The sequence below is a fragment of the Bradyrhizobium sp. CSA207 genome (assembly GCF_029051685.1).
Classification (GTDB): domain Bacteria; phylum Pseudomonadota; class Alphaproteobacteria; order Rhizobiales; family Xanthobacteraceae; genus Bradyrhizobium.
This window is the reverse complement of the sequence record NZ_JAACFT010000020.1, coordinates 1-113,398: the sequence shown is the minus strand read 5'-3', so window position 1 is coordinate 113,398 and position 113,398 is coordinate 1. Positions and strand designations below refer to the sequence as shown.

110 protein-coding genes and 3 pseudogenes (1 of these 113 cut by a window edge) are annotated in these 113,398 nt (G+C 61.4%); 70 read left to right on the top strand and 43 right to left on the bottom strand.

Annotated elements, in window-relative coordinates; genetic code table 11:
- Window positions 1-141 carry the beginning of a hypothetical protein gene (locus GWG65_RS23045; protein ID WP_275197861.1) on the bottom strand. The gene continues 306 nt to the left of window position 1, outside the view, so only the first 141 of its 447 coding nucleotides appear in the window; the start codon lies at window positions 139-141; its stop codon lies beyond the left edge, outside the window.
- Between the two features lie 642 nt (window positions 142-783).
- Here GWG65_RS23045 and GWG65_RS23040 point away from each other — a divergent pair.
- The 7 genes and pseudogenes from GWG65_RS23040 to GWG65_RS23010 all read left to right on the top strand — a co-directional run.
- A pseudogene (locus GWG65_RS23040) lies at window positions 784-1,110 on the top strand (ABC transporter substrate-binding protein); the annotation flags it as partial.
- 343 nt (window positions 1,111-1,453) lie between these two features.
- Window positions 1,454-1,759, top strand: a complete 306-nt coding sequence (locus GWG65_RS23035; RefSeq protein WP_275197860.1) for a hypothetical protein — start codon at window positions 1,454-1,456, stop codon at window positions 1,757-1,759.
- A gap of 534 nt (window positions 1,760-2,293) precedes the next feature.
- Window positions 2,294-3,349, top strand: coding sequence for a sugar phosphate isomerase/epimerase (locus GWG65_RS23030; protein WP_275197859.1), 1,056 nt, complete (start codon window positions 2,294-2,296; stop codon window positions 3,347-3,349).
- 14 nt (window positions 3,350-3,363) lie between these two features.
- Window positions 3,364-4,539: a Gfo/Idh/MocA family oxidoreductase gene (locus GWG65_RS23025; RefSeq protein WP_275197858.1), complete on the top strand. Its 1,176-nt coding sequence runs from the start codon at window positions 3,364-3,366 to the stop codon at window positions 4,537-4,539.
- Window positions 4,540-4,712: 173 nt separating this feature from the next.
- Window positions 4,713-5,960, top strand: a complete 1,248-nt coding sequence (dinB, locus tag GWG65_RS23020) for a DNA polymerase IV (RefSeq protein ID WP_275197857.1) — start codon at window positions 4,713-4,715, stop codon at window positions 5,958-5,960.
- Between the two features lie 172 nt (window positions 5,961-6,132).
- Window positions 6,133-6,267, top strand: coding sequence for a hypothetical protein (locus GWG65_RS23015; RefSeq protein WP_275197856.1), 135 nt, complete (start codon window positions 6,133-6,135; stop codon window positions 6,265-6,267).
- 511 nt (window positions 6,268-6,778) lie between these two features.
- The gene (locus GWG65_RS23010; RefSeq protein WP_275197855.1) at window positions 6,779-7,273 is read left to right on the top strand and encodes an IclR family transcriptional regulator; all 495 of its coding nucleotides are present in this window, start codon (window positions 6,779-6,781) and stop codon (window positions 7,271-7,273) included.
- 185 nt (window positions 7,274-7,458) lie between these two features.
- On the opposite strand, the gene GWG65_RS23005 is transcribed toward GWG65_RS23010, so the two are convergent.
- Complete coding sequence (locus tag GWG65_RS23005; RefSeq protein ID WP_275197854.1) at window positions 7,459-8,784, bottom strand: FAD-binding oxidoreductase; 1,326 nt, start codon at window positions 8,782-8,784, stop codon at window positions 7,459-7,461.
- A 235-nt stretch (window positions 8,785-9,019) separates the two neighbouring features.
- Between GWG65_RS23005 and GWG65_RS23000 the strand changes: the two genes are divergently transcribed.
- On the top strand, window positions 9,020-9,496 hold the full coding sequence (locus GWG65_RS23000) for an Lrp/AsnC family transcriptional regulator (protein WP_275197853.1): 477 nt from the start codon (window positions 9,020-9,022) through the stop codon (window positions 9,494-9,496).
- A 22-nt stretch (window positions 9,497-9,518) separates the two neighbouring features.
- On the opposite strand, the gene GWG65_RS22995 is transcribed toward GWG65_RS23000, so the two are convergent.
- From GWG65_RS22995 to GWG65_RS22970, 6 genes are all read right to left on the bottom strand, one after another.
- Window positions 9,519-11,180 (bottom strand): ABC transporter ATP-binding protein, encoded by a 1,662-nt coding sequence (locus GWG65_RS22995; RefSeq protein ID WP_275197852.1) that lies wholly within the window; start codon window positions 11,178-11,180, stop codon window positions 9,519-9,521.
- Window positions 11,177-12,031, bottom strand: a complete 855-nt coding sequence (locus tag GWG65_RS22990) for an ABC transporter permease (protein ID WP_275197851.1) — start codon at window positions 12,029-12,031, stop codon at window positions 11,177-11,179. The genes GWG65_RS22995 and GWG65_RS22990 overlap by 4 nt, the downstream gene beginning before the upstream one ends.
- The gene (locus GWG65_RS22985; protein ID WP_275197850.1) at window positions 12,028-12,978 is read right to left on the bottom strand and encodes an ABC transporter permease; all 951 of its coding nucleotides are present in this window, start codon (window positions 12,976-12,978) and stop codon (window positions 12,028-12,030) included. The genes GWG65_RS22990 and GWG65_RS22985 overlap by 4 nt, the downstream gene beginning before the upstream one ends.
- Window positions 12,979-13,063: 85 nt before the next feature.
- Window positions 13,064-14,668, bottom strand: coding sequence for an ABC transporter substrate-binding protein (locus GWG65_RS22980; protein ID WP_275197849.1), 1,605 nt, complete (start codon window positions 14,666-14,668; stop codon window positions 13,064-13,066).
- Between the two features lie 273 nt (window positions 14,669-14,941).
- Window positions 14,942-16,321 (bottom strand): aspartate aminotransferase family protein, encoded by a 1,380-nt coding sequence (locus GWG65_RS22975; RefSeq protein ID WP_275197848.1) that lies wholly within the window; start codon window positions 16,319-16,321, stop codon window positions 14,942-14,944.
- Between the two features lie 12 nt (window positions 16,322-16,333).
- Window positions 16,334-17,176: a GNAT family N-acetyltransferase gene (locus tag GWG65_RS22970; protein WP_275197847.1), complete on the bottom strand. Its 843-nt coding sequence runs from the start codon at window positions 17,174-17,176 to the stop codon at window positions 16,334-16,336.
- A gap of 175 nt (window positions 17,177-17,351) precedes the next feature.
- On the opposite strand from GWG65_RS22970, the gene GWG65_RS22965 reads away from it, so the two are divergent.
- Window positions 17,352-18,020 carry a haloacid dehalogenase type II gene (locus tag GWG65_RS22965; RefSeq protein WP_275197846.1) on the top strand — a complete coding sequence of 223 codons (669 nt, stop codon included), beginning with the start codon at window positions 17,352-17,354 and terminating at the stop codon, window positions 18,018-18,020.
- 16 nt (window positions 18,021-18,036) lie between these two features.
- Window positions 18,037-19,311, top strand: coding sequence for an FAD-binding oxidoreductase (locus tag GWG65_RS22960; protein ID WP_275197845.1), 1,275 nt, complete (start codon window positions 18,037-18,039; stop codon window positions 19,309-19,311).
- 113 nt (window positions 19,312-19,424) lie between these two features.
- Here GWG65_RS22960 and GWG65_RS22955 read toward each other — a convergent pair whose 3' ends face one another.
- The 5 genes from GWG65_RS22955 to GWG65_RS22935 form a co-directional block, all read right to left on the bottom strand.
- Window positions 19,425-20,882 carry an NAD-dependent succinate-semialdehyde dehydrogenase gene (locus GWG65_RS22955; RefSeq protein ID WP_275197844.1) on the bottom strand — a complete coding sequence of 486 codons (1,458 nt, stop codon included), beginning with the start codon at window positions 20,880-20,882 and terminating at the stop codon, window positions 19,425-19,427.
- Between the two features lie 17 nt (window positions 20,883-20,899).
- Window positions 20,900-21,943 carry a tartrate dehydrogenase gene (locus tag GWG65_RS22950; RefSeq protein WP_275197843.1) on the bottom strand — a complete coding sequence of 348 codons (1,044 nt, stop codon included), beginning with the start codon at window positions 21,941-21,943 and terminating at the stop codon, window positions 20,900-20,902.
- A complete protein-coding gene (locus GWG65_RS22945; RefSeq protein ID WP_275197842.1) occupies window positions 21,940-23,415 on the bottom strand; it encodes an aldehyde dehydrogenase family protein in 1,476 nt (491 codons plus the stop codon). The genes GWG65_RS22950 and GWG65_RS22945 overlap by 4 nt, the downstream gene beginning before the upstream one ends.
- Entirely contained in the window at window positions 23,415-23,705 is a 291-nt protein-coding gene (locus tag GWG65_RS22940) for a cupin domain-containing protein (RefSeq protein WP_275197913.1), read from the bottom strand. The genes GWG65_RS22945 and GWG65_RS22940 overlap by 1 nt, the downstream gene beginning before the upstream one ends.
- Before the next feature lie 67 nt (window positions 23,706-23,772).
- Window positions 23,773-24,696, bottom strand: a complete 924-nt coding sequence (locus tag GWG65_RS22935; protein ID WP_275197841.1) for a glyoxylate/hydroxypyruvate reductase A — start codon at window positions 24,694-24,696, stop codon at window positions 23,773-23,775.
- A 220-nt stretch (window positions 24,697-24,916) separates the two neighbouring features.
- Here GWG65_RS22935 and GWG65_RS22930 point away from each other — a divergent pair, with 220 nt between their 5' ends.
- On the top strand, window positions 24,917-25,819 hold the full coding sequence (locus GWG65_RS22930) for a GNAT family N-acetyltransferase (RefSeq protein ID WP_275197840.1): 903 nt from the start codon (window positions 24,917-24,919) through the stop codon (window positions 25,817-25,819).
- Between the two features lie 89 nt (window positions 25,820-25,908).
- On the opposite strand, the gene GWG65_RS22925 is transcribed toward GWG65_RS22930, so the two are convergent.
- Window positions 25,909-26,847: a LysR family transcriptional regulator gene (locus tag GWG65_RS22925; protein ID WP_275197839.1), complete on the bottom strand. Its 939-nt coding sequence runs from the start codon at window positions 26,845-26,847 to the stop codon at window positions 25,909-25,911.
- A 212-nt stretch (window positions 26,848-27,059) separates the two neighbouring features.
- Here GWG65_RS22925 and GWG65_RS22920 point away from each other — a divergent pair, with 212 nt between their 5' ends.
- The 6 genes from GWG65_RS22920 to GWG65_RS22895 all read left to right on the top strand — a co-directional run bounded on the left by GWG65_RS22920 (window position 27,060) and on the right by GWG65_RS22895 (window position 32,960).
- Complete coding sequence (locus tag GWG65_RS22920; RefSeq protein WP_275197838.1) at window positions 27,060-28,142, top strand: ABC transporter ATP-binding protein; 1,083 nt, start codon at window positions 27,060-27,062, stop codon at window positions 28,140-28,142.
- A gap of 35 nt (window positions 28,143-28,177) precedes the next feature.
- Window positions 28,178-28,894 (top strand): HAD family hydrolase, encoded by a 717-nt coding sequence (locus tag GWG65_RS22915; RefSeq protein WP_275197837.1) that lies wholly within the window; start codon window positions 28,178-28,180, stop codon window positions 28,892-28,894.
- A gap of 15 nt (window positions 28,895-28,909) precedes the next feature.
- Complete coding sequence (locus tag GWG65_RS22910; RefSeq protein ID WP_275197836.1) at window positions 28,910-30,217, top strand: FAD-binding oxidoreductase; 1,308 nt, start codon at window positions 28,910-28,912, stop codon at window positions 30,215-30,217.
- A 28-nt stretch (window positions 30,218-30,245) separates the two neighbouring features.
- The gene (locus GWG65_RS22905; RefSeq protein WP_275197835.1) at window positions 30,246-31,292 is read left to right on the top strand and encodes an ABC transporter substrate-binding protein; all 1,047 of its coding nucleotides are present in this window, start codon (window positions 30,246-30,248) and stop codon (window positions 31,290-31,292) included.
- 73 nt (window positions 31,293-31,365) lie between these two features.
- Window positions 31,366-32,178 (top strand): ABC transporter permease, encoded by an 813-nt coding sequence (locus tag GWG65_RS22900; protein WP_275197912.1) that lies wholly within the window; start codon window positions 31,366-31,368, stop codon window positions 32,176-32,178.
- Window positions 32,175-32,960 carry an ABC transporter permease gene (locus tag GWG65_RS22895; protein WP_275197834.1) on the top strand — a complete coding sequence of 262 codons (786 nt, stop codon included), beginning with the start codon at window positions 32,175-32,177 and terminating at the stop codon, window positions 32,958-32,960. Before GWG65_RS22900 ends, GWG65_RS22895 begins: the two co-directional genes overlap by 4 nt.
- An 821-nt stretch (window positions 32,961-33,781) precedes the next feature.
- Here GWG65_RS22895 and GWG65_RS22890 read toward each other — a convergent pair.
- Window positions 33,782-34,987: a multidrug effflux MFS transporter gene (locus GWG65_RS22890; protein WP_275197833.1), complete on the bottom strand. Its 1,206-nt coding sequence runs from the start codon at window positions 34,985-34,987 to the stop codon at window positions 33,782-33,784.
- 93 nt (window positions 34,988-35,080) lie between these two features.
- Window positions 35,081-36,280 carry an acetyl-CoA C-acyltransferase gene (locus GWG65_RS22885; protein ID WP_275197832.1) on the bottom strand — a complete coding sequence of 400 codons (1,200 nt, stop codon included), beginning with the start codon at window positions 36,278-36,280 and terminating at the stop codon, window positions 35,081-35,083.
- Window positions 36,281-36,452: 172 nt separating this feature from the next.
- On the opposite strand from GWG65_RS22885, the gene GWG65_RS22880 reads away from it, so the two are divergent.
- Genes GWG65_RS22880 through GWG65_RS22870 form a run of 3 tightly spaced genes read left to right on the top strand, consistent with a single transcriptional unit; the run spans window position 36,453 to window position 40,145 of the window.
- On the top strand, window positions 36,453-37,085 hold the full coding sequence (locus GWG65_RS22880; RefSeq protein WP_275197831.1) for a TetR/AcrR family transcriptional regulator: 633 nt from the start codon (window positions 36,453-36,455) through the stop codon (window positions 37,083-37,085).
- A 14-nt stretch (window positions 37,086-37,099) separates the two neighbouring features.
- Window positions 37,100-39,424 (top strand): molybdopterin-dependent oxidoreductase, encoded by a 2,325-nt coding sequence (locus GWG65_RS22875; protein ID WP_275197830.1) that lies wholly within the window; start codon window positions 37,100-37,102, stop codon window positions 39,422-39,424.
- Between the two features lie 40 nt (window positions 39,425-39,464).
- Window positions 39,465-40,145 (top strand): SDR family NAD(P)-dependent oxidoreductase, encoded by a 681-nt coding sequence (locus GWG65_RS22870; RefSeq protein ID WP_275197829.1) that lies wholly within the window; start codon window positions 39,465-39,467, stop codon window positions 40,143-40,145.
- A 40-nt stretch (window positions 40,146-40,185) separates the two neighbouring features.
- On the opposite strand, the gene GWG65_RS22865 is transcribed toward GWG65_RS22870, so the two are convergent.
- Window positions 40,186-40,788 carry a TetR/AcrR family transcriptional regulator gene (locus tag GWG65_RS22865; protein WP_275197828.1) on the bottom strand — a complete coding sequence of 201 codons (603 nt, stop codon included), beginning with the start codon at window positions 40,786-40,788 and terminating at the stop codon, window positions 40,186-40,188.
- Between the two features lie 463 nt (window positions 40,789-41,251).
- Between GWG65_RS22865 and GWG65_RS22860 the strand changes: the two genes are divergently transcribed.
- From GWG65_RS22860 to GWG65_RS22845, 4 genes are all read left to right on the top strand, one after another.
- Window positions 41,252-42,115: an alpha/beta hydrolase gene (locus GWG65_RS22860; RefSeq protein WP_275197827.1), complete on the top strand. Its 864-nt coding sequence runs from the start codon at window positions 41,252-41,254 to the stop codon at window positions 42,113-42,115.
- Window positions 42,116-42,149: 34 nt separating this feature from the next.
- Window positions 42,150-43,163 carry an NADP-dependent oxidoreductase gene (locus GWG65_RS22855; protein WP_275197826.1) on the top strand — a complete coding sequence of 338 codons (1,014 nt, stop codon included), beginning with the start codon at window positions 42,150-42,152 and terminating at the stop codon, window positions 43,161-43,163.
- A 106-nt stretch (window positions 43,164-43,269) separates the two neighbouring features.
- Window positions 43,270-44,115 carry an alpha/beta hydrolase gene (locus GWG65_RS22850; RefSeq protein WP_275197825.1) on the top strand — a complete coding sequence of 282 codons (846 nt, stop codon included), beginning with the start codon at window positions 43,270-43,272 and terminating at the stop codon, window positions 44,113-44,115.
- A 351-nt stretch (window positions 44,116-44,466) separates the two neighbouring features.
- A complete protein-coding gene (locus GWG65_RS22845) occupies window positions 44,467-45,246 on the top strand; it encodes an SDR family oxidoreductase (RefSeq protein WP_275197824.1) in 780 nt (259 codons plus the stop codon).
- A 93-nt stretch (window positions 45,247-45,339) separates the two neighbouring features.
- On the opposite strand, the gene GWG65_RS22840 is transcribed toward GWG65_RS22845, so the two are convergent.
- From GWG65_RS22840 to GWG65_RS22830, 3 genes are all read right to left on the bottom strand, one after another.
- Window positions 45,340-45,903, bottom strand: coding sequence for a MarR family transcriptional regulator (locus GWG65_RS22840; RefSeq protein WP_275197823.1), 564 nt, complete (start codon window positions 45,901-45,903; stop codon window positions 45,340-45,342).
- Between the two features lie 136 nt (window positions 45,904-46,039).
- Window positions 46,040-46,843, bottom strand: a complete 804-nt coding sequence (locus GWG65_RS22835) for an SDR family oxidoreductase (protein WP_275197822.1) — start codon at window positions 46,841-46,843, stop codon at window positions 46,040-46,042.
- A 235-nt stretch (window positions 46,844-47,078) separates the two neighbouring features.
- Window positions 47,079-47,432, bottom strand: coding sequence for a helix-turn-helix domain-containing protein (locus GWG65_RS22830; protein ID WP_275197821.1), 354 nt, complete (start codon window positions 47,430-47,432; stop codon window positions 47,079-47,081).
- Window positions 47,433-47,757: 325 nt separating this feature from the next.
- On the opposite strand from GWG65_RS22830, the gene GWG65_RS22825 reads away from it, so the two are divergent.
- The 7 genes from GWG65_RS22825 to GWG65_RS22795 all read left to right on the top strand — a co-directional run bounded on the left by GWG65_RS22825 (window position 47,758) and on the right by GWG65_RS22795 (window position 56,190).
- Complete coding sequence (locus tag GWG65_RS22825) at window positions 47,758-48,744, top strand: MDR family oxidoreductase (protein ID WP_275197820.1); 987 nt, start codon at window positions 47,758-47,760, stop codon at window positions 48,742-48,744.
- Window positions 48,745-48,865: 121 nt separating this feature from the next.
- Entirely contained in the window at window positions 48,866-49,975 is a 1,110-nt protein-coding gene (locus GWG65_RS22820) for an alkene reductase (RefSeq protein WP_275197819.1), read from the top strand.
- A 352-nt stretch (window positions 49,976-50,327) separates the two neighbouring features.
- Complete coding sequence (locus GWG65_RS22815; RefSeq protein ID WP_275197818.1) at window positions 50,328-51,923, top strand: AMP-binding protein; 1,596 nt, start codon at window positions 50,328-50,330, stop codon at window positions 51,921-51,923.
- Window positions 51,924-52,028: 105 nt separating this feature from the next.
- A complete protein-coding gene (locus tag GWG65_RS22810) occupies window positions 52,029-53,213 on the top strand; it encodes an ABC transporter substrate-binding protein (protein WP_275197911.1) in 1,185 nt (394 codons plus the stop codon).
- Between the two features lie 87 nt (window positions 53,214-53,300).
- Complete coding sequence (locus tag GWG65_RS22805; protein ID WP_275197817.1) at window positions 53,301-54,401, top strand: NADH:flavin oxidoreductase; 1,101 nt, start codon at window positions 53,301-53,303, stop codon at window positions 54,399-54,401.
- Entirely contained in the window at window positions 54,323-55,348 is a 1,026-nt protein-coding gene (locus tag GWG65_RS22800) for a crotonase/enoyl-CoA hydratase family protein (protein ID WP_275197816.1), read from the top strand. Before GWG65_RS22805 ends, GWG65_RS22800 begins: the two co-directional genes overlap by 79 nt.
- 53 nt (window positions 55,349-55,401) lie before the next feature.
- Window positions 55,402-56,190, top strand: coding sequence for an SDR family oxidoreductase (locus GWG65_RS22795; RefSeq protein ID WP_275197815.1), 789 nt, complete (start codon window positions 55,402-55,404; stop codon window positions 56,188-56,190).
- Window positions 56,191-56,932: 742 nt separating this feature from the next.
- Here the strand turns inward: GWG65_RS22795 and GWG65_RS22790 are convergent.
- Together GWG65_RS22790 and GWG65_RS22785 are read right to left on the bottom strand one after the other, a co-directional pair.
- Window positions 56,933-57,259: a GcrA family cell cycle regulator gene (locus GWG65_RS22790; protein ID WP_275197814.1), complete on the bottom strand. Its 327-nt coding sequence runs from the start codon at window positions 57,257-57,259 to the stop codon at window positions 56,933-56,935.
- A 39-nt stretch (window positions 57,260-57,298) separates the two neighbouring features.
- Window positions 57,299-57,481 carry a hypothetical protein gene (locus tag GWG65_RS22785; RefSeq protein WP_275197813.1) on the bottom strand — a complete coding sequence of 61 codons (183 nt, stop codon included), beginning with the start codon at window positions 57,479-57,481 and terminating at the stop codon, window positions 57,299-57,301.
- 168 nt (window positions 57,482-57,649) lie between these two features.
- Between GWG65_RS22785 and GWG65_RS22780 the strand changes: the two genes are divergently transcribed.
- Window positions 57,650-57,973 carry an antibiotic biosynthesis monooxygenase family protein gene (locus tag GWG65_RS22780; protein WP_275197812.1) on the top strand — a complete coding sequence of 108 codons (324 nt, stop codon included), beginning with the start codon at window positions 57,650-57,652 and terminating at the stop codon, window positions 57,971-57,973.
- A 390-nt stretch (window positions 57,974-58,363) separates the two neighbouring features.
- Window positions 58,364-58,573 (top strand): response regulator, encoded by a 210-nt coding sequence (locus GWG65_RS22775; protein WP_275197811.1) that lies wholly within the window; start codon window positions 58,364-58,366, stop codon window positions 58,571-58,573.
- A 95-nt stretch (window positions 58,574-58,668) separates the two neighbouring features.
- Here the strand turns inward: GWG65_RS22775 and GWG65_RS22770 are convergent.
- The 3 genes and pseudogenes from GWG65_RS22770 to GWG65_RS22760 all read right to left on the bottom strand — a co-directional run.
- A pseudogene (locus GWG65_RS22770) lies at window positions 58,669-58,964 on the bottom strand (ABC transporter permease subunit); the annotation flags it as partial.
- 350 nt (window positions 58,965-59,314) lie between these two features.
- Window positions 59,315-59,437: a hypothetical protein gene (locus GWG65_RS22765; RefSeq protein WP_275197810.1), complete on the bottom strand. Its 123-nt coding sequence runs from the start codon at window positions 59,435-59,437 to the stop codon at window positions 59,315-59,317.
- 101 nt (window positions 59,438-59,538) lie between these two features.
- Window positions 59,539-59,814, bottom strand: coding sequence for a hypothetical protein (locus tag GWG65_RS22760; protein WP_275197809.1), 276 nt, complete (start codon window positions 59,812-59,814; stop codon window positions 59,539-59,541).
- Between the two features lie 239 nt (window positions 59,815-60,053).
- On the opposite strand from GWG65_RS22760, the gene GWG65_RS22755 reads away from it, so the two are divergent.
- The gene (locus GWG65_RS22755; RefSeq protein ID WP_275197808.1) at window positions 60,054-61,343 is read left to right on the top strand and encodes a c-type cytochrome; all 1,290 of its coding nucleotides are present in this window, start codon (window positions 60,054-60,056) and stop codon (window positions 61,341-61,343) included.
- Window positions 61,344-61,378: 35 nt separating this feature from the next.
- Here GWG65_RS22755 and GWG65_RS22750 read toward each other — a convergent pair whose 3' ends face one another.
- Window positions 61,379-63,349: a 4Fe-4S binding protein gene (locus tag GWG65_RS22750; RefSeq protein ID WP_275197807.1), complete on the bottom strand. Its 1,971-nt coding sequence runs from the start codon at window positions 63,347-63,349 to the stop codon at window positions 61,379-61,381.
- A 177-nt stretch (window positions 63,350-63,526) separates the two neighbouring features.
- Here GWG65_RS22750 and GWG65_RS22745 point away from each other — a divergent pair, with 177 nt between their 5' ends.
- The 10 genes from GWG65_RS22745 to GWG65_RS22700 all read left to right on the top strand — a co-directional run bounded on the left by GWG65_RS22745 (window position 63,527) and on the right by GWG65_RS22700 (window position 72,700).
- Window positions 63,527-64,252 carry a biotin/lipoate--protein ligase family protein gene (locus tag GWG65_RS22745; RefSeq protein WP_275197806.1) on the top strand — a complete coding sequence of 242 codons (726 nt, stop codon included), beginning with the start codon at window positions 63,527-63,529 and terminating at the stop codon, window positions 64,250-64,252.
- On the top strand, window positions 64,249-64,800 hold the full coding sequence (locus tag GWG65_RS22740) for a DUF6505 family protein (RefSeq protein WP_275197805.1): 552 nt from the start codon (window positions 64,249-64,251) through the stop codon (window positions 64,798-64,800). The genes GWG65_RS22745 and GWG65_RS22740 overlap by 4 nt, the downstream gene beginning before the upstream one ends.
- Complete coding sequence (locus GWG65_RS22735) at window positions 64,797-65,804, top strand: DUF6352 family protein (protein WP_275197804.1); 1,008 nt, start codon at window positions 64,797-64,799, stop codon at window positions 65,802-65,804. The genes GWG65_RS22740 and GWG65_RS22735 overlap by 4 nt, the downstream gene beginning before the upstream one ends.
- Window positions 65,801-66,313 carry a DUF3305 domain-containing protein gene (locus GWG65_RS22730; RefSeq protein WP_275197803.1) on the top strand — a complete coding sequence of 171 codons (513 nt, stop codon included), beginning with the start codon at window positions 65,801-65,803 and terminating at the stop codon, window positions 66,311-66,313. Before GWG65_RS22735 ends, GWG65_RS22730 begins: the two co-directional genes overlap by 4 nt.
- On the top strand, window positions 66,310-66,921 hold the full coding sequence (locus GWG65_RS22725; protein WP_275197802.1) for a DUF3306 domain-containing protein: 612 nt from the start codon (window positions 66,310-66,312) through the stop codon (window positions 66,919-66,921). Before GWG65_RS22730 ends, GWG65_RS22725 begins: the two co-directional genes overlap by 4 nt.
- A 136-nt stretch (window positions 66,922-67,057) precedes the next feature.
- A complete protein-coding gene (locus GWG65_RS22720) occupies window positions 67,058-67,849 on the top strand; it encodes a molecular chaperone TorD family protein (RefSeq protein WP_275197801.1) in 792 nt (263 codons plus the stop codon).
- Between the two features lie 30 nt (window positions 67,850-67,879).
- Window positions 67,880-68,089, top strand: a complete 210-nt coding sequence (locus GWG65_RS22715) for a twin-arginine translocation signal domain-containing protein (RefSeq protein WP_275197800.1) — start codon at window positions 67,880-67,882, stop codon at window positions 68,087-68,089.
- Window positions 68,090-68,101: 12 nt separating this feature from the next.
- Window positions 68,102-71,050: a formate dehydrogenase subunit alpha gene (locus GWG65_RS22710; RefSeq protein ID WP_275197799.1), complete on the top strand. Its 2,949-nt coding sequence runs from the start codon at window positions 68,102-68,104 to the stop codon at window positions 71,048-71,050.
- A 12-nt stretch (window positions 71,051-71,062) separates the two neighbouring features.
- Window positions 71,063-71,659 carry a formate dehydrogenase FDH3 subunit beta gene (gene fdh3B, locus GWG65_RS22705; RefSeq protein WP_007592757.1) on the top strand — a complete coding sequence of 199 codons (597 nt, stop codon included), beginning with the start codon at window positions 71,063-71,065 and terminating at the stop codon, window positions 71,657-71,659.
- Between the two features lie 39 nt (window positions 71,660-71,698).
- Window positions 71,699-72,700, top strand: coding sequence for a formate dehydrogenase subunit gamma (locus GWG65_RS22700; protein ID WP_275197798.1), 1,002 nt, complete (start codon window positions 71,699-71,701; stop codon window positions 72,698-72,700).
- Between the two features lie 37 nt (window positions 72,701-72,737).
- On the opposite strand, the gene GWG65_RS22695 is transcribed toward GWG65_RS22700, so the two are convergent.
- The gene (locus GWG65_RS22695) at window positions 72,738-72,941 is read right to left on the bottom strand and encodes a hypothetical protein (protein ID WP_275197797.1); all 204 of its coding nucleotides are present in this window, start codon (window positions 72,939-72,941) and stop codon (window positions 72,738-72,740) included.
- Window positions 72,942-73,246: 305 nt separating this feature from the next.
- On the opposite strand from GWG65_RS22695, the gene GWG65_RS40470 reads away from it, so the two are divergent.
- Window positions 73,247-73,402: a hypothetical protein gene (locus tag GWG65_RS40470; RefSeq protein WP_342760660.1), complete on the top strand. Its 156-nt coding sequence runs from the start codon at window positions 73,247-73,249 to the stop codon at window positions 73,400-73,402.
- An 18-nt stretch (window positions 73,403-73,420) separates the two neighbouring features.
- On the opposite strand, the gene GWG65_RS22690 is transcribed toward GWG65_RS40470, so the two are convergent.
- The 5 genes from GWG65_RS22690 to GWG65_RS22670 all read right to left on the bottom strand — a co-directional run bounded on the left by GWG65_RS22690 (window position 73,421) and on the right by GWG65_RS22670 (window position 78,866).
- The gene (locus GWG65_RS22690) at window positions 73,421-74,539 is read right to left on the bottom strand and encodes a M20 family metallopeptidase (RefSeq protein ID WP_275197796.1); all 1,119 of its coding nucleotides are present in this window, start codon (window positions 74,537-74,539) and stop codon (window positions 73,421-73,423) included.
- 60 nt (window positions 74,540-74,599) lie between these two features.
- The gene (locus tag GWG65_RS22685; RefSeq protein WP_275197795.1) at window positions 74,600-75,538 is read right to left on the bottom strand and encodes a polysaccharide deacetylase family protein; all 939 of its coding nucleotides are present in this window, start codon (window positions 75,536-75,538) and stop codon (window positions 74,600-74,602) included.
- 32 nt (window positions 75,539-75,570) lie between these two features.
- Window positions 75,571-76,446 (bottom strand): polysaccharide deacetylase family protein, encoded by an 876-nt coding sequence (locus GWG65_RS22680; protein ID WP_275197794.1) that lies wholly within the window; start codon window positions 76,444-76,446, stop codon window positions 75,571-75,573.
- 45 nt (window positions 76,447-76,491) lie between these two features.
- Window positions 76,492-77,133 (bottom strand): aspartate/glutamate racemase family protein, encoded by a 642-nt coding sequence (locus GWG65_RS22675; protein ID WP_275197793.1) that lies wholly within the window; start codon window positions 77,131-77,133, stop codon window positions 76,492-76,494.
- Between the two features lie 149 nt (window positions 77,134-77,282).
- Complete coding sequence (locus tag GWG65_RS22670) at window positions 77,283-78,866, bottom strand: ABC transporter substrate-binding protein (RefSeq protein WP_275197792.1); 1,584 nt, start codon at window positions 78,864-78,866, stop codon at window positions 77,283-77,285.
- A gap of 269 nt (window positions 78,867-79,135) precedes the next feature.
- Here GWG65_RS22670 and GWG65_RS22665 point away from each other — a divergent pair, with 269 nt between their 5' ends.
- Both GWG65_RS22665 and allE read left to right on the top strand, forming a co-directional pair.
- Window positions 79,136-80,104, top strand: coding sequence for a LysR substrate-binding domain-containing protein (locus GWG65_RS22665; protein WP_148740258.1), 969 nt, complete (start codon window positions 79,136-79,138; stop codon window positions 80,102-80,104).
- Between the two features lie 250 nt (window positions 80,105-80,354).
- Window positions 80,355-81,152 carry a (S)-ureidoglycine aminohydrolase gene (allE, locus tag GWG65_RS22660; RefSeq protein ID WP_275197791.1) on the top strand — a complete coding sequence of 266 codons (798 nt, stop codon included), beginning with the start codon at window positions 80,355-80,357 and terminating at the stop codon, window positions 81,150-81,152.
- A gap of 85 nt (window positions 81,153-81,237) precedes the next feature.
- On the opposite strand, the gene GWG65_RS22655 is transcribed toward allE, so the two are convergent.
- On the bottom strand, window positions 81,238-82,116 hold the full coding sequence (locus GWG65_RS22655; RefSeq protein ID WP_275197790.1) for an IclR family transcriptional regulator: 879 nt from the start codon (window positions 82,114-82,116) through the stop codon (window positions 81,238-81,240).
- Window positions 82,117-82,301: 185 nt separating this feature from the next.
- Here GWG65_RS22655 and GWG65_RS40465 point away from each other — a divergent pair, with 185 nt between their 5' ends.
- The 8 genes from GWG65_RS40465 (at window position 82,302) to GWG65_RS22620 (ending at window position 89,915) form a co-directional block, all read left to right on the top strand.
- Window positions 82,302-83,042 (top strand): MFS transporter, encoded by a 741-nt coding sequence (locus tag GWG65_RS40465; protein ID WP_342760659.1) that lies wholly within the window; start codon window positions 82,302-82,304, stop codon window positions 83,040-83,042.
- Window positions 83,043-83,068: 26 nt separating this feature from the next.
- Window positions 83,069-83,923: a hypothetical protein gene (locus GWG65_RS40460; protein ID WP_342760658.1), complete on the top strand. Its 855-nt coding sequence runs from the start codon at window positions 83,069-83,071 to the stop codon at window positions 83,921-83,923.
- Window positions 83,924-84,028: 105 nt separating this feature from the next.
- Window positions 84,029-84,646: a flavin reductase family protein gene (locus GWG65_RS22645; protein WP_275197789.1), complete on the top strand. Its 618-nt coding sequence runs from the start codon at window positions 84,029-84,031 to the stop codon at window positions 84,644-84,646.
- 107 nt (window positions 84,647-84,753) lie between these two features.
- Window positions 84,754-85,704: a PDR/VanB family oxidoreductase gene (locus GWG65_RS22640; RefSeq protein ID WP_275197788.1), complete on the top strand. Its 951-nt coding sequence runs from the start codon at window positions 84,754-84,756 to the stop codon at window positions 85,702-85,704.
- An 18-nt stretch (window positions 85,705-85,722) separates the two neighbouring features.
- The gene (locus GWG65_RS22635; RefSeq protein WP_275197787.1) at window positions 85,723-87,063 is read left to right on the top strand and encodes a Rieske 2Fe-2S domain-containing protein; all 1,341 of its coding nucleotides are present in this window, start codon (window positions 85,723-85,725) and stop codon (window positions 87,061-87,063) included.
- Window positions 87,060-87,536: an aromatic-ring-hydroxylating dioxygenase subunit beta gene (locus GWG65_RS22630; RefSeq protein ID WP_275197786.1), complete on the top strand. Its 477-nt coding sequence runs from the start codon at window positions 87,060-87,062 to the stop codon at window positions 87,534-87,536. The genes GWG65_RS22635 and GWG65_RS22630 overlap by 4 nt, the downstream gene beginning before the upstream one ends.
- Window positions 87,537-87,543: 7 nt before the next feature.
- On the top strand, window positions 87,544-89,160 hold the full coding sequence (locus GWG65_RS22625) for an ATP-dependent acyl-CoA ligase (RefSeq protein WP_275197785.1): 1,617 nt from the start codon (window positions 87,544-87,546) through the stop codon (window positions 89,158-89,160).
- Window positions 89,161-89,186: 26 nt separating this feature from the next.
- Window positions 89,187-89,915 (top strand): SDR family oxidoreductase, encoded by a 729-nt coding sequence (locus GWG65_RS22620; protein WP_275197784.1) that lies wholly within the window; start codon window positions 89,187-89,189, stop codon window positions 89,913-89,915.
- Between the two features lie 11 nt (window positions 89,916-89,926).
- On the opposite strand, the gene GWG65_RS22615 is transcribed toward GWG65_RS22620, so the two are convergent.
- The 4 genes from GWG65_RS22615 to GWG65_RS22600 all read right to left on the bottom strand — a co-directional run bounded on the left by GWG65_RS22615 (window position 89,927) and on the right by GWG65_RS22600 (window position 94,783).
- Window positions 89,927-90,409 carry a MarR family winged helix-turn-helix transcriptional regulator gene (locus GWG65_RS22615; RefSeq protein ID WP_275197783.1) on the bottom strand — a complete coding sequence of 161 codons (483 nt, stop codon included), beginning with the start codon at window positions 90,407-90,409 and terminating at the stop codon, window positions 89,927-89,929.
- Window positions 90,409-90,921, bottom strand: coding sequence for a MarR family transcriptional regulator (locus tag GWG65_RS22610; protein ID WP_275197782.1), 513 nt, complete (start codon window positions 90,919-90,921; stop codon window positions 90,409-90,411). Before GWG65_RS22610 ends, GWG65_RS22615 begins: the two co-directional genes overlap by 1 nt.
- Before the next feature lie 140 nt (window positions 90,922-91,061).
- Window positions 91,062-92,627: an indolepyruvate oxidoreductase subunit beta family protein gene (locus GWG65_RS22605; RefSeq protein WP_275197781.1), complete on the bottom strand. Its 1,566-nt coding sequence runs from the start codon at window positions 92,625-92,627 to the stop codon at window positions 91,062-91,064.
- Window positions 92,624-94,783, bottom strand: coding sequence for an indolepyruvate ferredoxin oxidoreductase subunit alpha (locus GWG65_RS22600; RefSeq protein WP_275197780.1), 2,160 nt, complete (start codon window positions 94,781-94,783; stop codon window positions 92,624-92,626). The genes GWG65_RS22605 and GWG65_RS22600 overlap by 4 nt, the downstream gene beginning before the upstream one ends.
- A gap of 411 nt (window positions 94,784-95,194) precedes the next feature.
- Here GWG65_RS22600 and GWG65_RS22595 point away from each other — a divergent pair, with 411 nt between their 5' ends.
- From GWG65_RS22595 to GWG65_RS22565, 7 genes are all read left to right on the top strand, one after another.
- Window positions 95,195-96,301 carry a cupin domain-containing protein gene (locus GWG65_RS22595; protein WP_275197779.1) on the top strand — a complete coding sequence of 369 codons (1,107 nt, stop codon included), beginning with the start codon at window positions 95,195-95,197 and terminating at the stop codon, window positions 96,299-96,301.
- 42 nt (window positions 96,302-96,343) lie between these two features.
- On the top strand, window positions 96,344-97,252 hold the full coding sequence (locus tag GWG65_RS22590) for a fumarylacetoacetate hydrolase family protein (protein ID WP_275197778.1): 909 nt from the start codon (window positions 96,344-96,346) through the stop codon (window positions 97,250-97,252).
- The gene (locus GWG65_RS22585) at window positions 97,252-97,689 is read left to right on the top strand and encodes a thioesterase family protein (RefSeq protein ID WP_275197777.1); all 438 of its coding nucleotides are present in this window, start codon (window positions 97,252-97,254) and stop codon (window positions 97,687-97,689) included. Before GWG65_RS22590 ends, GWG65_RS22585 begins: the two co-directional genes overlap by 1 nt.
- Window positions 97,686-98,393, top strand: coding sequence for a hypothetical protein (locus GWG65_RS22580; protein WP_275197776.1), 708 nt, complete (start codon window positions 97,686-97,688; stop codon window positions 98,391-98,393). The genes GWG65_RS22585 and GWG65_RS22580 overlap by 4 nt, the downstream gene beginning before the upstream one ends.
- A gap of 488 nt (window positions 98,394-98,881) precedes the next feature.
- Window positions 98,882-100,390, top strand: coding sequence for an amidohydrolase family protein (locus GWG65_RS22575; protein ID WP_275197775.1), 1,509 nt, complete (start codon window positions 98,882-98,884; stop codon window positions 100,388-100,390).
- A 480-nt stretch (window positions 100,391-100,870) separates the two neighbouring features.
- Window positions 100,871-102,457: a hypothetical protein gene (locus GWG65_RS22570; protein ID WP_275197774.1), complete on the top strand. Its 1,587-nt coding sequence runs from the start codon at window positions 100,871-100,873 to the stop codon at window positions 102,455-102,457.
- A 31-nt stretch (window positions 102,458-102,488) separates the two neighbouring features.
- The gene (locus tag GWG65_RS22565) at window positions 102,489-102,875 is read left to right on the top strand and encodes a hypothetical protein (protein ID WP_275197773.1); all 387 of its coding nucleotides are present in this window, start codon (window positions 102,489-102,491) and stop codon (window positions 102,873-102,875) included.
- Window positions 102,876-103,050: 175 nt separating this feature from the next.
- Here GWG65_RS22565 and GWG65_RS22560 read toward each other — a convergent pair whose 3' ends face one another.
- Window positions 103,051-103,428 carry a nuclear transport factor 2 family protein gene (locus GWG65_RS22560; RefSeq protein ID WP_275197772.1) on the bottom strand — a complete coding sequence of 126 codons (378 nt, stop codon included), beginning with the start codon at window positions 103,426-103,428 and terminating at the stop codon, window positions 103,051-103,053.
- A 450-nt stretch (window positions 103,429-103,878) separates the two neighbouring features.
- Between GWG65_RS22560 and GWG65_RS22555 the strand changes: the two are divergent.
- Window positions 103,879-103,992: pseudogene (locus GWG65_RS22555) on the top strand (hypothetical protein); the annotation flags it as partial.
- A gap of 297 nt (window positions 103,993-104,289) precedes the next feature.
- Here GWG65_RS22555 and GWG65_RS22550 read toward each other — a convergent pair.
- Window positions 104,290-104,559 (bottom strand): antibiotic biosynthesis monooxygenase, encoded by a 270-nt coding sequence (locus tag GWG65_RS22550; RefSeq protein ID WP_275197771.1) that lies wholly within the window; start codon window positions 104,557-104,559, stop codon window positions 104,290-104,292.
- Between the two features lie 491 nt (window positions 104,560-105,050).
- Here GWG65_RS22550 and GWG65_RS22545 point away from each other — a divergent pair, with 491 nt between their 5' ends.
- The 5 genes from GWG65_RS22545 to GWG65_RS22525 all read left to right on the top strand — a co-directional run bounded on the left by GWG65_RS22545 (window position 105,051) and on the right by GWG65_RS22525 (window position 109,305).
- The gene (locus GWG65_RS22545) at window positions 105,051-105,458 is read left to right on the top strand and encodes a hypothetical protein (protein WP_275197770.1); all 408 of its coding nucleotides are present in this window, start codon (window positions 105,051-105,053) and stop codon (window positions 105,456-105,458) included.
- Window positions 105,459-105,845: 387 nt separating this feature from the next.
- Window positions 105,846-106,997: a fructose-1,6-bisphosphatase gene (locus GWG65_RS22540; RefSeq protein WP_342760657.1), complete on the top strand. Its 1,152-nt coding sequence runs from the start codon at window positions 105,846-105,848 to the stop codon at window positions 106,995-106,997.
- Window positions 106,998-107,040: 43 nt separating this feature from the next.
- On the top strand, window positions 107,041-108,249 hold the full coding sequence (locus tag GWG65_RS22535) for a 6-phosphofructokinase (protein ID WP_275197768.1): 1,209 nt from the start codon (window positions 107,041-107,043) through the stop codon (window positions 108,247-108,249).
- Window positions 108,250-108,356: 107 nt separating this feature from the next.
- The gene (locus tag GWG65_RS22530; protein WP_275197767.1) at window positions 108,357-108,713 is read left to right on the top strand and encodes an MTH938/NDUFAF3 family protein; all 357 of its coding nucleotides are present in this window, start codon (window positions 108,357-108,359) and stop codon (window positions 108,711-108,713) included.
- A 415-nt stretch (window positions 108,714-109,128) separates the two neighbouring features.
- Entirely contained in the window at window positions 109,129-109,305 is a 177-nt protein-coding gene (locus GWG65_RS22525) for a hypothetical protein (RefSeq protein WP_275197766.1), read from the top strand.
- 50 nt (window positions 109,306-109,355) lie between these two features.
- Here the strand turns inward: GWG65_RS22525 and GWG65_RS22520 are convergent, their stop codons facing one another.
- Window positions 109,356-109,622: a hypothetical protein gene (locus GWG65_RS22520; RefSeq protein ID WP_275197765.1), complete on the bottom strand. Its 267-nt coding sequence runs from the start codon at window positions 109,620-109,622 to the stop codon at window positions 109,356-109,358.
- 388 nt (window positions 109,623-110,010) lie between these two features.
- Between GWG65_RS22520 and GWG65_RS22515 the strand changes: the two genes are divergently transcribed.
- Window positions 110,011-110,214, top strand: a complete 204-nt coding sequence (locus tag GWG65_RS22515; RefSeq protein ID WP_275197764.1) for a hypothetical protein — start codon at window positions 110,011-110,013, stop codon at window positions 110,212-110,214.
- A 108-nt stretch (window positions 110,215-110,322) separates the two neighbouring features.
- Window positions 110,323-110,523: a hypothetical protein gene (locus tag GWG65_RS22510; RefSeq protein WP_275197763.1), complete on the top strand. Its 201-nt coding sequence runs from the start codon at window positions 110,323-110,325 to the stop codon at window positions 110,521-110,523.
- Window positions 110,524-111,384: 861 nt separating this feature from the next.
- Here the strand turns inward: GWG65_RS22510 and GWG65_RS22500 are convergent.
- The 3 genes from GWG65_RS22500 to GWG65_RS22490 all read right to left on the bottom strand — a co-directional run bounded on the left by GWG65_RS22500 (window position 111,385) and on the right by GWG65_RS22490 (window position 113,151).
- Window positions 111,385-112,008 carry an isoprenylcysteine carboxylmethyltransferase family protein gene (locus tag GWG65_RS22500; protein WP_275197761.1) on the bottom strand — a complete coding sequence of 208 codons (624 nt, stop codon included), beginning with the start codon at window positions 112,006-112,008 and terminating at the stop codon, window positions 111,385-111,387.
- Window positions 112,009-112,075: 67 nt separating this feature from the next.
- The gene (locus tag GWG65_RS22495) at window positions 112,076-112,261 is read right to left on the bottom strand and encodes a hypothetical protein (RefSeq protein ID WP_275197760.1); all 186 of its coding nucleotides are present in this window, start codon (window positions 112,259-112,261) and stop codon (window positions 112,076-112,078) included.
- A gap of 113 nt (window positions 112,262-112,374) precedes the next feature.
- Complete coding sequence (locus GWG65_RS22490; RefSeq protein WP_275197759.1) at window positions 112,375-113,151, bottom strand: DUF4336 domain-containing protein; 777 nt, start codon at window positions 113,149-113,151, stop codon at window positions 112,375-112,377.
- Window positions 113,152-113,398 lie beyond the last annotated feature (247 nt).

Genomic DNA, 113,398 nt, shown 5'->3' with positions numbered 1-113,398 from the left:
GACCGGTCCCATCCCAGTGTTGCGGCGCTCGTCGACATTCCAGTCGACAGCATCGGCTGGGTTATCTGACGGCAACGACCTGTTCGTCTTCCGAGCATGATTGTAGATGGCTCGCAGGGTCCGCATGCTGCCATTGGCCATGTACGGCCCGTTCTCCCTTGTGACCTCGTCGTGCTTGTTGGCCACCCGAGATGGATCGGTTGCGAGCTCATGGAGAGTGGTGTCGAGCCATTCTGCAAAATGCGATCGACGTGGTCGCGGTAGCCCTCGATTGTCTTTTCGCTGCGGTTCTTCCGCATCAGATGAGCCTCGAGATACCGCTCCCAGGCCTGCCTGAGAGTGATGCTCGCGACTGTCCCGCCAACCGCCATCACTGGAGCGGAATGCGCTCCGTTGGCTTGTTTGTCGTTCTTCGGGTGCCGCCCGCGGCTAATCTGGGCCAAGTACTCTTTGGCAGTGGCGCGCAGCTCGGGTCGACATCTCACTAGCGTCGCCAATGGAAACCCTAATGGATGAAGCTCGCTTGCCTCCCCGCCTGAGGTCGCCCTGGACGGTAAAAGTCCTCCGTCGCTTTCCGATAACTACGAAAAAGCCCCTCAATTCTGTATCACGCGCCAAGTACCAGCCTTCCTTCGGAGCAGGTAATTGAGCGATCGTCTTGTCGGTGAGGGGAATTCGGATATCGGCCATGCGAGAATCCAAGACCGCCAAAACGGATTTCAAACGGTGTTGGCGGATTCGGGCAATTGGAAGGGTTGAGTTCGACGGAAGGATGAATGGGTCCCGGGCTCCAGGGTGGTCTATCTGAAGAACCCGACTTACAAGCCGCGTCAGGAGCCGGCGAGCGGCCTGGCCGGTGGCAAGATCGTCAAGGTCGATCGCGTTGAATGGCACTACATTCCGGATGCGCAGACCGCGCTCAACGCATTGCAGGCCGGTGAGATCGACCTCTTCGAGGAAGTTCCGCCGGACTTCTTGCCAACGCTCGCCGGGAACCCCGATATCAAGACCATGCCGCAGGATACGCTGGGTATGCAGATGGTGTTCCGCATGAATACGGCGGTGCTGCCTTCAACAACCAGAAGGTCCGTCAGGCGATCAGCTACATGATCGATCAGGAAAAGTTCGCAAGAGCCTATGTCAGCGATCCAAAACTCTACAAGAACTGCCCGAGCTTCTTCATGTGCTCATCACCCTACTTCACGGCAGACGGCCGGGTGAAGCCGGATATTGAGAAGGCGAAGAAGCTGATCGCCGAGAGTGGATATGATGGTACGCCGGTCGTGGTGCTGCATGCCACCGAGAGCGGCCCGACCAACACGTTCAGCCTCGTCGCCGAGCAACTGATGCGGCAGATCGGCCTCAAAGTCGAGCCGCAGGCGATGGACTGGGCCACGCTGGTCGGACGCCGCGCCTCGAAGGAGACGGTCGACAAAGGGGCTGGTCGCTCTTCATGTCGGGGCCGACGGGCGCAGACATGTTCGAGCCGGTGGGACATCTCGGTCTTCGCGCCAACTGTGCGAAGGCATGGTTCGGCTGGCCCTGCGACGAGAAAATCGAGAAACTGCGCAGCGACTTCGCGCTGGCGACCGACGCCGAGCTGAAGAAGAAGATCGCGAGCGAACTCCAACTCCGAGCGGTCGAGTATGTACCTTACTGGCCGGCGGCGCAGCTTTACCTGGTGCGGGCAGTGCGCGGCAACGTTGACGGCATCGTGAAGGCGGCGGTCCCGGCCTATTGGAACATCGCCAAGAAGTAAATTTCGCGACGCTCAGGTTAACGGGATTCGTTGCCTTTGCGCGCCAACGGGCACAGCGCAAGTGCATTGCGGCCGCCAACGCCCTAAGATCGTGACCGTCAGTCAATGACCATTGGTGGAGTGATTTTCAGAATGCGCGGCAGTCGACAAACGGCCCAGCGCCGACTGGCCGGGCAAATTGCGCGCGTGGGTTCGTGCGGCAGTGGACGGCTATTTTCGAAACCGTGGAAATCCACGACCTCATGTTCCATGAACCGGTCCCGGCCTCGACGTCCGGCAACGCCCGGGAATATGGCCTCGAGGGCATGGAGGAATATCTCGAGACCAAGGCCGTGCTCGGATTTTACCGATAGAGCGTCATCTCCAGGACAATCCCTTTCCAGGACAATCCTTCGAAATCAGGTTGCCGACATCGCGCTACGAGAGGTGATGACGCGGACCGCGCGCGGTCTTGATGGCGACATTTCGTTTTGCTGAGATATCGCGCTCGGCGGGCACGTGCTGCCGGAGCATCCAGGGAGAGGGAAGCACGAGATGAAGATGATCAAGGGACCGGCGATATTCCTCGCCCAGTTCACGGCCGATGCGGCGCCGTTCAACTCCTTCGACGCGATCTGCGAATGGGCTGCCTCGCTCGGCTATGAGGGGATTCAGATCCCGAGCTGGGACAGGCGACTCTTCGACCTCAACAAGGCGTCCGAGTCCCAGGACTATGCCGATGAGGTGAGGGGGATAGCGGCCGAACATCGCCTTTCCATCACCGAACTCTCGACCCATCTTCAGGGCCAGCTCGTCGCCGTGCATCCGGCTTATGACGCAGCATTCGACGGCTTCGCCGTACCGGAGGTGCGCGGCAATCCCAAGGCCCGCACCGAGTGGGCCGTCGACCAGGTCAAGCGCGCAATTCGCGCCTCAGGACGCCTCGGGCTCACGGCGCAGGCGACCTTCTCCGGCGCGTTGGCCTGGCCCTATGTCTATCCCTGGCCGCAGCGTCCAGCCGGCCTTATCGAGGCCGCCTTCGACGAGCTCGCCAAGCGCTGGCGCCCGATCCTCGACTATGCGGACGAGCACGGTGTCGATCTCGCCTATGAGATACATCCCGGCGAGGACCTTCACGACGGCGTCTCCTATGAGATGTTTCTCGATCGGGTGAAGGGCCACAAGCGCGCCAACCTGCTCTACGATCCGTCGCACTTCGTGCTGCAGCAGCTCGACTATCTCGCCTACATCGACATCTACCACGAGCGCATCAAAGCCTTCCACGTCAAGGATGCCGAGTTCAACCCGACGGGCCGCCAAGGCGTCTATGGCGGGTTCCAGAGCTGGGTCGACCGTGCCGGCCGCTTTCGCTCGCCAGGCGATGGACAGATCGATTTCGGCGCGATCTTCTCGAAGCTGACGCAGTACGATTACGATAGCTGGGCGGTGCTGGAATGGGAATGCGCGCTGAAGCATCCTGAGCAGGGCGCGCGCGAGGGCGCCGAATTCATCAAAAGGCACATCATCCGGGTGACCGAGAAGCCGTTCGACGATTTCGCGGGCTCCGGCGCCGACGACCGGATGAACCGCAAAATGCTCGGCATCTCCTGAGCGAGGAACAAGAAATGGTTATTGAGGCAAGCGGCGGGGGCGGCGGTCATGCTCGTATCCGGCTGGGCATGGTCGGCGGCGGTCAAGGGGCCTTTATCGGGTCCGTCCATCGTACCGCCGCGCGTATCGACGACCAGTTTGTGCTGACGGCCGGTGCTCTGGCGTCGGATCCGGCGCGAGCAAAAGCCTCCGCGCGAGAACTCGGTATCGCCGACGGCCGCGCCTATACCTCTTTCGAAGAGATGGCGAAGGCGGAGGCGGCGCGCCCGGACGGCATCGAGGCGGTCTCGATCGTGACCCCCAACCACCTGCACGCCCCGGTCGCCAGGGCGTTCCTTGAAGCCGGCATCCACGTCATCTGCGACAAACCGCTCACCAGGAGCCTCGCCGAGGCAGAGGAACTGGTGGAGCTGGTCAGGAAGACGGGCAAGATTTTCGTCGTGACGCACAACTACACGGGCTATCCCATGGTCCGACAGGCCCGCGCCATGGTGGCGAACGGCGATCTCGGCGAGATCCGGCTAGTTCAGGCCGAATATCTGCAGGATTGGCTGACGGAGCCATTGGAAGCAAGCGGCCACAAGCAGGCCGCGTGGCGCACGGACCCGACCCGTTCCGGCGCTGGCGGTTGCATTGGCGACATCGGCACCCACGCCTACAATCTTGCCTGCTTCGTCACAGGTCTCGAGCTTGAGGAACTGCTCGCGCAACTTTCGACCTTCGTCGGCGGCCGGCGTCTCGATGACGATGTCCAGATCCTCCTCAAGTGGAAGGGCGGTGCCAAAGGGATGCTTTGGGCGAGCCAGGTCGCGGTCGGCAATGAGAACGGCCTGACGCTGCGCGTCTATGGGACCAAGGGCGGGCTCGAATGGGCACAAGAAAATCCGAACTATCTCTGGTTCACGCGTTACGGGCAGCCCAAGCAGTTCCTGACCCGCGGCGGTGCCGGGGCCTTGGTCGAGGCGGGCCGCGTCACCCGCGTGCCATCGGGGCACCCCGAAGGATATCTCGAGGGTTTTGCAACGATCTATGCTGAGGCAGCGCGCGCCATTCGTGCGGCGCAGGCCGGCAAAGCACCGGATCCGGCGGTGATTTTCCCGACCGTCGAGGATGGCCTCGCCGGCATGAAATTCATCGACGCTGCGGTGAATTCGTCTGCAAGCAATGGCGCCTGGATTCGAATGACGTAGATGCCGACAGTTCTGTTGAGCTGAACCTGGCTGCGTGGCGGTGCCGATCGCGCCTTACGACGCGTTTGGACGCTTCAGTCCGACAGGTTCGCCGGCCGGCTTGACACTCACTGCTGATGTTCTCATTATGTTCCATCAAGAGTTTCCTCGAACCGTGACGGACGAACGGTCGGATGGCGACGACAGCCACCATCCTCCATGCGGACCTGGACGCCTTCTATGCTTCGGTAGAGCAGCTGCTTGATCCTTCATTGCGCGGCAAGGCCGTCGCCGTCGGCGGCGGAGTTGTACTTGCCGCGTCTTACGAGGCTAAGGCGTTCGGGGTCCACGGAGGGATGCCGGGACGGCGAGCGCGCGAGCTCTGTCCGCAACTCACTTTTGTGAGCGGGCATTTTGAGGAATATCGGCGACTGGGCGACGCCGCCATCACGCTGATCGGCGATTTCACGCCTATGGTGGAGCGGATTTCCATCGACGAGGCCTTCGCCGACGTTGCTGGCTGCACCCATCTGTTCGGTCCACCCGACGAAATTGCGAGGACAATCCGCCAACGCGTCCGGGCTGAACTCGGCCTTCCGATTTCGGTTGGCGTGGCTCGCACCAAGCATCTCGCAAAGATTGCCTCGCAAGTGGCCAAGCCCGATGGGCTGGTGGTCGTCGATCCCGACAGAGAGTTGCAATTCCTTCACGATCTGCCGGTCGAGCTGATGTGGGGAGTTGGTCCAGTCACAAAAGCGCGGCTCGCCAAGATTGGCGTGCTCACAATCGGAGAGTTGGCAAAGACACCGGGAGGCTCGCTTGAGCGGCTGCTCGGTCCTGCGGCAGGAGAGAAGCTTGCAGCGCTGGCATGGAATCGTGATCCACGCGACGTCAAGGCTGACCGCGGAGCCCGATCGGCGGGAGCACAATCGGCGATCGGCAGGAAGCCTGCCGAAGAGCGGGTTTTTCGACCAACCCTGCTTCACCTCGCAGACCGAATCGGCTCCCGGCTCCGGGCCAAGGGCAGGCCGGGCCGAACCGTGACGGTCCGCGTTCGCTTCGCCGGCCTGAACTCGGCTACGCGCTCGGTAACGCTCGACGCGCCTATCGCGGCGACCATGATCCTTGCCGAACTCGCCGAGGACCTGGTGCGTGCCGTCCTCGCAGATCACCCTGACGAGAAGACCATTTCGCTCCTCGCAATCTCCGTCTCGCATCTCGAGGAAGATTGGGATCTTGAGCTGGAGCTTCCGCTTGGGCTTCGAGATGAACGGCGCCGCCCCGGCAGCAAAATAGGCATGGCGCGTTGGGCGGCCGACCGTGCCGTCGATAAGATCCGCGATCGTTTTGGATGGGATGCGATCGGATACGGCTCCGTGGCGCTCGGCATCCCGCGTTCGGTTCCTGACGAGTTTCGCGAGCTCGCCGAAAAGGACCTGTGACCGTTAACGCGTGGTCGAACCAAGGATAGTGCGTCCGCCGGTCTACCCGAGAACGCCGTGCTCCTGATGGATTGGCTGACCAATTACGCCCGATGGCGAAGATGCCTCGCCCGGTGATCTTGCCGTCCCGCAAATCGGTCACCGCGTGCAAGGCATCGCGAAGCCCGTAGCTGTGGGTGACAAGGGCGCGGAGACCGACGGCTGCATCGTCGAACCACCCGACGTAGGTCGCGACGTCGCGATCGCCTTGCGTATCGCCGCCGAAACATCCCTTGATCGCGATTCCGTGCAGCTGGATGAAGCGTAGATCAAGCTCCGCCGGCCGATGCGCCACGCCGACGATGACGACGGTGCCGCCGGGGCCAAACCCCGCCCGGCCCTTGCGCACGATGGCGAGTGCGTCTGAGAAGGTCGAGGGCGCGGCGACACAGTCGATCACGTGATCTACTCCGCTCACCCCCTTGCTCGCCCCCATTGGGCGATGGTCTCGACTAGCCCCGTGCTCGCCGTATTGATGAGTTGCGTGGCTCCGAGTCGGTAAGCGAGGCTGAGCTTCTCCTCGTTCGGGATAGCCGACGATGGCCTGCGTCACTGTGTTGTCCAGGACCTAACGGGATGGCAAGCGCTGTCGGGAAAAGCCGGCGTGATGCTATGCGCGCCGCCTCGATCTGCCCAAATCCACGACGCAGCGGATCTTGCAAACATTCGCGACGACCGGCTGGCTGTGTACGGTCGGCGGGGAAGCGACTCGCTGGCAGATCGGCCGTCGTGTGCTCCACCTTCAGGTGCCGGAGCTGCAAGGCGGACAGCTCTAGGTCGTGGCGCGCAAGCCCATGCAGGAGTTGCGCGACCAAGTGAACGAGACCGTGCATCTATCCATCCCGGATGGGCTCGATGCCATGCTCCTGATCGATCGCGTGGACTGTGCCCAGAACGTCAGGACCTTCAGTCCGATCGGCGATCGATCGCCTATTCATGCAACCGCCATCGGCACGGCCGTGATGGCGCACCTTTCGCCGGACGAAATCGAAGCCATTATCCAGCGCGGACTGACGCGCTATACCGAGAACACGATCACGGACCCGGAGGCATTGCGCGCGGAGCTCGATCGTGTGCGCGAGCGCGGCTATTCGCTCAATCTTCGCTACTATCGTCCAGTCGTCTGCGCGATCGGCGCCGCCATTCTCGATTCGCAGGGCCGACCGGTTGGCGGTCTCTGCATCTCCATGCCCGCTTCCCGCTACGTCGAACAAAACGAAAAGATCTGGGGCGGCATGGTCAACGCGGCGGCGCGCAAGATCAGCGTAGGCTGAGCTTGCGTCCCATGCCCTCGCCGCAACACGCCTCTGAATTTCGGCGGTTACCCGTGGCGGAGGCCACACCGAGGCAATCCCGCCTTGCAGGCCGTTCCGCAGTCCTGCTTCCAGCCTCAGCAGCACCGACCCGCAAGCCGAACCGTGCGGCTGATATCACCCACCGTTCGACCAGCTTCCAATCCCTAAAATTCAGAGACCTTTCCGACCGCAAGTCCGGCAAAGCGACCTGGCCAATAGGGCGTTGGATCGACAATCGGCGCGGCGCCGGTCACCATGTCCGCGATGAGGTGCCCCGATCCAGGGCCGATACCAAAGCCGTGGCCACTAAAGCCTGCGGCCAATATCAATCCAGGCTGGCCAGAAGCCTCTCCGATGACCGGCACGCCATCGGGTGTCGAGTCGATGTAGCCGCCCCACGCGGCGGTGATCTTCGCGTCTTTCAATGCCGGCAACAGTTCAAGGGCGCGACGTTGCGTAAGTTCGATCGTCCCTTGATCGGGCGCGGGATCCAGAATGCGCATGCGCTCCATCGGCGTCGGCTCGTTCACGCGCCAACGCTGGAGCGTTTCGTGTCCGGACCTGACCCCTTCGAGGCTGCCCGGGAGCAGACTGCGCCAACGCCGCAAGAACATCGGCAGGAATTGCGGGGCGAAGCGGAGCTGCTGCGCAGTTGGATCGATGCGGCCTCGGCCGCTGATGGCGAGCGTATATCCGCCATCGCTCCGTTTCGTAATCGAAACCGCGGAGGTGTGGAGTGCGTCCGGCAGGCCTTTCGCACCCTCCGAGACAGACAGGATGGACGAGCGGATCGAGGCGAGCGGAAGGCGAATGCCGGCCTGATGGCAGAAGGACGAGGACCACGCGCCGCCCGCCAGTATGGCGACCCGCGTACGAATCGTGCCGCGCTCCGTCACCACCGCGCTCACGCGGCCGCCCTCGGTCTCGAACCCACGAGCGGCACACATCTGATGCACAGTGCCCCCAGCTTTGAGGATCGCTCGCGCCACCGCCGGCGCGGCGTTGGCAGGATCGGCGGTGCCGTCGGTAGGCGAGAAGACTCCGCCCCTCCAGGTTCGCCCCGTCGCTGCGCCGCGCTGCGTCGCCTCGGTCGCACTGAGCATGTGTGTGGTCACGCCGACCCTTTGCGCGAAGTCGCGCCAGCGCGCCCATCCCTCGATCTCGTCCTCATCATTGCTGAGATACAGGAGACCACAGCGGGAAAAACCCGTGTTCTCGCCGCTTTCGGCGCCAAATCTCTCCCAGAGGTCCAGACTCCTGGTTGCCATCGGCAACTCTCGGGCATCGCGGTTTTGCTGGCGGCACCAGCCCCAGTTTCGGCTGGACTGCTCGGCTCCGATCCGCCCCTTTTCCACAAGGGCGACGCTAAGGCCTCTCAGGGTGAGATAATAGGCTGCAAACACTCCAACGATGCCGCCTCCGATGACCACCGCGTCGGCGCTGGGGGGAATATCCGGCGAGGTCTCGATATGGCTGAGTGGCGCGGGCATCGTGACTTCCTGGTGTTTGCTCGGCGCATCGTAAGTCATGCGCCGGCGCGTGCGGCGTTGGATTCGATAGGAGCTCAGCACTTTATGCTTTATCCGCGCGGTCCTGCAAAACTGCGCTCTAGCCGAATGGTATAATGTCAGTGATGGACATTAGATGCAGGATAAGTGAGTTTTCGGTTCACTGTGCCAAATTTTATGCTGCGCCGTTTGGCGCTTGCTCGATGGAGGGTCGCCAATGAAGCTGGATCGGATCGACATCAAGATCCTCCACGAACTCCAGAAGAACGGTCGCATCACCAACGTCGAGCTCGCCGAGTTGGTGAACCTGTCGCCCAGTCCATGTCTCATGCGCGTGAAGAGGCTGCAGAGTGAGGGCTATATCGAGGGTTATTCGGCCCGGATCAATGTGCGCAAGCTGGGGCAGACGCTGACCGTGTTCACGGAGGTGACGTTGAAGAACCACAGGCAAATCGACTTTGCCCGCTTCCTCGCGGCGGTTGACAAGGTCGACCAGCTGATCGAATGCCATCTCGTCTCGGGAGGTTACGACTACATGCTGAAGTTCGTCACCGCCAGCATTGGCGAGTACCAGACGATCATGGAACGTTTGACGGACATGGATATCGGAATCGACAAATACTTCAGCTTCGTCGTCTTGAAGTCGCCCATCGTGCGCTCGCAGATGCCGCTGACCAGCCTGTTTCCAGCTTGATGGCAGACTGCGCCAGCCGCTTCTATTGGCGACAATAGGCCCGCACTGCATCGGCATTCTGTTCCAGGTTATCGAGCCAGGCCGGGTCGAGCTTGGGGACCGAAGAGAACAGCAGCCGGGTATAAGGGTGCTGCGGTGCCGTCAACCGGGCCGGCGTGATCTCCTCGACCTTTTGACCGCGATACATCACGATGATCTCGTCGCAAATCGCCTCGACGACGGACAGGTCATGGCTGATGAAGATGTAGGAGAGACCGAGTTCGCGTTGCAACTCCTTCAGGAGCTCGACCACCGCGGCCGCCACGACCGTGTCGAGAGCCGACGTGATCTCGTCGCACAGGATGAGCGTCGGCTCGGCAGCGAGTGCCCGCGCGAAATTCACCCGCTGCTTTTGACCGCCTGAAAGTTCTCCTGGCAATCGATGGCGCACCGATTTGGGGAGATGGACCAGACCGAGAAGCTCGCTGACGCGCGTATCGCGCGCCTTGCCGCTCATGCCGTGGTAGAAGGTGAGGGGGCGCCTCAAGATGTCTTCCACCGATTTCGCGGGATTGAGAGCGGTGTCGGCGTGCTGGAACACGATCTGAATCTGGCGGAGCTCGTTGCGGGTACGGCCGCGGCCGGCTTTCCCCAATTCGCGCCCGTCGAAGATAATATCGCCCGCATACGCCGGAAGGATCCCGGCAATCGCCCGGGCAAGGGTTGACTTGCCGCAACCGGACTCGCCGATGATACCGAGATTCCGCCCTCGATCCAGCTCGAGGCTGACCGCCTGGACAACGCTGATCAACGGTTGTCCATCGCGCAGACGAGGGCCATAACCGACCGTCAGATTGTCGACCTGAAGCAACGGACGCTTCGTCGTTTCCTCGCATTCAGGCCCGCGCTGTTGTGCCTTCGGCCTGAACGCCGCAAGCAGCTCCCGCGTATAGGGGTGCTGGGCGTCGTCGAGGATCTGGCTGGTCGTGCCCGTTTCCTGGACTGAGCCGTCTTTGAGCACGACGATCCGATCGGCGATCTGGGCGACGACGGCCAGATCGTGCGAGACGTAGATGCCGGCGATGTTGTGCTGCGCCGTGACGGCCTTGAATGCGCGCAGCACCTCAACCTGGGTCGTGACATCGAGTGCCGTAGTGGGCTCGTCGAAGATGACGACCTTGGGTTGGCCGATCAGGGCCATCGCGGCGGCGAGGCGCTGCAACTGACCACCCGAGACCTGGTGCGGATAGCGGTTGCCGATCGTTTCCGGCTCCGGCAGCGAGAGCGCTTTGAACAGGGAAAGGGCTTTCGCTCGTGCCTCAACGGCCGACATGAGCTTATGGATACGCGCGACCTCGGTGACCTGATCCATGATGGTGAGCGCAGGATTGAAGGCAGCCGCGGCGCTTTGCGGCACGTAGGCAACCCTCGTCCCGCGAATCCTGGCGCGTTCCGCTTCCGAAAGCTTCACCATGTCAACGCCAGCCACCCGCACTTCGCCGCCAGCGATGGCGCAGCCTTGGCGGGTGTAACCCATGAGCGTCATGGCAATCGTGGTTTTGCCCGAGCCGCTCTCGCCGATGAGGGCAACGATCTCGCCTTCGGCGATGTCGAGGCTAACGTCCTTGATGATCTCGACCCGCCTGCCTGCATCGGTCGTTGCTTCAACCCTGAGATTGCGGATCTCGACCAGGTTTCCCGTCATTCGGCGCTCCGGTCGCGGATTTTGCGCGGCAGATTGTCGATCAGAAGGTTGACGCAAATCGTGAGACTTGCAATGGCGAGCGAAGGGAAGATCACCGCCGGTGCACCAAAGGGCAGGCCGCCGATATTCTCACGAACCAATGCTCCCCAGTCGGCGTAGGGCGGTTGCACGCCGAGTCCGAGAAAGGACAAGCCGGAAAGCAGGAGCACGATGAAGACGAAGCGCAGGCCGAGATCGGCAAGCACGGGGCCGAGAATATTCGGAAGGATCTCGGAGGCGATGAGATAAGGCAGGCCTTCGCCCCGAATGCGGGCGACCACCATGAAGTCCATAGTGTTGACATTGACGGCGAGAGCGCGGGCGAAGCGATAGGCGCCCGGGGTGTAGATCACCGAGAGCGTCGCAATCAGCGCCGGGATTGACGAGCCGATGGCGGCAACCACGACGAGGCTGAACAGCTTGCTGGGAATCGAGTTGAGTGCATCGAGAAACCGGCTCAGTATGCTGTCCAGCCAGCCGCCGGCAACTGCTGCAGTCATGCCGAGTGCGACGCCGCTGAAACAGGCAATGGAGACGGCGGCAAGCGAGATGCCGAGCGTGTAGCGTGCCCCCATCAGGATGCGCGAGAAGATGTCGCGTCCAAGATAGTCTGAGCCAAACCACAGATCTCGGCTCATGGGCCCGAAGTAATCGGTATCGACGATCTCGCCGACGGAATGGGGGATAATGTGCGGCGCGAAAACGGCGACGCCGCCCCAGAGAAGGATGATGGCCAGCGCCGACAGGCCGATGAGATTGAAGCGATAGCCAAACCGTACGCCGAGCCGGCCGGGCGAAGTCGATTTCGTCATCGGAGCCTCGGATTGGACAGAACGGCGATGATGTCGGCTGCCGTGATCAATGTCAGATATCCCAGGCAGAAGATCATCGCGCATGTCTGGATCAGCGGCAGGTCGCGAGTCGAAACAGCATCGACCATCAGCTTTGCAACGCCGGGATAGTTGAAGATGGTCTCCACGATGATCACGCCGCCGAGCAAATACGATAGCGAGAGTGCGACCGAGTTGACGATGGGGCCAAGCGCATTGGGCAGTGCATGTCTCAACACCAGCCGGGGGCGCGAGGCTCCCTTGAGGAGCGCCATCTCGACATAGGGCGTGTTCAGTGTCTCCACTACGGCGGCGCGGGTCATGCGGATCATCTGCGCCGAAACGCCGATCGTGAGCGTTACGACCGGCATCGCATAGGTCCGCATCAGGTCATAGAACGACTTGACCTCGTTGGTGAAAGACAACGCCGGTAGCCATCTGAGATAGACTGCGAAGAGCAACACCGCCAGGGTTGCAATCATGAACTCCGGCACCGAGATGATGCCGATGGTCGCAACGGTAACGATGCGGTCGTAAAGCGTGCCGCGCCACATTGCGGCGGTGATGCCGAGCGTCAGGGCGAGCGGCACGGCGATCGAGGCGGTCAATCCTGCAAGCTTCATCGTGTTGGCGAGCCGTCCCCGTATCAGATTGGCGACCGAGACGTTGTTTGCATAAGACGTGCCGAAATCACCCTGGATGAGGCCGGCCATCCATCTCAGGAAGCGAACGATCGCGGGATCGTTGAGATGCATGGCCTTGCGCAGACCCTCGATGGCCTCGGGCGTCGCGGACTGCCCGAGCAAGATGGTGGCCGTATCGCCGGGCAGGAGCGCCGTGGCAAAGAAGACGGCAAACGAAACGATTACGAGCGTGATCAAGGCGATAAGAAGCCGCCTCACCGCAAGCGACGTAACTTGTCTCTTCACATTCGCGCTCCCGCACCGCCGCTCACTCTCTTCAGCCCATGGTCTCAATCTCAGGAGCCAGAGAAGGGATGTCGCTATGCGCCGGTCAGGCGGTAAGCCAGACGTATTCGGCGAAAGCGTAACCCATCATACCGCCGAGCGGGTTGGGCTCCAGTCCCTTCAGCTTGGCTGTGATGGCGTCCACATTGGAGATGTAGGCCGGAATGATGGTGCCCGCTTCTTCCGACACCAGGACCTGCATCTCGTTGTAGATCTCGCGGCGCTTGGCTTGATCAAGCGAACCGCGAGCCTCGAGCAGCATCTTGTCGAACTTTTCCGAGTTGAACCGGCTCTCGTTCCATGGTGCGTCAGACTTGTAGAGCAGTGAGAACAGGATGTCCGGCGTCGGACGCGGATTGAGGTTGCCGAAATGGACCGGCGCCTTCAGCCAGTAATTGCTCCAGTAGCCGTCAGAAGGCACGCGCTTCACGTCGAGCTTCATGCCGATTTGGGCGGCCGATGCCTGGACGATCATGGCCATGTCGATCGCCGAACCGGCCGCTTCGGAGGTGATGACCTCAATGGTCTGACCGAGAACGCCCGCTTTCTGGAAATGGAATTTGGCCTTGTCGAGGTCGAATGATTTGGGCTTAAGAGTCTTGTTGTAGAAGAAGTTGGCGGGCGACACCGGTTGATCATTGCCAATGACGCCGAAGCCGCGCAGTGCCGATTTGACGATCTGCTCGCGGTTGACGACGTATTTCATGCCCTCCACGAAATCCCGGTTGTTGCCGGGCACCATGTCCATCCGCATGTTCAGGTCGGTGTAGGTACCCGACGTGGTCGTGGACAGTGCGAAACCATTCTGGCCTTCGAGGAGGCGCACCGATCGCGGGTTGATCGCGGCCGCGAGATGAATATCCCCGGACAGCAACGCGTTGATACGAGCGTTTTCATCCGGAATGGCGAAAAACTCGAATGAATCAACATTCGGACCGCTCTTGAAGTAGTTGGGATTTCGCACGCCAATCGAGCGCTCGCCGGGGCTGAATTGCTTGCACTTGAAGGCGCCGGTCCCGTTACCCGTGGAGAAATCAGTCGTGCCGTCGGCCACGATCATGAAGTGATGCATCGACAGGATCGTCGGCAGATCCGCGTTGGGGCTCGCCAGCGTCACCTCGACAGTATTCTTGTCGATAGCCTTGAAGTCCGCCATTTGGGAAGCGATCGCTGCGACCTTCGATCCGGTAGCCTTGTCGAGATGACGCTTCAGCGAAAAGATGACGTCGTCGGCACTGAGATCCTTGCCATTGTGAAAGGTCACGCCCTTCTTCAGCTTGATCGTCCAGGTCTTGGCGTCGCCGCTCTCGATCGACTCGGCGAGCTCCATCTGGGGCACGCCGGCCTGATCGAGAAATGTCAGGCGGTTGTAGAAGGAGCAGCAGCGCACGTAATCGGTCGAGAGCGACGCTTTGGCAGGGTCAAGCGTGTCGGCGGTCGAGGACGACCAGGCCGCCGCTTTCAGGGCGCCGCCTTTCACGGGTGTCGCGGCCACCGCTTGCGACGCGCGGCCGAAGACCGCGTTGGCGGCCGCCAGGGCCATGCCGTTGGCGAGCATCAACTTCAGGAGGTCGCGGCGCGAAGCCCCGCGCCGGATAGCGCTCTCGATCGTGGCGTTGTCTGAACAAGACCAGTTCGTCGTGTCGCTCATGTCAATCCCTCGTCGCTGGCTAAGACTATGGCTCATGCTGCGGTGAGCGACAGATTGTTCTGTCGCGCCATTGTGGTGGATGCCGGCACGGTCTTGTCAAAACGACCGTGACGCGGCGCCCCTCAGGATTGCATTCTTTCCCGCGATCGAAGTCTCGCAGGATAGTTCGGCGGCTGCGTCCGTAAAAACCGTGGGCAACGGCAGAAAATTGCGAAGATAGCTTGTTTTCTAGTATTTCAAACCTGCGTCCAGCCAGCTCGTCGTGCTTGCCCATTAATGTTGCAATGCGGCGCGAACTTCGGCATCGGCCAGCGTGTCGTCGAGCGTCCTTGCTGTGCGCTCGATGATAGCATCGATATCGGCCTCGGAGCAGCAGAGCGGTGGAGCATAGCCCAACACGCCCGTTGGGAAAGCGCGGATGACGAGGCCGTTTTTCCAGGCGCGATCGAAGATGCGCTTTGCTGGTTCGGCCGCGGCGGGAAGCTGCGTCTTGCGCTGCTTGTCGGTGACGAGTTCGATAGCGGCGAGCATGCCACGGCCGCGTACGTCCCCGACGAGGGGATGATCCCTGAGCGATTGAAGACCAGCCATCAGACGTGCACCCGCCTCCGCGCCATTCGCAAGCAGGCCGTTTTCGTAGAGGCGCAGCACTTCCAGGGCTACGGCGGCGCTGACGGGATGTGCGGAGTAGGTATAACCGTGGCCGACAGCGCTTGAGCCCGCCGCATCGGCGATCGTGTCGTAGACATGATCCGACAGGAAGACCGCACCCATTGGCACGTATCCAGAGGTCAATCCCTTGGCGACGGTCATGAGGTCAGGGACGATTTCGTCCTCGCTGCACGCAAAAAGCGGTCCGGTCCTGCCGAACCCGGTAATGACCTCGTCCGCCACGAAGAGGATGCCGTAAGCCTTGCACCGCGCGCGCATCGCCTTCATCCAGCCCTTGGGCGGCACGAGCACACCGCCTGAGCCTTGGATCGGCTCGGCATAGAACGCGGCGACGCGTTGCGGGCCGCCGATCTCCTCGATTTTCGCATCGAGCGCGGCCAGCGAGGCGGCGATGATGGTGTCACCGTCCTCTCCGGCCGGATTGCGATAGACATAGTGCGAGGGGATCCTGTGCTGCCAGCTGAGTGGCACGCCGAACCCGGCATGGAAGGCGGGCAGGGCTGTCAGCCCGGCGCCGACGGTCGAAGATCCATGATATCCCTGTTCGACGGTGATGAAATGCTCACGCTGCGGCTCGCGGCGGGCGTGCCAGTAGTAGCGGATGAAGCGGATTGTGCTGTCGACTGCGTCAGAACCGCCGAGCGTAAAGTAGACATGGTTCAGGTCGCCGGGCGCTCGCTGCGCCAACTCCGCCGCCAGCCGGATCGCCGGCTCCGAGCCGAGGCTGAAGTAGCCCGTTGCATAGGGAAGCTCCTGCATCTGCCTGGCAGCGGCCGCAACGATGCTCTCGTGACCATAGCCAGCATTGACGCACCAGAGCCCGGCAAACCCGTCGACGAGTTGATGTCCGGACGCGTCCGTCACGGTCGCTCCCCTAGCCGATTTCAGTACCCTGACGCCGGAGGTCTCATGGCCCCGATAGGATGCGACCGGGTGGACGAGATGAGCCCGATCGAGCTCGATGAGCGAGTTGCTGAGCATCAAGGTCTCCGCTTATCCGAAAGCCTGGCTGGCGAGGGCGAATGTGGTGAATGGCGCGCGACTGGATCGCGCAACGGCAGGGCGCTGCATGGCAATGCTCTCGTCCACCCGGGCGAGGCCCTTGTCGGTGAGCCAGGCCCCCAATTGAGGTGCCTCGGCGGTATCCACGCGAACGAACCGTCCTTCCCGCCCAGCCATGAAATAGGCAAGCAGAGCTTTCCCATCGTCGGCGTTCGCGGCCACGACGGGACCGATCACCTCGCCTCTGCCGAAGTCGCGTAGCGCCGCAAATCCAGTGATCTCTTGGTCATTACCAACGACCGCGAGGCAGCCGACCTTCGCAACAGCACGGAGCAGATCTTCCCGGTTTGCACCGTACGCGCTTCTGTCGAGATCGATGATCTCGGAGATATCGCGCGGCTCTGCCGGCCGGACATTGATAGGCGCGGTGACATGCGAGGCTGGTCCCTGATGCTGGACGATCGTTCCGGTCTGGCTAAAGCCGAGCTTCTGATAGAGCGGAAGACCCTCGCCAGTTGCAACGAGCCTCAGCGTCCGCGGTCCCGCCAGCGCGATGACTGCCTCCATGAGCTGGCGGCCCAATCCGCGCTCGCGGGCGGCTTCATCGACGATGACCATGTTGATGGTTGCGACATCTCGCTTGTAGGGCGTCATCAGAATCGTCCCGAGCACGGTTGAGGCATTCGCGTCCAGCGCGACGAATCCCGTACTCAGCTCGAGTGCCAGTTGCCAGTCCTCGATGCGATGCGGCCACTTGGCTTGACGTGAAAGACGCAGGGCCCCTTCGAGATGCTCGGGGCGGAAGGCGGTGAGCGATAAGGTGCTCCGGGTCATCGAGTCGTTTTCCTATCCGGCACCAGTCTCGTATTTTGGCGATGTGCAGATCGTCCGAAGGCCGCCGCGCCAACGATATCTTCCACCGCAGCCGACGGAAAAGCCGCATCTTATGCCGCGTGGCTGTTCTAGTGTTGCGGCACCGACATCCCGCGAGTGCACCAGGACAAAGATGATGAGCCAGTTTCGCCCGAAATACGTGACCTTCGATTGCTACGGCACGCTGACGAACTTCCAGATGGCAGAAGCGGCGCAGGATCTGTATCGCGCCCGTCTACCCGAACCGCAGATGGCCGCACTCGTCCGGGATTTCGCGGCGTATCGGCTCGACGAGATTCTCGGCGACTGGAAACCCTATGCCGACGTGATCCACAATGCGCTGGAGCGGGCCTGCAAGCGCAATAGCGTCGCCTTCAAGGCCGAGCATGCGCAGATGGTGTATGATCGCGTGCCGAGCTGGGGGCCGCATCCGGACGTTCCTGTCGGCCTTGCCAAGGTCGCCAAGGAGATTCCGCTCGTCATCCTCTCGAACGCCATGAATGCGCAACTGCCTTCCAACGTGGCGAAGCTTGGGGCGCCTTTTCATGCCGCACTCACGGCTGAACAGGCTCGATCCTATAAGCCTCGCATGAAGGGCTTTGAATTCATGTTCGATACGCTGGGCTGCGGGCCGGAAGACGTGGTGCACTGCTCCTCGTCCTTTCGCTACGACCTGATGACGGCTCATGACCTCGGTATCAAGAACAAGGTATGGGTCAACCGGGGGCACGAGCCCGCCAACCCCTACTACGGCTACGTTGAGATCAAGGATATCGGGGGCTTGCCAAGCGTGTTCGGGCTCTGAGCGGTCGGGATCTGCGGTGAAATACGTTTCCTACTGGCACGATACCGCACCAAGCTTCGGCGGCGGGGATACTGGATCCGTCGAGGGGCTCTATGACGTCGCGGTGATCGGTGGCGGCTTCACCGGCTTGGGGGCTGCGCGCCAGCTCGCGAAAGCGGGAGCAAGAGTCGTCGTTCTCGAAGCGGACCGGGTGAATAGCGGAGCATCGGGCCGGAACGGCGGACATCTCAACAACGGTCTGGCTCATAGTTATCTTTCCGCCAAGGCGGAATTGGGAAAGGAGCGAGCCATCGCGCTTTACCGCGCGCTCGATGCCTCAATCGACACGCTCGAGGCGCTGATCGCGGAGGAGGGCATCGACTGCAATTTCCGCCGGGCGGGGAAGCTCAAGCTCGCGTCCAAACCCAAGCACTTCGATGCCATGGCGCTCAATTTCGAAGCGGTCCATCGCGAGGTTGATCCGGAGACCGCGTTGCTGTCCGCTCAGGATCTAAGCTCGGAAATCGGCTCTCCCTTCTTTGGCGCGATGCTCTCGAAGAAGAGCGCCATGATGCATATGGGGCGCTACGGCGTCGGATTGGCCGAGGCGGCCAAACGTCGCGGTGCGACCATCTTCGAGAAAGCACCGGTCATTGCGCAGGCGCGGGAAGGTTCGCGCCATCGCTTGGCGACGCCCCGTGGCAGCATCACTGCCGATCAGGTACTACTGGCGACAGGCGCGTACACCACACCGAATTTTCGCTACTTCCGTCGCCGCATCGTCACCGTCGGCAGCTTCATCATCGCGACCCGGCCGCTGGACACGGCCGAAATCGCCGCCACCATGCCAGGCAACCGCACTTGTGTCACTTCGATGAACGTCGGCAATTATTTTCGGCTGGCACCCGATAATCGCCTGATCTTCGGCGGACGTGCGCGCTTCTCGGCGACGTCCGATCAGCGTTCCGACGCAAAGAGCGGCGCCGTGCTGGTCGACAGTCTCACCCGAACGTTTCCGCAACTCGCCGGCATACCGATCGACTATTGCTGGGGCGGGCTCGTCGACATGACCAGTGATCGCTATCCACGCGCCGGCTATCAGGACGGGCTGTGGTATGCGATGGGCTATTCCGGCCACGGTGCGCAGCTCTCCACTCATCTCGGAATGACCATCGCCGACGCGATGCTCGGACGCGAAGATCAGAACCCGATGAAGGGCCTCGACTGGCCCGCGGTGCCCGGCCATTTCGGCAAACCGTGGTTCCTGCCGCTGGTGGGAATGTATTACAAGGCGCTCGATCGCGTTCAGTAGTCCGAACGGACGATCGCGCGCTCTCCTGAGGCGGGAGCGCGGAGCATTGCGCGCCGATCTGTCTTGAGCGGCTGCCTGGACGCGCGAGAGAGCGCAGGCATGCGCCCCCCTGCTTAGCCCAACCCACCGATATGGAAGGTCTTCATTTCGAGGTATTCCTCGATGCCGACCTGCGCTCCTTCGCGCCCCAAGCCGGATTGTTTGATGCCGCCGAATGGAGCCACCTCCGTCGATACCATGCCGGTGTTGAGGCCGATCATGCCGGCCTCGAGCGCCTCTGCGACGCGCCAGGAGCGCTTCAGGTCTCTGGTATAGAAATAGGCGGCAAGTCCGAACGGCGTCGCATTTGCGATGGCAATCGCCTGCTCGTCGGTCTCGAAACGGAAGAGCGGCGCGACTGGACCAAATGTTTCTTCGTGCGCCAGCACCATCTCGGTGGTCGCCTCCGTCAGGACGATCGGTGCGGTAAATTGCGGCCCTTTGGGCAGCCTCACCGGCTGGGCGGCGAGACGGGCGCCCTTGGACAGTGCGTCGGCGACATGGCGGTTGATCTTGCTGATCGCCGCCTCGTTGATCATCGGTCCGATCGCCACACCCGGCTCGAGGCCTGGTCCCACCTTCATTCTCTCGACGCGGACGACAAGCTTGTTCGCGAACGCATCATAGACGCCGGCCTGCACGAGGATCCGATTGGCGCAAACGCAGGTCTGGCCGCCATTGCGGAACTTCGACATGATCGCTCCCTCGACCGCGAGGTCGAGATCAGCATCGTCGAATACGATGAAGGGGGCATTTCCGCCGAGTTCGAGGCTCACGCGCTTGACGCTATCCGCGGCACCGCGCATGAGCAGCGAGCCGACGCGAGTCGAGCCCGTGAACGAGATCTTGCGCACGGTTTCGTTGGCAATAATCTCCGCGCCGATCTCGGTCGGCAGGCCGGTGACGACATTGATCACGCCCGCGGGAATACCGGCGCGCTCGGCCAGAACCGCGAGAGCGAGAGCCGAATGGGGCGTGAAGTCGGACGGTTTGATCACAACCGTGCACCCCGCCGCGAGCGCGGGCGCCACCTTGCGTGTGATCATGGCATTCGGGAAATTCCAGGGCGTGATGATTGCGCACACGCCCACCGGCTCCTTGAGAACTACGATGCGCCGGTCGGGCGTTGGCGAGGGGATCGTCGTGCCGCCGATACGCCGGGCTTCCTCCGCGAACCATTTGACGAAGGAGGCCCCGTAACGGATCTCCCCCTTGGACTCCTCCAACGGCTTGCCCTGTTCGAGCGTCAGAATGCGTGCCAAGTCGTCAAGATGCGCGATCATGAGTCCATGCCAGGCTTCCAGAAGCATTGCGCGCTCGGCGTTGGTCTTCGCACGCCAGGTGGTGTAAGCCTTGGCGGCAGCGGCAATAGCGGCGCGCGTGTCGTCCCGCCCCATATTCGGTACGGTGCCGAGAATGTCCTGGGTCGCCGGATCGATCACATCGATCGTTGCTCCCGAAAGTGCCCCCAGCCACTGGCCACCGATCAGCCCCTGCTGGCGGAAGAGCCCTTTGTCATTGAGGTTCTGCATCTGTTGATCCTTGTCGGTTAGGAAAGATGGGAAAGCACGGCTGCGGTGATTGCCCCGGTGCGCTCTTTGCCTGGAATCGTACCGATGCCACGGGACGTCGTGGCCTCCAGCGCTGCCATGACGCGTGCTGCGGCATCGGCCTCGCCAAGATGCTCGAGCATCATCGCGCCGGACCAGATGGCCGCGATCGGGTTGGCAATGCCGAGATGGGCGATATCGGGCGCTGAGCCGTGAACGGGTTCGAACATCGAAGGAGCGCTGCGGTCGGGATTGACGTTGGCGGAGGCCGCAAAGCCGAGTCCGCCCTGGATAGCGGCGCCGAGATCCGTCAGGATGTCACCAAAGAGGTTGGAGGCGACGACGACATCGAGGCTCTCCGGCGCCATGACCATCCGGGCGGCGAGCGCATCCACGTGGTAGCTCGTGGTTTCGACATCCGGATAGTCGGTGGCAACAAGTTGTGTCACCTCGTCCCAGAAGACCATCGAGTGTTTTTGGGCATTCGACTTGGTAACCGAAACGAGCTTTCCGCGTCGCTTGCGCGCCTGATCGAATCCGAATCGCAAAATCCGTTCCACGCCGGTGCGCGTAAACACAGCGGTCTCGACCGCCACTTCATCGGAGGTGCCCTGATGCACGCGTCCACCGGCGCCCGAATATTCGCCCTCGGTGTTCTCGCGGATGCAAAGGATGTCGAACTCGGTTCTCTTCAATGGGCCGTCGATGCCCGGGAGCAGGCGGTGCGGCCGAACATTGGCGTACTGCGTAAACCCCTTGCGAATCGGCAGCAGGAGACCGTGCAGCGACAGGGCATCGGGCACCTCCGCCGGCCAGCCGACTGCGCCGAGCAGGATGGCGTCGAATTTCTCCAGCGTCTTGATGCCGTCAGCAGGCATCATCGCGCCTGTTTCTTTATGGAAGGCGCAGGACCAGGGAAATCTCGTGCCATTGAGCGCAAAGCCTGAACCCTTGCCGGCGGCCTCGATCACGGCCCATGCGGCTTCTGTCACGTCGGGTCCAATGCCGTCGCCGGGAATGAGTGCGATAGCGTATGTCTTCATGAAAGCCCCTCGACATGGATTAGCACGCTCTTCGAGCGGCGGTTGGCGTGATATGCCTCTCGACCGAGATCCTTGCCGATGCCGGAGCGTTTGTAGCCTCCGGTCGGCAGGATGTGATCACGCGATCGACCATAGCGGTTGACCCACATCGTGCCCGCGGGGAGCGCGCGCGTGATCCGCATCACGCGTGAGACATCGCGGGTGAAAAGTCCGGCGGCAAGACCGTAGGTCGGGTGGTCGGCAAATCTTAAGGCTTCTTCCTCGGTGGTGAATGTCTGAAGCGTCAGCACCGGCCCGAAGATCTCTTCGCTGATGGCAGGAGAAGATTGATCCACCTTTGCAAGAAGCGTCGGTGCATAGAAATAGCCTTTGCCTTCCATCGGCTCGCCGCCCGCCAGGCACTCGGCGCCTCTCGCACAGGCTGCTCGCACGATCGTGTGAATCCGCGTGCGCTGTCTCTCGGAAATGATCGGCGAGTAGGTGGTTGCGGCATCCCAGGTCGGACCCGCGCGAACGGCTTTCATGCGAGCGAGGATGGCCTCAACGAGCGGTTCGCCCACGAAGGCGTGCGCTATCAGCCGCGCTCCGGCGACACAAGCTTGACCTGCATTGGCGAGGATGCCGCCGGCAATCGCCGCGGCAGCCTGATCGAGATCGGCGTCCGCAAACACGATCTGTGGGCTCTTGCCGCCGAGTTCGAGTGTCATTGGCTTGATGCCGGTACGCGCGATGTTGGCCATGATCGCAGCTCCCGCGCCGGTCGATCCGGTGAAGCTCACCTTGGCCACATCGGGATGCCCGGTAATGGCGGTGCCGGTCGTCGGTCCGTCTCCGAGCACGACGTTGATGAGTCCGGGAGGCAGGCCGGCCTTGACCGCCAATTGAGCCAGAAAGACGGAGGAGAATGGCGTCAATTCGGACGGCTTCAGCACGACGGCATTGCCCGCAGCAAGCGCCGGCCCAAGCTTCCAGCCTGCCATGGATACCGGAAAATTCCAGGGCGTGATGGCGCCGACGACGCCGTAGGGCTCGGTCATGATCATGCCGAGATGCTCGTCGTCGGTGGGCACCAGGTCGCCGCCCTCCTTATCGGCGAATTCGGCGAAGAAGCGGATTTGCTCCGCGGTGATCGCGATGTCTCCCGCAACGAGCTGACCGACCGGGCGGGTGGATGAAACCGCCTCGATTTTTGCGAGCGTGTCGGCTTCGCGCTCTATGAGATCGGCCCAGCGCTTAAGGACATTGGCTCGTTCGCGCGGCCGCACGCCTCCCCAGTTACTTGTCTTCAGAGCCTTCCTGGCGGTTTGAACCGCCTCGTCCACGATCTCCTCCGGGGCGACGGGACATTCGGCGTAGAACGAGCCATCCGAAGGCCGGTGCAGCGCAAGCAGGCCGGAAGTCTCCAGCAGCCGATCGCCGATGAAGTGGCCGATCGGCAGCGAAATCTGATCGGGATCGAAGCTCAGGCTCATTATACCGTGACGTAGATCTTGTGGACGGTCTCGATGGTCTTCCACACGCCCGTAAATCCGGGCTTCATGACGAAGCTGTCGCCAGCCCTGAACGTGAGCGGTTGGCCGCCATCCGGTGTGATCTCGATCGTGCCGGCGAGGATGTGACAGAACTCGAAGGTCTCTCCCTTGATGGAGCGTGTTTCGCCCGGCGTCGCTTCCCATACGCCGGTATGCACGAGTTCACCTTTGGCGACGTCTTGCGCCCAGGTCTTGTAGTGGGGCGTGCCGGCAATGAGCCGATCCGGCATCGGGCCGGATTCTTTCGGGGTGAAGCTCGGGTTGGGATCGATCAGTTTTAGCAGCAATTTGGGCTCCTCAGTAACCGCGTGTCCGATCCACGAGCCCATTGAGATCGAGGCCCGCTTCATATCGCTTGATGTTGTCGATGACCGCGCGCGCGGCGGTGTCCGCCTGGGTTGCGCTTGCCACATGCGGGGTCAGCAGCAGTTTCGGATGAGCCCAGAAGGCATGATCGGCAGGCAGCGGCTCCGGTTCGGTGACATCGATGACGGCGCCGGCGAGCTCGCCGGCATCCAGAGCAGCCAGAAGTGCGAGGTGATCGAGCTGGCCGCCGCGACCTGCATGGACGAGGGCTGCGCCTCTCGGCAACTGCGCAAAGAGCTCGCGATTCAGAATCCCGTGCGTGGCCTTGGTGAGCGGCAGCAGACAGACGAGGATGTCGGTTTCAGCGAGTATTTGGCCGAGACCGGCTTGCCCGCAATAGGTTGTAACGCCGTCGATCACCTTGTCCGATCGACTCCAGCCGCTCAAGCGAAAGCCGAAGGGCTTCAGGCTTTCCAGCACGGCGCGGCCGAGCACGCCAAGCCCGAGCAGCCCGACCCGGCGCTCGGCAGCCTGCTTCTGGGGCAATGCCCGCCACTCGCGTTGCCGCTGCAAATCAACATAGGCAGGAAGGTTGCGGTGGAGCGCAAGCACCGCGAGGGTGACATACTCCTGCATCATCCGGATGATGCCATCCTCCACCATCCGGACCACCTTCACCTCGGGCGGGATCACCTTGAGCGGAAATTGATCGATGCCGGCCCCGACTGAAAACAGGATCTCAAGGTTGCGATAGCGTTCGAGAGCCTCCGGTACGGTCCAACTGATGATATAGCGCACGTCGCCGGGATCGACGGTGGCCGGACCGATCGCAAAGCGCAGGTGCGGGAGTTTGCGAGCGAAGGCTTCACGAAAAACGGCCCCGCGCTGTGCGTCGGAATTGAAGAGAAATGTCATTTTTCGAGTTCGATCGCACTGAGAACGGCGAGCTTGCCGGGTTGAACTATGTTATCGGACCGAGCGTCGATCCGGTGCCGAATGCGATCGCGATTTGGTGGATTGTTTCGTTGGACGGCAATTCTGAAATGTAATCTGCGGCGAGGCTCGGTTTATGCTGAGCGTGACCGGAGCCCGGAGTGGCGGATTCGGTCGATGTCAGGTCCGATCAGAGGGAGACATGAAACCCCGTACGGCCAGTTCACTTACGATCGATGCCTTTGATGCGCGCGCGATCGACATCGATGCGGTCGGGCTCGAACAGCTTTACACCCTGTCGATCGGTGTCGGCTGGCCGCACCGGCCCGAGGACTGGCAGTTTCTGCGTGACATGGGTCACGGGATCGCGGTTCACGATGAAATTGGACGATTGCTGGGGTCGGCCATGTGGTTTCCCTACGGGCCGGATTTTGCCACTGTCGGCATGGTCATCACGTCACCCCGCGTTCAGACGCGCGGCACGGCCCGGTGGCTGATGAAGCATGTTCTGTCCGCGTGCAAGGGACGCAGTCTCCGCCTCAATGCCACGCGCGCAGCGCGCAAGCTCTATCTCTCGCTGGGCTTTCGTAACGAGCGAACGGTGTTCCAGCGTCAAGGCGAGGCGGAACACTCCGGCGAGCTGACGCGCCCTCCCGAAGGAGCCGAGCTGCGTCGCCTGGGCGAGAGGGATCTGGCGGCCATCGCCAAACTCGATGCGCAAGCGTTCGGGGCATCGCGCCTCGCGCTGCTTGCTGCTCTCCTTCCGCAATCCGTGGGGTTCGGGCTCTATCGGCGTGGTCGTCTCGAGGCCTTCGCGCTCTGTCGCCCGTTCGGGCGCGGGCATGTCGTGGGACCGGTGGTCGCCTCCCACGACAAGGACGCGATCGTGGTAATTGCGCCGCATGTCGCCGCCCATGAAGGAGAGTTTCTGAGGCTCGACACGCACCTCGCCGATGGCGAGTTCTGCTCTTTTTTGGCTAGCTCAGGCCTTGCATTTTTCGACAGCGTTACGACGATGTCGCTCGGGGGCGAGTTTCGGGATCCGAATGTCCGCTCTGGAAGGCAACCCGTAACTTACGCGCTTGCAAGCCAAGCGCTTGGCTAAAGTCGCGGACGAATGGCTCAGCAACTGAAAAGTTGAGGTCCGGGTCACGTTTACACCCTCCCAGCTACAGTGCGATCCGCGCGATCACATCAATAGCAGGCCGATATCAAGCCGAGCTTCGGATGGAGGCGGTCGATGGCGGTGAGCTCGCTTTGCATCTGTTCGATGATCCAATCGCGGATCTCGGCGGCGACAGGCCGCATCGGCCGATTGCGCGGCGGCAGGAATTCGCAAATCCGGCGCGTGCTGGTGAGCGCGTCGGATGCGGGCACGAGCGCGCCAGTCAATAGCCAGTGCGAGGTCACCGTCAACCAGCCGAGCGCGATGCCCTGACCGAGCAGCGCGGCCTGAACCACAACGGCATAGTCTGTGAAGCTCAGCGCCTTGGCCGCACCACGGCGCCGGGTGAGGAATGACGGGTAATCCGCGGCCCAGTCGCCTGGCGTCTCGGCGAGGCGGATGATGGTGTTGCCTTGCGCGGGTTCGCTCTCGCCGAGATACGCAGGGCTGCACATCGGTAGCATCACTTCCTTCATCACCAGCGTGCCGCCGGCGGACGGCTCGTCGCGGTCGCGGAAGCGCATGCCGAGATCGACATTCTCCACCGGCCCGCGCAGCGCGCCGGAGATGAGCTGGAAGCGCAGGTCGACCTGGGGAAATTGCCGCTGGAGCTTGTCGATGCGCGGCATGAGCCAGTGCGTGGTGAAAGCGGACGAGACCGACAGCGTCACCGTCTCGGTGCCCTTGCGGCGCCGCTCGATCTCGATCAACCCGCTTTCGATGCTACGAAATCCGTCGAGCACGCGCCGATAGAGCAGCTCGCCTTCCTCGGTGAGCACCGCGCGTCCTGCTTTGCGGTCGAACAGGCGCACGCCAAGGTACTCCTCGAACTGGCCGAGCATTCGGCTCACCGCCGGCTGCGTGACGTTGAGCTCGGCTGCTGCCGCCGTGAAACTGCCATTGCGCGCCGCTGCGTCGAAGACGAACAGGGCGTTTGAGGAGGGCAGCATCCGGCGCAGCTCGGGCATAACGCCATGTTATGGACGCGGTGAGAATTTGGCAATTGCCGAGTTTTGCCAAGTCTGGTGTCATTGGCATCACAGCCTAAAGGCAGGGCTTGCGAGAGAAGATTTGGTGCGGTGCACGCTTCGGCCGTGAGTGCTCAAAATTCATGTCTATAATGCAGGCTTATGGCGTGCAGTGAGGCACGCCATTGCAGGGAACGAGGCGAGGTCGATCGTTGGACAAACGAGCGGAAAGCGTCGAGATCAGGTCCGCGAGCAAGTCTTACGGCGGGGTTCGCGCGCTCGATGACGTGTCGCTCAATGTCGGCGCCGGCGAGTTCGTTTCGCTGCTCGGCCCCTCCGGCTCCGGCAAGACCACGCTGCTCGGTATCTTGGGCGGATTCATCCTACCCTCATCCGGTTCGATTCATTTCGGCGGACGCGACGTCACCTGGATGCCGCCGCACAAGCGGGATCTCGGCGTCGTCTTCCAGAATTACGCGTTGTTTCCGCATATGAGTGTCGGTGAGAACGTCGCCTTTCCGCTTCGCGCACGCCGCCTGCCGAAGGCGGTCTGGCCCGAAAAGGTGCGCGCCGCGCTTTCGATGGTCGGCCTTGCCGGCTACGAGGCGCGCGGCATCGCGCAGCTCTCCGGCGGCCAGCGCCAGCGCGTGGCGCTGGCGCGCGCCATGATCTTCGAGCCACGCCTGATCCTGATGGACGAGCCGCTCTCCGCACTTGATAAGCAGCTCCGCGAATCCATGCAGATCGAACTGCGCACGCTGCACAAGCGCATCGGCGCCACCATCATCTACGTTACGCATGACCAGCGCGAGGCGCTGACCATGAGCGACCGCGTCGCCGTGATGAGGGACGGCCGGCTGATCCAGATCGACGAGCCGGCGCGCCTGCACGACCACCCCGCGGATTCCTTTGTCGCCAGCTTTATCGGCGAGGCGACGATGTTGCCGGTCCGCCGCGTCGATGCTTCCACCGTCGCGCTCGGCAACGCCCTTTTGCGCAGCGCCCGCGCCATTCCCGACGGAGACGCCCTGATGCTGGCCGTGCACAGCGAAAAGCTTTTGATTGACGACGGCGCGCAGGACGCCGCCTGCAACCGCCTGACCGGGACGGTCACCGACATCGTCTACCAGGGCGAGAGCCTGCGCATCTTCCTCGCGCTTGCCGAGGGCGTCGCGCTCAGCCTGCGCCAGCCTGCCTATCACCAGGCCTACAGCCGCATTCCACCGCTCGGCGGCAGCCTCACCGTCACCCTTCATCCCGAGGACACCATCGTCGTGCCCGGGGTGAGCGACTGAATCCAGCCTTGTCCAACCGAGAGAAGAAGCCAAAAATGTCGTCAGCAGCCTCGTTCAGCAATTTCAAGGTCCTCACCTTCGACGTCGTCGGTACCCTGATCGATTTCGAGACCGGCGTGCTCTCCGCCGTGCGCAGAATCTCGGGCAAGATGCCAGCCGAGCTCAGCGACGACAAGATCTTCGAATCCTACAAGCGCGGCCGCGACAAGCATTATGAACGCTCGAGCGAGGTGATGTTCCATGTCTACCGCTACCTCGCCAAGGAGCTCGGGCTGCCGGCCGATGACACCTCCTGCGACGTGTTCCAGCTTTCGGTGCTGCGCTGGGGACCGTTCCCGGACTCGGTCGAGGCCCTGAGACGCCTGCGCACGAAATTCCGCCTGGTGGCGATGACCAATGCCGACCGCGTCGCGCTCTCTTGTTACGCGCACGCGCTCGGCGATCCCTTCGATGATACGGTCTGCGCCGACGAGACCGGCGTCGCAAAGCCGAACCCGGAGTTCTTCGCCTACAACAAGGGGCGTCAGTCCGCTTTCGGTTACAAGCAATCGGACATCTTGCACGTCGCGCAGAGCCAGCACCACGACATCGGAATCGCGCGAAGGCTCGGCTACAAGGTGTGCTGGATCGAACGGCGCCAGGGCATGGCTGGCTTCGGCGGCACGCCGGCGGTGGAGACGCTGACCAAGCCAGACTTTCATTTCCCGACCTTGAAGGCGCTCGCGGATGCCGCGATCGGACCGGCGGCGTAATCGGTGAGCGCGGGCATGACACGGAACTGGAGCGCATTGCCATCGGCTAACTCGCTGTGGGAAGCCACGGCCGAGCCGGCGCGCGACTTTCCCGTGTGGTCGGGCGAGCGGCAGGCAGATGTGGTGATCATCGGGGCGGGCTACACGGGCCTCTCCGCTGCGCACCACATCGCCAGAAGCGGGCTCGCGCCGGTCGTGCTCGAGGCCAACCATCCCGGCTGGGGCGCGAGCGGGCGCAATGGCGGGGTAATCACCGCGAAGTTTCGCCTGTCGTTCCGCGAGATCGACGCCGCACACGGCCGCGCGATGGCGCGGCGCATGTACGAGATCGCGCATGAATCGACCGACATGGTCGAGGAGCTGGTATCGGAGTTCGGCATCAGCAGCGCAAACCTGACGCGCACCGGGCAGGTCAAGGCCGCGCATAACGAGACGACCTTAAAGGCGGCGATCGACGAAGCCAACTGGATGAAGCGCGAGATGGGCGATGCGGAGGTCCGTATCCTCGACAAACGCGCGGTGCGTGACGAAACCGGCTCCGACATCTTCGTCGGCGGTGTGCTCAATCCCGGCTCCGGCGGTATTCATCCGCTGAACTATCTGCGCGGTCTCGCCGATGGCATGGCACGCCGCGGCGTTCCTATTTTTCAGGAGTCGCCGGTGATAAAACTCCGGCGCGACAACGGCGGCATCGTCGCGGAGACGCCGCGAGGCGCGGTGCGGGCGAAACAGGCGATAGTCGCCACCAACAGCTATTCCGATCTCACCGGCGCGACCGCGCAGATGCAGCGCACGCTGATCCCATTCCGCAGCGCCATTGTTGCGACGGACAAGCTGCCGCGCAATCTGGCGGGGCGGCTGATGCCGGCAGGGCGCACCTACACCGAGACCAAGCGCATGATGCGCTGGTTCCGCTTGGTCGACAACCGCGTGATCTTTGGCGGCCGCGGCGCTTTCGGCAAGCAGGACTCCGAGTCCGCGTTCGATGCGCTGCGCAAGGCGATGGTCGGCATCTTCCCGGACCTCGCCGACGTTCCGCTCGCGTACAAATGGTCGGGCCTCGTCGGCATGACTCTGGATTCGGTACCGCATATCGGCCGGCTCGACGACCGCACGCTGTTCTCGATGGGCTACAATGGCGCGGGCGTTGCAATGTCGAGCCTGATGGGCCGCTATCTCGCCGCCTTCTTGCGCGGTGAGACGCCGGAGGTCGGGCTGCTCGACGCGCGGCGTCTGAAATCCATTCCGTTCTATCCGCTGCGCGAGCCCGCCGTGCGCATGGTCGCCGGCTGGTACCAGTTTCTCGATGCGATCGGTCAGTGAGATCTCTTTGGTGATGGAGGAGGCGAGGATGAATACGAAACGGAATTTTGGACTTGGCTGCGCGCTGCTGGGCGCAATCGGAGTTACCACGGCGGCCCATGCCGCCGAGCAGATCACCTTTGTCTCGCAAGGCGGTGCCTATCAACAGGCCCAGACGGTCGCGATCCTCGATCCTTCCGCAAAGAAGCTCGGCATCACCATCAACCAGGACTCTATCCCGGACGCCTGGCCCGCGATCAAGACCCAGGTTGGCAGCGGCAAGCCCATTTGGGACGTCGTCGATACCCCGACCGGCTATTGCCTGCGTGGTGGCGAGCAGGGGCTGATCGAAAAGCTCGACTTCTCGAAGATCCCGAACGCGGCGGCGATGCCCGACGCGTATCGCAGCCCCCATTCGGTGTCATATGAGTTCTATTCGAGCGTGCTGGCGTACAGCCAGAAGACGTTTCCAAAGGACGCACCGAACAGCTGGGCCGACTTTTGGGACGTGAAGAAATTTCCGGGCCGCCGCGCGCTGCGCAACCATCCGATTGCCACGCTGGAGGCGGCGCTGATGGCCGATGGCGTCGCGCCGGACAAGCTTTACCCGCTTGACGTCGAGCGCGCCTTCAAGAAGCTGGAAGAGATCAAGCCGAACATCACGGTCTGGTGGACCTCCGGCGCGCAGTCGGCGCAGCTCCTCAACGACGGCGAGGTCGACATGGAGATGGCCTGGAACGGCCGCGTCAGCGCGGTCGCCAAGGAAGGCGCCAAGGTCGCCTTCACGTACAACCAGGGCATCCTCCAGAGCACCTCGCTCTGCATCCTCAAGGGCGCGCCGAATCTCGAGACCGCGGTCAAGTTCCTCAACGAGGCCGTCGATCCCGTGCACCAGGCCAATCTGCCGCTCCACATCGACTACGGCCCGGGCAACCCGAAGGCGTTCGAGACCGGCGTGATCAAGCCCGAGCGTGCCGCGCAATTGCCGAGCGAGCCGGCGAACGCGGCCAAGCAAGCGCTGATGTCGTACGCCTGGTGGTCCTCGCCCGCGGGCGAAGCCGCCGAAAAGCGTTGGGCATCGTTCATGCAGAAGTAGGCGAAGCGAGGCAGCAGTGACGACACCCGTGCCAGATCCTTCACTCCGCTATCAGCGCCGCGAGCATGGCCTGATGCTGGCCCTGGTGTCGCCGGCGCTGCTCGTGATCCTCCTGCTGATCGTGATGCCGGTCGGCTGGCTCGCTTGGCAATCGATCTACCATGACGGTTTCACGCTAGAGAACTATCGCCGCATCTTCACGGAAGAAGTCTACTGGCGCAGCTTCGCGCTGACCTTCGAGATCAGCCTCGCGGTCACCGTGCTGGCGCTGCTGCTCGGCTACCCCGTGGCGTACCTCGCCAACACCGTGCCGAAAGGGTGGAGCATCCTGATCCTCGCGCTGGTCGTGTTGCCGTTCTGGACCAGCGTGCTGGTGCGCGCCTATGCCTGGCTGGCTCTGCTCCAGCGCACCGGCGTGATCAACCAGCTGTTGCGCTATCTCGACATGATCAACGAGCCGCTTGCGCTGGTGCACAACACCTTTGGCACGGTTGTTGCGACCGTGCACATCCTGCTGCCGTTCATGGTGCTGCCGCTTTACGCCACCATGCAGAAGATCCCGTCCGATCTGATGCAGGCCGGCGCCAGCCTGGGTGCGAGCCCTTCGCTGACCTTCGTCCGCGTCTTCCTGCCGCTGTCGCTGCCGGGCGTGATCGCGGGCTGCACCATGGTGTTCGTGCTCTGCCTCGGCTTCTACATCACGCCGGAGCTGCTCGGCGGCGGCCGCACTGTGATGGTGTCGATGCTGGTGAGCCGCAATGTCGAGCTCTACAACCAGTTCGGCGCGGCCAGCGCGGTCGCAGTGGTGCTGCTCTTAAGCGTGCTTCTGATCTTCTTCGCCGTCAGCCGCTTCATCTCGCTCGATCGCATATTGGGGCAGAAATGATGCGGTTGTCCCCCGCCCGGATCGTCCTCTATGTGATCAGCACGCTGGTGCTGATCTATCTGATCCTGCCGGTGCTGATCATCGCGCCGATCTCCTTCTCCAGCGCGCGCTTCCTGACCTTCCCGCCGCCGTCGTTCTCGCTACGCTGGTACCAGCAGTATTTTTCGAACCCGGCCTGGATGCAGGCGACGCGGGTGACGCTGACGGTGGCCTTCCTGACCGTCCTGATCGCGACCCCGCTCGGGGTTGCCGCCGCGTATGCCGTCAGCCAGTCCAAGCAGCGGATTATGCGGCTGATCCATATGACGCTGCTGCTGCCGCTGGTGGTGCCGATCATCATCACGGCGGTCGGCATCTTCTTCGTCTATGCCAAGGTCGGCATGGTCGCGACCATGCCCGGCCTCGTGCTGGCCAATGTGATGCTCGGATTGCCCTATGTCGTCATCTCGGTGCTCGCAGGTTTGCAGAGCTTCGACCCCGCGCAGGAAATGGTGGCGCGCAGCCTCGGCATGAACCGCCTGCGCAGCTTCTTCGCGGTGACGCTGCCTCAGATCAAGTCCAGCGTGGTCGCCGGCGGCATCTTCGCCTTCATCTCCGCGATGGACGAGACCATCGTCGCGCTGTTCATCTCCGGCGGCCAGTATCAACCGCTGACCAAGCGCATGTTCACCGCGCTCCGCGACGAGATCGACCCGACCATCGCCGCGATCTCGACGCTGATGACGGCGGCCTCGTTCATACTGGTGCTGCTGACGGGCACGCGACAGAAAAAAGACGGGTGAGACCGCCGCCAACACATTCTAAGATTGGCGGGCAACGGACAGTCACGTGCCTTGCGGACAGGTCGGTTATAGCCCGCCTTCGGTTGCCTGCCAGCAGTGATCCGGCGTGCTGGTGTTCCCCAGGTGATCTCGCCAGTCTTCGACCGGCTGGAGATTGCCGGCGCGCCATCTAGCCAGGACTTCGGAGGATGCTGAGCTCAGGTCGATTCCCGGTTGGATTGTTCGCTGCAAGCCATTGATCTGTAACGATCGCATTTTGGCTCAGTTGGAAAAAATCTCCTGAAAAATCAGTGGTGGTAGCGTGTCTCTTAATCAGCGGGTCCCAGGTTCGAGCCCTGGTGCGCCCACCATCCTTAAGAGATCGGCCCGCAAGGGCTTTTTTAATTTCCTCCACAGAACAAATCCGGTGGCGCATCGGCGGAACTACGCTTGCCTGCCTCCCGTTTGGTGCCGCAACCGCGTTGCAATTCCAACTGCCGGCGCTCGGGGTTGCTGTGCCCAACGCGCTCTTGATCATGCTGCCGTATCTGCTGGCGCTCTTGGCCGTTGGCGGCCTGGTCGGACGTCAGTTGGCGCCCGCGGCTTTAGGTGAGCCATACCGGCGTTGACCTGGATTTCGGCCAAAAAGCCGCACCAGGCCCGCGGGTAAAGCGGGTCGCCGCCGCTAAACGCAGCTTGCGAGGCGCCGTCACGCCGCTTGTCTTCAGATCTTTGTCGAAAGAGACCTTCTGTCGGATGTCCTGACAAAGGCTATGCCCAGGCATGGACGTGCGTGGGGTGATGTGGTCATTCGCGATGCCCTGTGCCCGGTCGCAGGCCCATCAAGATCTCGGGCTCCATGCGTACAGGCCAAGCGCCAGCAGTGAAAACGCGCTTAACACGACGCCCAGCGCCAACATTGCTTCATGCGACACGGTGGCAGCAAGCCATACTCCGATTGCGGCGTTCATCATCTGCCAGAAACCCAGCAGGGCCGAGGCGGCGCCGGCCTTCTCCCCGAATGGAGAGAGCGCCCGCGCGGTGGCCAGTGGACTGACAACGCCCATGCCGAGGAGAAATACGCTCATTGCGCCCAGAAACGGCAGGAAAGTGGGGCTGGTTATCGAGATGAGCAGGATCGCTACGCTGCTGGCGGCCGTCGCCCACAGTCCTGCCCTGATCGGTTGATCGAGCCCGTAGCGTGGTGCCAATTTTGTCGCCAGCATACCGGCGGCGAATACGATAAAGACGGTGCCGGCGAAGAAAAGGCCGAGCTGGATCGGCGTGAAATGCAGCGCTTCAATGAATAAACGGGGTGCAGCCGAAAACATAGAGAACAAGCCGCCTATGATCAGGCTCGCGGTTGCAGCCGGTACAGCGAAACGACGATCGCCAATCAGGCCTGTATAGGTCCTGACGATGGCGACCGGATTGAGCGGGGTGCGGGTCGAATGGTGGGTTTCGCCGAGCACGATGCCGTAGGCGATGGCACCAACAGCGGCAAAGGCGGCGACGAGTGCGAATTCGGAGCGCCAGCCGAAGCTGTGGTCGAGTGCGCCGCCAAGCAACGGCGAGAACCCGGGGGCGGCGGACATTGCGATCATGATCAGCGCCAACGCGCGTGCCAATGCGGCCCCACTGAACATGTCCCGGGCGATGGCACGAGACAGCACTGACGTGGCGCACGCGCCCACAGCCTGAACTGCCCGGCCGACTAAAAGACCAGGCAGGTCGTTTGCCAAGCCGCACCAGACGCTGCCGGCGAAGAACACGGCAAATCCAATCAAGACTGGCCAGCGTCTTCCGTAGCGATCCGAAAGCGGTCCGACCGCCAGCTGGCCCAACCCGAACACCGCAAGAAAGACGGTGATGGCGGATGTGACCGCCGCGCTCGTGACATTCAATGAGATTGCAATTTGTGGCAGCGAAGGCAGCAAGATGTTGGTCGCAAGCGTTCCCATGGCAGCCAGGGCGGAAAGGACCGCGATGGGCAAGGCGGTGGTGCCGGGAACGTCCAGCGGCGCGGTCTTGATTGTTTGGTCAGCCATGTGAACTTTCGCGCCGAGGGATAGGCAGGTTACAAGACGGCGAGCGACACGGTTCGCGCCGCTCGCCGAGCCGTGTTCGCTGGGTTGCCTGTGCTATCCGCGGGCGACGCGCTCGATCGCAATGGCGGTGGCTTCACCGCCACCGATGCATAACGCCGCGACGCCGCGTTTGAGGTTCTGGGCTTCGAGCGCATGCAACAAAGTCACGATCAGGCGCGCGCCGGTGGCACCGATCGGATGACCGAGCGCGCACGCCCCGCCATTGACGTTCAGCTTCTCCCTGGGGATGCCGAGATCCTTCTGAGCCGCCATCGCCACCACCGCAAAGGCCTCATTGATCTCGAACAGATCAACATCGCCAACGCTCCAGCCGACCTTGTCCAGCAGCTTGCGAATGGCCGGGATCGGCGCTGTAGTGAACCATTGCGGTTCCTGGCTGTGGGTGGCGTGGCCCTTGATCTCGGCCAGCACGGGCAGGCCGTCGCGATCCGCGAGGGAGCGTTTCGCGAGGATGATAGCCGCGGCGCCATCGGCATTGGCGGAGGAGGCGGCCGGCGTAATGGTGCCGTTGGCGCGGAAAGCTGCTTTCAATCCGGGGATCTTGGCGGGATCCACCTTCAGTGGATGTTCGTCGTTCGCGATGATGCGCGGCCCGGCCTTTTCAGTCAGCGTGATCGGCGCGATCTCGGCCCTGAACGCGCCGCCCTCGACCGCCTTGCGGGCGCGGGTGAGCGTCTCCATTGCGTAGGCGTCCTGATCCTTGCGGGTGAACTGATAGGCCTCCGCAGTGGCCTCGCCGAAATCTCCCATCGAGCGGCCTGTCTCGTAAGCATCTTCCAGACCGTCCATCATCATGTGATCGATGATGCGGTCATGGCCAGCGCGGTAACCGCCGCGAGCCTTGGCCAGCAGATAGGGCGCATTGCTCATGCTCTCCATGCCGCCGGACGATACAATCTCGGCTGAGCCGGCATTGATGATGTCGTGCGCCAGCATGGTCGCCTTCATGCCGGAACCGCAGACCTTGTTGACGGTGGTGGCGCCGGTAGCATCCGGCAAATGGGCGCCGCGGGCCGCCTGACGTGCCGGCGCCTGACCTTGTCCGGCCGGGAGCACGTTGCCCATAAAAACTTCGTCGATCCGTTCGGGCGCAAGCTTGGCCCTTTCGAGCGCCGCACCGATCACGTGAGAGCCGAGCTTGTGGGCGCTGAGAGGCGACAACTCGCCCATGAAGCGGCCCAGCGGTGTGCGGACGGCGGAAAGGATGACGACGGGGTCGGAAGCAACGGCCATGGCGAACGCTCCTGCTGATGGTAGTTGTTATATGATGATAGTCATATAAGATGGCCGGCATTGCAATGAAATGTTGCCGTGACCATCAGGAAGCGCGGTTCCAGAAATTGCTCGGAGGAGACGGAGGACGGTTTCTACAGCCGATGTCCTTAAGACCTTGAACGGAGTGGCGATGCGATACGTCGAAGACCACAGGCGTCAAACCCACAGTCGGATCGTTGAAAATGCCTCCTACGGTTTGCGCCAGAAGGGTGCCAAAGGACTCAGTGTCGTCGACTTGATGAAGCTTGCGGGTCTGACGCACGGCGGCTTCTACAACCATTTCGAGTCACGCGCCGCCCTCGTTGGCGAAGCGATCGCTTTTGCAATGGACCAAATGACCGAGCGCTGGAAAAAGCTGGCGAGCGGGAAGCCCAACGGCGAGCGCTTCGAGGCGCTAATCGCCGATTATCTCAGTCCTCGGCATCGCGACAACCCCAAACAGGGTTGCGCGCTTCCGACCCTGGCCGTCGACGTAGCTCGATCTGGCCCGAGCGAGCAGCAGGCCCTGGCTTCCAGACTGGAGATGATGATCGATGTCCTTGTCGAGCTGCTTCCCGGTGAGTCTCAACCTCGACAGGCACGCCAAGTCGCGGCGGGCGCTATCGCAACCATGGTCGGATCGATCGTGCTGTCGCGTGCCGTCGGCGTGGGGAAACTTTCCGACTGCATTCTCGATGCCGGACGTCGGACCGCCGGAGGCCGGATTCGGAAGCCCCAGCGACGGGCCATGAAGGTAACGCGTCGCGAAAAAACACAAAAGTAAGGGAGGTCACCATCATGGCTGGCAAGTGGCTCAAGACAGCCTGCAACCTGTGTTACATCAATTGCGGGATCGAGGTCTTCGTGAACGACGAGCGCCTCGAGAAGGTGCGAGGCGACCGTTCGAGCCCGAAATCACAGGGCTATCTCTGCAATAAGGCGGCCCGGATTCCATATTATGCGCATCACAGGGATCGGCTAACGAAGCCGCTACGTCGGCGCACGGACGGCGGCTTCGACGAAATCGAGTGGGATGTAGCGATCTCGGAAATCGCGGCGCGGCTGCGAGACATCGTCGACAAGCATGGCGGCAAGAGTATTGCCCTTTACGGCGGCGGCGGGCAGGGCAATCACGCCGGCGGCGCCTATGCCAGCGGATTATTGCGCGCGCTGGGTTCGCGCAGCGTCTTCAACGCCCTCTCGCAGGAGAAAACCGGCGACTTCTGGGTCAATGGCCACATGTTCGGGAGCCAGACGTGCCATACTGCCGAAGACGTACATCATTGCGATCTCTTACTTGTCATCGGTGCAAATCCCTGGATCGCGCACGGCTTCCCCAATGCGCGCGATCATCTCAATCAAATCCGCAAGGATCCCGCACGTAAGCTGATCGTCATTGATCCCCGGCGAACCGAAACCGCCGAAATGGCGGATCTGCATCTCGCAGTTCGTCCAGGCGCCGACACGTTTCTCCTTGGCGCGCTGCTGGCCACGCTTGTCCGGTCCGACCGCATCGACCACGCGTTCATTCAGGAGCACACGATCGGCTTCGCAGAAGTGAGGCAGGCGCTACTAGACATTCCCGTTGAAGAATGGGCCGCCGCCGCCGATGTCTCGATCGCGGATGTGGAGCGTTGCGCCGCGATGATCGCAGCGGCGAAGGCGATGGTGGTGCGGGTCGAGCTTGGCATCCAGCAGGGCATCAACTCGACGCTCAACTCCTATCTCGAAAAGCTCTTGATCATGCTTTCCGGCAATTTCGGCCGTAAAGGCACCAACCAATTGCATAGCTGGCTCCAACCGCTATGGGGCAATTCTCCAAACCAGACGTTCGTACCGACCGGTGACGCGATCATTGGGGGCTTGCTGCCGCCCAACATTTTCCCCGAAGCGGTGCTCAACGACCATCCCGACCGGTTGCGTTGCGCCTGGATCGACAGTTCCAACCCCGCCAACACGGCGGCAAACACCGAGGCGGTAGAACGCGCGCTGCGCTCGCTCGACCTGTGCGTCGTGGTTGACGTTGCGATGACGGAAACCGCGCGGCTCGCGCATTACGTTCTCCCGGCATCTTCGCAATTTGAAAAAACAGAATTCACCTTGTTCAACTTCGAGTTCCCGACGAACTATTTTCACGTTCGTGCGAACGTCTTGCCGCCCCTCGCCGGCACTTTGCCGGAGCCCGAGATCTACACGCGGCTTGCGATCGCCTTGGGGCTTCTACCAGGTGACAATGTGCTGGCGCCCCTGCGGGAGGCGGCGCGGCGTTCCCGAGCCGAGTTCGCAGGCGCCTTTCGTATCTTCATTGCAGAAAACCCCTCCGCCGCTGCAGTCGCTGCCTTGGTGCTTTACCATACGCTTGGGCAGACGCTTCCCGATGGCACGGCGGCCGCTGCGCCGTTGTGGAGCGCGGCACTGGCTTGTGCGAAGCGGTCGCCCCAAGCGGTGCGGCGAGCGATCGGCGCGTTGGACGACGTGGCGGATCATCAGCTCGGCGATCTCCTGTTCGATACAATCGTGGCCAACCGACAGGGCACAGCGATTACCCAGCACGACTATGACGAGGTCTGGTCATTGATCAGCCATTCGGATCGCATGGTTCGGCTGGCCATCCCGCAGATGCTGGAATGGCTGGCGCGTCTCGATGCCCAGGCGGCGGGAGCGCCAAAGGAGTTTCCGTTCATGTTGGCAGCTGGTGGCCGCCGCATGTTCAATGCCAACCAGATCTTTCGCGATCCCGCATGGCGTCGCGAGGATCCGGATGGCGCCATGCTGATCAATTCCAACGATCTGAGAAAGCTGGGCGCAGAGGATGGTGACTGGGTCGCCGTGGAATCCGTGGTCGGCCGGCTCGTCGTCCGCTGCAAGGTCGATGACGCCATGCGAAACGGCCAGCTGGCGCTGCCGCACGGCTATGGTCAGGCATACCCCACGTCGGACGGAGAGCGTCTGATCAACGGGCCACGCATCAATCTGCTCACCGAGAGCGGCAACCGTGATCCCATCGCGGGTACGCCCTACCACAAGAACGTTGCAGTTCGTTTGGCCCTGGTGTCTGCGCAGGAGGCGGCCGCCTATCAGTCGCAGTCCGAGCGAATTCATTTGAGAGCAGCCGGACAATAGCGCGGAGGGAGTTCAAATGACCGAGAAACCAATCGCGATCGTGACCGGGGTCGGGCCGGGCACCGGAGCTGCCATCGTCAAGCGCTTCTCTGCTGGCGGGTTACGCGTGATCGCGCTTGCCCGTTCAGCGGAGCTCATCAATCGCCTTGCGCAAGAGCTACCCGATGTCCACGCGATGACCTGCGACGTCGCGGACGAGAGCCAGGTGCGGACCGTAGTCACTGATGTGAAGCGCCGCTTCGGCCCAGCTGAAGTTCTCGTCCACAACGCAGTAGGCGGGGGTTGGGGAAGCTTTCGCGAAATCGAGCCGAAGATGCTGAAGGGTAATTTCGATGTCAACGTGATGGGCTTGTTGTATCTCGCGCGCGAAGTGGCTCCCGACATGATTGACCGGGGCAAGGGCGCGATCCTGGTGACCGGAAACACGTCTTCGATCCGGGGCAAAGCCAATTTCGCAGGCTTCGCTCCGACAAAGGCGGCGCAGCGTATTTTGGCCGAGTCGATCGCGCGTGACATGGGACCTCACGGCGTGCACGTCGCCTATCTTCTGATCGATGCCGTGATCGACACGCCCCGAATGCGCGCGCGAATGAGCGACAGGCCGGATGAATTCTTCATCAAACCCGCCGCCATCGCCGACGAACTGTACCATCTCTACGGTCAGGACCGATCGGCTTGGTCATTCCTCACGGAACTGCGGCCGTTCCGCGAAAACTGGTGACGCTCCTCCGACGGGAAACACGGGCCGCCGGCGCGCTGCGTCACTCTTCGTCCGATGCGCGTCCAGGAGATGGTCCGGCAATATCCGCCACGACGGCAGCAACCAGCGATTCAGCCAGAGGGTCGTTCGCAATCACCCGAGACAATATGACAGCGCCTACCATCTCCGACAGGATGGCTGCGGGATGTCTGCTGCCTGCAGCCCCTGGGCTCGCGGATGACAGTTTCGCAATCTGGTCGAGATAGTATTGGATCGCCGTAATGAAGACGGCGCGCAGAGCAGGATCATCGCGGCGCGCGGCGTCCGCCGCCAACGCCGGCAGAATGCATCCGGAACCTGGATCGTCGCGATGGGCCGACGATACATAGCTTTCGATCACCGCACGCAACGGATCTTGAGGCTGCTGTTGAGCCAGCCCATTCTTCAGCAACGCTATCGTATCCGCCATCGCATGTTCGCTGGCCTTGACCGCCAGATCGTCCTTTGAAGCGAAGTTGCGATAGAAGCCGCCATGAGTCAGCCCCGCTGCTTTCATGATGTCGGCGACGCCGATGCCGTCGAAACCATGCTCACGCAGCAGGCGCGCCGCAGTCTCGATAATCTGTTCGCGGTTCGCCTGCGCCTTTTCTCGTGACACCCTCATGGTTTGCTCACTCCGTTGGTAGCAGGACCGGACTTTCTTCTGGCGGTCCCAACCGGCCGCGGCCGAGCGGTGTCAGATTCGCAAAAACTCCGCTTGACATTATTCATGACGATCGTCATCTATCAGTTAAGATGACGGACGTCATCAAAAAAGTGGGACAAGTGACACTTCCGAACCGTCCAAGGAGACCTTGTTTCGCCAAAGGATGCCGATGAGGAAGGCCAGGGCGCGCCAGAAGACCGCGTTTCTCGCCGGCGTGTCGGCTGGCATCGGCAAGGCTCCTGCTACCGCGCAAGGGCAGGGTAGCGGCACTTTCTTAATGTCTGTCCCCGGCTTGTTCCGTCCCGATACGTCACTCGCCAGCGTAGCCGGCGTCGTGGCGCGCAAGCAGGGAGCTGCGCCATCCGACCGAATATCCCTGCATCTTAGGATTTCCGGTCCGAGCCGGACAATGGAGTAAGCGATGACCAGTTATGTCAGTCACACCGGATCGGTCGTGCGCTATGTCGATGCGCCTAATCTTTCGATCAGTGCTGCAGGAACGGCTTTTGCCTATCGCGATATCGGTCCCCGCGCCGGCGTGCCGTTGATCCTTCTCAACCATTGGGGCGCGGTTCTCGACAATTTCGACCCGCGGATTGTCGATGGCCTCGCTACCAGGCATCGTGTGATCGCGACCGATTACCGAGGTATCGGCGTGTCAGGCGGGAAAGCGCCCGTTACCGTTGACGAAATGGCGAGGGATGCGATTGCTCTCATCCGCGCGCTGGGCTTCGAAAAGGTCGATCTGCTTGGCTTTTCCCTCGGCGGATTTGTGGCGCAGGATATTACGCTGAAGGCGCCGGACCTGGTGCGAAAGCTCATTTTGACCGGCACTGGCCCGGCAGGCGGCACTGGTATCGACAAGGTGGGACCAGTGTCCTGGCCTTTGATGATCAAGGGCTTGCTGACACTGCGAGACCCAAAATTCTACCTGTTCTTCACGTCCACGGCCAACGGTCGCCGAGCCGCAACAGCCTTTCTTGAGCGGCTGAAGGAGCGCAAGGCAGATCGGGACAAAGGGCCCACACCGGAAGCCTTCTTGCGGCAACTCAAGGCGATCAAGAACTGGGGCCAGCAAGCGCCTCAGGATCTCGGAAGCATTCGGATCCCGGTACTGATCGCGAATGGCGACAATGATATCATGGTGCCGACTGCCAACAGCATCGATATGGCGCGCCGTATCTCGGGCGCGCAACTCGTTATCTACGAAGATGCCGGGCATGGCGGGATTTTTCAGTACTACGCCGATTTCGTACCGAAGGCCCTGTCCTTCCTCGGCGCCTGATCCCGCAATCGGATTTCAAATCGGAGAAGAAGCCATGAAGGCATTCGTTGTCGACAGATACAAAAAGAAAGGTGCGCTGCGCTTGGCCGACGTGCCAGAGCCGGAGTTGCGCGACGATGATGTCCTGGTTCGCGTTCGTGCAACTGGCGTGAACCTTCTGGACTCCAAGCTCAGGGACGGAGAATTCAAGCTCATACTGCCGTATCGTCCGCCTTTCGTTCTGGGGCACGATGTTGCCGGGATAGTCACCAAGGTTGGCAGCAAAGTCGGGCGGTTCAAGGTGGGCGACGAGGTCTATGCACGACCGCGCGATCATCGGATCGGAACGTTCGCGGAATTCATTGCCGTGAATGAAACCGACGTGGCGCTAAAGCCCAAGAACATCAGCATGGACGAAGCCGCCTCCATCCCGCTGGTGGGGCTGACCGCCTGGCAGGCGCTGGTCGAGGTGGCCAAGTTGAAGCCTGGACAGAAGGTCTTCATTCAGGCCGGCTCCGGCGGTGTCGGAACTTTTGCCATACAACTCGCGAAGCATCTCGGGGCGACAGTTGCGACCACGACGAGCACGAGAAACGTCGAGCTGGTCAGAAGCCTCGGTGCGGATTTGGTCATCGACTACAAGACGCAGGATTTCGAGAAGGTCTTGTCGGGCTACGATCTGGTCCTGCACAGCCAGGACGCCAAGACGCTTGAAAAATCCCTGCGCGTGCTCAAGCCCGGTGGCCTCCTCATTTCGATTTCGGGGCCGCCGGATCCCGATTTCGCCAAGGAACTAGGGTTGAACCTGTTCCTGAGGCTTGTAACGCGCCTGCTTAGCCGCGGTGCGCGGAAGAAAGCCAAAAGCCTAGGTGTGCGCTTCGCATTCCTGTTCATGCGTGCGCAGGGGCAGCAGTTGAGGGAAATCACGTCCCTGATCGAATCCGGCGTGATCCGTCCGATCGTGGACAAGGTCTTTCCGTTTGAGGAGACCGGGGAGGCGCTGGCCTATGTCGAGACCGGGCGTGCGAGGGGTAAGGTCGTCATCACGGTCGCGGACCCGAAGCCGTAGCAGCCTCACCGGATTTGCGGTGCCGCGCTGCGACATCGCCGCTCCAACAGTCTTCTCGATAATATGATGATAATCATCTTGCAGCCGTCATCCCAAGGAGCACATCATGGCAGACACGCATCTCACCGCACCGACCCGCATCATCGAGGTGGAGGGTGACCGTTTCGCCTATCGTCGCTGGGGCAATCCGGGGTCGGGACAGCCTCCACTCTTCTTCCTTCAACATTTTCGCGGTGGCATGGATCATTGGGACCCCCTCATGACCGACGGACTGGCAGCGGGCCGCGAGGTGATCTTGTACGATTACCGGGGCTGCGCATCGTCAACAGGCGTGCCGCGCACCCTCATCGAGGACATGGCGGATGACGCGGCAAAGGTGATCCGCGCGCTCGGTCTTTCCAGGGTCGACGTCGCGGGCTTCTCGCTCGGGGGGATGGTGGCGCAGGATCTGACACGGCGTCATCCCGATCTCGTCCGTAAGCTCATGCTGCTCGGCACTCAGCCGCGCGGTGGAAATCCCGATCCTAATCCGAAGATCTTTGAGGCCGCGCCTCGACCAGTTCCAACCGTCGATGACTTCTTGTTCTTGTTCTTCGGTCCGTCCGAAGCGGCCAAACAGGCCGGCCGCGACTTCTGGAAGCGCCGTCACCAGCGCAAGGATCAGGATCCGCCGAGTTCGCCAGAATTAATGCAGGCTCAGATCGCCGCGAACACGGCCTTTGTCGCACCGCTCGACCAGGAAAAGCCATTCGCCCATCTGAGTGAAATCTCCCAGCCGACTTTGGTCATCAACGGTATCAATGATGTCATGATCGCCACGATCAACTCCTGGCACATGGTTCAGAACATTCCGAATGCTCAGTTAATCGTCTACCCCGATGCCGGTCACGGGGCGCAGTTCCAGTATCCCGACAGATTTCTGAAACACGCCATCCAGTTCCTGGCCGAGTAAACGCGCCGCGCCTTCCTACCGGAGGGCGCCACCATCTGCGGGCGCTCCAGGGCACGTCAGGAGGAAATATCCATGTGCACCGCAATCCGAACATTAGCGTCCCGACTGACCGAGAAGTCGCGAGCCTTCCTCGATCTTCTTTGTACCCTTGATGATCCTTATGGTGACTATCGGCTTGCACTTGGGGCACGCGTTTTGATCCATCTCGAGGCCGAGGTGAGGGCACTTCGGTCACAATTGGGGAAACCCACGGGAAGAGCAACCATACCAGCAATGAACCACTGAAGAGATAGATCTACAGAGTTGATATCGGAAAGCTCGCCAGGCACCAAACGCATCCGAGGAAGCAGCATGACTCAATCCAGCCGCGACACCCAAACTTCTGTAAAGGACGTTGCACTCATTGTCGGCGGCGGTCCGGGTATCAGCTCGAGTTGCGCCAGGCTATTCGCGGAAAACGGCATGCATGTCTGCGTCGCGGCCAGAAATCCTGACAAAGGGGTCCTTGAGATTCTCGAGAAGACGCATGGCGTGCGTCGATATGCCTGCGATGCAAGCGAACCAACAGCCGTGGCACGGCTTTTCGAGAATATCGTTCAAGACGTCGGGAACCCGAGGCTCGTCGTGCATAACATCGATGGCCGGGTCCCCGGGATCTTCCGCAAGAACGTGATCGAAGCCGACCCGGTCATGGTGCTCGAAACTGTTCGAAACTCGGCGTTCAGCGCGTTTCTGGTCGGTCAACAGGCAGCTCGGCTCATGCTCGCAAACGAACCCGACGCCAACGGCGCGAGAGGAACGATCATCTTCACGAACGCCAGCGCGGCGCTCAAAGGCTTCCCATCAAGTGGCGCCTTTGCAATGGCATGTCACGCCAAGTCGGGACTTGCGCAAAGCATGGCGAGAGAACTCATGCCGCAGGGGATCCACATAGCGAATGTGCCGATCGACGCCGCGATTGGCTGGACCCAGGAAGACGGCACTCGCGCGCACCGGCTGGCGGGGACAACTGTCGACGACAATATGGCAGACCCCGACCATATCGCGAAAATCTATCTGCAGCTTCATCGGCAGCATAGGTCGACCTGGGCGTTCGAAGTCGTGCTCCGGCCGTGGGTCGAGAAATGGTAGTTAGCAGCGTTGGAGCGCAACTACGTCTGAGCAATGTTTGAGATGCTCGCCCGACGTCCATCGAGCTATTGTCATGAACCAAAGCAGGCCCGCTCAGACTGCCGCTTTCGTCTTACGCTTGCGCGAGGGAATCCCAAGCTCGGCGGACAGATCGAATCTCTCTGTGGATATCTGATCCGCTAGTTCACGGAGCTTCGCCGTTTTCGCGCTTCCCATGATCTTTTCGACGTGACGGTTGGCAATCGCCCAATGCTCTATCGCCTTTCCCAGGCGCGTTCTGCCTTTGGACGTCAGCAGCGCGTGCTTCACGCGCGCGTCGAGCGCGTCCTGCATCAGCTCGACCAGCCCGTCGCGGACCAACGGCGTCAGAGCGTGCGTGATGCCGGAGACGCGCAGAGACAGCTGGGATGCCAGCTCCTGAAGCGTCGGCCCGGCAGCATTGCCTCGATTCGTCGGCAAAGTCATTGCATCGATCTGCGTCAGCAGGCTGACCTGTGTTCCGCGCAGTCCGGTCGGAGCCAATGCTTCGTCGTAAAGTTGACCGAGGCGGCGCGAGGCGCGCCGCAACGCCGTGTTCGTGCAGGCGACCTGCTGTAGGCCCGTCAATGCCTCGCTGACGTCCAGCCTCCCGGACGATTTCCTGGTTGTCGTGCCCATGACACCTAAATGCCCTTTTACCGCGGTCGCGGCAAGATCCGGCTCCTCGACCCCGCTTCCCGGAGGACCGTTCCGGGCTGCATTCAGCACCGGAACGGCGATGCGATTGATGCCGGTGAGGGCCGGCGTGGGCCCGTCAGTTCACGCCGTAACGCGATGCGGGTCGTCCCGTCTGCGAGGCCGCGACAAGGCCGCCGCGAGCGGCGTCATAGGCCTCCCACAGGCGCGCGTCGTCGACAGAGGGAAGCGTGATGGCTTCGCCCCGATCATACCCAGCGAGCGACGCGTCGACCATGTTCTCCGCCGTCATAATCGAGGACTGGTTCAACTGCGACAGCGGAACGCCGGCGATGTCCCAAAGCTCGGTCGAGGTTGTGGCGGGAAGCACCAGCTGGACCGTGACTCCGGTATTTGCCAATTCCGCCTGGAGGCCGCGGCTGAAATTGAGAACATAGCCCTTGGTGCCGCTGTAGACGCTGCTGATCGGCAGCGAATGCAGTGAAAGTACCGAAGCCACATTAATGATCGAGCCGGAGTTCCTCTCCAGGAAATTCGGAAGGACTGCCTGCGTAAGCCGCGTCAGGGCGGTGATGTTCAAAGCGATCATCGACGCTGCCTCGTCGGTCGAGGTGGCAGACATCGGCGCCAGCTTGGCGCTGCCGGCATTGTTGACAAGCATGGTGATCCGCTTTTCCGCCGCCAGGTGCTGCTCGACGCGACCGAGGTCGGCGGCATCGGTGAGATCCGCCGCGACGATTGCGACCTTCGTGCCGTGTTTTTCCTGAACTTCCTTGGAAAGCGTGGCCAGGCGGTCGGCTCTGCGTGCGACGAGCATGAGATCGAAGCCTCGGGCGGCCAGACGCCGCGCGTATACGGCGCCGATCCCAGCCGAAGCTCCCGTGACGACTGCGACGGGTTTGCTCGATGAATTGTCAGACATGAATTCGCTCCATTTGATGAGTACTCAAGTATATGGAGTCATCTGGTCCGCGCGCAAGGTGTAGTCTTATTTTCTCGAAACGGCCGACACGCGCAGGATCGCCTTGGAGATCATGACGCATTCACACGACGTCATTTAGGTCGGAAATTTACTGATTTTCAGCCAAGTACATCGGCCGTGCAGCCGAGGCGCACGGGAGGGAGGCGAACTGAATGCTGCGGCCTTCGCTACGCTTTCATGTGTGCGAGCAAGCGTTTGACCGCTGCGCGTCAAGTGCTGGCTGCTGCAAAGCAGTGCCTTCGATTGAATCTTCGTAGTGTTGGCCCCACCTCCGAAGCGAAAGGAGTATGGGACTAAGGCTCTGGCCGAAGGGAGAGATTTCATATTCCACCCTCGGCGGAATCTGCGGATACGCATGGCGCACGATGACACCATCGGCCTCCAGTTCACGCAGCTGAAGGGTCAACATTCTCTGCGTGGCGTTAGGGATCGCTCGGGACAGCTCCATGAACCGCTTCTTGCCGGCAAAGAGATGAAACAGGATCAGCGGCTTCCAGAGCCCACCGATCACGGACAGCGTCACTCCCACGGCACATCCGCTTTTGGCGTCAAACCTTCTGGGGCGCACCGGATACCTCCCTAAACCTGACGCGTTCGTCGCCATTGCAGAACAGGCTCTCAGATCAGAGTAGTCATATCACATGATGACCGTACTACAATATGTACGTCCTGCATTCAATATGCCAGGACTCGCTGCTCGCGCTTCGGGGCATCACGTCGCAATGTAAGGCGGTGCCTGGACGAGGGGCGATACGTTCATAAATGATAGTACCCGCGTTAATTGTGCCTTCTTGAGCTCTGGGAGGCGCGCGCCTAGGTCCGTCGACAGCGAACACGGACCCGAGGATATTGCGATGGCGTTCAAGGCACTGCTGGCAGCAAAGACAGATGAGAAGATTTCGACCAGCGTGGTCGAAATGAACGAACAAGATCTCATGCCCGGCGACGTTACGGTTGCGGTCGATTATTCAACCGTGAACTACAAGGATGCTATCGCCATTAGCGGACGCGGGGAGATCATTCGCCAGTTTCCCCTGATCCCCGGTATCGATTTGGCTGGGACGATCGAGGCATCATCCTATCCGGGCATTGCGGTCGGAGACCGCGTCGTCGCCAACGGCTGGGCGCTAAGCCAGACCCATCACGGCGGGTACGCCCAGAGGGCGCGGTTGAAGGGCGAGTGGCTCGTGAAGATCCCGGCGCCATTTTCAACAAAAGATGCAATGGCGATCGGCACGGCGGGTTATACAGCTATGCTGTCTGTGTTGGCACTCGAACATGGCGGCCTCACACCGCAGCGCGGCGACGTTCTGGTTACCGGCGCCAATGGCGGCGTCGGTTCGATCGCCGTCGCAATACTGTCCGACCTCGGCTATCGCGTCGTTGCGTCGACGGGACGTCTCGAAGAAGCCGCTTATCTGCGGGATCTCGGCGCCGCTGAAATCATCGATCGGCGGACGCTTTCGGAGCCGGGCGCCCCGATCTCGCGCGAGCGTTGGGCTGGCGCAGTCGATTCCGTCGGCAGCCATACCCTGGTGAATGTACTGGCTCAGACGCAGTATCGCGGCGTGGTCACAGCCTGCGGCCTTGCTCAAGGCGTGGATCTTCCCGGAACGGTCCTGCCTTTCATCTTGCGCAATGTCACTCTTGCCGGGATCGACTCGGTCAATGCCCCGCAGGAGGTGCGGATCGAGGCCTGGTCGCGGCTGGCACGCGATCTCGATCTGGGAAAATTGGCGCGGACCACACAGGTCGTCGGCCTCACGGAGGTCCCCGATGTCGTGCGACGAATGTTCGCGGGAAAAGTGCAGGGCCGCACGGTCGTCGATGTTAACGCGTGATTTCCGCCGTGACGATTGCGCGGCACGGCGCGCGTTGTCCAACCAGTTTCAAGCCCAACCAGAACGTTACGAGAGTTGCCTGCCGATCGCAGGCTAGCCGTCCGCACCCAAAGGATTTCCCATGAGTTCAGCGCACCTCTTCGCCCCTCTCAAGCTTGGCCGCTACACGCTCTCGCATCGTGTGGTGATGGCGCCCCTCACGCGCATGCGCGCGGCGGTCCCCGGCAATGTGCCCACGGATCTCGGAGCTGAGTATTATTCACAGCGCGCGTCGGCTGGCGGTCTGATCGTTACCGAGGCCTCGCAGGTCACGCCTTCCGGGCAAGGCTATCCGGCGACGCCCGGCATTCATTCGGCGGAACAGATCGCAGGATGGAAGAAGATCACGAATGCAGTGCACGCCAAGGGCGGCGTCATTTTCATGCAACTTTGGCACGTTGGACGCGTGTCCCATACCAGCTTCCAGCCGGACGGCGCGCTGCCGGTGGCTCCATCGGCGATTGCACCTGCCGGCAAGTCGTTCACGCCGTCGTTCCAGATGGTGCCATTCGAGACCCCCCGCGCACTTGAGATCGGGGAGATTCCGGGAATCATCGAGGCTTACCGCGAAGGCGCGCGCAACGCGCTGGCCGCAGGATTTGACGGCGTCGAGCTCCACGGCGCAAACGGCTACCTGATCGAGCAGTTTCTTCACAGCAAGGCCAATCGCCGCACGGACGCTTATGGCGGTTCGGTCGAAAATCGGTCCCGTCTGCTGATGGACGTGATGACCGCGCTGGTCGAGGTCTGGGGCGCTGATCGCGTCGGCGTGCGGTTGTCGCCTTTCGGTACATTTAACGACGTCGGCGACGCGGACCCAATCGGACTCTACAGCCATGTCCTGAGCCGGCTGGCTCCTCTCGATCTCGCGTACGTTCACATGATCGAAGCCCGCGACACCGATGCCGGTGAAGCCGGCGCGCCGCTCGCGATCCATGATTTGCGTCGGTTCTGGCCCGGAACATTGATTCTCGCGGGCGGCTTCATCGGTCCGTCGGCCGACGCTGCGATCCGCGCTGGCCAGGGCGACGCCGTCGCTTTCGGCAGGCACTTCATCGCCAACCCGGATTTGCCGCGCCGTCTGCAACTCGGCGCAGCGCTCAATGCCTACAATCGCGCGACGTTCGCAGGTGGCGGCGCGGCCGGTTACACCGACTATCCACTACTGCAATCGGCCGAAGCGGTGGAGTGAATCCAATGAAAGGTCGCGCAACTGCCCGAATGCGGCGGTCCGGACCGTCAGGCAGGATCAGCAAACCTCAGCGAGCGCCGGACCGGGACTGTGCACGTCAACGGGCACTGCGGTTCCTCACGCCTTATCTGACTGATTTCTCCAACGTCCTACATCCATAGAATTCCAAATAGGAATTGAAGGAAAGTGACGGTGCTCATCGTCTCCTGTGACAGCGAAGGCAACGGTCAAAACTTGACAGTTCTATTTTAGAACGATTTACTCGATCTGCTGATGGACTGAAAGGACGGACCTGCCCGTTTGAAGGCGGCCGCGCCGCGCTTCCGAAAAGGAGGCACCAGGGAGGAATGGCATGAGTAGCGTGGACGAGTTCACCGCGGCCGAATTGCTGGACGGCCTGCCTTCCAGAGTACACGAGGTGTATGCGCCCTTCGTGCGGGACATCCCGGATCATCCGGCCTTCGTGGAAGGCGGGCGTTCGTGGAGTTACCGGCAGTTTTCGGAGGCCGTCGACGCCGCGGCGAAGGATCTTTCCGATTTGGGGATCAGGCCTGGCGATCGCGTGATGATCGCGAGCGAGAACAGCGTGGCTCTGGGGGCAATGCTGTTCGCGGCGAGCAAGCTCGATGCGTGGGGCATCGCGGTGAATCCTCGCCTGTCGGCCAGAGAGATCGACTTGATCGGGACGCACAGCGGCGCCAGGCGCGCGCTATTCAATTCGGCCCTCTCGAAGGAAGCGGCCGATCACGCCAAACGCGTCGGGGCAAAAATCGGCGCTGTCGGGCCGTTTGGTGGAATCGGCGTCGGTCCTCTCAACGAGGACGCGCAAGCCGAACCCGTCGAGAGGGATGGCGCCCGCCAGGTCGCGGGCCTTCTCTACACTTCGGGCACCACCGGCGCTCCGAAAGGGGTCATGTTGAGCCACCGCAACCTCCTCGTTGCCGGGAGAGTTTCGGGACTGCTTCGCAAAAATCGTCCGGCCGACCGCATCTACGGCGTGCTGCCGATGTCCCACATCGTCGGGTATTCCATTCTGCTGATTTCAACGCTGATGCACGGCAGCACCCTGCACGTCATCGCCAAGGCCGATCCCGCTGCGCTCGCTCATGCCATCGCCGAGGAGGGAATTACCAGCCTGTTCGGTGTGCCGGCCACGTATCAGCGTCTGCTCGAACACAAGGCTGTCAAGGGCATCCGGCGGCTCGAGCGAGGCAAGTTGCGGCTCATGTCCGTCGCCGGCGCTCCGCTCGACCTCGATCTCAAGAAGCGGATCGAGGACGAGTTCGGCATCCCGCTCTTGAACAACTATGGCATCACCGAATGTTCGCCGGGCCTCTCGGGTGTCCGATCAGATCATCCTGTTTCCGACGAGTCGGTGGGCCCCTTCCTTCCCGGTATCGAGCACCGGATCGTGGACGGGCAAGGCAGGACGGTGGCGACCGGCGAAGTGGGCGAACTGCACGTTCGTGGTCCTAACGTGATGCTCGGCTACTATCGCGCTCCGGAATTGACGGCTGCTGCGATCGATAGCCAGGGCTGGTTCAACACAGGGGATCTCGCCCGGGTGAACGGCGAGGGCCATCTCTACATCGCCGGCCGCACCAAAGAACTCATCATCCGCTCCGGCTTCAACGTGTACCCCGCCGAGGTGGAGGCGGTTCTGAATGCGCACGATCAGGTCGTGCAATCGGCTGTCGTGGGACGAACGGTCGATGGCAACGAGGAGGTCGTCGCGTTCGTGCAGCTGTTGCGTGGTGCTCGCGTCAGCACGGAAGATCTGAAATCGTACGCCGCCCAGCAGCTCACGTCATACAAGCGTCCGACCGAGGTGGTCGTCCTCGAGGCTCTGCCTTCGGCCTCCACCGGCAAGATACTCAAACACAAACTGCGCGAGCTGGCGATCGCGCGAACGAGCGCCAAGACGTCCGATGCGGCGGCTGCTGGCTGACGCATTCCGGGAAAACGCGTTCGACATCGAAATGGAGCCTTTCAAGGAAAGAATTGTGAGCGACGCATTCGTCGCCGGAGGGAGCGATCAATGTTCAGGAACACCATGATAGCAGTCGCGCTTGCGACATCGATAAACGGTGCGCCCGCACGTGCGGAGACGCCCGGGGTCACCGAGTCCGAGGTGAAGATTGGGGCGACTTTTCCGTTCAGCGGCCCCGCTTCGCCGCTCAGTAATACCGGAAAGGGCCTGATCGCTTACGTCAGTTCTATAAACGATCGGGGCGGCATCAACGGACGAAAGATAAACCTCATCGCCTACGACGATGCTTACAGTCCGCCCAAGACGGTCGAGCAAACCCGTAAGCTCATCGAAAGCGACGAGGTCGCCTTCCTGTTCGGTCCGCTGGGTACCCCCGGCATCAGTGCCACCATAAAGTACGTCAGCGCCAAGAAAGTGCCTCATCTTTTCGTGGTCAGCGGAGTCACCAAGTTCACCAATTTTGCTGAATTTCCCATGACCACGACGGGGTTGCCGAGCTACGATACGGAGGGACGAATTTACGCGAAGTACATCACTCAGACCCGTCCGGACGCGAAGATAGCGATCCTCTATCAGAACGACGATTTGGGTAAGGACTTCGTCAATGCATTCAAAGGCTACCTGAAGGACGATTTCGATAAGAAAGTCATCGTGTCCTCTTACGAGGTGACCGAGCCGACGATTGATTCCCACGTTGTGTCGCTGAAGGCGTCCGGCGCCGAAGCGTTTTTGGTCGCGGGCACGCCAAAATTCGCAGCACAAGCCATCAAGAAAGCCGACGAGATCGGTTGGAAGCCTCTCTTCCTGATCAACTTCGTTTCGAGCTCTGTCTCTTCGACCATTGTCCCCGCGGGGCCAGAGAAGGCCATAGGCATCGTCGCTGCGACGGTTACCAAGGATCCGAATGACAAGAAGTGGGCCGACGACCCGGGCATCAATTGGTACCGTGACCATTTCGCCAAATACCTTCCGGGCGCCGATATCGGCGATGCCAATTATGTGTTCGGGACGCAGCAGGGACAGATTCTGGAGCAGCTACTCAAGCAGTGCGGCAACGATCTCTCGCGCGAGAACATCGTCAAGCAATCGCGGAGCATACGCGGGCTGTCGCTGCCCACCGTAATACCGGGCATTACGATCAACACAGGTCCCGAGAATAGCATGGCGTACACGCAGCTTCAGCTCCAGCGCTGGACCGGAAGTTCGTGGGAGCAGTTCGGGGACGTGCTCACTGCGGGCCAAAAATGAGCTCACCTGTTGAAGCCAGAGTGGACGGCGCGGCTTGCTGAGTTTGCGTCGGAAAGTTCGCGCGAAATTCTAACTCACGGAGTGCAAATGGTCACCGACGTGCTTTTCCGGCCTTTCAACCTTAAAGGGCTGAAGCTGCCGAACCGGGTCGTGATGGCCCCGATGACGCGGTCGTTCTCTCCCGGCGGAATTCCAACCGAAGAGGTCGCGCGGTACTACCGCCGCCGTGCCGAAGGAGCGGTCGGATTCATCATATCGGAGGGTACGGGCGTGGATCGCCCGGCATCCCTGAACGATCCGGATGTTCCCCGCTTTCATGGCGAGAAGGAACTGGCCGGGTGGCGCCGCGTGGTTGAGGAAGTACACGCCGCGGGCGGCCTGATGGCTCCACAGCTATGGCATGTCGGAGCGGTTCGCACGCGCGCCCAGAATTGGTCCCCTCCCGGTGCCTATGACAGTCCGTCCGGCCTGTCGCGACCGGAGAAGAAGTTCGGCGAGCCGATGAGCGAAGAGGATATCGCAGACGCCATTCGCGCTTTCGCCGATGCGGCGCTTGCGGCAAAGCGCTTGGGATTCGACGCCGTCGAACTGCATGGGGCGCACGGCTATCTGATCGATCAGTTTTTCTGGGAGGGTACCAATCGCCGCGAGGATGCCTATGGAGGCAAGGATCTGCCCGGCCGGGCCCGGTTTGCCGCCGATATCGTCCACGCGGTGCGCAGGTCGGTCGGAGCGGATTTTCCGATATTGCTCCGGATCAGCCAATGGAAGCAGCAGGACTACGAAGTAAAGCTGGCCGATACGCCTCGGGCGTTGGAAGCCTGGCTCAAACCTCTGGTCGACGCGGGAGTCGACATTCTGCATTGTTCCCAACGCCGGTTCTGGGAGCCGGAGTTCGGTGGCTCCGATCTGAATTTCGCCGGATGGGCCAAGAAGGTGACCGGAGTACCGACGATTTCGGTCGGGTCAGTCGGTCTGACCGGCGAATTCATCGCCGCATACGGCGGAGAAAGCTCCCGTCCGGCGTCGCCCGACGAGTTGATCCGCCGGCTCGACCGCGAGGAGTTTGACCTTGTCGCGGTAGGGCGGGCGCTGCTTCAGGACCCTCAATGGCTGCTGAAGGTACGCGACGGCCGGACGGAAGAGCTCATGGCTTTCGAACGGGCCGCGTTCGCGGCACTGAGCTAATCACCGATGAAGAGGCGCTATTCAAATCTTCGGTATCTGGTGTTTCGGCGAACGTTCCAAACTGGTTGGGAAATAATGGTCGGCTGTATGCCGATCGGCGGGGAGGACCCTGCGTGTCGTTGTGCAGTCGTCTGCAAGCATTTGGAGACCAGCAAATGAGCGAGACTAAAACCCAACCCGGCCAAGTCCGGACCGAAGTGCACGGGCATGTCTTCAAGATCATCATCGACAACGTGGCGAAGAAGAACTCGTTCAGTCCGCAGATGATGGCGCAGATGTCGGATGCGATGACGCTTCTGGACCGCACCGACGACTACTGGGTCGGTGTGCTCTGCGCCGAGGGCCCGGACTTCACGGCGGGCCTTGATATGCCGAAGTTCTTCGGACCCAAGGCCGAGAGTGCCGAGATCAAGCCCGGCAACATCGATGCGTTCGCGCTGAAAAGCCGGTGTCGTAAGCCGATCGTGACAGCAGTGCAGGGGATCTGTTTCACGATCGGTATCGAAATGATGCTGGCTGGCGACATCGTCGTGGCAGCCGACGATGCCCGATTCTGCCAGATGGAATCCAAGCGCGGGATTGCGCCCCTTGGTGGTGCCCATTTCCGATACTTGACACGGGCCGGATGGGGAGATGCGATGTATCACCTGTTCTTGTGCGACGAGTTCAACGCAGCGCGGGCCTACAAGGTCGGATTTGTTCAGGAAGTCGTTGCTCCCGGCCAGCAGATAGGTCGAGCGATGGAGATCGCGAATCTGATCGCCAGGAACGCGCCGATCGGCATTCAGGTGACCAAGGAAGCCGCGCTGAAATACATCGAGGCCGGTGAAAAAGCTGCGATCGATTACATCCCAAAGATCAAGGATCGCGTTTTCAGCAGCGAAGACATGAAAGAAGGCATCCAGTCTTTCGTGGAACGTCGCCCGGCAGTGTTCCGCGGGAAATAGTAATCGCGCGGATCGCGCAGCAGAACCTTGCCCACAAGCTTGAGGATTTGACTATGGGAAGCATCAAGAAGGCATTCGATCTGACCGGCAAGAATGCTCTTGTTACAGGCGGCTCCCGTGGCCTTGGGCTGCAGATCGCCGAGGCGCTAGGCGAGCAAGGGGCTCGGGTCTTGATTTCGTCTCGCAAGGCGCCAGACCTGGAAAAAGCCCAGGCGCATCTTGCTGGTCTCGGCATCGAGGCGGAGTGGATTGCAGCGGACAATTCCAAAGACGAAGACGTCAAGCGGCTTGCCGGCGAAGCGATCAAGAAAGTCGGACGGGTGGATATTCTGGTGAACAACGCAGGCGCAACCTGGGGCGCGCCGACCGAGGATCACCCGATCGAAGCGTGGGATAAGGTGATGAACCTGAATATCCGCTCGCTGTTCCTGCTCAGCCAACAGGTTGCGAAGCACTCGATGATCCCCAACAAATATGGCCGCATTATTAACCTTGCTTCAATCGCGGGCCTGTTCGGAAGTTCCGGGGATATGCAGATGGTTGCCTACAATACAAGCAAGGGCGCGGTGGTTAATTTCACGCGGGCTTTGGCGGGGAGTTGGGGGCGCTACGGAATTACGGCCAATGCTTTGGCGCCCGGCTTTTTCCCGTCGAAAATGACGAAGGGCACGATCGAGGCCGTCGGTGTCGAAAAGCTCGCCGCGGGCGCGCCGCTGCGCCGCATCGGCGACGAGGACGATCTGAAAGGCGCCGCGGTTCTTTTCGCCAGCGACGCCGGCAAGCACATCACCGGACAGATCCTTGCCGTCGATGGCGGCCTGACTTCGGTGATATCGGGCTAGCGGATCACCAGCGTCAGCGTCTCGGCAACCTGCGCCGATGTTTGGCTGTTCTCGATCTCAAGGACCGCGCTGTCCTTGATCAGCAAGCGCCCGGCGCGGCTGCGAAGAACGCTATGACGATTCTGTTGAACGGGGACCGCAATACTGAATAACGTTCGGGCTCCCTGGGGTTTCACTAGTGTTTCCGGCTCCGGCGGCTCCGCCTCCGCTAGCGGCCAAGAACGCAAGGCGCCGGTGCAAAGGACGAGAGAGCGTGACCGAAGCGAACTGGGATTTGTTTTGCTTGTTTTCCGTGGTGGCGAGGACCGGAGGCGTCAATTGCGCGGCGCACGAGCTCGGTATGAGCCCGCCGACTGTAAATCGGCCTAGGGTCATGCCGTTGCAGATGTCGTCAGTAACGCTCTGAAAGAAATCAAGAACATCCGGTCAAGATGGGGTCACCATCCGCGCCGATCGGGACCCCGCCGTGACGCAGAGTCCTCTATTCACGTCAAGCAATTGCCGGCGTTGGTTCAAGGGGCGTAGTTCGGGGCCGATAACAACTATCCGACGTTGCGGTGCCCTCGTCCATATCGACGTCCACGATTTGCAAGGATCATGTTTCTCGGCATCGATCTCCGCACCTCGGCGGTCAAGACCGTCCTCTTCGATCGCGCTCAACGCGTGATCGCGAGCGCGGGTCGGCCGTTGATTGAGGACGGCCTCGCCGCGTCCCGGTCTTGCTGTATGTTGCGATGAGCCCTTAGCCCGTATTCTTGACCGCCTCAGCAAGCATGGCGTAAAGCTGGCGCTTGCTGAATTCATTAGGCTGCTGCCTCTCCAGCGGTTTCGATACCTTCTTTTCCGCCGGACTGGCACAGGCGGCCGACAACGCTGGTCTTCGCTTCGGGACTGGTCTTATTCTGGGCTTTGCTGCTGGCGGCTTGTGACCACGCCTCAAGCGCAATCGAGTGAGCCTCCCGCAAACTGCGTTACGGCTACACCCGAGTGCGCGCGCGATCTGTGCGGCGCTGTGTCCCAATGCCCAAAGTTCTTTGAGCAGCGTTACGTCTTTCTCATCCCAACTCATGGGAGATACTATAACGCCGGCTGCCAGCGAACGGCTAGTCTAGTCTTCGTCTGGCTCGCGCACGACCGGCGGTTCGTCGGCGAGGTCCTCTTCTTCTTCTTCTTCCTCATCGTCATCTTCGTCTTCATCAGGATCGCGGGGCGGCATCGCGTTGCCGATGCTCACGAGCGGACTCCAGTCGATCAACCCAGGAGAAAAGACCTCGGTGATGTGTTGTTTCATGTTGTTCCTCCTCAAGAAATGCCAATGACCGGATGCGAAGACCTGACCATGGATTGAGATGGTACCCGATTTGAACTCTTACTACCGCTCGGGCGTTCAAACCTTCGGAATGAGCATCCTTGGAGGCGGAGGGAGCTCGAGGAACCTGAGCCCGGAAGGAGTGGCTCCATGGCCCGTATTCAGAAAGATAGTCAGATAGTCACGCAGATCACTATCGTCGAAGCCGAACCGGCAAAGCAGACGGAGGCGCTCTCGCTGATGGCTGATCGAGCCCGATTCATGGCGCGCCAGCCGGGCTTTGTGTCGATCAGCTTGCATCGAAGCCTCGACGGTCGGCGCATCGTCAACTACATCCAATGGCAAAATCGCGAACAGCTGCATTCTGCCCACCAATCGCCGGGCTTCCGTAAGGAGTGGGGTAAGTTTGATACTTTGACCGATCAAATCGATCCCCATCTCTATGAAGTTGTCGAGGTTCTGGACGCCGAGTAAGCGGCGTCACGCTTGCATCGAGATCCTGGGCAAAGGCCTGACGTGTGGATCGGCGTGCCCATTGAGCCTACAATCGGCGCTCACGACTGGCCTCATCCCGCGTAAGCGCGGCAACTCAATCCTCTGATGGCGCACGGGGTCGATGTTGCACGAAAGGGGCAATATTCAAGGCCGATACGCTCGCCTGAGCGTAGCCCCGCCTTTGGGGGGCTTTTGGGGGCTTGGGGGCGGAGCCACGCAGGCCCCCGCATTTGCGCGCGGACCTGTGGAGTCAACCTGGGTCGACTGGACTCGTTCCTCCTGGCGGGCGGGTGGGAGCACAAAAACTACAAAAGCTAAAGACTCTCGGTTCGGAAAGTATCATGATGCATTCCTCCAGGGGTTCCATGGATGACTGCCTCGACCAACGAGCGACCGATGTGTCCGGTATGCAAGCACCGGATGGGGTTGGCTCGCATCTCTCCCGGCCAAAAAGGAATCGAAGAGCGCACCTTCGAATGTTCGACCTGCGAGCGCACTGAAACTGTCTCTTTTGTCGTGGATCCGATGAACACGGATGCGGTCGGCTGGCTCGCCGGCGAACTGAAGCCGCCGCAGTGATGCTCGGTGGGAGCTGGGGCGGGCGTGATGGACGAGGGTGCAGCGCATTCGGATTTTGGCCGAGCGGGCTTAACGACGCCGATCGAAGGTTTGTTACCCTTCAGCCGTTCGTTGTGTCGCCGCAGGCCTTCCATCGTGGTGAGCAGGACTACTGAAACCGTCGTCAGGATCGCTGCCGCCGCCGTGATGTCGGGCTGATGTTCTCGCGGATGCCGCTGAACATCTCGCGGGACAGGGTGCGTTGCTCCGGACCGGCCATGAACAGCACGATCACCACCTCATCGAAGCTGCTCGCAAAGGCGAACAGCGCGCCCGACGCCAGGCCGGGCGGCATCAGCGGTAGGATCACCCTGTGGAAGGCGTAGGGCGGGGAGGCGCCGAGCGAGGCGGCGGGGAATTACCGTCAATAGGATTGACAGGTCAGAGCAATGCCCGCACTGGGTACGATAAAGCGACGGGGTTGATTGCTCATATTCGTGACGGCTCGCCGATGGGTGACACGCCTCAGGCCAGCGCTCCGACGAAGAGCTTTCTCATGTTGCTGGAAGTCGCAGTTGGCTCAGACGACCATGAGAGAACGGCCACGCTTGATGTGCCTGATCGCATTCCGCCCTCGGCGCGTGATCAATGCTCCAACAACCGATCGCCTTATCGCGATGTCATCCAAGCCCGCACTCCATCTGGTGCAGATCGTAGCCCAGCATCAAGCGGCCGCCGCGGCGCCTGTTGCGGCGGGCGGTCTTACAGGCGCACACCGGTTGTAGCAAACGCCTGGGCGACGGGCTCCTGAACCTGATCCAAGAGCGCCATTGCTGCAATTGCGATCACAATGGCTGCAGCGCAACCGAGCAGAAAAGCCTTCATGCGCAAACTCCATCATTTACAAGCCATACTCATCTTACGACGCCGCTTCCTGCGAGCAACTGTGACGAACGATCTAGAGTTCGCCGCCGTTGCTGCCGGCTTTAAGGGCTCTTAAAAACAGGGTCGATTGAAAATGCATCGCCCATTAACCCCAGCGATTCAAGGTCGGCGCTGTGCAAATCCATTTCCAATATGGCGAGGAGCAGCATGAGCACGACGACCGTGAGGACGAGGAGAGGCGAAGCTTCTCGGGCGGCTGGATCTGGAGCAATCAAGAGCACGCGCACGGCGCGTAGCCATGAGATCATTCGCAGCCATGGCCTCGATTGCCCCTGCATGCCGTCTTCCTTGACATGACGAGCAAAGACGTAACGCACTAAAGCTAGGACTCGCGCTGCCGCCATTCAAGTGAAGAATGCCGACGATGGGCGAACTGACCAAGTGCGCATCCAGGAACTGATCTCGATCCTTCCTCGTTGAAGCTTGGCTCCGACGGAGGATCACGCCGTGGGCTCGTCCAAGAAGGTGGTGGCGCCGGAGAAGTAGAGGTGATGCCGCGGACGTCTATTTCGGACTTTGTTGAAGGCACGGACGTGACCATGGTCGGCAGAGATTGATGGGATGGGCTTCGTGCGCCCGGGTCGCCGCGACCCTCCTGGAGGTTGTTGCTACGTCAGCGGCGCACGCGCAGCTTGCGGGTCACGGCGGCCCCGTCCGTGCGCTCGCGGTTTCGGCTGACGGCGACAGTCTGTTGTCGGGCAGCTTCGATACGTCCGCCATCCGCTGGTCGCTGAAAACCGACGCAGCGGGCGAGGTGTTGCGGCATCATGCGGGCGCTATCAATGCCGTTGCTTTCCTGCAGGACGGCCGCATGATCACCGCGGGGGCCGACGCCCGGCTTGCGGTATGGACGGCCGGCCGGCCACAGCCTGATCAAGTCCTGGAGGGGCATACCGGTCCCGTCGTGGCACTCGCCGTGGCGTCGGACGGATCGACGCTCGCCTCGGCCTCTTGGGACCATAGCGTGCGGCTCTGGTCCTTGGCTGATGGCGCCTCCCGCGAGTTCGAAGGTCACGCGCAGAATGTGAATGGCGTCGCCTTCGCTCCGGACGGCATGTCGCTCGTGAGCGTCGGCTATGATCGTGCGTTGTGCATCTGGCGTTTACCGGAAGGCCGGCCTGAAATGGTGGAACTGCCGGCGCCATTGAACGCCGTCGCCATCGCGCCCGATGGCGAGATCGTCGCGGCAGGGGCTGACGGCAAGCTGCGCATGCTGACTGCGGACGGAGAGCCGGCGGGCGAGGTGGCCGCAGGCTCGGCACCGATCGTCGCTTTGGCGCTTTCCGATGATGGGACCCTGATCGCCGCTGCAGGCATCGGCGGCACCGTTGCCATTGTGGAGCGCAAGTCGCGGAGTGTGTTGCGGACACTGGTGGGACCCGGTTTCCCGGTCTGGTCCGTCGTGTTCCTGCATGATGCGGCAACGCTCGTGACCGGAGGTGCGGACGGAAGGATCCGGCGCTGGAACGTGCATACCGGCGAGCCGGTCGGTTCGAACCTGTTCGGGACATCAGCGGATCCGCTGGCCGCCTATGCGGGGGATCATGGTGCCGATGTTTTTCGCGCTTGCGTTGCCTGTCACACACTGTCGGCCAAGGAGCCGCAACGTGCAGGGCCAACGCTTGCCGGATTGTTCGGACGGAAAATCGCCTCGCTCCCCGGCTATCGGTTTTCCGAGGCGCTCAAGACGATGGATATCGTCTGGACCCCCGAGACCGTCGCAAAGCTGTTTGAAGTCGGACCCAACGCCTACACGCCGGGAACGAAGATGCCGGAGCAGCGCATCGGATCGGCCGAAGACCGTCGCGCGTTGACCGACTTCCTGGCCCGGGCGACCTCGCGATAGGCGAGGACCCCAACGCAAACGAGGGACGTTCGCGCTCAGGTCTTGCTGTCCGGCCGGCGCAAATAATCCTCGGTGGTTCGGGGCGGCGCGCGTTCTGGCACGCCCACAAACGGATCGAACCGCTGTTCACTCATCACGATCACGCGGCAATCCGCGCACATCCTGATGGCGTCGAGGCGCTTGTCGCCCGCCGGATACATCCAATGCCGGCCCTCGAGCTTGCCCGCGATGCGATCAATCGTGCTCTTCACGCCGAACGGCGTGCCGCAGCGGATGCAAAGCGCAGGCTCTTCCTCCTTGATCACAATCGCGGGCGCGCGACCTGCGCGGAAATCGATCTGGGGCTTCAGCGTGATGACCTTCTCGGGACAGGTGCTCTGGCAGAGGCCGCATTGCACGCAGGCATCTTCGACGAATTTGAGCATCGGGCGGTCAGGATCGTCGCGGAGCGCGCCGGTCGGGCAGACGGAAACGCAGGACAGGCACAGCGTGCATCCACCGGTATCAACGCTCACTGCGCCAATCGGAGCGCCCTGAGGCAAGGCAATGACGTCGACCGGATTCGGCGCGAGGCGATGCAGTTCGCTCAACGCGAAGCGAAGCAGGTCGCGCCGCTTGCCGACGGTCTTGAACGTCGCAGGCGTCTTCACCGCAGCATACCGCTCGATGCCCCACAGTTGCTCGAGCATTGAATCCGGATCGTCAGTTTCGATCGCAGTGACCCGGCGCCCGTCAAATCCGAGGCCTGCAAGGATGGTCTCTGCCATGTTGATCGTTTGGGTCAGTCCAGTCACGTCATGTCGCGGCTTGCCGCGGAGCAAAAACCGGAACGCGGTCGCTCCGTAGGCAAATGCGCCGATGACGGCCTCAAGCCCGATCTGCGTCACCTCGTTGACGGCCAGAGGGATGACGTGGGCAGGCAGGCCATCCCCGTGCCGCGCCAGCGCGTCGATCAACGGCGTGCCGTGTTGGCGGTCGTGCAGCAACAGGACGGGGTTCGATCCACCCGCCTGATGATAGGCGAGGAGCACGGCGCGGATGGTCTGAAGCTGGGTGTCCGCGGGCGGCAACGCGTAGGACGCGGCGCCCGTCGGACAGGCGGCGGCACATTGGCCGCAGCCGGCGCAAATCTCGGCATCAATGGCAACATGATTGCCGGCTGGCGTGATCGCATTCGTGGGGCATAGATCAAGACAGCGATGGCAGCCGGTCAGATTCGAGCGCGAGTGGGCGCAAAGATCGGGCGTGAACTCGACGTATTTAGGCTTATCGAAACGCCCGACGAGATCACGCGCGCTCAGGACGGTGCAGAGCATCGCGCCCCGGTCCTTGGGATCGGCCCGCAGGTAACCGTCGCGCAGATCATGCGCCTGAAACAGCGGTCTCTCTCCCGATAGGTCAAGGATGATGTCGCAACGCGAGGTGGCGCCGTTGCGTGGAGTTTCAAAGACGTAGTGATCGCGTGAGGAGGGATGCGGGCGAGCGTAGTCGTCGATGGTGAGCTCGAAAGCGCCAAAATGTCCTCTGGCGTTACGGATCGTTCCCTTAACGACCGGGAAGGGCGTTGCCAGAGGCGAGACGATCTCGCCCGGGTCCCTCAGCATCACCGTCACATCGAGGTGACCCGAAAGCAGCCTCCCGGCTTCGATCGCCGCCTCGTCCCTGCCATAGATCAGGATGACCCCGTCGCTCGCAAGCGTGACCAGCGGATAATCGGGCGCCTGCACGGCGCTCGCTGCGAGCAGCGCTGCCATTTTGGGGCCCGCTTGCGCGCCTTCGGTCGACCAGCCCGCCGTCTCGCGAATGTTCACGAAAGCGATGGGCGCGGAACGCTCGCCGGCTTCCTCTGCAAACAAGGATTGCTGATACGTGCAGGCAACGGTCAGAGGGCCCTCTGCCTTTGCGCATGCGCTAAAGTGGCCGAGCTCGGCGCCGCACAGGTGACGAAAACTCCTGATGTCGCCATTGCCGCATCCGCGCTTGATCGCGGCCACGTCAAGCCGCATCGTGTCTTCACACGAGCAAATCAGGATGGTCTTCGCTGGCTGCTCCAGGTTCATCCCTCCGAGAAGGCGACGAATGACGGACTCGCACCGATCCTTCGCTTCGTATAAATATTGTCAATCGGGAAAAAGGAGAAAGTGGAGGAAGGCCTGCGGTCGATCCCAACCAGCCACGCTTCCATGGCGGAACAGATCCAATTGCCGCCGCCCTTTACCTTGGTCCGGTTGCGCGAGAGCGGAGATGCGTTCGCCCATGCATGCCGCATTGCACCCGAAAGCGGTGCCGGCACGCTGGTCTATGTAGGGCGGTTCGACCTCGCCGAGTTCGCGGTGGTGCTGGAGCCGGCCGAGCGGCTGACCACCGCACGCCGCGCCTTTTACGCCGGCATGGTTGCTCTGACGGACGCCCTGCGCGCCTATGCGCCGCCGGCCAAGGAGGTTGCGGTCGGTTGGCCCGATGCGGTGAGGATTGACGGTGGGCTGGTCGGAGGGGGACGGCTTGGTTGGCCCGCATCCGCGGACGAGGATGAGCCGCCGGGCTGGCTCGTATTCGGGGCCATGATCCGGACAGTCATGATGAACGATCGTGATCCCGGTGTTCGCCCGCTTGCCTCCGCCCTGGATGAGGAAGGGTTCGGCGAAGCCGGCGCAGTGCAGTTGACAGAGAGCTTTGCGCGGCACCTGATGCGGGCGATCGACAGCTGGCAGGTCGATGGATTTGACAGCGTCGCGCGCGACTATCTCAGCCGCATCCCTCGCGAGCGGCAGATGGTTCGACGCATCGATGATTGCGGCGATCTGCTCACGCGCCGCACGGGTAGTGACACGACCGAGCGGGCAGACCTTGTTAAGGCGCTCGCCACGCCATCGTGGCTCGATCCGAAGCTCGGAGGGCCAAGGTCGTGAAAAAGGCTGCGAAACTTCTGCGCACCATCGCGCTCGATGTCTCTGATACGTTCACGTTCGACGTGCCGGCAATGCCAGGCGAGTGGGCCGTCTCCGGCGCCTTCCGCTTCTGCGATCAGGATCCGGCGAAGCTAAGCGGAAAGGCGCGCGCCGCCTTCCGCAGCGGCTTTCTCGGCGTGCAATCCTGGGGATGGTCGACGCTGGCGCAGATTGTTCCGGCGACCGAGGATGATTGCCAGGTGCTGATCGAACTCCTTGCAAGGCAACTCGTTGATCGGTTCGGCGCACCGGACGTGGCGATTGCGAGGGCCGCTGCGGAAGAGGAAGTCACCTTTGCGCAGTCGCTCTGCGCGCACCCGATCAGCTCGCTCATTGCCGTCCACCGCTCGGCGGGCGATGGCGAAGTCCACGAGGGCTTCCGCAAGCTGCAACTGCGGGAAGGGCAGCGGCATGGCAAGGCGTTCTCGTTCATGGAAATCGAGGATGATGTCAAAGCCGACAGTGATCTTGACTATTCTGATGGGGGCCAGGAGCCGCCCCTCCGATGAGAGATTTCTGGATCGCATGCGGCCATCATCTACTCGATCGTGACGAGAGCGGCGGGCTTCGTGTCACCGACGAATTCTTGAAGGCTTGTTTTGCCCGTCCCGAGCTGATGCCGCCGAAGGACGCGTGCCCGGTCGAACGAAGACTGCATCGTGAGATGCTTGCTGATCCGCGCCGGCCGGTTGGAGCCGACGAGGTCGCTGCGATCTCCGATGAGGACGCGCGGGAGAACTGGCGCCTCGTGGTGGCGTTTCGCGATCTCATGTTGCGGCACCCGACGCTCGAAGCTGCGTATCTTGCGGTCCTGCGTTCGTCGTCAAATGACCTGCCGCCGCTGTTCATCAATCAGCTCGTGCACGTGATCTTGCGCAATGCGCTTGACGGCAACGACGATGCGTTTGTGCTGCGCGCCGCCGAGCTGTTCTTCCGGCCGCAGCGGATCCTTCCGCATGAACAGGCCTTGCTGCTTGGCGATGAAGAGGTTGTCGGCGGGCTCAGCCCGACGCCTATCTTGTCGCTGATCTCGATGCTGGGCAGCAAGACTGACGCCCAGCTCGATGTCTTGAGCGAGGAAAACGCCGAAAGCTATTGGAAACGCAGCGACCAGTTCGATATGGCCCTCGATCTCACTGCGGGTGGGCGAGGGTCTCGCGCGCTGGCACAGGCGATGACACGCTGGGTCTCCCATCTGCTCGGGATCGAGGTTGCCATTGAACCGCTGACGGAACTGCGCGAGGTAAAGCTGGCCTGGTATGTCGGGTTGGACGCTGACGCCACCAAGACGGGCGATCGGCTTTGGCACGGCGAGGAGCTTGACGGGCCCAGCGCAGAGCGAATTCTTTCGCTGTTTCGCCTGACATTTGCGGATCCTCGGCTCGTTATGGAGACCTTGCGGGGCGAGCCGGTCTATCTGATCCTGGCGATGACAGCCGATCAGAAGCTCCGGATGAAGCCACAAAACCTGTTGACGGGACTCCCGATCAGGCGCCTGGAAACCATGTCATGAGCGTTGCCCTGCCACTCCAGCGTATCCCCGTCGGCATCGTCGTCGAACGGCGCAAGGCGGATTCGCCCTGGGGCGATTTCATCTGGCGGAGCGCCGCCGTGTTGCCTGACAAACCGGACGCGGAGCCCTGGACAATCTTGCGCGAGCAGGGCGGCACGACCTGTTTCTATGCCGGCAGCGCAACGGTTGATCTGTACGTGTCGGAAACCGCGCGTTACCGCGACAATGTTGCCTCCGGCACGCCGAGCATCTGGGTGGTCTTGAGCCCATCCGAGGGGGCTTGGCCTTATGCGATCGCCGCAGCGACCGCTGATCCCGCGGAAGGGGAGGGGTTTACCGAGGCCGCTGACAATCTGGTTGAAGCCGTACCGATGCCCGAGGTGGTGCGCGAGGTGATTGAAAGCTTTATCGCCGAACACCACGTCGAGAGAGAGTTCGTCAAACGCGAGCGACGACGCGCCGATCCCGAGGCCCTGGCGCGTCGGCAGCACGAAGGCGGGCAAGAATGACCGAGGAAGAGTTTCTCGCACGTTGGTCGCGCCGCAAGCGCGAGTCAAAATCGGATGCTCGGCTGGCGCCGGAAACAGCGCGGCCGGCCGGTGAAGCCCCGGTGCCGTCCCCGGCGGCCGAGGCCGAACCTTATGTGGATCTCGGGAGTTTGCCGTCGATCGATGCGATCACCGCCGCGACCGACATCACCGCGTTCCTGCGCAAAGGTATTCCGCCGGAATTGATGCAAGCGGCTCTTCGCCGCGCCTGGACGGCCGATCCGGCGATCCGCGATTTCGTGGGGCTCGCCGAGAACGCGTGGGACTTCAACGATCCGAATGCCATGCCGGGCTTCGGACCGCTCGATTGCTCGCAGGCGGAGCTGGCAGCCTGGGTCGACCGGATCGTCGGGGGTCTGCGTGACGCCGCAGAGGCACAGCCTGACGCGCCGACGCAATTGCAGGAGTCCTCGGACGTTCCGAATGGGGATATTGCGCACTCTGCTGTGCTTACAGAGACGCCCGATGAAGCCGTCCCCAGGGAGATCGCGGCTCCCGTTGCATCGCAACCGATCTCGGAGGCCGATACAGTGCGGCGCCGCATTCATGGCGGTGCCCTGCCTCAATAGTGTTGCGACCAAAGGCTATAGCCTCAACCTATAGAGCGGCGATTGACCGTCTGCGGAACCAGGTCTAGGCTCTGCTAGCGCTTTGTTGCGCAAATAAAAATTGGTCACTCGAGGGTCTCAGGCAACGGAGGTCCATGTGCGTGACGCCGGGCTTAATCGCGCCATTGACGCCGCAGGCGGCGTGGCCCAGCTTGCGCGCAAAATCCACATCAGCCAGCCCTCGATTTCGAACTGGAGCAAGATACCCGCTCAGCGGGTGATTGCGGTGGAAGCGGCAACGGGTGTTCTCCGCACCGAACTGCGTCCAGATCTCTATCCTGATCACCATCACGAGGGCACGGTATCGCGACACAGCATCGATCCGATCGATATCGCGCGAGCGCAGGAATATGTCCTTCTCGCCGCCTTGCTCGCGGCTGCGCCGTCCAAGAGATTGCTCGATCGGCTTACGGGCTTGAGCGGAGACGGCACACCACTCGGTCAGGCTCATGCCGCCTTGGCGGAGGCCGCTTCGCGCAGGACCGCAGCTCAGGTTGAACGCGAATATTTTGACCTGTTCGTTGGTCTCGGCCGCGGCGAGTTATTGCCCTACGCCTCCTACTATTTAACCGGCTTCCTCAATGAACGGCCGCTGTCACGGTTGCGGGCCGATCTCGCGGCACTCGGCATCGCGCGCGCTGAGGGTAATTCCGAACCTGAGGATCATGCTGCCATCCTCTGCGAGATCATGGCCGGAATGGCCGATGGCCGCTTGGAAGTGCCGTTCGTTGCGCAGCGTGCGTTGTTCGAAAAGCACGTTTCGTCCTGGATGGGACGTCTGTTTGCCGACATGGAGCAGGCGGCGAGCGCGAGGTTCTATCGCGCGGTCGGCACGTTCGGCCACCTGTTTATCGAGATCGAGAGACAAGCATTTTCGTTCGCCAAGTGACCAAGCGCAGGCTGGTCCCGGAGAGATGCGATGAGTGATGAAAAGAAGGCGATCGTCGGACGGCGCGACTTCCTCTGCAAGGTTGGCATCGGCACCGTAGGCGCTGGCGCCACGCTGGCGACGCCGCTCGTCGGCTCCGCGCAGGCCGACAGCGAGAACAGTGATGAGAAGCGCAAGGCGCGCTACAAGGAATCCGATCACGTGAAGGCCTATTATCGCGTCAACCGCTATCCCGCCTGAGGGAGGCTGCCTGTGCTTATCAAGCGAACACAAGAGCATTTCGGATCCGACCGTCGCGGCTCAGTCGCGGACACCCTGGCAGGGCAGATCGGCGGTCTCGATCGCCGCAACTTCCTGCGTCGGTCTGGTCTTGCGGGCGGCGCGCTCGCGGCACTCGGGACCATGCCGATTTCCGGCGTGCGCAAGGCGGACGCGGCCATGGCGGGTCCGCTGACCGCCGGCGCCACCGTCAAGAAAAGCATCTGTACGCATTGTGCTGTCGGATGCACCGTGACCGCGGAGGTGTCGAACGGGGTCTGGATCGGCCAGGAGCCGAGCTGGGATTCCCCCATCAATCGCGGATCTCATTGCGCGAAGGGTGCTTCCGTACGCGAGCTGGTGCACAGCGAACGGCGTTTGCGCTATCCGATGAAGCTCGTGAACGGGCAATGGGCGCGAGTCGCCTGGGAAACTGCGATCAACGAGATCGGCGATAAGATGCTGGAGGTTCGCGAAAAATCGGGGCCAGATTCGGTTTATTGGCTCGGCTCGGCCAAGATGACCAACGAAGGCGCCTATCTGTTCCGCAAGCTCGGGGCGTTCTGGGGCACCAACAACACCGACCATCAGGCTCGCATCTGCCATTCGACCACGGTCACGGGCGTCGCCAATACCTGGGGTTACGGCGCGATGACCAATAGCTACAACGATATTCGCAATGCCAAGACCCAGATGATCATGGGCGGCAATCCGGCCGAGGCGCATCCGGTTTCGTTGCAGCATCTGCTCGAGGGCAAAGAGCTGCAGAAGGCCAACTTCATCGTCATCGATCCGCGCATGACGCGCACCGCGGCGCACGCGACGGAATATGTGCGGATGCGTCCGGGCACCGACATTCCGGTGCTCTATGGCATTATGTGGCACATCCTCCAGAACGGTTGGGAAGACAAGGAATTCATCAGGCAGCGCGTCTACGGCTTCGATGATCTCCGCAAGGAAGTGGAGAAATGGAATCCGGAAGAGGTCGAGCGCGTCGCCGGCATTCCCGGCGAACAGCTCAAACGGGTCGCCAAGATGTTCGCCACCGAGAAGCCGTCGACATTGATCTGGGCCATGGGCCAGACCCAGAAGACCGTCGGCACCGCCAATGTGAGGGCGAGCTGCATCCTGCTGCTCTTGACCGGCAATGTGGGCGGACCGGGCATGGGCGCCAACATCTTCCGTGGCCACGACAACGTGCAGGGCGCCACCGACGTTGGGCTCGATATCGTGACGTTGCCGTTCTACTACGGCCTCGCCGAAGGTGCGTGGAAGCACTGGTCGCGGGTCTGGGACGTTGACTACGAGTTCCTGAAGTCGCGCTTCGATTCCAAGCAGATCATGGAGACTCCCGGCATTCCGCTGACCCGCTGGTTCGAGGCGGTGACGCTGCCGAAAGATCAGGTCGCTCAGAAGGACAACGTGCGGGCAGTGTTCGTTCAGGGACACGCCAGCAACAGCATCACGCGCATTCCGGAGTCTCTCAAAGGCCTGAAGGCGCTGGACCTACTTGTCATTGCCGACCCGCATCCCACGACCTGGGCATCGCTGGCGGTCGAGGCTGGCCGCAAGGATGGCGTCTACATTCTTCCGGTGGCCACGCAATTCGAGTGCAAGGGATCGCGCGTCGCCTCGAACCGCTCGCTGCAATGGGGCGAGCAGATCGTCAAACCGATCTTCGAATCCAAGGACGATCTCGAGGTCATTTATCTGATGGCCAAAAAGCTCGGCTTTGCCGATCAGATGTTCGGGAAAATCAAGGTCGAGAACAATCTGCCTGAAGCAGAAGACGTGTTGCGCGAGATGAACCGCGGCAGCTGGTCGACCGGCTATTGCGGACAATCGCCTGAGCGGCTCAAGGCGCACATGAAGAACCAGGCGAAGTTCGACATGCTGACGATGCGTGCCCCCAAGGACGATCCCGAGGTCGGCGGCGATTATTACGGCCTGCCGTGGCCGTGCTGGGGCTCGCCGGAGGTCCGGCATCCCGGCACGCCGCTGCTCTACAACACCAATCTCGCGGTGATGGACGGCGGCGGCACGTTCCGGCCGCGCTTCGGCATCGAGCGCGAGGAGAAGCTGCCAGACGGCTCCACGCGCAAGGTCAGCCTGCTGGCCGACAAATCCTACTCAAAGGATTCCGAGATCCAGGACGGCTATCCCGAATTCACGCTGGCGAGCCTAAAGAAGCTTGGCTGGGATACAGATCTCACCGAAGCGGAGATGGCTACGATCATGAAGGTTAATCCGACCAATCCGGATTCGGTGTCGTGGTCGCTCGATCTCTCAGGGGGCATCCAGCGGGTCGCGCTCAAACACGGTTGCGTGCCGTACGGCAATGGCAAGGCACGCATGAACGCCTTCGGCCTGCCTGATCCGATTCCGGTCCATCGCGAGCCGATCTACACGCCACGTGTCGACCTTGTCGAGAAATATCCGACGCTGCCCGATGCCAAGCAGTTCCGCATGCCCAATATCGGCTTCTCGGTGCAGAAGGCTGCGGTGGAGAGGGGGATTGCAAAGCAGTTCCCGCTTATCCTCTCCTCAGGCCGTCTTGTCGAGTATGAGGGCGGCGGCGAGGAGACGCGTACCAATCCGTGGCTTGCCGAATTGCAGCAGGACATGTTCATCGAGATCAATCCGGCCGATGCTGCCGATCGCGGCGTCAAGGACGGCGGCTGGGTCTGGGTCACGGGCGCCGAGAACAATTCCAGGGCGAGGATGAAGGCGCTCGTCACCGAGCGTGTCGGCAAGGGCGTCGCCTGGATGCCCTTCCATTTCGGCGGCTGGCTAGCAGGCAAGGATCTTCGCAGCGCCTATCCGAAGGGGACCGATCCGATCGTGCTCGGCGAAAGCGCGAACACCATCACGACCTACGGATATGATCCCGCCACGGGCATGCAGGAGCCCAAGGTCACTCTTTGCCAAATCGCGGCGGCATAAGGAGCAACGACGATGGCACGTATGAAATTCCTCTGCGACGCCGACCGTTGCATCGAATGCAATGCCTGCGTCACCGCCTGCAAGAACGAGCATGAGGTGCCCTGGGGTATCAACCGGCGCCGCGTGGTCACCATCAATGATGGCAAGCCGGGCGAGCGTTCGATCTCGATGGCCTGCATGCACTGCACCGACGCGCCCTGCGCGGCTGTGTGTCCCGTGAACTGCTTCTACACTACCGCCGATGGCGTGGTGCTGCATTCCAAGGACCTCTGCATCGGCTGCGGCTATTGCTTCTACGCCTGTCCGTTCGGCGCGCCGCAATATCCCAAGGTCGGAAACTTCGGCTCGCGCGGCAAGATGGACAAATGCACCTACTGCGCCGGCGGCCCGGAGGCCGACGGCAGCAAGGAGGAATACGAGAAGTACGGCGCGAACCGGCTGGCGGAGGGCAAGCTGCCGCTGTGTGCCGAAATGTGCTCGACCAAGTCGTTGCTCGCCGGCGACGGGGAGATTATCGCCCAGATCTACAAGGAACGCGTGATGAAGCGCGGCTACGGCTCCGGCGCGTGGGGCTGGAAGACCGCGTATCGCGAGACGATCGAGTCCTGACGCGGACGGCAGTCAAGGACGCGATACCGGGAGGCGCAGATGGCGTCATTTGGAAGACTCATTCGCCTGGCATTCGGCGCATGCGCGCTGCTTCTGGTGATCATGGCGGCTCCAGCGAGCGCCCAGCAGGTCAACCCGACCGCAAGCTCCGTCAAGGAGCAGCAATTGCTGCAGGAGCTGAACCGAATCCAGGGCCGTGTCAGCATTCCGGATCAGAGGTCGGGCGTGCTCGAGCAGCCACAGGGGCGCGAATGGCGGGAGTTTCGCAATGTCACGCTGCGCTGGATCGGCGGCGTCGCGATTATCGGCATGCTGGTTGTGCTCGTGATCTTCTATCTCACCCGTGGCATGGTGCGGCTTGAAAGCGGGCGATCGGGACGCACCATCGTGCGCTTCACCCTGTTTGAGCGCTTCGTGCATTGGATGACAGCCACCTGCTTCATCATCCTCGCCATCTCGGGTCTGAACATCACCTTCGGGCGGCCGTTGCTATTGCCACTGATCGGTTTTGAAGCCTTCTCCGAGTGGTCGCAATGGGCGAAGTATGCCCACAACTATCTGAGTTTCCCGTTCACCGTCGGCGTCGTCCTGATCTTCCTGATGTGGGTCGCGGGAAACCTCCCGAACAAGGTGGATGTTGCCTGGATCAAGCGGGGAGGGGGCATTGTCGGCCATGATCATCCGCCGGCCTATCGCTTCAATGCCGGCCAGAAGATGATCTATTGGATCGTCGTGATCGGCGGCGGCCTTGTTGCCGCAACGGGATACGAGCTGATGTTCCCGTTCTACATCAGCGGCATCGAAGGCATGCAGATGGCCCAGATCATCCACTCCGTGGTGGCCGTACTCTTCGTGGCCGCAATGATTGCGCATGTCTACATCGGCACGATCGGGATGGAGGGAGCTTTCGAGGCCATGGGCTCGGGTGAGGTCGACCTCAACTGGGCACGCGAACATCACAGCCTCTGGCTCGACGAGCAGATGGCGCGAACTGGACCGAACGATCAAACGCCGCAACCCGCGACCGCTGCGGCTGAATGAACAGGGGAGCTGATGAAGGTGGCGGGTCCGGTATGCTCTATCGCGTCAGTTCTCTGGCGAACAGGACGGACCGGTCCTCGATCTGCTGCTCCGGCAGCGTGCCCGCTCGGCCTGTTTGCAACTCTTGAATGCTCGGCATGCCACTCTGTGCAGAGCGGAAAAGTGCATGCGATCTGAGCATGCTGCTGGCCGCGCTGATGACGATCAGAGCCGAGACGAGCGAAAGCAGAAGGCGTTTCATTTGACATCTCCATCCGGAGTGGCATCCGCCAGGACGGAGTAAGCTTTAATTCGCCCCGGTGATGTGAGCCGCCTCACACCTTCCGAGCTTTTTCGGGTTCCGACGGCTGGACAAAGGGCGGAGCAGTCCTCGATGGTTTGCGCCTGTTGCCACTGAGCTCGCTCGCCCGCGCGCAGGGCGATCGATGCTCACTGGTCCGGCATCGTGCACGACTTCCGGCTTTCGCCGCGCGACTATGCCGCCATTCATTTCCAAAGTGTGACGACATCTACGATTGCCAGTGGCAGACTACCTGCGCGCTCGATGTGCCCGATGATTGGCGGTCGGGTGTCTATGCGCTCCGGCTGCAGCCCGCCAGTGGCGACCTCGACGGGCGGTCCGAGAACTATGTCACCTTCTTCGTGACGCCGGGCAAGCGGTCCAGGCGCGCCCACATCATCAATGGATTGACGCGTACTTGATACGCTGTTTTCGCCGCCCTAATCCAGATCGGTGATCATTCGTCGCAACAACTCGGCGCGCCGCGGAAGTGCAGAAACCACAACGTATTCATTCGGGGAATGCCACTCGTTGCCTATCGCTCCCAGACCATCCAAGGTGGGGATGCCGACTGCAGACGTAAAATTGCCATCGCTGCCGCCGCCGCTCGATGTTTCGATCAGGCTGACGCCGAGTTCATGGGAAATTGACTTCGCTAACCCGAACAGCATGAGTCCGCCCGCGGTCCGCTCAAGGCAGGGCTTTTCAATTTCTCCGCTTGCCGCGATTGTCACGTCGCAACTGATCGGCCCTGCGGACAAGATCGTCTCGTCGACTGCTCGACCGGCTCCGGCGCTGGAAAAGCGAACATCGATGGTACAGAACGCGTGGCCAGCAACGACGTTCGGTGTGGTCCCGCCACCGATCTCACCGACGTTGATCGTCGTTCCCGTTGAGTAATCGGTCAATTTGTCGAGTTCTACGATCTGGCGCGCGATCTCCGAGATGGCGCTGCGGCCACTTGCGTGGGCCGAGCCGGCGTGCGCTTGCCGTCCCTCGACATCCAGGCGATATTTTGCGCGTCCTTTGCGGAACGTGATCACCTCGTCCCTGCGTGCCGGCTCGGCGATGAGGGCGTAGCGAGACTCCCTGGCCAACCGCTCGATGATGTCGCGCGAGGTCGGCGAGCCGATCTCCTCATCCGAGGTGTAGAGAATTGTGAGCGGCATGTTCGGCTGGTGAGCCAGACCAGCAATATGTTCAGCGGCTTTAAATGCCAGATAGCCGCCTGCCTTCATATCGGCGATGCCCGGGCCGTGAAAACGGTCGCCGTTGCGGCGCATCGCGACCGATCCGGGAGCGCACACGGTGTCCAGATGACAAACCGAGAGAATGCCGGGTCCGCCTCCCCACGGTAGCCGAACCAATAGATGGTCGCCCATTCCGTTGTTTCCGGGAATCCGCTCAAGGCTGGCACCGAGCGGTGCAAAATCGGCAGCGACGACATCGAGCAGTCGCCTCATATTCTCAACGTCGCCGGTCGGTGTTTCAATTTCCACCCAACGACGCAGGCCAGCGAGGATCGCTTCCGCTTCGAGTTCTTGAAATCTTTCTGGCATATTGCTTCCTCAAATTGCTGACAACATCCTTGGCGCCGTCTCACTGATGACGTCGATACGTCAGCTCAGGCTGCCCTCGTGGTCTTTCCAGATGGACGGAGAAAGCCGAAGAAATGTGTCTGCAGGGTAGGTTGTCGACCAATGACCCGCGCATTCGGACCCAGTCGCATTCCATAAATCCGGGAAGCTTGTCAGGTGGGTGAGGATCTCTTCAAACGCCTCGGCGTGATGTCCCCAGCCAATCCCCTTCGGATGAACGGTCAGACTGAAATACCTGCCACGTCGGTATTGGGCCTCGAACTCGCGAAGCCAGTTTCGCTTCAGTGCATTGACCCGATCAAGGCCAGTCCCCTCCGATGGAAACATCAGAAAAAACTGGTCATCGCAGCTGTAATGATATGGGAGCGTCAGGATTGTCTTGCACTGCTGGACGTCAGCGACCCAGTAATGAGGCGCATCGTCCGCGAGACCGTTGCCCATATAGGTGTAGCCGGCATCGATCAGCAACCCCATGGTCGCCTTGCTGATACTGCCCACTGCGAATGCGTCTTGCTGGCGCGGCAGGGAAAACCAGCCGTTCGGCCGGGTTCCAACGATTCGTTTCAACGTGGACGTGGTGAGCTCAATCCGCTCCCTTTCGTTCTCTACGAGCAATGTGCTGACGTCCTCATGTTTCCATCCGCCGGCGGCGATCTCATGCCCGTCTTTTCGAATCGCCTCGATCCGGTCCGGATAGATCTCCGCCATCACCGTCGGGACGACGAACGTTGCGCGCAATCCGAAGCGCCTCAGCAACCGCATGACGCTCTGCAGCCCCACGGTCATGCCGAACAGCGTGGTCGGATGCTTGAGATCACTCTCCGTGATGCCGGCGGGGGTCGAGGCTGGACTGAGATCGACGACAATGCCGAAGGCGCAGCGCTTGCCGTCAGGCCAGCGCACGTCTGCATCCTTTATCCCGATTTCGTCGGAGATGGTGTAGTCCTGCTTCCAGGGCATTCGGCTGGTCCTGATGTCTCGATGGCGATGATTTACAGTGGGCGCTGGGACAGCGAGTGCCGCGCCAGTTCTTCGCAGGTTGGAAACCATACGCCCGGAAGCTTTTTCATTGCGACGATCAGGCGTTCCAACATGTCGACCCTGGAAGCACGTCCGGAGACGAAGGGGTGCAGCATGAAGTTCAGGTAACCATTGATCTTGTACTGATGCCAGAACGCGCTCCACCACATCTCAAAAACCTCGTCGGGATCGAGAAGTCTTTGTGAACTTGTCTTGCTGCCGGCCCAGTTGGCGCTGAAATACATGGCGTCATCGATCGCAAAATGCACGGGCAACTGCAGCAGCCTGTTCGCGCCGTTCTCGTCGTCCTGATAGAGTGGTGTGTAGGCACACGAGGTCGATGAGTTGTAGATGAATCCTTCCCGGCACAGCAATGCGGGGCTGTGTTCGCTACGGGTTCCGACAGGACGGCGGCCCGTGACGCGTTCGAGCGCCGCAATCGTCTTGAGCAGATGATTTTCCTCGAGTGCCTTGTCCTTGGGGACCTGATGCTCCCACATGTGATCGGCGATTTCATGCCCGGCTCCGGCCGCTCGCTTGAGCGCCTCCGGATAAAGCTCGCAGATCCGCCCTGGGGTGAACACCGTGACCTTGATCCCATGGGCTTCGTACATCTCCAGCAAGCGCCAGATGCCGATCCTGCCGCCGAACTCCCCTTTCGCGCGTTGCATCGGCGGCTCATTCGCAAGCCTCCGGGCCAGCATGGCGTCGAAATCAAGTGTGAAATTCACGGCCATCCGTACTCCGGGCGGATAGCTGAAATTCGCGACGGGGACATGCCGCGCCTCATATCCAAGGGCAGCGGCCTTCAGCTGTTCGACTTCATTGGCGAGCGCGACATTTGTCATCAATTTTCCCGGATAAGGCTGGCTCCGCCCGGCGACAGAAGGGGCTCAGGCGGCGCCTCGATCGCTGCCGTTGCCGGACTTGGCCCCGCGCCGAAGACGCAAGCTAACGGCAGCTTCGGCGACCTTGAGACCGGCGAGAACGGAATTGACCACTGGAACGCCGACGCGATCCTGCAGCCGCTCTGTCAACTGGGGCATGAAACCCATGCCTAAACACCCCACGACTAGAATGTCAGCGCCGTCATCAACACAGCTGCGGGCCGCTTCCAAAATTCCATTGAAAGCCTCGTCCGGCTTTCGGACCAGATCGAGGACAGAGCAGCCGGCCGTGCGTTCGGAGACAAAGAGCTGGGCAAGCCCAAGGGAGCGAAGGCGAGCAATCAGCCCCTTGGGCGTGGGATCGGATGACAGCACCGAAAAGCGTTCGCCGAATTGAGCTGCGAGATGCATCGCGCTGTTGCCCGGCCCAACAACCGGAATATCGGTGACGTCTCGTAGCGCCGCAATGCCAGGGTCGCTGAAGCAGCCAATGATGACGGCATCGTAGTTCGCCTCAACCCACCCTGGAACGCAGCGCAGAAGTTCGGGCACCACCAGTGCCGCGTCGGCGTTGGACTCGACAGCCGAGGGGCCGTTTTCGATCGGCCTCACATCGATGGTGACATCAGATGAGGCGGCCCTGGACAAGTATGTCCGCCGACGCGCGATCTCCTCGGCACCGAGGGTCCGGTGCATCGGGCTCGTCAATTGGTAGAGGATCCTGGGTTGCATTTTCGCGATTGTCCGAGAGCCGAACGTCGGAGGGCGGGAATAGGAAGTTTGTTGAGTCCCAGCCCTCACTCGCGACGAACGTTCCAGAAGACCGGAAAGCTGAAGGGGATCATGCCCTTGAGATCGGAACGGTAGGCCGGAGGCGCAGCGAATTGCCCCGCCAGAACATAGTTGACGTTCTTATGGAAAACGGCCTGTATTTCGTCGCGGGACTTGTTGCTGTCTGCCGCAGTTGACGCCTGCGAATACACCTTCAACAGATCATTCATCGCGGGGGCGCAGTACCAGCCTGGGTTGTTCTCCATGCAGTTTAACGACACCATCTGCTGCGCGAGCGGATTGAGCAGATCGATCCCGGTCATCACCATGGGCGTCACGCCCCAACCACCATCCGCGCCTGGTGATTTTTTCAAGCGTCGAGAAGCAACCGTTGCGTAGTCCGACGTCCGAAAATCGATGTTGAATCCAGCTTGCTTCATCTGGTCCGCGATCACCGAACCGACCGGATTGAGAAGGGCGGATGTTCCTGCATGCAGGAAGACCACTGGCTCTCCTTTGTAGCCAGCTTCCTTCAATAGCTTCTGCGCGGCCTTCGGCCCGACCTCGCGGGAATATTCCGTGCCGGCATCCGAGCTCCCGCTGTTGCCGCACATGTAGATCGAATAGCAGACGCGGTACATGTCAGGCGGAACGCCGAGACCTGCCATGACGTCGCTCTGCTCGACCGCAACCTGTAAGGCCCGCCGAATCAACGGATTGTCGAAGGGCGCCTGCGCGTGATTGACGTTGATCGCAATCATGTTCTGAGCGATCGTCGGCTGCTTGCCAATCGTAACGTTCGGATCTTTGCGCAACAGATTGATGTAGTCGTATGGGACGACCTCCAGAAGATCGACTTCTCCCTTTTGTAGAGCGGCAACTCGCGTCGACTGGTCGGGAATGCTCAACAGCTCGATTCGGTCGAAGCTCACGAGCTTTCCGCCAGCGAGGCCATCCGCCGGCTCAGAACGAGGAACATAGTTCGGGTTGCGGGCAAAAACCGCCTTGGCGCCGGCACGCCATTGATCCTTCAGGAAAATGAACGGCCCGGAACCGATGACTTCAGGCACCGCTGTATTCGCGTCCAGGCGAGCCAGGCGCGCCGGCATCACAACCGGAATTTGATGGCCGGGCTTTCCAAGCGCATCGATGACGAATGCGAATGGCCGCCTGAGACTCAACTCGAAGGTCTTGGTGTCGATGATCTTGAAGCGATCCGCTGCGTCCATGAGTTGAGCACCGAAGCCGTCCCGCTTTGCCCAGCGCTCGATCGAGGCGATACAATCCTCCGATGTGACGGGCGCACCATCGCTGAACTTCAACCCGTCGCGGAGATGGAAAGTATACGTAAGCCGGTCGGCACTGACGTCCCAGCCGGACAACATTTGTGGCTTGTAATGGCCTTCGCTGTCGATCGCGACGAGTTCGTCAAACACGAGGTAGGCGAAAACGCGCGTCGCATTGATGGTAGTGATGATCGGATCGAGAATCTGAAGTTCGGTCTGAAGCGAAACCTTCAGCACCCGGTCTTCGGCATGCGCGGTCACGGAAAGACCCGCGGCACCAACGAATGAAAGAGCGGCGGACAGCATAAATTGACGCAATCCCACGGGAGCTCCTTTTGTTTGCCAAATGCTTCACCGCGCCTTTGGGGCGAAGCACATCAATCACGATCAGTGTCCGGTCACTCCCTGGTCGATCTTATGTCGTTGGTTCACACCAAGCCAACTGTCGCGGCGCGAACCCCTGAAACCTACCGTCGCAATTCATTTTACATCAAACCACTTGTTTTACGGCTAAGCATGATAAAAACTGAGCCTCCCTTTGGGCTTCGGTCGGGCGGCTGCAGCGACTGAACCGAGCAAAGCAGGATTGGCCAGTGTCACGGCTTTCGAAACGCGGATCGACGGCCCGTCGCCGTTTGCCCCCGCTCAACGCGGTGCGGGCCTTCGAAGCGGCCGCTCGTCACGTCAACTTTGCGCTGGCCGCGGATGAACTGGCGGTGACGCCCGGTGCGATCAGCCGACATGTGAAGGCGCTGGAGGCACAGATCGGTCGCAAGCTGTTCGACCGCCACCCCCAGTCGCTCCAGCTGACGGAGTTTGGCCGGACCTGGCTTCCGGTCGTGTCTGAGGCCTTTGACCTGCTCGAAAGCGGTACCGCCCGCCTGCTATCGGAGCGTCCCCGCTCGACGTTCGCATTGAGCGTGCAAACGTCATTTGCCACCGGTTGGCTGCTGCCGCGTTTCGCCCGCTTCCACCGTGAACAGCCGGAACTGACGATCAGGCTGCTTACGCACGCGGATTTGCCGGACCTCTTGCGCGAGGGCGCGCCCGACGCAGCCATTGCCCACGGCAGAGGCGAATGGCCGCGGCTGAATGCTCATTTTTTGTTCGCCGATCGGCTGATACCCATGTGCAGTCCTGCCTATCTCGCGGTTCAGCGCAGGCTCCTCGAACCGGCCCATTTGCTGACTGAAGCCTTGATCTCCACCGATGACACTGCAGGGGATTGGGCCGCGTGGTTCGCGATGATCGGTTTGCATGGCGAGCAGCCACAACGAATGCTTCATTTCGCCAACAACGTGCTTCCCGCCCACGCCGCAATGAACGGCCTCGGCTTTGCTCTCATCGATCCCAGCCTGGTGACGTCCGAGCTCGACCTCGGCCGGCTCATCGCTCCCCTGTCTTTTCCACCATTGATGCGCGGTACCGGTTGGTATCTTCTGCATTCGCCTGTTCGGCGCAAGGATCCTGTTATGATGGCTGTCCGGAACTGGCTCCAGCGCGAAGCGGGTTCAAGTGTTCGCCATATTTTTCCCAAGCCGGGCGGCGCGGCCCATCGCTAAAGCTCTTTCCGTGTCCTGGCTGAATTCAGGACATGGAATCAGGATGGAAGCACGATTGTTTTGACGCGTTTTGGATTGACACCCGTTGCGACGTACGTCGCTCCCACCGATCGAGCCAATGGCGTTGGCATGACCAGGATCAGTTTCGCCCACATGAAAAAAGAGCTCGCAATTTTCGCTCCGCTGACGCCGGGCGAACCGGTCGCCACCTGCGCAACCACAACCCGTGCTAACAGACCGGGGGTCTCAGATGCATCCCACTGATTTTCCTTCTCAGCCCGGCACCGTTCCTCCTGGATCGATCGGTCACAATCGCGGAGTGGTCGGTCGCAACTTCGCGTTCATACCGCCGGAAGGCGTGTTGAAAAGCCGGCTTCCGGCGTGGGCGTCCACGACCGTGCGTTTTCTGGCGGCCCCGACGCTAGGTGCCGGTTTCGCCCAATACTTGCTGGAAATCGAACCCGCGGGCGGCACAGTCAAGCCGATCTGTGTGGACCTGCAGCACTTCTTCTATGTCGTGACGGGAGGCGTGGACGTTAGCATCGACGCCGACCCGCCGGTGTCGCTCACAGCCGGCGCGTTTGTCTACGTTCCACCCGGCGTGTCTTTCGCGCTGTCCTGTCATCCCACGGCGTCTGCCCGCGTCATCGCCGTCAAGAAGCGCTATGAGACGGCCGAGGGTATTGCCGCGCCAAGGGCGATCATCGGTCAACAGCAAGCCATGCCGATGACGAACCACACGGGCTTGGCGGGTCGCGGCTTCAAACACCTGCTTCCCATGGGCGATCTGCGCTTCGACTTCGAGATGAACCTGATGTTCTTCCAGCCCGGCGTTTGCTTCCCAGCCGTCGAGACGCATATCATGGAGCACGGATTATTCATGCTTGAAGGTCAAGGCCTGTATTATCTTGGCAATACCTGGCACGAAATCTGGGTTGATGACTTCATCTGGATGGGATCGTTCTGTCCGCAGCAATTCCATCCCACCGGCCTGGCTCACTCGGTTTATCTCTTGTACAAGAACGTCAATCGCGACGTCGTTCTCTAACGACCGTTGCGTTCCTGCCTGCTGCATCCGAATTCGTCGCGCTGCCTCGCCCGTTCCCGCCTGATCGTACCGCTGGCTGGCGACTTCAGCCTTCGGGTTGCCAGCCGGCGGTCACGGAGAGGGCGCGCGCGTGCGCGGTCAGCGCTGTCGCGGTCGGACCTTTCAGGTCATCGTCGAGAATGCCGATAGGTCCCATCATCGTGATGGCCGCGATCATGAACCCGCCTTGGTCGAAAATCGGCGCGGAAAGAGAAGTGAAGTTCGGCAGAAGGGCATCGCGACAACGACTTATGCCGTCGCGCCGGATTGTGTCCATCATCTCCTCCACCTCGGCCTTGGTGGTGGGCGCATCATCCACCCGCGTCTCGCGCGAGAGTTCCTCCTTGAGCTCTTGATCCAGCATCTGGCTCGTCAGGGAGCGCGGCAGATGTGCAAGAAAGTTTCGCCCCAGCGCGGACCGCAGCAGGCTCAGGACGCTTCCGACACGCAGCTCAATGATGGGGCGGCTGGCTCCGCCCTCGACGCGATAGATGATGGTCGGTCCACGATTGCCCCACACGCCGAGAAATACCGTGTGGCCGATCGTCGTTGCGAGTTCGGTCATGGTGGGCCGCGCGACGCTGAAGACGTCGAATTGCTCGATGGCCGCCATGCCGAGCTTCAATGCGTAGGGGCCGAGCGCATAGCAGCCGGTGTCGGTCTCCTGTCGAACGATGCCCACCGCCTGGAAGCTCACGAGATAATAGTGGACGTTGGCTGCTGACATCCCGGTGTTGGCGGCGATCATCTTCAGCGGCACGGGTCGCAGCTCAGTCCGCAGGTAATCGAGGATCTTGAAACCGATTTCGATCGACTGAATGCCGCGCCGACCGGTGCGTTCTGCCTTGGTGATTTTGACGGGCTTGGATCCACGTGCTGGTGCAGACGCCGGATCCGGCGGGCGGGGTCGGCGCGGCCTCTTCACTGAAAATCCTTGCAAATCAGATAGTTATGGCGGGCGGTGCTTGCCGCATTATTGGGCGCGAGTCGGCAAACATTCAAGCTTGTCTTGTTTGATGACATCATATGAGTATGACTAAATAAAATAAGCTGCTGCCGGTTGTGGTTTTGCTGCGGGGCGCGAACAGGGGAATGGCTATGGATGCACGAGTGACGGCGGCACCTGCCGACCAGAATCTAACGCGCAGCGAGGAGCGGCAGGTCGTTTTCGCGTCGACCCTCGGAACGATGTTCGAATGGTACGATTTCTTCATCTACGGCTCGCTGGCCGTGTTCATGAGTTCGGTGTTGTTTCCGCCGGACAACCCGACAGCAGCGGTGCTCGCTTCCCTCGGTGCTCTTGCTGCCGGCTTCGTGATCCGTCCGATCGGCGCCGTGGTTTTCGGTCGCATCGGCGATCGGGTCGGCCGAAAATACACCTTCCTCATCACCATCATCATGATGGGCGGCGGCACCGCGTTGATCGGCTTCCTGCCCACCTACGCGAGCGTCGGCCATGCGGCATGGGTTTCGCTGGTCGTGCTGCGCTTGATCCAGGGCCTCGCTGTCGGCGGAGAATATGGCGGTGCCGTCGTCTACGTTGCCGAACATTCGCGCCCAGACCGGCGCGGGCTTCTGACCGGCTGGATCCAGATCACATCGTCGGTCGGATTGGCTCTTTCGATCATGGTCATCATCGGCACGCAGAGCATCATGAGCGAAGCCGATTTCAGGGCTTGGGGATGGCGCGTCCCCTTCATCATGTCGATCGCGATGCTGGCGTTATCGATCTACGTTCGAGCCAAGCTGCACGAATCGCCGGTATTTGCGCGCCTCAAGGCGGAGCGGCGCCTGTCCAGGAGTCCCGTCAAGGACACGTTTGCGCGCTGGTCCAGCCTCCTCTTGTGTTGATCGCGTTGTTCGGTGTGACAGCGGGCATGGGCTCGACCTATTTCACCGGCCAGTTCTACGTGATGATTTTCATGCAGCAGGTCGCCAAGATCGACCTGCAGACGTCGTATGGTCTGATGGCGATCGGTCTTGTCATCGGAGCTCCAGCTTTCATCTTCTTCGGCTGGCTGTCCGACCGGATCGGACGCAAGTGGCTGATGATGACGGGTCTCGTGCTTTCGGCTCTGTGCTACCGGCCGATGTTCTCGTCCCTTCTGGAAGCTGCGAACCCGCAGCTCGTCGCAGCGACCCGCAGCGCCCCGGTGACCGTGCATGCCGACACCACCAGCAAAGCGTGCCAGTTCGGCCTTGCAGCTGCGCTGCTGAGCTCGCACGGCGACCACAGCAAGCCTTGCGTGCAGGCCAAGAAGCTGCTGATCGGAAGCGGCGTCAACTTCAGCTATGCCTCTCCGATTGATGGCCATGCCGTATCCATGACGGTCAATGGCAGAACGATTGCCGGATACGATGCGGCAGCTTACCGCAAGGCCCTGGCGGACGCGGGTTACCCCGCCAAGGCCGATCCTGCAAAGGTGTCGTCGGCCTACATCGTCTTTCTGCTGGTCGTCATGACCGTCATCGTCGCGATGGTCTATGGACCGGTGGCATCGTTCCTGGTCGAGGTGTTCCCGGCGAACATCCGATACACGGCACTTTCGTTTCCCTACCACATCGGTGCCGGCATCTTCGGCGGCTTCCTGCCCTTCTTTGCAACCTATCTTTCGCTTGCGGTTGGCGACGTATTTGCGGGGCTCTGGTATCCGGTTGTCATTTGCACCGTGGTCGCCGTAATCGGGTCGATCGTGCTGCCGAACAGGCCGAGCATCGAGGCCGATCACTGAGCGTCACCTATTCGCGGCCGGACATTCTCCAGCCCGTGGTCGACGAGCGACCGCAGGCGGCCATATCCATCGTCAGCGCCGCTCGCGGGCGGGAGTGAGGATCGCATGCTCTTCGATATGGGTCAGCTTCCGGCGGATATCCGCTACAAGATACTCACTGCGACCGTCACGCCGCGTCCGATCGCGTGGGTGACGACCCGGTCCCGAGACGGAATCGCCAATGCGGCACCGTTCAGCTTCTTCAACGTGCTCGGACATGAGCCGCCGACGGTTGTGCTCGGCTTGCTGCGTCATCCGAACAAGGGCCTGAAAGATACGGCGCGGAATATCGTCGAGACGGGCGAGTTCGTCGCTCATCTGGTGCCGCAGCAGATGGCTGAAGCCATGAATGCAACGGGCGTGGATGCACCGCCCGAGGTCGACGAGATCGAGCTCGCCGGGCTGGAGACGCTTCCCTCGCAGATGGTTGCGCCTCCACGCCTCAAGGCGTGCCCGGTTGCGTTCGAATGTCGCTCCCTCTCGGTTCAGGAGACCGGGCCGCGGCAACTCGCCGTGATCGGCGAGATCGTTTGTGCGCATGTGGCGGAGCAGTTCGTGATCGATGCACAGAGGGGCCATATCGATACGATCGGCCTCGACCTCATTGCCCGCATGCACGGGTCGGGCTGGTATGCGAGGCCTCGCGACCTCTTCCAGCTGGTGCGGCCGCCGCTAATTGATTAGCGCGCGGGCTGCAAGGTGCCTCGCGCATGTCAATGCCGGCCGGGGATTGACAACGAATTATTATATACCTAAATATATGCAAATTCATATATTGCAAAGATGCATGAATGGACACGCATCCGCTGAAGCTCAAGGTGCAGTCGGTCACGGCGGAGACGCCGACGATCCGAAGGCTTGTGGTCGGCGTGGAGGGTAGTGCGGTCCCGCGATGGCAGGCGGGTGCACACGTCCGCGTGTCGCTCCCGAGCGGAGGAGACCGGCCTTACTCTCTGATGGCCTTGCCGGGCCTGCCTGAGGGCGTCCTCGCCCTTGGCGTTCTGCGCGAGCAGATGTCGACCGGCGGTTCGGCGTTCATGCATGCGCTTAAGATCGGCGATGTCGTCACAGCGTCGGCGCCCGTCAACACCTTCCGTCTGCACGAGGATGCTTCGCCGGCGCTTCTGTTCGCGGGCGGCATAGGCGTCACGCCGATCCTGTCCATGGCAGCCGAGCTTCAGGCCCGCGGCGTTGCCTACCATCTCCACTATGCCGGACGGGCGCCCGGCCAGTTGGCTTTCCTGCCGCAGTTGCAGGCGGTGTGCGCGAACAGCCTGTCGGTCCATTATGACAGCGACGCCTCCTGCCTCGACATCGCAGCGGCACTGCACCGTGCGCCCGCGAACTCGCACGTCTATGTCTGCGGTCCTGCCGGCATGATCGAAGCGGTGAAGAGCGCCGCCCTGGCGCAAGGCGTCGCTGCCGACCGCGTCCACTACGAACTGTTCAAGGCCGAGCCGCCGAGCGCGTCGAACCAGCCGTTCGAGGTCGCACTCAGATCGACGGGGCAAGTCATCACGGTCGCGGCCGATCAGAGCATCATCGAGGCGCTGGAAGCGGCGGGGCACGAGGTTCTCTACGACTGCCGGCGCGGCGATTGCGGCATCTGCCAGTGCGGCGTGATCGAGGGCGTCCCCGACCATCGCGATGTCATCCTGAGCGACCACGAGAAGGCGTCCAACAAGGTCATGCAGATCTGCGTGTCGCGCGCGAAGTCGGAGCGACTGGTGCTGGATCTCTAGGACGAGGAAAGGGACGGCATGAGCAGATACGCAGGAAATGCGCGGTCGATCGCGGCACTGGTGCGCGAGGCCGAGGTGCATCGCGACGTCTACGTCGATCCCGAGATCTTCGGGCTCGAGATGGAACACCTGTTTCCCAACAGCTGGGTCTATGTCGGTCATGCCAGCCAGCTGGCGAAGCCCGGCGACTTCATCACCGCCACCATCGGCCGGCAGCCGGTGCTGGCGAGCCGCCATAGCGATGGTTCGATCCACATCTTCTACAACCGCTGTCCGCACAAGGGCGTCAAGATCGCCTCGGAGCCCTGCGGCAATACCGGAAAGTTCTTTCGCTGTCCCTATCACGCGTGGTCGTTCAAGACCGACGGCTCGCTGCTCGCGATCCCCTTGAAGAAGGGCTATGAGGGCACCGGTTTCGCCGACACAGAGGCCAATGAAGGCTTGTCGCGGATCAAGAACGTCGTGATCTATCGGGGTTTCATCTTCGCGCGGCTGAACGAGACCGGCGTTTCCTTCGAGGACTATTTCGGCCAGAGCCTTTCAACCATCGACAACATGGTCGACCGCTCGCCGGAGGGCAGGCTCGAGGTCGTGGCCGCGCCGATCCGCTACCTGCACACTTGTAACTGGAAGATGCTGGTCGAGAACCAGACCGACACCTGCCATCCCATGGTGGCTCACGAGAGCTCGGCCGGTACCGCGGTCAAGGTCTGGAAACGCGAGCAGGGCGATTCCACGGAGACGCCGATGGCGGTGCAGCTTTATGGCCCGTTCATGAGTCCGTACGAATTCTACGAGCAGAGCGGCATCAGGATCTGGCCCAACGGCCATGGCCATACCGGCGTCGCCAACTCCATCCATTCCAACTACGCGGACGTCGGCGGCTATCTCGACCAGATGATCGCAGCCTATGGCGAGAGGCGGGCCCACGAGATCCTGGGCGAGGTCAGGCACAACACCGTCTATTTTCCGAACGTCATGGTCAAGGGCGCCGTCCAGATCCTTCGCAATTTCATCCCGATTGCAGTCGACAAGACGCTGGTCGAGAGCTGGGTCTATCGCCTAGTCGGCGCGCCCGACAAGCTTTACGAGCGCGCCCTGATGTACAACCGCTTCATCAACGCGCCGACCTCGATCGTCGGACACGACGATCTCGAGATGTACGAGCGGGCGCAGGAAGGCCTCAAGTCCAACGGCAATCAGTGGGTCAATCTGCGCCGGCTCTACGCGCGGGACGAGCAGCCCGACGTCACCGCTGTCATCAACGGCACGTCCGAGCGGCAGATGCGCAACCAGTTTCACACCTGGGCGAAATTCATGACCATGGACATGGACAAGCACGTCGAGGCCGCGGAATGATCGACGAGAAAGCCGTCACGGACTTCATCTATCGGGAGGCCGAGCTTCTCGACACCATGCAGTGGCAGAGTTGGCTGGACCTGTTTCATCCCGAGGGGCGCTATTGGATGCCGCTCGAATGGCAGCAGCAGGATCCGGTGCTCCAGCCGTCCTTGATGTACGAGGACCTGTTGCTGCTCAAGGTGCGGGTCGAGCGGCTCGCCGGCGAGCGCACCTTCAGCCAGAAGCCGAAGAGCCGCTGCCATCATCTGCTCCAGGCGCCGCAGATCGTCGCCTGCGACACTGCTGCCGGCGTGTTCAAGGCGCGGACGTCCTATATCTACACGGAGACGCGCGGCGATATGCTGGAGCGCTATTCGGGATGGGCCTCGCACGATTTCGTCCAGGTCGGCGACGCCCTGAAGATCAAGCTCAAGCGCGTCGATCTCATCAATTTCGACGCGCCATTCGGCAACATCCAGCTCTTCATGTGAGTGCATCTTGACCGCAGCCACTTCCGTCTATGCCCGCTTTCGCGAGACCGCCATCCGCCGGGGCGAGGCTAGCTTTCTCAACGTGCTGCCGGAGACGGCCAAGATCTACGGCATCGCGGCCGGCGAGATTTCCTATCGCGCAATGCTCGAGCGGGTCGAGCGCCGGCGGGCTGCATTTGCGAGCCGCGGCTACGGCGAAGGACACAGGGTCGGGCTTCTGCTCCAGAACAGGCCGGTGTTCGTCGAATTGTGGTTTGCGCTGAACGCGCTCGGCGTGTCCGTCGTGCCGATAAATCCTGATCTGCGAATGAGTGAGCTCGAATACATCATCGCGCATTCCGAGATGAACGCGGCGTTCGTTCTCGGCGAGCGGCGGGACGAGGTTGAAACTGCGGCACGCCAGGCGGGGCGCGCGATTCCGGTCGCGAGCGACAGCGATGACGTCCCCGTACCCTTCGGCGGCGCGCGGGCTGCAATCGCCGGCGACGACTCGACCGAATGCGCGCTGCTCTACACGTCGGGTACGACGGGCCAGCCCAAGGGCTGCGTGCTCACCAATACTTATTTCCTGCACAGCGGAAACTGGTATCGCGACGCCGGCGGGCTGATCGGTCTCAAGCCCGATCGCGAGCGCATGATCACGCCGCTGCCGCTGTTTCACATGAACGCGATGGCGGTCTCGCTGATGGCGATGGTCTCGGTCGGCGGCAGCCTGACCATGCTGGATCGCTTTCATCCGCGCAGCTGGTGGCAGTCGGTGCGGGACAGCCGCGCCACCTGCCTGCATTATCTCGGCGTCATGCCCTCGATGCTGATGAGTGCACCGGCATCGAACGAGGACAAGGCCCACGCGGTGCGCTTCGGGTTCGGCGCCGGCGTCGACAAGCTGCTTCACGCGCCGTTCGAGGCGCGGTTCGGTTTCCCGCTGATCGAAGCCTGGGCGATGACCGAGACCGGCAGCGGCGGCGTGATCGCCGCCAATGTCGAGCCGCGCAAGATCGGCAGCAGTTGCTTCGGCCACCCGGTACCCGAGGTCGACATTCGCATCGTCGATGAGAGCGGGAACGATGCGCCGGAGGGGATGCCGGGCGAACTGTTGGTGCGGCGGGCAGGCGCGGACCCGCGCTACGGCTTCTTCCGGGAATATCTCAAGAACCCCGAAGCCACCGACGAAGCGTGGGACGGCGGCTGGCTGCACACCGGCGATATCGTCTCGCGTGATGCGGATGGCGATCTGCATTTCGTCGATCGCAAGAAGAATGTCATCCGTCGTTCCGGCGAGAACATCGCCGCAGTCGAGGTCGAATCGGTCCTCAATCGTCATCCCGCAATCCGGCAGGCCGCAGTTGCGGCGACGCCCGACCAGGTGCGGGGCGACGAGGTCGCCGCCGTCATCATCGCCGAGCGGGGCGGGGCGGACCGCGCACTCGCCGAGGCCATCGTCCGCTGGAGCCTGGAGCAGATGGCCTATTACAAGGCGCCCGGATGGATTTGCTTCGTCGATCGGCTGCCGCTGACCGCAACCGAGAAGATCCAGCGCGGCGGCTTGAAGGACTTTGTCGCGAAGCTGATGCACGACGGCGCATTCTTCGATCTCCGCGAGTTGAAGCGGCGGCAGGTCTGAGGCATCCCACTCGCAGGAAACCGATTATGAGCCAGGCCCGCACCACACTCATTACAGGGGGCAATTCCGGGATCGGCGAAGCGCTGGCCCGCAGGCTCGTCGATAAAGGACAGCGCGTGGTCTCGGTGGGGCTGGAGAAGCCAGGCTGGACGCACGATCTGCTCGCGGCCTATTGCGCGGACCTGACCAGCCTCAAGGAGACCCGGGCGATCGCTAAAGAGATCAGCTCCGACCACGCGATCGATTGCCTCGTGCACAATGCCGGCACCATCCTGCCGAACCTTCTGCCCGATGCGAGGCCCGAAGACATCCTGATGCTTGCGCAGCTGCATCTGGGGGCACCGATGCTGCTGACCCAGGCAGCCCTTGAGGGGATGATGTCGCGCCGTCTCGGCCGCATCGTGTTCGTCAGCTCGCGTGCGGCGATGGGTGCCGTGACCCGCTCGGCCTATTCCGCCACCAAGGCGGGCATGCATGGCATGGCGCGGACATGGGCGCTGGAATTGGCCTCCAGCGGCATCACCGTAAACGTCGTCGCGCCGGGTCCCATTCTGACGGACAATTTCTGGGGCATCGTCCCCAAGGATTCCGAGCGGCAGGAGAAAATGGCCCGCAACGTTCCGGTTGGCCGGCTCGGCTCGCGCGAGGACGTCGCGCACGCGGTCGAATTCTTCCTCGACGAGCGTTCGGACTTCGTCACCGGACAGGTGCTTTACGTCTGCGGCGGCACCAGCTTGGTTGGCCTCGGTCCCTGATCGTTGATCGATCAGATCTGATTCTGGCGAATATTCTCCACCATCCTGGCCAGCACGCGGGCGCAGACTTCAACCTCGTCGGGGTCGATGCCGGCGGTCAGACGTTCGTAATTCTTTTCCATGATCGGCCAGATCTTGCGCAGCAGCGCCTCGCCGTCCGCCGTCAAGGCCACGACGCGACGGCGCTGGTCCTCCTCGGCGATCTCTCGCTCGACGAGGCCCGATGAAACCATGGATTCGACCATGCGGCTGGCGGTCGACTGCTCGGTCACGGCGAGAACGGCGATCTCGTTGACAGTGAGAGTCTTGTAGATGAACAGCACCGACAGCGTGCGAAAGACGACGTTGCTGATGCCGTGCTCGCTGAGATCCCGGTTCTGGTCGAGATTCCAGCGGTTGGCCAGCCGATTGAGCAGATAGGGAATGTAGGCTTGCAGCTGGTCCCTCGTCCTTGGCGGACCGGATTTCCATCTGCTTCTGGATTCTTTACCCATTATTTCTTGTGTCTCTGCTTCTTGCTCTCGACGCGAATCTTTGAGGAGATGGACCGCAACACCGAAAGCGCGGCGTCGAGCTCCCGGCGCGGGACGTTCTCGAACCGCTCGCCGAGATGCTTCTTGTGGACGTCGGCGGCCTTCCGGAACAGGGCTTCGCCCTTGGGTGTGAGACGCACGATGAACGATCGCCGGTCCTCGCTCGACATTTCCCTGCTGATGAGGTCGTCGGCCAACAGGCGCTGCACGAGTCCGGAGACGTTGCCGCCGGACACTTTCAGGTTCTGCGACAATTGCCCGAGCGCAAGTCCGTCCCTGCAACGATCGAGCTGAGCCAGCACGTCAAACTTTGCGAGCGACAGTCCAAACTCAGAACTCAGCACGGAATTCAGCGACCCGAAGAACTCGCCGTGCAAAGACAGCAATTGAAGCCACAGCCGGGTTTCCACCTGCCCGGGGACGGAAACAACGTTCGCTTTGAGTGCTGCCGGCATCACATGACCATCGAGCACAGAGTGTCTCGTCGAGTAGCGGGAAATTTATCGCGGGTCTGTCGCTCCGATTAACAACCTGAGAATCGTAGTCAAGCCGTCTGATCCTGACGTCCTTCGGTCCGAACGGCAATCTATTCCTGTGCCGGGCGCGATCTGCATCATGCGAAGGTCTTGATGGTCTGGATCACGCCGTCGAGCTCCTTGCCGGCGCTGTCCTTCAGCGCCGCTTCCCGCAGGCGCCGCGCCCAGTCGGCGGCGTCCTCGCGCCGCTCGACCAGCTTGATCGCGGCCAGCGTCTTGTCGAATTTCGACAGCCCCCGGCTGTGGGTATCGGAATAGCCTTTCACAAGGCGGCGGCATTGCAGAATTTCGACACCGAGCTGGTAGTTGGTGCCGACCGCGTCGGTCGCGGCCTTGAGCCATTCGTCCCGGTGAGCAGTCTCGATTGCGTGGCGCAGTGAGCGGCGGCGCAGGCCGCGAAGTCCACCCACGACATAGAGCGCCAGGAACCAGGGCAGCGAATAGGTTCGCACCCGGCGTCCTTTGTTGACGCGGCGATCGAGCCAGCCGAGGAGGCGCGGCCTCGCGCCCAGCCAGCGGCCGAAACTCGCCGGCAGCATGCCCATGACTTCCTCCATGCGGGGGTGCATGAATTCGGTGGTCTGGAGCACCTGTCCCTGCGACATCTCGAGCTCGCTCTCGATGCGCGCGCGGCGACCAGCGCGTGTCTTGAGGTCGGCCACGCGGATGACGTCGTCGTAGGTCATGGCGTTGGCGAGATACTTTGCCGCGGCCCGCGTGAAGGCATAGCCCCGCGCAGCGCCACCGGCGTTTCGGTCGGCCGTGAGCAGGCTGCTGAGCATGTCGAGATATTCCGCGCCATAGGTGACGTCCTGGAAGTCGACCACCTTCTTCAAGCCAGCGCGGCTCATGGCCTGCGCGGGCTCGGGCAGCTCCCGGTTCAATCTGGCGACAAGCCCGGCGAGTTGCGGATCGGGCATCGCAGGAGAGGGGATGCTGTCGGCGACCTTCGATTGCACGGGCGCCGCGACTTCGGGAGGCCCGGTCTCGACCCGGTCAAAGGCCGCTTCAAAAGTTCGTATGCTGGCCTTGGCCCCCTTCTCGCCGGCGCGGATGACATCGAGATAGCTTTCGCGGCTGAAGGGCAGCACCCTGGCCGCGGCGAGCGCGCCAAACATAGCAGCCGAGATGACGCTGCCGTGCTCGATCGCCAGCGCATTCAGGTCGAAGATGATCTCGGTCTTGGCGGCAACGCCGATGGCGCCGGTGACGGCGTCCCCATCTGCAATGCCGTTACCCGGCGCGATCTTCTCGCCGATGGCAAACGACCGGTGATTGGAGGCGATCAGCGTCGTGCGGTCCGGCGTCACCAGGCCACGCAGGATCGAGCGCCCCGCTTCCATGAATTCGGCGGCCATCACGACGTCGACATCGCCAGGGGTGGGCATCAGCGACAGGATCGGCTTGCGGCCATCCAGTGGCGGCATTGCCTCGATGTAATAGATCGTGGCGCCGGTCCGCTGGGCGACGCCGGGCACCGAGGTCGATTGCGCGACCCAGCCGTGGTTCTCGGCGAGTTGAACGATCCAGCCGGTCAAGACGCCGCCGCCCTGGCCGCCCATCGCGACGATCGCGATCGAGATCGGCCGCTCGGTCGCGTCACCGGCGGCGGGGAGGGCGAGCCGGACCGTTTCGTCTCTCATGCCAGCGCCTCGAGCGCCGGACGCCGGCGATCGCGCCGCCGTTGCAGCCAGCCGATCACGGCCATGGCGATTTTCGATTTGAACGTGTCCCAGCGGGTCGGGTTATGAATGACGTCGGCGCGATAGAAGGACGGGCACAGCACCGCGGCTTCGGCGACCTCGCCGCAATTGCCGCATCCGACGCAGGAATTGTCGATCGCCGCAACGGGATCGTCCCGCAAGGGATCGTCGAGCTGCTTCACGGAAAGCGAGGGACAGCCGGAGAGCCGGATGCAGGCGTGATCGCCGGTGCAAACATCCTCGTCGACGCCGAAGCGTTCCTTGACGGTGCGCAACCCGTCCTTGATCGCCTTGTTGATCTGCGGCTTCACGCGGCGCTGCTTGTTCAGCATGCATTCGGAGGAGGCGACGATGACCTTGGGGCCTTCGTCCTTGGTCGTCAGGGCCTCCTTCAGCGTGTCGCGCATCTTGCCGACGTCGTAGGTGCGGTCGATCTGGCGGACCCATTGGCCGCCGATGCCCTTTACGGCCTGGACGATCGAATTGTTGGTGTTGCGCCGCCTGTTGGTCGCGCGCGACGACAGGATGTCCTGACCGCCGGTCGCCGAGGTGTAGTAGTTGTCGACGATGAGGAAGACGCCGTCATGCTTGTTGAACACGGCATTGCCGATACCGCTGGTCAGTCCGTTGTGCCAGAAGCCGCCGTCTCCCATCACCGCGATCGAGCGCTTGTCGGCCTTGACATTGAAGGCCGAGGTCGAGGCCGGGCCGAGGCCGAAGCCCATGGTGGTCGCGCCGATATTGAAGGGCGGCAGGATCGAGAACAGGTGACAGCCGATGTCGGCTGAGACGTGGTGCTGCCCGAGCTCCTCTTCGACCAGCTTCATCGCGGCGAAAATCGGTCGCTCCGGACAGCCGGTGCAGAGCCCGGGCGGGCGCTGCGGGACGGCCTGCTTGAGTTTCTCGACGGCGGGGTGGTTGAGCACGGGAGCAGCATCCGGCGCCGGCGGCCGGTTGCCGAGCAGTCGCGGCTCGGTCTTTTCCAGGAATTCCCTGATGCCGCCGAGCAGCACCTGCGCGGTGTAGTCGCCGCCCATCGGCAGCACGTCCTTGCCGTGGACGCGCGCATTGATGTCCTTGCGCCGCAGCACCGTGTTGATCGCCTGCTCCAGATATTCCGGCTGGCCTTCCTCGACGATCAGGACGGCCTCCTTGCCGAGGCAGAACTCTGCGACCTCCGTATCGATCACGGGGTAGGTGACGTTCATGACGTAGAGCGGAACCTGCGTGTTGCCGTAGGCGTCCGAGAGGCCGAGATATTGCAGTGCGCGGATCACGTTGTTGTACATGCCGCCCTGCATGACGATGCCGACCTTGCCCTGCTCCGGCCCCATCCGTTCGTTCAGCTTGTTGTCGCGGATGAAGCCGATCGCCGCGGGCATCCGCGTCTTGATCTTCTCCTGCTCATGCTCATAGGCCGCCGGCGGCAGCACGATGCGCCCGAGATCCCGCTTGGGATTGTTCAGTGCGTCCTTGATGGAATAGGCCGGCTTGACGTTGTCCTTGCAGGCGAAGCTGCCATGCATATGACATGCGCGAACGCGAACCTCGAGCATCACCGGGGTGTTCGAGGCCTCCGAGAGCTCAAAGCCCTTCTCGATCAGATTGACGATGCATTCATGGTCGGGCCGCGGATCGAGTAGCCACATCTGCGATTTCATGGCGAAAGCGTGGGTGCGCTCCTGCATGATCGAGGAGCCTTCGCCGTAATCCTCGCCGACGATGATCATGGTGCCGCCGGTAACGCCGCCGGAGGCGAGATTGGCGAGCGCGTCGGAAGCAACATTGGTGCCGACCGTCGACTTCCAGGCAACCGCGCCGCGCAGCGGATACATCACGGATGCCGAGAGCATCGCGGCTGCGGCCGCTTCGTTGGCCGAGCTCTGGAACACCACGCCGAGATCGTCGAGCACGTCCTTGGCGTCGGCGAGCACGTCCATCAGATGCGAGATCGGCGAGCCCTGGTAGCCGCCGACATAGGCGACGCCGGACTGCAGCAAGGCCTTGGTGATGGCGAGGATGCCTTCGCCGCGGAAAGTATCGCCCGTGCCGAGCCGGAGATCTTCGACTTCGCGAGCGAAAGACCGTTCAGCCATTGCATCCTCCAGAAATATGCATTAACATACTTTTACATGTGAAGTAAGTCAATGCCGGGCATGCTGCCAACCCCAGTTCGGGAGCGGTCGTGAGCCAGCGACAGGGTAGGGCCGATGCTCAAGCTGCCTCGCTTCAAGGCTGCCGCCGTGCAGGCTTCATCTGAGCATTTTAACGCGAGCACGACCGCCGACAAGCCGGCTTCCGCAGCCTGCGAGGCGAGGCCAATGGCGCAAGTCCCGTTGGCCATCCGAGATGATGGTCCCGGCCATCGCCTCTTTGGAACTGGATCATCGATCCTGGCCTGGCAAAGGCCATTGACGGACGGGCACGCTTCGGTCCAGCGACGTCATAAGACAGGACTTGGAAACCGGACTTGGAAACAGGACTTGGAGCAGGACTTGGAGGATGAGATGCGCGAAAACGTGATCGGCCGGGCCAATGTCGAGGACACCCCGGAACTCAAGGCCTACTACAAGGACCTCGAGAAATACGAAGCCGGTGCATTGTGGACGGTCGCCAACAAGATCGAGCCATGGCAGCCGCAATCGGCCTCCATTCCTGTGCTCTGGCGCTATGACGATCTGCGCGAGCACGTGCTGCGATCGGTAGAGCTGGTGTCTCCGGAAAAGGCGGGGCGCCGGGTGATCTATCTCAACAATCCCGGTCGTCGCGACGTATCGGCAGCCGTCGGCTGGCTCTACTCGGGCTTGCAGGTCATGCATCCCGGCGAGGTCGCCTCGGCCCACGCGCACTCGGCTTCGGCCTTGCGCTTCATCATGGAAGGTTCGGGCGCCTACACCGTCGTCGACGGTCACAAGATGACGCTCGGGGCGCGGGATTTTGTGCTCACGCCGAACGGCACCTGGCACGAGCACGGAGTCGATGGCAACGGCTCGGTCTGCATCTGGCAGGATGGTCTCGACATCCCGCTGGTCAATGCGCTGGAAGCGAACTTCTTCGCGGTCCATCCCAAGGTTCAGCAGGAAGAATCCGGCTATCCCGTCGACGGCACGACCAAGACCTGGGGCAATCCCGGTCTTCGCCCGGCCGGCTCGAAATGGTCGAAGGGCTATTCCCCCATGTTCAAGTACGAGTGGGACCCGACCTACGACTCCTTGCGGAAATATGCCGCCGCGACCGACGGCTCGCCTTACGACGGCATCCTCATGAACTACGTCAACCCGGTCACCGGCGGCCACGTCATGCAGACGATTGGCGCCAGCATGCAGTTGCTGCGGCCGGGCGAACGAACGAAGTCGCACCGGCACACCGGCAGCTTCATCTATCAGGTGGCGAAGGGCCGCGGCTATTCCGTGATTGGTGGCAAGCGCTTCGAATGGCAGGAGCGCGACATCTTCTGTGTTCCGTCCTGGGCTTGGCACGAGCACGGCAACGCCTCTGCGAGCGAGGACGCCTGTCTGTTCTGCTTCAACGATCTGCCCGTCATCGAAAGTCTCGGCTTCTACCGGGAAGAGGCCTATGGCGACAATGCGGGCCACCAACCAGTTGCCGCCTGACGTCTCCTGCAGAATTCAACCGAAAGAGCCGGATAAAGCTTCATGCGTCTTGTTACCTACACTTTGGGCTCCAGCGGTGCCCGCCTCGGGGGTCTCGTTGATGGATTGGTTGTGGACGTCGAGCGCCTCGGTGCGTCGCATGGCCTTGCATGGCCGAGCGACATGCTGTCGTTCATCGATAACAGCGTGACGCTGCTGCCCGCGCTCAGGGACTGCCTGGGCGATGCCAATGGTCGCCTGCCGGTCGGCTCCGCCGTTCCGGTCGAGGATGTGAAGCTGCAGGCGCCGATCCCGCGGCCACGAAAGAACATCTTCGGAATCGGGCTGAATTACCGCGCGCATGTCGCGGAATCCGCCAAGAGCCTGGATACGGACAAGGATCTGCCGAAGCAGCCGGTCGTCTTCTCCAAACCGCCGACCTCCGTGATCGGCCCGGGCGCGGCGATCCAGCATAACGCGAAGATGACGCAGCAGCTCGACTGGGAGGTCGAGCTCGCCGTCATCATCGGCAAGACCGCGACCCGCATCCCGGTCGAGAAAGCGATGGACCACGTCTTCGGCTATTCGGTGATGATTGACATTTCCGCGCGCGACAATCGCCGTGCCGGCCAGTGGATCTTTTCCAAGGGCATGGACACCTATGCGCCGTTCGGCCCCTGCATCGTGACCGCGGACGAGATTCCCGATCCACATGACCTGCGGCTGTGGCTGACGAAGAACGGGGTCACGAAGCAGGATTCCAACACCAAGTACATGATCTTCGATGTTCCGGCTTTGATTGCCGACATTTCGTCGGGAATGACGCTCGAGCCCGGCGACATCATCGCGACGGGAACGCCGGAAGGCGTCGGCGCAGGCATGAACCCGCAGGAATGGCTGTGGCCTGGCGACGTGGTGGAGGCCGGGGTCGACTGCGTCGGTGTCATCCGGCACCCCGTCGTCGCGATCTGATGACGTCGCTCTCGTTCGACCGCAAGCTGCGGTTCGCAGACTGCGATCCCTCCGGAATCGCCTACTTCCCGTCCTATCTGAACATGCTCAACGCAGTCGTCGAGGACTTCTGGGCGGAAATCGGATTTCCCTGGCCGGATTTGATTACGGTGCGGAGGATCGGCACGCCCACCGTGCATCTGACCTGCGACTTTTCCCGGCCGTCGATGTTTGGCGATATCCTCACGTTCAAGCTGCGCGTAGGGAAGGTCGGTCGGGCATCGCTCCACTTGGCGCATGTGGTCTCGGGCGCAGATGGCGTGCGCTGGTGTGCACGCCAGATCCTTGCTGCGACCTCGCTGGTGGATCATCACGCCATTCCCTGGCCCGAGGATGTTCGCGCCGCGCTCGTGTCGCATCTGCACGCGGACGAGGAAACGCAGGTGGCACCGTCGTGATCTCGCTGTTCATGACGTTCTCCGATCTGGCAGGCGAACGGCGGATTCATCCCGACGAAGTTGCCGCCGCAGCCGAGTTGGTCGGATCGATCCCGGATATGACGGAGGGCTTGCTGTTCACTCCGCTGGAACAGTCGGTCGATCATCCCTACAAGGCCGATGGATCCGGCCCCGTGTTTGCGCTTCAGCTGCGGTTTTCGGACCTGTTCGCATGCGAGGCTGCACTGGATCGCGGCGGCGTTCTTGCCGGCCTGGCGACGGGGGCCGGCTTGTCGGGTCTGACCGGATTGGACGTCACGCATCAGGTGATGCTGACGCGCCCGTTTCCCGTCGACGTCGCCGCGCATCCGGATGCTACGGCTACCCCGTGCAGCTACCTCGTGCACTACCCAGGGCCGGCGGAAGACCTGAACGCTTGGCACCTGCACTATCTGGAGCACCACCCATCGATCATGCGGACCTTTCCGGACGTCCGTCAGATCGAGATCTATACGCGCATCGATTGGGTCGACCGGCTGCCGTCGCAACGGGTCGAGTACATGCAGCGCAACAAGCTGGTGTTCGATAGCCCGGCAGCGCTCTCACGCGCGCTGAGCTCCGATGTCATCAAGCGCATGCGCGCGGACTTCGTCCAGTTCCCGCCGTTCTCGGGCGGCAACAAGCATTTTCCGATGCTGACGCGGGGAGTTATGTCTAAGCCCTAGAGAGTCGAGAGCGTGAAAAAAATACGGTGTGAGACCCGTAAATTCAGATTGATCGCCATATGCCCGCTTGGCGCTTATTTCAGACGCAAGTCACAGGTCACGGCACTTCCGAAACGGGCCAGTAGCTGACATCACGCCCTTGTTCGACACTCATGTCAGCGCCACGCCCTCATCCCGGCAAAACCTGTCAGTCGTAGTGGTGCAGCGTTTGGGCAGTGTGGCTGTCGGACTACATTGCTTGCGCCGACGAAAGTTTGAGCGTTGAATTCAGAAGTGATACGCCACCACGGCAAGTAGTTTTTTGAGTGTGCCTGTGCTCTCGTAGGATGAAGCGATGAAGAGACTCGCCTGGACGTGAGTGGCTTCATGCGTAGCTGAACAGGGAGATACGCCTAATCGGTCCACCACACTTGTCGGAAGTGATCAAGCGCACGGCTCTATGCGCGCACCGCTCAGCACTGTCGATGGCCAACAAAGGGAGGAGAACAATGAGCACCTGGCTTAGTGAGCGAGAACAGCGTCTCGTCGCAGGCGCGGAGGCGGCATCGGCGGCAACGCCGATTCCGACTCAGATTGTTTCCAACGGCGAGTATCTCCCGCCCCCTCAGAGCGCCATCCAGAAGAAGGTCGAAGCACGGATCAACGAGCTCGCCGACGTGAACGGCAAGCATCTCGGCTTGAGCCGCAGACAGTTCCTGCACACGAGCTGCGGCATGGCGGCGGCGTTCCTCGCCATGAACGACATCTACGGCAACGTGTTTCAGGTCGCGCCCGCCGAGGCCCGTGAACCCGAGCTGATGCTGACGCGCGCACAAAGCCTCGCCGGGCAGCTCATCTTCGATGTCCAGACCCATTTTGTGCGTGACGACTTCAACCACGCGGAGCTCTTGGACCTGGGCAAGTTCGCGAGCCAGCACTGGAACCCGAAGATGAAGGAGGAAGGCGTCTCCTCGCTCGCCCGCTACAAGTTCCAGAATTATGTGAAAGAGGTCTACTACGACAGCGACACCAACATGGCGTTACTGAGCGGCGCGCCGTTCGACGACCCAAGTTGGTGGCTCCTGTCGAACGAGCAGATCGTCAAGGCGCGCGAGCTGATCAACGACTTCGCTGGCTCCCGGCGCCTGCTGGCGCACTCCGTCATCACCCCCAAGCAACCCGGCTGGATGGACGAGGTCGACAAGGCGATAGAGGTCTATAAGCCGGATTCCTGGAAGTCGTACACGATCGGCGACCCGCTGGCGCCGTCGAAGTTCCCATGGCGGCTCGACGACGAGCAGGTGATGTATCCCTTCTACGAGAAAGCGGTGAAGGCCGGCATCAACACGCTGTGTATCCACAAAGGGTTGCTGCCGCCCGATTACGAGAAATCGTTCGCCGGCGTGTGGGAATACGCAACGGCGTGGGACATCGGAAAGGCTGCCAAGGATTGGCCGCAGATGAACTTCGTGATCTATCACTCGGCGCTGCGGCCGTTCCTCGAATTGCCGGACAAGGCCTGGGCTGAGTTCGAGCAGACCGGCCGCATCCAGTGGGCCTCGGATCTCGCGGAAATCCCGCAGAAGTTCGGCGTCACCAATGTCTATGCCGAGCTCGGCACGTCCTTTGCTAACTCGGCGGTGGCACATCCGAAGTTCTGCGCCGCACTGGTCGGGACGCTGATCAAGGGGATGGGGGTCGACCACGTGATGTGGGGCACCGACTCGGTCTGGTACGGCTCACCGCAGTGGCAGATCGAGGCGCTGCGCCGACTCGAAATCCCCGAGGACATGCAGAAGAAATACGGCTTTGCGCCGCTCGGCGACGCCAACAGCGCGACCAAGCAGCTGATCTTCGCGGGCAACGCCACCAGGTTTTACAAGATCAAGCTGAAGGCGGCCGATAACACCAGGATGCCCGCCTTTTCCGAGGACCGCCTCGCGGTGCTCAAGAACGAGTACGCACAAGCTGCCAAGCAACCTTCGAACCTGCGCTACGGCTACGTTCGGGCCGCCTAAGTGAACGGCGCCAGCGGTGCCGGCAAGCTCCGCTGGCGCTGTGGACGCGCGGCTGCCGAGTAAGTAGATGCCGATCGGCAACTCCGACTTCGGCTTCGGGGCAAAATGCGAAGAACTCAGCGTGAGCAAATCTGGTCCGCCATGCCTCGGTGAGCGGACCTCGTGGAGGACTGCCGCCACTTCGCCGATGGGCCAGCAGGAGACATTCGTCGCCCTTGATTGGCGGTCTCAGTTGCGCCCTTCAAGGTGAAGGTGTCGGACAACCGAGACGCCTTAGTCCGCTGAACCTCGCCGGCATTTAGAACCTCGGCCGGGGCGCGATACGTCTTGGAGCATGGATGAATTGTCAGGACCGCTGACTTGCCCGGCAAGAAAGAGGGGAAAGCGAATGCCGAAGGGAAATACATGGCCGGCCTCAAGAAATCGGTCTAATCTGCGCAATGCTCGGTCGAAATCTAAATTTTTGCCTGGAGCTAGATCATGACCAAAACGCCATTCGTAATTGGTGCTGCGGCCGCAGTGGGACTTTCGCTCGCGCAACCGGCGTTGGGGCAATCAGACAGCAGTCAGCTCGGCACTGTGCATTTCGACACATCGTGCAAACCAGAAGCGCAGAAACTTTTCGACCGCGGGATGCTGTACCAGCACTCGTTCTGGTACCGCGCGTCGCAACAAGTGTTTGGAGATGTGCTGAAGGCGGACCCTGAGTGCGGTATCGCCTACTGGGGCATCGCGCTCAGCCTGTTATGGAACCCCCACGTTCCGACGCCTGCGAAGAACCTCGCCGAGGGCGGTGACGCGATCGCAAAGGGAAAGAGCGTCGGAGCCAAGACCCAGCGCGAGAGCGACTACCTCGATGCGCTCGGCGCTATGTACGCCGACTACGACAAGGTCGACCACCGTACGCGCATGCAGGCTTACGCCAAGGCCATGGAACAACTAGCACAGCGCTATCCCAACGATGACGAAGCACAGATCTATTACGCGCTCGCCCTAAACACCTCGGCTTCGCCGGCCGACAAAACCTACGCCAACCAGCTCAAGGGTGCGGCAATCCTGGAGCCGATCGCAATACGCCAGCCACAACATCCTGGCGTGGCGCACTACTTGATTCATCTTTACGACTATCCGCCGATCGCCGAGAAGGGCCTCGACGCCGCCCGACGCTACGCCAAGGTCGCACCAGCGTCAGCACACGCACAGCATATGCCGTCGCACATCTTCACGCGCGTCGGCTATTGGAAGGAGTCGATTGCTTCCAATGTCGAATCGTCGCGGGTTGCGAAGGCGGACAAAGAAGGCCATGATCAGCTGCACGCCATGGATTACCTGGTCTACGCCTATCTACAACTCGGGCAGGATAACAACGCCGCCGCCGTTATTGACGAGATGAACGCGGTCACCGGGTTCACCGAAACTTTCATCGCCGGGCCATACGCGCTGGCCGCTTCGCCAGCACGCTACGCGGTGGAGCGCGGCGATTGGAAGGCTGCGGCGGCGCTTCAAGTCCGTGTCAGCCCGCTGGCTCACGTGCAGGCGGTAACCCATTTCGCGCGAGCGCTAGGCGCAGCCCGCTCGGGCAATCCTGAAGCCGCCAAGGCTGATATCGCCAAACTCGCCGCGTTGCGGGACAAGCTGCGAGATGCGAAGGATGCTTATTGGTCGGAGCAAGTAGACATTCAGCGGCAGGTCGCGACCGCCTGGATGCTCTATGCCGAGGGCAAGCACGAGGACGCGCTGAAAGTCATGAATGCAGCCGCCGATGCTGAGGACAAGACTGAGAAGCATCCGGTGACGCCGGGCGTTCCCAAACCGGCGCGCGAACTCTATGGTGTCATGCTGCTCGAGAGCGGTAACGCCAAGGACGCGCTCGTCGCCTTTGAAGCGACGCTGAAGAAGGAGCCAAACCGACTGGGCGCCTATGTGGGCGCGGCAAAAGCCGCCGAAACGTCCGGTGAGTCCGCCAAGGCTCATGAGTATTACAGCAAGGTCGTCGCGATCGCAGATGCTGCGGATAATACCCGGACCGAGGTTACCGACGCGCGCGCGTATCTGACGAAGCGCTGAGGGGCATGCGGCGATCGCAGGGGAGCATATCGTGAAAGCATTCTTTCTGCCTATCGTTCTGAGTGCTCTCGCGACCCCGGCTGTCGCTCAATCGCTTCAGGTGATCGGATACTCCGGCTATCTCGGGGAGTGGGAGTTGACCGCAACCGTCACGGAAACGGGTTCCGGCCATATCCATATAAAGGAATACTCCGGGCCGTTAACGATGAAGCACATCGGCGTGTGCACTCAGGATGGTCCGGAGGAGAGGACCGGTGAAATGCATTTTCAGATGTCGGCCTCATCACCCGAATTGAATGCGACATTCTCCGTTGCCGGCGTCGAATGCACCTACATCGGACGACTGTCGGACCCTTATACAGGCACGATGGACTGTCCAGGTCGACAGGCCGTTCCCCTCAAGCTGTGGCTGAAATAGCTGCCCATCAGCCTCGCCGGCAGAGCCCTCGAACTAAGTCGGTTGTGGGTCATTCGCGTCGAGTTGGCCGCGCCTTTGCAAGGTCCGGTCTCACCTCGACAGCCGACGTGCAGGACCGCTATCGCGATGTTCGCCTTCGGGCCAACAGGCGACATCGCGCAACTTCCTAGCAGTATCAATTTCGTTCTACGATTTTCCAATATGAGTCTTTTCGAACCACTTCGCCCGCGCGGAATGTGTAGAAGTCGCAACCTTGGACCTCCACCTGCTTGCCGTCCCGACCGGTGCCGGTGAGGCACCATTTCGAAATGCCGGTTTGAGATTCCGAATCCACGAAATGCTCAGCATTCCCGTAATGAACGTCGGGCAGTCCTTCAAAACGCGCAGCCAGCCCAACCCGCACATTGTGCTTACCCTCAAAACGGGAGCCATACGGTTTACTCCCATTCGGCATCTCCAAAACGCAATCATCCGCAAAGAAGCTCATGATCCGATCCAGATCGTGCGCGTTAAACGCATCGCATATCTCTATTAGTTTGGCTCGAATATTCATCTGCGCTTTGCCTCGACTTCAACGCACGCCGCTATTCGGCAGGTTCTCCCACAACTTCAGTCTATCATCTCCACCATAACGTGAACCAGCTTTAGTGGGCCCGAGTCCGTTTCTGGGTCAAAATGTGAAGAACTCAACGTGAGCAAATTCAGTCCGCTATGCTTCATTGAACGGACCTCGATGAGGCGTGCTGCCACTTCGTTGATGGGCCAACAGCCGACGGTTTGAAGCGGAAGCTTTGAGGCGAGTATCTTAATATAGAACCACCATTGGTCGCACATGAAGACTGCAGCGGCGGCAGACTAGGGTTTTCAATGAAAGACTTACTTACGGCAGCCAAGTTGCTGCTTCTCGACTTAGCCTCGACATTCTTGTTCCTCATCCTGTTTCTTTTAACACACAACACGATCCTTTCGGTTTGCCTGGGCATGGCACTGGGTCTCACTCAGATTGGTCTACAGTTCGCCCGCGGAAAGCCAATCGATACTGGAGTGGCTGAGCCTATTCCTAGTTGTCGCGGCAGGCTCCGTCACGCTCCTCACTGACGATCCTCGCTTCATTCTACTGAAGCCAAGCATCATATATGCAATCGTCGGCATCGTGATGCTTAAGCCGGGCTGGATGAATCGCTATCTGCCGGCAATTGCAAGGGCGGTCGAGCGACAGGACGGCCTCACCAACAGCCGCTCGCGAAGTCTGCTTAGGGGTCAGAGGCGGCGGTCGGCCCCTGAGTGGGACGACTTCCGCTCTACCTCTCGCTCCGGACATGTCGCTGCGGTGTGTCAACCAACGCGATGGGCCAGCAGGCGACATGGCACCACCACAGCAAAAAAATCCCGGCACTTGGCCGGGATCGATACTTCACGCCTTGTTCGTAAACCAAATCGTTGGAGCTCCCGCCACTCCCGCATTCTGCATAGCATTCTTCAATTCAGCACTCTCCGCGAAGGCTTGCGCAGCTTCAATCGTGGCAAACTCGTGAGTTACTGTGATGTCATTGGGATTTTCGACTGCTCGGTAGACCGCCTCGGCTGTTACGCCCTTCGCCTTCTGAACCGGAGCAAAATCGTCGTAAACCTTTCGCCAGGCCTTGTAGTCGGAAACCGTGTGTCTAACAAACATATTCGTCATCAGATGTTCCTCCCTGACTGGTCGTAACAATCTTTCCACGAACGCTTCAAACAGCACTTCCAGCAGCACCAGTATAATACCGGCCACCGCTTGGAGCTATTTCATGACTCGACGCCAATAGGTCGTTGGCCGCGCACCTACTGCGACCAGCCGCAGGACCAGTCAGTGACACTGACTTGCGTATTCAGTTGGTCACAGTGCGAAGCTGCTGACACCGGGTCCGATCTTCAGGCCCTAAGCAAACTGAGGCATTATGCCTCTTGGGCGAAACACCCATTTCTAGGGCGCATCCAGTCTCGTAGAATGTGGTTGCCCTTGAAGCGGGATGTGCCGAAGTCACCGTTCGGGACGAACGAGCAGTACTAGCGCTGTCGGCAGGTACGCTACCCTAAGAGACCGCCCCGTTTTTCGGTTTCACAGATTTCACATTCACATTCCACACGCGCGCAACTTTTGCGGCGGCTTGTTGCAGTAACCTAAGGAGAAAAACGATGAGCAAGATCGATCGAAGGTCTGCATTGGCATTCGGGTTGGCAGCGGCTACGGCGGCCATGATAAAGCCCGCCGCCGCTCAAACGACGGGCTACAAGGACACAACTCCGTGGCCAGGTGTGGTGGTGCGTGAGTATGATGGCGAGACACCATCCATCATCCCCGGTTTTAAGACCGTCTCGATGCGCGACATCATCATGCAGCCGGGATCGAAGACCATGGGGCCCCCGATGATGAATGCCATGGTCTGCCATATCACCGAAGGAGAGCTTCGGCTTCAGCAGGACGAAAAGACCTTTACCGGCAAGAAGAATTTTGTCTGGACCTGCAACAAGGACACAAAGGAGCAGGCGTTCAATGATGGGAACGTGGTCGCGATTATGCGGATCACGGACCTGAAGGCTTAAGGCTCGTTTCTTCGCAAGAAATCGATTGTAGGAGCGAATGGCGCACGCGACGGCGCGCCATTCGCGTGCAGGATCGTTACGCGCCGATCGCGTCGGCTTGCCCTCTGACGGTGACTTCCGGGTTGCGCCGAGTTCTGGATATGTCGCTGCGCCGACCGACGCGATGGGCCAGCACCGGCCTCGTGCACCGCAGCAAATGAGGGCAGCATCGCTTCTGGGACATTTGCGGTGATCGATGATGCCGGCTACCGGATGAGCCCGAGCTTTTCGAGAAAGAAAGGCAGTATGGAACCTAACGAAACATCAGACGTTCTTTTCCGCGAGTGAGCAGCGCCGTCGCCCCGGCGCAGCAGGCGCCGAGGCGCTGAGCTGCGCTGATTGGAGGGAATGCTCATGAGACTCACCCTTTCAGTCATCAAGGCTGACGTTGGCTCCGTCGGTGGGCACACGAAACCGTCTACACGCATGATGGCGGCTGTCGAGGGCGAGGTCGCGAAGGCGATCTGCAATGGTCTCTTGATCGACGGTTTCATCTGCCACACCGGCGACGACATTGCGATCATCATGACGCACACACGGGGCGAGGGGAGCTCTGAGATACATCAACTCGCCTGGAAGGCGTTTCTTGCGGCCACGGCGGTTGCGAAAAACTCGGGCCTCTACGGCGCCGGCCAGGATCTTCTGGTCGACGCGCCTTCCGGAAACGTTCGCGGCGCCGGACCGGGCGTCGCGGAGCTCAGCTTCGACCACAGTCTCTCGGGTTCGAGGCCCGCGGAGTCCTTCATGGTGTTCGCCGCCGACAAATGCGGCCCCGGCGCCTACAACCTGCCGCTCTACCTCACCTTTGCCGATCCCATGTATTGCGCCGGGCTGATGCTGCCTCCGATGATCAAGGGTTTCCGTTTTCATGTCATCGACATGGACCACACGGCTGGCGACAGCGTGATCGAACTCGACGCGCCCGCGGACGGCTACCACATTGCCGCGCTGCTCCGCGACAATGAGCGCTTTGGGATCGATCGCATCGTTTCTCGAACGTATGACGAGGTTGCCGTCGCTGTTTCGGCGCAGCGTCTCCACTCGATCGCAGGCAAGTACACCGGCAAGGACGATCCGGTCGCGATCGTCAGGAACCAAGGGATTTTCCCAGCGCCGGAAGAAATCGTCTCGCCGTTCGCGAAGGCGCACTTCGTAGGCGGCGATGCGCGCGGCTCGCACGTGATGCCGCTCATGCCAGTGCCACTTAATACACCGGTGACGGGCATGTACTGCCTGCCAATTGTTTCCTGCGCTGGCTTTTCGATCGACAAGGACGGCCGTTTTTCGGAGTCCTATACCGATTTCTTTGACAACCCGGCGTGGGACGAGGTCCGCCGGCGCGCCCAGCGCAAGGCGATCGAGATGCGCAGCCAGGGCTGGTCTGGCGCCGCGATGCTGCCCTATTCCGAGCTGGAGTATGGCGGCTTCCGCGACACCGTGTCCGCATTGCTGAAGCGTTTTCGGCCGCGCGGGGAGCGCAAACCGGAAGCGGCCGAGTAGGAACGCCTCGCTGTGCATTATTGCGACATGCCAATGCTGGGAGATGAGCTTGGCTAGAAAACGCATCGGCATTCTAACGGGTGGCGGCGACGTTGCCGGCCTCAACGCAATCATCAAGACCGTGACCTATCGCGGCAGCGAGGATGACATTGAGGTCGTCGGTCTGCGCCGCGGTTGGGAAGCCCTCACGCACCTTGACCTCGACGACCCCGCCAGCAAATCGCACTACCTTATCCCGCTCAACCGCGAAAACACGCGCGTCATCGACCGACGCGGCGGTACCGTGCTGCACTCGAGCCGCACCAATCCCTCCAAAATGAAGAAACTGCCCGATCATCTCGCTGGCCAAGACCTTCCAGTCTCGGAGAGTACCAAGAGCGGCATCGCAACCAAGACCTGGGATCTCACCGGCCAGGTATTGGCGAACCTCTCCGGGCTGGGCATCGAGCACCTCATCGCCATCGGCGGCGACGACACACTCAGCTATGCGGACAAGCTCAACGGGCTCGGCGTCAAGATTATCGCCATCCCGAAGACGATGGATAACGACGTCCGCAACACCGAGTATTGCATCGGCTTCTCGACCGCGATCACCCGCGCCAGCGATGCAATCCAGCGGCAGCGCACCACTGTCGGCTCACACGAGCGAATTGGCATTTTCCGCATCTTTGGCCGCGATGCCGGATTTACAGCTCTCTACACCGCGTACGTGACCTCGATACGGTGCGTCATACCGGAGTACAAGGTCAACCTCGACAAACTGATCCAACTGCTCATCGAGGAGAAGCGTGCGAACCCAAGCAACTACGCGCTGATCGTACTCAGCGAAGGTGCCGAGTGGGAGGGCTTCAGGCTGCAGGAATACGGCGAGCCTGACGCCTACGGTCACCGAAAAAGGACGAGCGTGGCCGAAGTGCTTGCCGACGAGATCAAGCGGCGCGCCGGCGAGGAGACCATCGTCTCTGATCTCACCTACGACCTGCGATCGGGCGATCCTGACTTCATCGACAAGCTCGTCGCCCTGACTTTCGGCAACATGGCCTACGATGCCATCCTGGAAGGCAAGACCGGCCTCATGTCGGCGCTGGTCGAGGGCCGCTACGACCTTGTGCCCATCCCTGACGCCAAGCTCGGGCCGCGCAAACTGGACGTCACCAGCATGTATAACACGGAGCGCTACCGCCCCATCTACGCCAACAAGCGGGGGCTGCCGATCTTTCTCAACCGCGCGTCACAGGGTGGCAGGTGGTAACCCCCAAGAAAGTCTCGTATGGGGCAGGCTCGGAAGTGGTGCCCGGCCAGATGGGTCTGCCGACGCGGGGTCAGGGCTTCGTGCCGAGATCATGAAGGAGTCAGGCCATGGAGATCGAACGCACTGCATTCGGAACCATCACGATTGACGGAAAGACCTATGAACACGACGTGATCATTCGTCTCTCCGGTGAAGTGGCAAGGCGGAAGAAAAAGCTGTCGAAGAAGTACTACGGCACCTCGCATGTCCTCTCGAAAGACGAAGCGAAGTTCCTCTATGAGGACGGATGCGAGCAGCTAATTCTTGGCTCGGGCCAGATGGGCAATGTGCACCTATCGCCGGAAGCCGAGACGTATTTTGCGAAAAAGGGTTGCACGGTCCTGCTGCAGCCGACCCCCAAGGCGATTCATACGTTCAACGACTCGCGCGCAAAGAAGATCGGCCTTTTTCACATTACCTGCTGAAATCGGGCCGGCTGCGGCGCATGAATCGCGGGAGAGCATTGAGAAGATCGATTCGTCGCACGGTCGTACCTGATGACCGGTGGCGGAAACCACCATCGTCCAGGTCCGCAAGATATCCTGACCACTGACGGGAGCGCGGCGGGACATGAGCGTCGGCTTTGGGTCATGAGCGCCGGTTGGCAGCTCGGCCGGTTACTTCCCGTCTAGCTCGATGAGCCGACAACAGGGGGCCGCGCGGACCTGGTCAAGAAGTAGCGCCAGACCAAGGGCGCGGAAGAAAGGGATCATCATCTATTTGTGCGCTGCGAAGCTATCCGCGGCTCTGCACGTAGTTCTACGGGCGTTGCACATTCAAGATGTTTGGCATCTACTTCAGATTGATTTTTTGTGACGATCTATTTTCAGAGAGCGGCCCATGAGCGTTAAAGCCATGATGGCGACGATCCTCCAGAACCAACTGACGTTACGCGGCGTGCATTCATTGACGACTTCCGACTACCAAGAGATCCTAGAATTGCTGATTGAGCAGCTCAGAGAGCTGGAGCTACATCTGGCAGCGCGCGAGGTAGCTGACAATCGCGAGCCGCACTAGCGCGGCTGATCTCGTGCACAAGCCTGAGCGCACTGCACCGGCGCATCGGTTCAATGCGACGCGCAGCGGGGGCATTCCCCATCTGCCGCTTCGCTGAGTTGCCGACCAATCTCTTCGTTGAGCGCCTTTGAACTCCAATTCGTACCGTCGCTCTTAATGATCCTTTTGGCGCGTTCGAAGGCGTGGCTTTCGGCCGCATCGTCACCGACGCGGATGGTTACATCAGAATGGAAGGGACAGACCGCGATTGCACGAGTTGTCTCGAGTGCATAGCGCACCGTCGCGCTGAGATCATCGGCGTGCGCTTTGGGGGGCATGTAGCGCTTCCTGTCGCCTCGACACGAGGGAGACCTCACACGCAGTGCGCCATGGCACGACGCGGATCAGCAGTTAGGACGAGGCCCGGTGTGCCTAGGAGCCCGGGCCTCATAACCTCAGCAGCCTGACAAGAGGTTGTTCGGCTACACGTCCAGCCTATCCGGAGTAGCCAATCTCGCTTTTGATGTTGCGCAAAGCTGCCTCGGGCCAGCCGGCCCCTTGCGGCGGAGGGAGAGGACGGTGGGGCCGGCGGTCCGATGGGCTGGCGGATTGGGGGCGTCCGCCGTGCCCCCGGCACGCTAATCCCAATCAGACGATCGCCGTGTTCACTTGTGGTCGGAAGCAGGGTATTTGTAATGTTCCAGCAAAGGAACAGCGAGGCCGCCGATGAAGGACATGCAAGTCCGGCTGGAGAAGCTCCGCACCGACGCCGCCGAATGTGCCCTCATTCGTGATCTGGCGACGGACCCGAAAAAGCGGGAGCTGTTCGCGAAACTTGCCGAGCACTTGACCGTGCTCGCGTCGGAGGTTGAGCGGGCTCTTGGCGACAGCTATTCCGAGATCGCTCCTGACGTTCCGCCGGGAGCTTAGTCATGTCGAAGGTTTCCATTTTTTCCCGAACTGGCAGTTCTACTAAAGTCGTGATCTGCCGCAGGAACACCCGTCCCCAGTACGCAATTACTTTTACTGGAGTAGGCGATGAACAATCCTGACTTGGAAGTGCTATTCCGAGCTGTGCAGGATGCTCGGCATATCCTCAGAGAGTGTGTGATTTCCAACTCATTCGATGCGGCACACATGGTGGAGCGCCTGCATGCCGTTCTGGACAGAGATGAGGTGATCCACGTACTCGCCCGCGTGAGCCGTCAACCTGTCGCCCAGCTAACGGAGGAAGGCTAAACTAGCGCTGACCGCGGCGACAATTGCGGCAGCGGCCCGCAAAGCCGCGTCGATCTCTCAAAGAGCGCCAGCGCGAAAACGACAGGCATCGGCACCAAATTTGCTCCGCCACTAATCCATCTTGACCATTCTGAAGTGGATCTACTTCGGTGGTTGCCATCTTGGCAAGGTCAGCCACTCGGTTATCTGAGACGTGACTTCGTTCTGCCGAGCCTTCCTAAGCAGACTGTCTCGTTTGTGTCCTGGCGGGCATGACCGGGCTTCATTGCGTAGCTGTTGAGCTTCTAGGTCAAGCCGAGCCTTTAACGAGGCTTTTCGTATGAACCGCAGGCGCTTCATGACGCATACCCATCTCTACGAACCTGCCCACCTGTGTAAACTCGGAACTAGGTATGTTGGTTCTTAGATGGACCCTTCTGCGTTCGTAATCCGTTCGTTGGGACCATGAATAAGACCCCGACGCTGGCACGTCGGGGCCCTTCTCATAGACCATCAGGCTCGGGTACATCCGCCGGCCTTCCGATCCTTGATGTCGCCGATTACCGCATCCGATCTGGTTCAGAATGTGGCAAGGGCTGCGACATTGGTGTGATTACATTCGGCTCGAAAGCGCTCGGCCGCCAACTCGCCTTTGCGCCACTCCGCGCGGCGCCGGAGCTCGACCGTCAACGCCTTCTGCGCCTCGCCCGATGCGCAACACGGCCCTATTGGTTGATCGTCCGCTTAACACCAATAAGCGGCGCGAAAGCGGACCTTTGCTAACCAATGCGATGGGCCACTTTCAGACATGGCTCGCTTGCTTCCTCTCTGAGATGGCGACGTCCCGATGAGCAGCATGCTTTCCCAAGTGAGGTTTGGCGCTCACCAAATGCCCGGAACGAGCCGCCATCGGAGCCGCGCGGCGTAATCCGAATAGCCCGCAAGCTCTACCTGAAGAATTCGATCCTCCGTGATGGTGCGATGGAGCAGAAACGGCAGCATGAAGATCACAACGAGCGCGGCCGCGAGCCACGATCCGAGCGCGGGTCCGCTTGCCGTTATGATCAGAATCCCGGCGGCGTATCCGGGATGGCGGACGAAGGCGTAGGGTCCCGTGGTGACGACGTGCTGGCCGCGGTCGGTCTGGATGCGAATTGCAGAGGAAAAAAACCGATTCACGCGCATGGCCCATAGTGCCAGGGCATAGCCGGCTGCGAACGTGAACAGGCAAACGCCTTGCAGCCAGTCGGGCACGTTGTCGCTCCAATGGAAGCGGCCACGGTCGAGCCCCGCAACGATCCAATGCATAAACAGAATGAGCGAGAAGACCCTCAACGCGAGCGGCGGCTTCTTGCCGCCCGGCCGCATGCGTTCGCGCACGAGGTCCGGATCGAGCGCCGCGAACGAAACGATCATGACGACGGCGAAAATTGCGAGATAGGCCCAAAAACCCGGGATGGCGACCGTGCCGGCCGCTCCGAACAATGCGGCGACCGCAGCGACCAAGAACAAGCCTGCCTTAAGGTAAGCCGAGACGGGCATCCGCTAGGTTACCATTTCAAAATGTGGCCGCTCAGTTGCCTAACACCGGCCGGCCCGGTGCGCGGTCCAGTGGCGGGCGTGGCTTGGCGAGGTCCGTCGTGCCGGGCGGGGTTTCGTTGCTGGCCGTCCTTGTTTCGATCCGCTCAATCGTGGTGACGAATGCCGCGAGTATTGCGATCATCACCGCGACAGCGAAAAGTGTGATGGCGGTGGCCATTCCGCTCGTTGCTCATGAGGGAGCCTCCACTCTAAGCAAAAACGTTATGCGGCTTGGATGGTTCCCCGCCCGGTATGGGCACTGCACGCTCGGTAGGGGCGGCAATTGGCTTCTCAAGGCGACGGGCCTCCAAATATCCTCCTGATGACTTCGTCGCCATGAGACTCGAAACAGCGGCCATGGCTGAGCACAATGCGCTCTGGTCCCCAAGAGTGGATTTTTGCGAATGCTGCTTTAGCCTTTTGGCGCTGTAATAATAGCGGCAGCCGCATGCCAAAGAATATTTGCCCGCGGGGATGGTACATCCCGCTGAGCTTTGTCGCCGTTCGCCAAGGCTCGGGCATCTTATCCAACTCGATGTTGATTATCGTGTCCGTGAGAATCAGCGTCTTCGATTTCTTGTGAAAGAAGATGAACTCTTTGAAGTATCCACCGGGAAATAGCGTCTGGTCGATGTCTTGCCACCAGTCTTCTGGCGGATTGAAGCCGAGGTCTCGCGCAAACGTGACATCGATGTGCCGAGCGCGCGCTCTTTGGCGTACACGCGGTGAAGCCCATGGGATCGCATCGGGAAAGGCTTTCGACCACTCCCCGATATGAGCGTAGTGAAACTGGTTGGGTGACACGAGATGTCGGATTGTCCCCATCTGCTGCAGCTCGCTTGCTAGCGCCTGATCAAATTTGATCGGCGACTGCAGGAACAGATCACCATTCGAAAGGCGCACGACCGTCATCCGTGTAGTGAAAGGCAGCGGCAACCTGACGCCACCCACGGTCAAGTACTCGAATGGCCCATCGACTATTCCGATGTCCGGCCCCATGGGCTTAAATACGTTGATTGGTTCGTATAGCGATGCACCCACAGTCACCTTCCGGATAGCTTCTTGCACGGAGTATCTCTGATCGCGGGATGTCTGCAACGGGTCAAAATGCGAAGAATTCAACGGGAGCAAATCTAGTCCGCCATGCCTCGGTGAGCGGACTTCAATGAAGCGGCTCGCTACTTCGCTGATGGGCCATGACCGGAAGTCGCCGGGTTACTCGACCACCTCACGCGCCTCGCGGCTAAAACGCCGCAATGCATTACTCGGAAGATACACCTTTCTGTCGCAGTCCTTCTTCGGTCTGGCTCGTCAT

Coding starts and splice junctions, on each gene's coding strand:
- GWG65_RS22940 (WP_275197913.1), bottom strand. CDS start 23,705: ATGCCGGATCGGCTCATTGCCGGCACGCCCCACTACAAGACCTGGGCG.
- GWG65_RS22825 (WP_275197820.1), top strand. CDS start 47,758: ATGGCGTTCAAGGCACTGCTGGCAGCAAAGACAGATGAGAAGATTTCG.
- GWG65_RS23030 (WP_275197859.1), top strand. CDS start 2,294: ATGAAGATGATCAAGGGACCGGCGATATTCCTCGCCCAGTTCACGGCC.
- GWG65_RS22695 (WP_275197797.1), bottom strand. CDS start 72,941: ATGAAACGCCTTCTGCTTTCGCTCGTCTCGGCTCTGATCGTCATCAGC.
- GWG65_RS40460 (WP_342760658.1), top strand. CDS start 83,069: ATGGGCTCGACCTATTTCACCGGCCAGTTCTACGTGATGATTTTCATG.
- GWG65_RS22845 (WP_275197824.1), top strand. CDS start 44,467: ATGACTCAATCCAGCCGCGACACCCAAACTTCTGTAAAGGACGTTGCA.
- GWG65_RS22630 (WP_275197786.1), top strand. CDS start 87,060: ATGATCGACGAGAAAGCCGTCACGGACTTCATCTATCGGGAGGCCGAG.
- GWG65_RS22600 (WP_275197780.1), bottom strand. CDS start 94,783: ATGGCTGAACGGTCTTTCGCTCGCGAAGTCGAAGATCTCCGGCTCGGC.
- GWG65_RS22775 (WP_275197811.1), top strand. CDS start 58,364: ATGACTGCCTCGACCAACGAGCGACCGATGTGTCCGGTATGCAAGCAC.
- GWG65_RS22945 (WP_275197842.1), bottom strand. CDS start 23,415: ATGAGCCTGAGCTTCGATCCCGATCAGATTTCGCTGCCGATCGGCCAC.
- GWG65_RS22995 (WP_275197852.1), bottom strand. CDS start 11,180: ATGACGGGAAACCTGGTCGAGATCCGCAATCTCAGGGTTGAAGCAACG.
- GWG65_RS22955 (WP_275197844.1), bottom strand. CDS start 20,882: ATGCAGAACCTCAATGACAAAGGGCTCTTCCGCCAGCAGGGGCTGATC.
- GWG65_RS22570 (WP_275197774.1), top strand. CDS start 100,871: ATGACCAAAACGCCATTCGTAATTGGTGCTGCGGCCGCAGTGGGACTT.
- GWG65_RS22605 (WP_275197781.1), bottom strand. CDS start 92,627: ATGAGAGACGAAACGGTCCGGCTCGCCCTCCCCGCCGCCGGTGACGCG.
- GWG65_RS22595 (WP_275197779.1), top strand. CDS start 95,195: ATGCGCGAAAACGTGATCGGCCGGGCCAATGTCGAGGACACCCCGGAA.
- GWG65_RS22865 (WP_275197828.1), bottom strand. CDS start 40,788: ATGAGGGTGTCACGAGAAAAGGCGCAGGCGAACCGCGAACAGATTATC.
- GWG65_RS22910 (WP_275197836.1), top strand. CDS start 28,910: ATGACACGGAACTGGAGCGCATTGCCATCGGCTAACTCGCTGTGGGAA.
- GWG65_RS22725 (WP_275197802.1), top strand. CDS start 66,310: ATGACCGAGGAAGAGTTTCTCGCACGTTGGTCGCGCCGCAAGCGCGAG.
- GWG65_RS22930 (WP_275197840.1), top strand. CDS start 24,917: ATGAAACCCCGTACGGCCAGTTCACTTACGATCGATGCCTTTGATGCG.
- GWG65_RS22970 (WP_275197847.1), bottom strand. CDS start 17,176: ATGACCCGGAGCACCTTATCGCTCACCGCCTTCCGCCCCGAGCATCTC.
- GWG65_RS22885 (WP_275197832.1), bottom strand. CDS start 36,280: ATGGCCGTTGCTTCCGACCCCGTCGTCATCCTTTCCGCCGTCCGCACA.
- GWG65_RS22895 (WP_275197834.1), top strand. CDS start 32,175: ATGATGCGGTTGTCCCCCGCCCGGATCGTCCTCTATGTGATCAGCACG.
- GWG65_RS22545 (WP_275197770.1), top strand. CDS start 105,051: ATGAGCAAGATCGATCGAAGGTCTGCATTGGCATTCGGGTTGGCAGCG.
- GWG65_RS22805 (WP_275197817.1), top strand. CDS start 53,301: ATGGTCACCGACGTGCTTTTCCGGCCTTTCAACCTTAAAGGGCTGAAG.
- GWG65_RS22715 (WP_275197800.1), top strand. CDS start 67,880: ATGAGTGATGAAAAGAAGGCGATCGTCGGACGGCGCGACTTCCTCTGC.
- GWG65_RS23025 (WP_275197858.1), top strand. CDS start 3,364: ATGGTTATTGAGGCAAGCGGCGGGGGCGGCGGTCATGCTCGTATCCGG.
- GWG65_RS22840 (WP_275197823.1), bottom strand. CDS start 45,903: ATGGGCACGACAACCAGGAAATCGTCCGGGAGGCTGGACGTCAGCGAG.
- GWG65_RS22575 (WP_275197775.1), top strand. CDS start 98,882: ATGAGCACCTGGCTTAGTGAGCGAGAACAGCGTCTCGTCGCAGGCGCG.
- GWG65_RS22855 (WP_275197826.1), top strand. CDS start 42,150: ATGAAGGCATTCGTTGTCGACAGATACAAAAAGAAAGGTGCGCTGCGC.
- GWG65_RS22905 (WP_275197835.1), top strand. CDS start 30,246: ATGAATACGAAACGGAATTTTGGACTTGGCTGCGCGCTGCTGGGCGCA.
- GWG65_RS22900 (WP_275197912.1), top strand. CDS start 31,366: ATGCTGGCCCTGGTGTCGCCGGCGCTGCTCGTGATCCTCCTGCTGATC.
- GWG65_RS23000 (WP_275197853.1), top strand. CDS start 9,020: ATGAAGCTGGATCGGATCGACATCAAGATCCTCCACGAACTCCAGAAG.
- GWG65_RS22850 (WP_275197825.1), top strand. CDS start 43,270: ATGGCAGACACGCATCTCACCGCACCGACCCGCATCATCGAGGTGGAG.
- GWG65_RS22785 (WP_275197813.1), bottom strand. CDS start 57,481: ATGAAACAACACATCACCGAGGTCTTTTCTCCTGGGTTGATCGACTGG.
- GWG65_RS22690 (WP_275197796.1), bottom strand. CDS start 74,539: ATGCCAGAAAGATTTCAAGAACTCGAAGCGGAAGCGATCCTCGCTGGC.
- GWG65_RS22925 (WP_275197839.1), bottom strand. CDS start 26,847: ATGCCCGAGCTGCGCCGGATGCTGCCCTCCTCAAACGCCCTGTTCGTC.
- GWG65_RS22590 (WP_275197778.1), top strand. CDS start 96,344: ATGCGTCTTGTTACCTACACTTTGGGCTCCAGCGGTGCCCGCCTCGGG.
- GWG65_RS22540 (WP_342760657.1), top strand. CDS start 105,846: ATGCTCATGAGACTCACCCTTTCAGTCATCAAGGCTGACGTTGGCTCC.
- GWG65_RS22685 (WP_275197795.1), bottom strand. CDS start 75,538: ATGCCCTGGAAGCAGGACTACACCATCTCCGACGAAATCGGGATAAAG.
- GWG65_RS22495 (WP_275197760.1), bottom strand. CDS start 112,261: ATGGCCACCGCCATCACACTTTTCGCTGTCGCGGTGATGATCGCAATA.
- GWG65_RS22880 (WP_275197831.1), top strand. CDS start 36,453: ATGCGATACGTCGAAGACCACAGGCGTCAAACCCACAGTCGGATCGTT.
- dinB (WP_275197857.1), top strand. CDS start 4,713: ATGGCGACGACAGCCACCATCCTCCATGCGGACCTGGACGCCTTCTAT.
- GWG65_RS22745 (WP_275197806.1), top strand. CDS start 63,527: ATGGCGGAACAGATCCAATTGCCGCCGCCCTTTACCTTGGTCCGGTTG.
- GWG65_RS22875 (WP_275197830.1), top strand. CDS start 37,100: ATGGCTGGCAAGTGGCTCAAGACAGCCTGCAACCTGTGTTACATCAAT.
- GWG65_RS22890 (WP_275197833.1), bottom strand. CDS start 34,987: ATGGCTGACCAAACAATCAAGACCGCGCCGCTGGACGTTCCCGGCACC.
- GWG65_RS22520 (WP_275197765.1), bottom strand. CDS start 109,622: ATGCCCCCCAAAGCGCACGCCGATGATCTCAGCGCGACGGTGCGCTAT.
- GWG65_RS22735 (WP_275197804.1), top strand. CDS start 64,797: ATGAGAGATTTCTGGATCGCATGCGGCCATCATCTACTCGATCGTGAC.
- GWG65_RS22635 (WP_275197787.1), top strand. CDS start 85,723: ATGAGCAGATACGCAGGAAATGCGCGGTCGATCGCGGCACTGGTGCGC.
- GWG65_RS22990 (WP_275197851.1), bottom strand. CDS start 12,031: ATGACGAAATCGACTTCGCCCGGCCGGCTCGGCGTACGGTTTGGCTAT.
- GWG65_RS22510 (WP_275197763.1), top strand. CDS start 110,323: ATGAACAATCCTGACTTGGAAGTGCTATTCCGAGCTGTGCAGGATGCT.
- GWG65_RS22795 (WP_275197815.1), top strand. CDS start 55,402: ATGGGAAGCATCAAGAAGGCATTCGATCTGACCGGCAAGAATGCTCTT.
- GWG65_RS22915 (WP_275197837.1), top strand. CDS start 28,178: ATGTCGTCAGCAGCCTCGTTCAGCAATTTCAAGGTCCTCACCTTCGAC.
- GWG65_RS22530 (WP_275197767.1), top strand. CDS start 108,357: ATGGAGATCGAACGCACTGCATTCGGAACCATCACGATTGACGGAAAG.
- GWG65_RS22935 (WP_275197841.1), bottom strand. CDS start 24,696: ATGACATTTCTCTTCAATTCCGACGCACAGCGCGGGGCCGTTTTTCGT.
- fdh3B (WP_007592757.1), top strand. CDS start 71,063: ATGGCACGTATGAAATTCCTCTGCGACGCCGACCGTTGCATCGAATGC.
- GWG65_RS22730 (WP_275197803.1), top strand. CDS start 65,801: ATGAGCGTTGCCCTGCCACTCCAGCGTATCCCCGTCGGCATCGTCGTC.
- GWG65_RS22620 (WP_275197784.1), top strand. CDS start 89,187: ATGAGCCAGGCCCGCACCACACTCATTACAGGGGGCAATTCCGGGATC.
- allE (WP_275197791.1), top strand. CDS start 80,355: ATGCATCCCACTGATTTTCCTTCTCAGCCCGGCACCGTTCCTCCTGGA.
- GWG65_RS22535 (WP_275197768.1), top strand. CDS start 107,041: ATGAGCTTGGCTAGAAAACGCATCGGCATTCTAACGGGTGGCGGCGAC.
- GWG65_RS22645 (WP_275197789.1), top strand. CDS start 84,029: ATGCTCTTCGATATGGGTCAGCTTCCGGCGGATATCCGCTACAAGATA.
- GWG65_RS22525 (WP_275197766.1), top strand. CDS start 109,129: ATGAGCGTTAAAGCCATGATGGCGACGATCCTCCAGAACCAACTGACG.
- GWG65_RS22585 (WP_275197777.1), top strand. CDS start 97,252: ATGACGTCGCTCTCGTTCGACCGCAAGCTGCGGTTCGCAGACTGCGAT.
- GWG65_RS22560 (WP_275197772.1), bottom strand. CDS start 103,428: ATGAATATTCGAGCCAAACTAATAGAGATATGCGATGCGTTTAACGCG.
- GWG65_RS23005 (WP_275197854.1), bottom strand. CDS start 8,784: ATGCCCGCGCCACTCAGCCATATCGAGACCTCGCCGGATATTCCCCCC.
- GWG65_RS22975 (WP_275197848.1), bottom strand. CDS start 16,321: ATGCTCAGCAACTCGCTCATCGAGCTCGATCGGGCTCATCTCGTCCAC.
- GWG65_RS22965 (WP_275197846.1), top strand. CDS start 17,352: ATGAGCCAGTTTCGCCCGAAATACGTGACCTTCGATTGCTACGGCACG.
- GWG65_RS22515 (WP_275197764.1), top strand. CDS start 110,011: ATGAAGGACATGCAAGTCCGGCTGGAGAAGCTCCGCACCGACGCCGCC.
- GWG65_RS22550 (WP_275197771.1), bottom strand. CDS start 104,559: ATGACGAATATGTTTGTTAGACACACGGTTTCCGACTACAAGGCCTGG.
- GWG65_RS22615 (WP_275197783.1), bottom strand. CDS start 90,409: ATGGGTAAAGAATCCAGAAGCAGATGGAAATCCGGTCCGCCAAGGACG.
- GWG65_RS22755 (WP_275197808.1), top strand. CDS start 60,054: ATGGGATGGGCTTCGTGCGCCCGGGTCGCCGCGACCCTCCTGGAGGTT.
- GWG65_RS22640 (WP_275197788.1), top strand. CDS start 84,754: ATGGACACGCATCCGCTGAAGCTCAAGGTGCAGTCGGTCACGGCGGAG.
- GWG65_RS22980 (WP_275197849.1), bottom strand. CDS start 14,668: ATGAGCGACACGACGAACTGGTCTTGTTCAGACAACGCCACGATCGAG.
- GWG65_RS22790 (WP_275197814.1), bottom strand. CDS start 57,259: ATGAGTTGGGATGAGAAAGACGTAACGCTGCTCAAAGAACTTTGGGCA.
- GWG65_RS22835 (WP_275197822.1), bottom strand. CDS start 46,843: ATGTCTGACAATTCATCGAGCAAACCCGTCGCAGTCGTCACGGGAGCT.
- GWG65_RS22750 (WP_275197807.1), bottom strand. CDS start 63,349: ATGCGGCTTGACGTGGCCGCGATCAAGCGCGGATGCGGCAATGGCGAC.
- GWG65_RS22820 (WP_275197819.1), top strand. CDS start 48,866: ATGAGTTCAGCGCACCTCTTCGCCCCTCTCAAGCTTGGCCGCTACACG.
- GWG65_RS22800 (WP_275197816.1), top strand. CDS start 54,323: ATGGCTGCTGAAGGTACGCGACGGCCGGACGGAAGAGCTCATGGCTTT.
- GWG65_RS23035 (WP_275197860.1), top strand. CDS start 1,454: ATGTCGGGGCCGACGGGCGCAGACATGTTCGAGCCGGTGGGACATCTC.
- GWG65_RS22700 (WP_275197798.1), top strand. CDS start 71,699: ATGGCGTCATTTGGAAGACTCATTCGCCTGGCATTCGGCGCATGCGCG.
- GWG65_RS22680 (WP_275197794.1), bottom strand. CDS start 76,446: ATGACAAATGTCGCGCTCGCCAATGAAGTCGAACAGCTGAAGGCCGCT.
- GWG65_RS22815 (WP_275197818.1), top strand. CDS start 50,328: ATGAGTAGCGTGGACGAGTTCACCGCGGCCGAATTGCTGGACGGCCTG.
- GWG65_RS22810 (WP_275197911.1), top strand. CDS start 52,029: ATGATAGCAGTCGCGCTTGCGACATCGATAAACGGTGCGCCCGCACGT.
- GWG65_RS22780 (WP_275197812.1), top strand. CDS start 57,650: ATGGCCCGTATTCAGAAAGATAGTCAGATAGTCACGCAGATCACTATC.
- GWG65_RS22765 (WP_275197810.1), bottom strand. CDS start 59,437: ATGAAGGCTTTTCTGCTCGGTTGCGCTGCAGCCATTGTGATCGCAATT.
- GWG65_RS22860 (WP_275197827.1), top strand. CDS start 41,252: ATGACCAGTTATGTCAGTCACACCGGATCGGTCGTGCGCTATGTCGAT.
- GWG65_RS22950 (WP_275197843.1), bottom strand. CDS start 21,943: ATGAAGACATACGCTATCGCACTCATTCCCGGCGACGGCATTGGACCC.